Here is a 115,343-nt window from a genome sequence, read left to right on the forward strand (position 1 = left end):
TTCACAACGGCCGAAAAACGGCCCTCACGCGATCGGCCGCGAGCGGCTTCGGGCACGCCTCTTCGCAGTTCACGGCCCTCGGCATCAGCGCCGTGTTCGCCGGGCTCTATCCCTGGATGGGGCAGTCCTTCCGGTAAAACCTCCGCCGTCGCCGGTTCCATGGCGCCAAACCCGGGGTTCCAGGGGGCCAAACCATTTCGAACCTACATGGCTTGACGAGGCCGTGGATCTCGGCTAGGTGCGGCGTAGGGGTTCCCGAAAGACAAACATGCGATACCACGCGGACCTCCACGTCCATTCACGATACTCTCGCGCCACGAGCTCGGATTGTGACCTGTTTCACCTCGCCTGGTGGGCGAGGCGGAAGGGGATCACGGTCGTCGGCACGGGCGATTTCACGCATCCGGCCTGGATGGCGGAGCTCAAGAGACAGCTCGTGCCGGCCGAGCCGGGGCTCTTTCGGCTGCAGAGCGACGTCGAGCAGGCCGTTTCGGCGCGGCTCGAAGGGCCTTGCCGGGGGACCGTGCGGTTCATGCTCTCGGTCGAGATCTCGACCATTTACAAGAAGGGCGAGCGCGTCCGGAAGGTGCATCACCTCGTGTACGTGCCCGATTTCGAGGCGGCCGAGCGGTTCGTCGCGGCACTCGCCCGTGTGGGCAACCTGAACGCCGACGGCCGACCCATCCTCGGCCTCGACTCGCGGCACCTCCTCGAGATGGTGCTCGCGTCGAGCCCCGGGAGTTACCTCGTGCCGGCGCACATCTGGACGCCCTGGTTCTCCGTGCTCGGCTCGAAGGCCGGGTTCGATGCGGTGGAGGAGTGTTACGGGGATCTCGCCCCGCACGTCTTCGCCCTGGAGACCGGTTTGTCCTCGGATCCGGCGATGAACTGGCGGCTCTCCCGGCTCGACCGCTACCGCCTCGTGTCGAGCTCGGATGCGCACTCGCCGCCGAAGCTCGGGCGCGAGACCACGGTTTTCGACGGTCCGATCGATTATTTCTCGCTCCGCCGCGCCCTGGAGACGGGCGAGGGGTTCGTCGGGACGATGGAGTTTTTCCCCGAGGAGGGCAAATACCACCTCGACGGGCACCGGGCGTGCGGCGTGCGCCTCGAGCCCTCGGAGACGCTCGCCCGCGGCGAGATGTGCCCGACCTGCGGGCGGCCCGTGACGGTGGGCGTGCTCCATCGCGTCGAGACGCTCGCCGACCGCGACGAAGGATACAGGCCGGAGCACCCGCCCGATTTTCGCAGCGTCGTCCCGCTGCCGGAGGTCCTCGCCGAGCTCTCGTCCGTGGGGCCGTCGAGCCAGGTGGTGGAGCAGAGCTATCGGGGGCTGCTCTCCCGGCTCGGGCCGGAGCTCTTCATTCTGCAAGAGGCGCCGCTCGAAGACATCACGCGGGCGGGTTCGTCGCTCCTCTCGGAGGGGATCGCGCGGATGCGGGAGGGCCGCGTGATTCGCGAGGCCGGGTATGACGGCCTCTACGGGACGATCCGGCTCTTTTCGCCGGACGAGATCAAGCGCCGCCCCGTGGTCGCGCTCCTCTTCGAGGACGAGCCGAGCCCCACGCCGGCACCGAAGAAACAAGCACGCTCTGCGGACAAACCCGGTCGCAAGACAAAAGCCACGGAAGGGGAGCCGGAGGTCACGCTGTTCGCGTCGCGCGTCGAGTCGAAGGCGACGCCGGAGACGCCCCCGTCCTTGCTCGACGGCCTCGATCCCGATCAACGCGCGGCGGCCGAGGTCGTGCGGGGGCCGCTGCTCGTGGTCGCGGGGCCGGGCACGGGCAAGACCCGCACGCTCACGCATCGCATTGCGCACCTCGTCCAGGATCAAGGCGTCCCGCCCGAGCGGATCCTGGCGATCACGTTCACGCGCCGCGCCGCCGACGAGATGCGCGAGCGGCTCGTGGTGCTCCTCGGCGACGCGGGGGCGCGCGTGCCGGCCATGACGTTCCACGCGCTCGGGCTCTTGATCCTGCGTGATCATGGCGACCGCGCGGAGATCGGCATTGCGGGGGAGCGCGAGCGGGTCGGCCTCGTCGCCGAGGCGCTCTCGGTGACCGAACGCAAAGCGACGCAGCTCTGCGCGGCGATCTCGCGGTGGAAGCGGCGCGTGGCGCGGCGGGCCGAGGCATTGCAACGTTTTCCGGAGGAGTATGCCCCGGGGACCGATCTCGACCGCGCCTTTGCCGCGTACGAAGAGGGGCTCGCCGCGCGGAACCTCGTCGATTTCGACGATCTCGTCACGCTCGCGGTCGAGCTGCTCGAATCCCGCCCCGATGTGCTCGCGGCCTTGCGCGAGCGGTTCGTGCACGTCTCGGTCGACGAGTTTCAGGACGTGGATGAGCGGCAATACCGCCTCCTGCTCCTCCTCGCGGGCGAGGCGCAGAACGTCTGCGCGATCGGCGATCCGGATCAGGCCATTTACGGGTTCCGCGGCTCGGATGTCTCGTTCTTCTTTCGATTCCGGGAGGATTATCCCGCGGCGAGCGTGGTGCGCCTCGGCAAAAACTATCGCTCGACGCGGACGATCGTGGACGCCGCGCTCGGCGTCATCGCGCCTTCGCCGACGGTGGGCGAGCGCGTGCTTCGCCCGCTCATCGAGGATCGGAGCCGCATCGTGATCCACGAGGCGCGGACCGAGCGCGCCGAGGCCGAGTGGGTCGTGCACGTGATCGAGCGCCTCGTCGGCGGGACGTCGCTCTTTTCGATGGATTCGGGCCGCGTCGAATCCGCGGAAGGGGAGGGGAGCCACGCCTTCGGCGACATGGCCATCCTGTACCGCACCGACGCGCAGGCCCAGGCGCTCGTCGAGGCGCTGCGCCGCTCGGGGATGCCATTCCAGCGGCGCACGCACGATCGGGTGCTGGAGCGGGCGGCGGCCATGGCGATCGTGCGGTCGTTCGTCGCGACGCACGCGAAAGGCGCGCCGCTCGCGCCGTCGCTGGAGGCCGCTGCGGCGCGCGTGCGGGAGGAGATCGCGGCGCCGCTCGGGCCCGAGGACGCGGCCTCGAGCACGCCTCAGGAGGGCGCGGAGGCCCCGTCGTTCCGGGAGGCGGACGTCGACGCGGCGCTCGTGGTGCTGCTCGTGATTGCGGCGCGGTCGGGCGAGGACGCCGAGCGATTCCGGCTGGAGGTTTCGCTCGAGGTGGAGGTGGATACCTGGGATCCGCGGGCGGATCGGATCTCGCTGCTCACGCTGCACGCCTCGAAGGGCCTCGAGTTTCGGGTGGTGCTCGTCGTGGGCTGCGAGGACGGCCTCTTGCCATTACGATTCAAAGGCCGCGAGGACGAGGCCGACGTGGCCGAGGAGCGCAGGCTTTTCTACGTGGGCATGACCCGCGCGAGAGAGCGCCTGTTCCTTTCGTACGCGCGTGAGCGAGTGCGGCACGGCAAACCCGTGGCGATGGAGGCTTCGCCGTTCTTGCGCGAGATCGAGGAGCGGCTCCTTACCGAGGAGAGGGCCGATCTGCCAAAAAAGGGCCCAGATCCTCGGAAGAAGCAGCTTACGTTGTTCTGACGAGTGGCTCTGTTCGATGAACTGCGCATCGCGCAGTTCATCGACCCCGGGTCCAGCGCTTGCGCTGGCCCCTGGTGGGGCCTGGGGCAACGCCCCAGCGCAGCGGCCTCGAATTCACGGGGGACCCGTCCGCGCCCAGGGAACCGGCAAGGGAACGGCTGACTTGCTCGATGGCGAGAACGGCTCCGGTTGATAGACGCTGGCTATTTCCTTCCAACCGTGTTGGGCCAGCCGGAACAGATGCGACACGCGTTGATTGACCAGCAGGGTGACATCGAATGCGGCCTCTGCTGGGAGACGACGCATCACAGCTTGCATGACCGTCCGTAGGCAGCTCATCGAGAACTGCGCGGCGGCTTCGAAGCTCCCGGCTTCCTGCAAGAGGAGGCGGCGCTGCGCGACGAGTTCGGCCATCTTCGGGGAGCTGGGCTCGTCGCGATCGAGCTGCCAGGTCGTGAGGACATTCTCGGCGAGCTGCGCGCCCTGGGGGGAAGCCAGGCCGTGCAAGTAGGGGAACGTGACGATTCCGTAACGAATGTCCTCGTCGGCGTCCACCACCTCGTCATTGAGCTGGCGCATTCTCCTCAAAGCGACGAGCGCTGGCGCGAACTCGGGGGGCAACGTTCCCTCGGCGAGCAGGAATGCCCACTCGATCGTCACGGGAAAGAAGATCGACGACAGGAGGCGACTGTCGCCTTCGAGATATTCCGTGAGCGTGGCCGCCGAGACCGCCTTCGGCAATTGGTAGCGCTCCCGTTCTTCTCCCCAGAAAAAGTGGTACATTTCCTGGGTATGGCGCAGGAAGCAGCGCTCGGCTGCCGCCGGCGCGCCGACCTTCTGGAACTGTTCGAGCCCCAGCGCGTAGGATGCCAGGACGAAGAGCCACGTGTGCTTCGTGGAGGGCGCCCCAGGCAGCGCGTCCATCATCCGATCGATGGCCATCACCGGGACGCCGTAACCGAGCGTGTAGGCGCGGGCCAGGTCTCGGTGACGTGTATCGAGACCGCCGAGCGCCTGACCGAACACGAAGAGCGGACAGACCTGCTTCCAGATCGTGATCGGGTCGAAGTGCTTGGCCCACTCTTGCGTGAAATGAGCGGGCTGCGTTCGTATCAGCGTCCCGTCGGCCTGAACGGCTCGGTAAAGATCGAGGTAAATGTCACGATACCTCGTGGCGAGCCATCGATAGGTCTCGCTGTTGTACGAGTTCGGGATCGTAGGGATGTGGCGCGGGTCGAGCTCGTCGTTGGCACCCGCTGCTCGCCAGCTCGTCGTCGAGTAGTCGAACCACTCGTCGAGCCCCTGGAAGAGTACCGTCATGCTTTCAGTTTCCCCAAGGCGTACGCAATACCTTCTCGGACGGTGCTGAGGGTCATGACGGTGCTCAGATCGGCCTGGAGGTCCACGAGTGTCTTGGCGATACGCGGCTGGATACCCGTCAAGATCGCCTGCGCGCCCAGCAAGCTGACGGCTTGGGCGGCCTGAATGATCGCATTCGTGACCTCGATATCCATGACCTGCACGCCGGTGATATCGAGGATGGTCATTCTTGCCTGGTGTTTCGTGACGCCTTCGAGCAATACCTCGAGCACCGCCTGTGCGCGGACACTGTCGATCATGCCCACGAGCGGCATCACGAGGACGTGCTCGGCGACGGGGATCAAGGGGGTCGACAGATCGCGCAACGCCTTCCTCTGCGCGTCGATGATCTCCTGCTTGAGCGCCAACCGCTCCTTCTCGGCCTCCCAGCGCTCGGTGATGTCGTGCAGAAAACCGAAGAGGTGGTCGAACGAACCGTCGGGGCGGTAAACACCCTGAAGGAGGATGTTCCCGTACATGATGCTGCCGTTTTTGCGTACGAAACGTTTGTCGAGGCTATATCGTGGAATGTCGCCTTTGACGAGCTTGCCAAATAAGTCGAGGTCGAGCGAGACGTCCTCGGGATGCGTCAGGGAGACCCAGGTCGTGGACTTCAGCTCCTCCGGTGAATAGCCGAGCTGTTCGCACAACCGCCCATTGAACTCGATCCAGCCGGTGTCGGGGGAAGTTATCGCCATGCCCACCTGAGCCAGGTTGAAATAGCGGCGATACCTCAGCGCGTCCGCTCGGGCCAGCGTGGCTTCTGCGGCCTGTACATCGATCTCTCTTTTCAGATCGGCAACACGTTGACGCAACGAGTCGACATCCGCGTCGATGGGAATCGGTTGTTGAGTGGGGGGCCTGGCCATGCTTTACGACTCTGCCTTCCTTCGCGCGACGAGCAGCAGGATGGTGCGCGGAGCTCGATGCAGGGGGGAAAGCTCGCCCGGGACGGAAGAGCGAGTCAAGCGTCGGGCAATTTCCTAACGCGAGGAACACGCGCCACACGACGATCTCGTCGACGTTGTGGGTCTTCGTCTGTGATGCTTGTCACGTCGCTCTCGGCTATGTGTTCCATGATACGGACAGCCCCACGAGCCAACGCAGAAGGGTCCTGCGTGGGTCGGCTCCGGCAATGCCCCAAAGGGCGGCCACGGGGTCCGGGAGGCGTCTGCCGTGTCGACCAGGGCGCGGCAGTGAGGTGCGCGCGCCCTGATCGACCGGAGAGTTACCTACGATTCCCGAGCGGGCGGCGCCTCACTTCGCGCATACCCACTTGGCAATCCTTGCGCCTTTGACGGTGATCGACCAGGACCCCGCACCCCAGCCGGAGGGAGGCGACATCAGGACGCCTTCCGTCGCGTCGTTCACATTGAACGCACCCTGGACCTCGGTGAGGGCGCAGCCAATGCGTACGGTCGTGCCCAAGCCGAGCCCGATGGGCACCGTCGTGGACCCGTCCTCGGTGGAATACACCATGCCCGAGGCGAACTCCGTTCCCTCCGGGAAGTCTAGGCAATCGGCCGAGATGTGGGCATCCGAGCTGTTGACCGCGTCAGGGAGGTTGCCCTCGATATACCATCCAGGGATCGGGTGGGTGGCGTCCGTCGTCGTTACCTTGACCACGCGCGCGAAATTGCTGCCGCTGTTCCACGCACCGTCGACGCCGACCAGGCTGGTGAGGAAGCATTGCCGCAGGCTGGTACCCGGATGGTTGATCCAAACGGGAGGATCGTCACTGTCCCACCCCCCCCCGGAAACGTTGGGGGCAATGGGGAAGCATGTCGCAGTGGCTTTTACGAGGTTATTGATGGCGACGGGGTCGTTTACCTGATTCGTGTAAGCGCCTCCGTGCCCAAAGAGCGTATATGTCGTGCTTGTCGCTCTCACCGCAGCCGCCGACTGGAGACTCGCAATGCCACCGAACCGGTCGCCCCGATTGAGATTCCCTGCCACGCCGCTGAGGAAGCAACTCTGCAAGGCGACGCTCGCCGGAATCGTCGTGCCGCTGAAGTTCGTCGTGCTCGACTCCGTGAAGAAGGAGTAAGCGGTCAGCGCTTCCTGGGCCTCCCCGAGCGTTTCCTCCTCCGACCCGACCTCCGACCCGACGACGCAACCACCCGTGAGCGCGCCCAGAAGCAATGCGGAAGTGACGAGAGCGAGCGCGCGCGGGCTCGACCCGACTGCAATGGAAGTCGTTTTCAAGTTCCTCATCTCCAATTGATGTGTTCGTCTGTACTGCGCGTCGCAAACAAGCACATCGAGTTCCGTCCCGTCAAGAACATCTGTAAGATGAACTCATGCAGCGGCACACGAACTGTTCATCCACACGGGAAGGATCCGCGGGAAGCCCGGGTCAGGGGTTCCGTAGTGAAAGCGCGCGCGCAAGCGGAGGCCACGCAGGCTTTCGATCGTGATAGCTGCCTCCGAGACATTTCCAGATCCAGGTCATCGTGGTAGACGTGCCGCAAACGTCCCCGGACGGGGCGGAAAGGATAAAACATGGCCGCGCGTGCTCTCATCGTCGTCGATATCCAGAATGATTACTTCCCTGGAGGGAAGTGGACGCTCAGCGGGACCGAAGCCGCCGCCGACAATGCGGCTCGGCTGCTCGCCGCCGCCCGCAGCAAGGGCGACCTCGTCGTCCACATTCGCCACGAATTCCCGAGCGCCGACGCCCCCTTCTTCGCCCCCGGCTCGGAAGGCGCGCAGATCCACCCGAAGGTGCGCAATCGGGACGATGAGCATGTCGTGCTGAAGCACCACATCAATTCGTTCCGGGACACCGATCTCAAGGCGGTGCTCGACCGCCACGGCATCACCGAGGTCGTGATCTGCGGCAACATGAGCCACATGTGCGTCGATGCCGTGACGCGCGCGGCCGCCGACTTCGGCTACGCGGTCACGGTCATTCACGACGCCTGCGCCTCGCGTGATCTGGAGTTCAACGGCGTGCGGGTGCCCGCAGCGCAGGCCCACGCGGCGTTCATGGCGGCGCTCGGCTTCGCATATGCGAAGATGCGATCGACCGACGAGTTCCTCGGCGCGGCCGCGAGCGCGTAGGACGAGCGAAGCTGGGGGGCCTGGGGCAACGCCCCAGCCAGCGAAACGGCTCCCCGATGGAGCGCGACGCGCCTTGCACGCGTGCAAATGGCCCGATGGCGGCCGCTCGGCAGGTGTTCCACGCGTGCAAGGCACTCCAAACGATCTGCGCGGCGTGCCTTGCACGGGTTCGAGGGACGTCGAGCACGCGGCGCGAGAGCGCTTGCGCGCGTCCGAGCGTCGCCGTGACGTGTTCCTGTCGGCCCTTGCATCGACGCAAGCGCACGGAACACGGCGTCACAGCCGCGTTTGCTTCGGTGCAACTCGCGCTGTGCACGTGTCCCGGGCGCCTTCGCGCCGGTGCAGGGACGACCGCGCAGGCGCTCGCGCTCGATTCCTCCCCCACCTCGAGAGAGCAAGAATCAGTCGGACAGAAAGAGTTCTGCCGCAGCGTCGAACAGCCCGCGCGGTCATCACGACCCGCACCACGAAACCCACGTGCCCCGAGCGCTTCTGTCTCGCCGGCGCGTGTCCCCTTCCAGGAGGATCCCTCGATGCAATCGCCCACGCGGAACACCCCCGTCTCGAAGTGTATCGATCTCGCCGGCCACTCCGTGCGCATGTTCGGCAAATTCTCTTCCCATGCCGCATTCGTCTCGCTCGAAGCAAAGATGAGCACGGGAGCCGCCGAGCTCGCGGCAGCGCAGGCGGAGTACGAGAAGGCCGTCAAGGCCATTCTCCCCACGCGCGTCGACGTCAAATACGAGAATTACGTCTCCGATCGGCGCATCCGGCTCTCGCAGCAGAAGGTCGAGATCGCCGACGGCAAGCAAAACGGGCGGATCGCGAGCCTGGTCTTTCCAGAGGGATCCACCCCGATCACCCGGCTCGTCGGCTTCTCGCAGGTAGAGGCCATGATCAATCTCGAAGGGCGGCTCGCCGCCGCCCAATCGTTGTGGCCAGAGGCCGAAGCCGAGAAGGTCGAGATCGGCGTGTTCCGGCAGGGTTATCAAGCCGCGCTGGAGAACCGTAAGATCGCCGTCCAGAACGCGCGGGACCTCCGGGCGGCTCGGAACGCAGCGAAGGACAAGTTCCTCACGATGTACGTCGAGGTGATGGCCCGCGTCCAGGCGGAGCTTCCGCGGGACAAGGTCACCCAGGAGCTCTTCTTCGACGAGGTTCGCACGAGGTCCGCCCTCGCGACCGCAGACACGGACGAAGACGAGGCCGAAAGCGAGACGACCGAGGGTCAGGGCTGAGCATCTGGGAGCCGTTTCGCTGGGGCGTTGCCCCAAGCCCCACCAGGGGCTATCCGCCCCTGGACCCGGGGCCTGCGCAAGCGCTGGACCCGGGTTCGATGAACTGCGCGATGCGCAGTTCATCGAACAGGCCGCAGTCAAGACCGGCGAGCGACGCTGTCAAACCAAGACAGCAACGCTGACATTTCGACTGGCAACGCGGTCCCACCGGCCCGTTGGAAGAACTGCGCATCGCGCAGTTCTTCCACCTTCGGTCCAGGCCGTGCCTGGTCCGGGTCGAGGGGCGGACAGCCCCCGCGGGGTCCGGGGCAGCGCCCCGGCGAAGCGCCGGTGCAGGCCCGTCCGTGGCTCTTTGCTGGGGTTGCTCGGCGGTGCCGCGCGCGGACGATGACGCATGACACGCGCAATGGCATGGTCGAAAAACAATCATGGCGTACGTCGTCGGCGAGGTCCTGCACACGGGGACGGACATGCGCATCGCGCGAGCCGCCGAGGCCGGGAGCGGCGCGCGGGTGGTGCTCAAGTTTCCCCATGGCGAGCTTTCGACCACGCGCGCTCTCGAGGAGCTCAGGCACGAGTACGCCGTGCTGCGCGCGCTCGAGGTGCCTGGGGTCATCCGGGCGCTCGGCCTCGAAGAACACGACCGAAAGCCGGTCCTCGTGCTGGAGCACTGGGGCGACACCTCGCTCGCCCGTGTGCTCGACCAGGGCCCGCTGCCCGTCGAGATCGCCATGCGCCTTGCCGCCACGCTGGCGCGCACCCTGGGCGAGGTGCATCGGCGCGGCCTCCTGCACCGCGACGTCAAACCGCACAACATCCTCGTCGACGCCGAGCGGACGCGGACTTGCTTGATCGACTTCGAGCTCGCGACCTGGTGGACGCCCACCCTCGCCGAGCAGACGTCGCTGGAGGCGGTTTCAGGGACGCTCGCGTACATGGCGCCCGAGCAGACGGGCCGGATGAACCGAGCGCCGGACGCGCGGGCGGACCTCTACGCGCTCGGCGCCACCCTCTACCAGATGCTCACCGGCGCGCTTCTCTTCGACGCCACCGACGCGCTCGAGCTGATCCACGCGCACATCGCCCGGGCGCCCGTGCCCCCGCACGAGCGCGCGCCCGAGCGGGGCATCCCCGAGGCCGTGAGCGCGATCGTGCTCAAGCTGCTCGCCAAGAGCCCCGAGGACCGCTACCAGACCGCCGGCGGCGCGGCCTGGGATCTGGAGCGGGCGGCGCACGCCTGGGTCGAGACGGGCACGGTGGCGCCGTTCCCGCTGGCGAGACGCGACTGGGACGATCGGGTCCGTACGCCCTCGCGCCTGTTCGGTCGGGAGCACGAGAGCGCCGTGCTCGCGGAGCTCTTCGACGAGGCGTGTCGCGGCGCGACGGCGCTTTCGCTCGTGGCGGGGCCTTCGGGCGTGGGCAAATCGGCGCTGGTGCAGGCGCTCCAGGGCAAGGTGCGCGCGCGCCGGGGCATCTTCGCCACCGGCAAGTTCGACCAGCTCCAGCGCAGCACGCCGTACGCCGCGCTGGCGCAGGCGCTGCGTTCGGTGGTGCGGCGGAGGCTCTCGGATCCGGCCGACGTGCTGGAGCGCTGGAAACTCTCCTTTCAGGAAGCCGCGGGGCCGAATGGGCAGATCCTCGTCGAGCTCATCCCCGAGCTCTTGCACATCCTGGGCGAGCCGAAGCCTCTGCTCGAGCTCGGGCCGATGGAGGCCAAGCATCGGTTCCAGACGACGGTCCTGCGCTTCGTACAGGCGCTGGCCACGGTCGAGCATCCGCTCGTGCTTTTCATCGATGACCTGCAGTGGGCGGATGCGGCGTCGCTCTCGCTCCTGGGCGAGCTCTTGAAGGAGCCTCGGGGCCAGCACCTGCTCGTCGTGGGGGCCTACCGGGACGAGGCGGTGGGCCCGGACCACCCGCTCCACGCGCTGCTCGGGGCGCCCGCGGCCCCGGGCGCCAGGACCGAACGGATCGTGCTCTCGCCTCTGGGAGCGGACGCGGTCGCGGCGATGGTGGGGGACATGCTCGATCGGCCCGGGGCCGAGGTCGACGAGCTCGCGCGGCTGATCAAGGACAAGACCGACGGCAGCCCGTTCTTCGTCGGGCAGTTTCTGCAGCTCTTGCACGAGCGGAAGCTCGTCGTGCGCGACGCGGAGACCGGGCGGTGGCAATGGCAGCGAGACGCGATCGAGCGGGCGGGGATCACCGATAACGTCGTCTCGCTGCTGACCCGCAAGCTGGAGCGGCTCTCGCCCGCGCTGCGACGCGCCCTGCAGACGGCGGCGTGCGTCGGCGACCGGTTCGACGCCGGGCTGCTCGCGCACCTCCTGGGGCAGGACGCGGTGACGGTCGGCGCCCTCTTGGTGCAAGCGACGCGCGAGGGGCTCTTGGTGCACGAGGGCGAGCGGGCGCACGAGGCCTACGCCTTCGTGCACGACCGGGTGCAGCAGGCCGCCTACGAGGCGCTCACGGCCGAGGAGCGGCTCTCGCTCCACCTCGGGATCGGCCGAACGCTGCGGGCGAGGTACGGCGCCGCGTGCGCCGACGGGGAGCTCTTCGAGACCCTCTACCACCGCAACCGGGCCGCGGAGCGGCTGACCGAGGCCGGGGAAAAGCGCGATCTGGCGGAGCAGAACCTGCGCGCCGGCCAGCGCGCCAAGGCCAGCGCGGCCGACGCGCAGGCCGTGGCGTTCCTCGGGACGGCCGCGTCGCTGCTCGGCGACGAGGGGTGGACCGAGGCCCCGGAGACGACCTTCGAGGTGCACCTGGCCATGGCCGAGGCGCTCTGGCTCGCGGCCGAGGTCGACGAGGGCGAGCGGCTCTTCCTGCGCTGCCTCGAGCGAGCGCGGGACCCGCTCGAGCGCGCGCGCGTGGCCAGCATCTCGATCGTGTTTCTCCACGTCACCGGCCGCTTCGCGCAGGGCATCGAGCTCGGCCTTTCGGCGCTCTCGTGGCTCGAGCGTCCGCTGCCGAGGACCCCGGAGGAGCAGCAGGCGCTGTTCGACGCGCTCATCACCGAGATCGAGCCCGCCCTGCAGCGCATGACCGTCGAGGACTGGAAGGCGCTGCCGATCAGCGCCGACCGCGCCCACGCGCTGCGGAGCAGGATCCTGGAGGTGCTCGGGCCCTGCGCCGCCTTCTGGATGCCCTCGCTGAGCCGGTGCTGCTGGCCGATGCTCGTGCGGGAGACGCTGCGGTACGGGCTGACGAAGAACTCGTTCGCGGGGTGCGTGGTCACGGCCTTGCTCCTGGCCTACCTCCTCGGGAACCTGCCGCTCGGGCGCCGGCTGAACGAGCCCATGCTGGCGCTCATCGATCAATACGACTTCGCGCGCGCCACCGCGCGCTTCAACGGCACGGTGGCCTCCATGTACTGGACGCCGCCCTCGAAGATGAGGGAGCTCTATGCCCACGCGGCGCGCACCGCCGCCGAGGAGCGCGAGCCCGTCGCCGAGGCCTTCAGCGAGATCCATGGGGGGATCTTCCAGCTCATCGCCGGGGACGACCTCGATCGCGTCACGCACGACCTCGACCGCATGGCCTACCGCGACCCGATGGCCATGGGCTTCCGGGACATCCTCGCCCGCTCGGTCGCCGCGCTCTCCGAGGCCCAGGCCGCGCGCGACGTCGAGCAGACACTCGAGGAAATCGCGCGGTCCGGGCGAGACGCGCCATCGCGGGTCTTCGTGGTCACCACGATGGCGATGGCGGGTTTTACGGGGCTCCACCTCGGCGCCGATGCGTGGGCGGCCCTCGCGGTCCTCGCGGTCGAGCCGGACTGGCCTTCCTTGTGGGGCACCTCCCCGCTCCTCGCCCTCACGCCCACGCTCTGCGTCGCCGGAGCGCATGCCCGCCCCGCCGCCGAGCATCACGCGCGGCTCGAGGATCGGCTGGCCTTCCACGGCGCGCGCCTCACTCTCTGGGCCGAGAGCTGCCCCGAGACCTTCGAGGCCTCGCGCCTGCTCATGGAGGCGGGCCGCGTCCGCGCCCGGGAAGAGCACGACGAGGCCGGACGGCTGTACGACCGGGCCATCGAGCAGGCTCGCGACAGCGATCTCATCAACGTCGAGGCGCTCGGCCTGCGCCTCGCCGGCGAGCACCGCCTCGCCCGTGGGCACCGCGCCCTCGCCCGCGCCTATCTCACGGCCGCGCACGACGCCTACCTGCGCTGGGGGGCGCGCGCGGCCGCCGCGCGGCTCGCCCAGCGCTACCCGGACAGCATCGCGGGCTCGGGCCGCGCGGCCCTCGGGGCCGGCGAGCCGGCGGACGCGGCGTCCGTGCCGACGAGCACGACCATCACCGCCCGCACGCTGAACGCGTCCCTGGACATCGCCTCCGTGCTGCGCGCCGCACAGGCGCTCTCCGGCGACCGCAACCTCGGCTCGCTCGTCGGCCGCATGCTCCGCCTGCTCGCCGAGTACTCCGGCGCCGAGCGCGCGGTGCTCGCCCTCGTGCAAGGCGACGAGCTCGTCATCGCCGCGGAGCTCTCGGTCAACCCGCAGCGACTCGAGCTCTCGCTGAACGAGCCCGTCGCCGGCTCGACGCGGCTACCGGCGACGCTGGTGCAGTACATCGCGCGCGGCAAGGAGCCGGTGGTGTGCGGGCAGGCGGCGTCCGACAGCCGCTTCGACGAGGACCCCTACCTGCTCGCCCACCGGCCCGGATCGGTGCTGGCCGTGCCGCTCTTGCACCAGGCGCGCCTGTCCGGGGTGATGTACCTGGAGCACCCGCACGTGCAGGACGCCTTCCCCGAAGCGCGCGTCGAGCTGGTCACGCTCCTCGGCGCGCTGGCGGCGACGGCGGTGGAGAACGCCAGGTTTTATACCGAGCTGTCCGCCTACAGCGAGCGGCTCGCGCGCGAGGTCGCACAGCGCACCGCGGAGCTCGTGGCCGCCAAGGAGGCGGCCGATGGTGCCAACCGCGCGAAGAGCGATTTCCTCTCCAGCATGAGCCACGAGCTGCGCACGCCGCTGAACAGCATCCTCGGTTATGCCCAGGTGCTCGGCAAGCTCTCCGGCCTGCCCCCGAAGGCCGCCGAGTCGGCGCGTATCATTCACACCGCCGGCACGCACCTCTTGAGCCTCATCAATGACGTCCTCGATCTGGCCAAGATCGAGGCCGGCAAGCTCACCTTCCACACGGCCGCCGTCGACCTCGATGCGCTCCTCCGGACCGTCGCCAACCTCTGCTGGGTGCGCGCCGAGCAGAAGGGCCTCTCCTTCGTTTACGAGCATGTCGGCCCGAAGCAGCTCGGCGTGCGCGCCGACGAGAAACGCCTCATGCAGGTGCTGCTCAACTTGCTCGGCAATGCCATCAAGTTCACCGAGCAGGGCGGGGTGACATTGCACGTCGAGGTGCTGGAGCCGCCGAAGGACGAGGGGCGCACCGTGCGCTTCCAGGTCGAGGACACGGGACCCGGAATCGCCCCCGAGCACCTCTCGCGCATCTTCGAGGCTTTCGAGCAGATCGGCGATTCGAAGCGGCATACCGAGGGCTCGGGGCTCGGGCTCGCCATTACCAAGGAGCTCGTCGAGCGGATGGGCGGCAGCATCGAGGTCCATAGCCAGCTCGGCCGAGGCACCGTGTTCACGGTGACGCTCCGTCTGGTCGAGACGACCCCCGTCAAGGGGAGCGCGGGGCTGTCGTGGGAGGCCATCATCGGGTACGAGGGCAAGCGCCGCTCGATCCTCGTGGTCGACGACAAGGCCGACAACCGCGCGCTCTTGCGCGACCTGCTCGAGCCGCTCGGCTTCGAATGGCTGGAGGCCGACAGCGGCGAGCGTTCGCTCGCGCTCACCCACGAGCGAACGCCGGACGTCATCCTCATGGACCTCTCCATGCCGGGCATGGATGGCTACGAGGCGATCCGGCGCTTGCGGCAGAGGCCGGAGCTCGCCAGGACCGTGATCATCGCCTCGTCGGCCAGCACTTCGGAGACGGAGCGGCAGACGAGCCTCTGCGCGGGATGCGACGACTTCTTGCCCAAGCCCGTGCAGGCCGGCGCGCTCCTCGAGCTACTCCGCGCGACGCTTCAGCTCGAGTGGGTGCGCCGAGAGGGGCAGGGCGCGGCCGCGGCCAGACCACCCAGGAACGATGCGGAGATCCACGATCTCACGCGGCCGCCGGCGGAGGAGCTCGGGCGGCTCGTGGAGCTCGCCGATCGAGGGCTCGTCAGCAGGGTCCTCCACGAGCTCGATCGGCTCGAACAGGCCGACCCCCGGCTCGGTCCGTGGATCGGCGAGGTGCGCGCGGTGGCCAAGAGCTTCCAGACCAAGCGGCTCCGCTCCTTGCTCCGGGCTCGGCTCGATTCGACGTGACGGCAGCTCTTCGGGCTCGATCTCGCAAGGCCACGGTGTGCGTACATGATAGGATCTTCCAAACACGGGTTCGCCACCGAAGTGAGGGCGGGGAGGACGGATGAGCAGAACAGCGCATGATGCTCCGTCGCACACCATCCTGATTGTCGACGACGTGCCCGCCAGCCTGGCCACGGCGATCGCGCACCTGGAAGAGCGCGGCTATCTGGTGGCGATCGCCCAGGATGGAGAAGACGCGCTCGAGCGGGCCGAGCTCCTCCTGCCTGATCTGATCCTGCTCGATGTATTGATGCCGGGGCTCGATGGCTTCGAGACGTGCCGACGCCTGAAAGCGTCCGAAAAAACCAGAGGGATCCCGGTGATTTTCATGACCGCGCTGGGGGAGACGTCCCGCAAGGTCGCCGGGTTCGAAGCGGGCGGCGTCGATTACGTCGTCAAGCCGCTCGAGATCACCGAGGTCGTCGCGCGAATCGAGACCCACGTGGCCTTGCACGCGATGCGCGCGCAGCTCGAGGCGCAGAACTCGCAGTTGCGGCGGGAGAACGCCATGCGCGAGGAGCTCGCGGCCGAGCTGCGACGTGCCCACGACAGGCTGGAGAGAAGAGTCGAGGAGCGAACGGTCGAGCTCGCCGCGGCCAATCTCATCCTGAAACAAGAGATCACCGATCGGAAGCGCGTCGAGGAGGAGCGGGAGAGGCTGCTCGCCGGCGAGCAGGCGGCGCGCGCCAAGGCCGAGGCCGCCGACCGATTGAAGGACGAGTTCCTCTCCACGCTGAGCCACGAGCTCCGGACCCCATTGACCGCCATCCTCGGCTGGGCGCAGTTGCTCCTCCGCATGGACCCCTTGGACCTCGCCAAGGTGCAGCGCGGCCTCGAGGTCATCGAGCGCAATGGCATGGCCGAGCTCAGGCTCGTCGAAACGCTCCTCGACGTCTCCGCCGTCATCCGCGGCAAGGTGGACTTGAAGCTCGGGCCCGTCGACATCGCCCAGGTCATCCAGGCGGCCGTCGACGCCGCGACGCCGAATGCGGAAGCGAAGCGCGTTTGCATCTCGCTGCTCCTCGGCTCGCCGACCCGGAGGGTCCTTGGCGATCACGGCAGGTTGGAGCAGGTCGTCCGGAATCTGCTGAGCAACGCCGTCAAATTCACGCCTTCCGGCGGGCGCGTGACGATATCGCTTCGAGAGGTGGGAGCGATGGCCGAGCTCCGCGTCAGCGACACGGGCGAGGGGATCGGCATCGATGTTCTTCCCCATGTGTTCGACCAGTTTCGCCAGGCCGACAGCTCGTCCACGCGTCGGCACGGCGGGCTTGGCCTGGGGCTGACGATCGTGCGGGATCTGGTGAGAATGCACGGCGGCACGGTTCGTGGGGAGAGCGACGGTGAGGGGAGGGGCGCGGTGTTCACCGTTGAATTGCCTCTGATGCCGTCACTCGACGAGATCGCTCCGTTGCCTTCGTTCGGCGCAGGGGAATGCGCTGGGGCGTTCTCCTCGATCCTGGCGGGGCTCCGCGTGCTCGTGGTGGACGACGAATCCGACATGCGAGAGCTGATGAAGTGTATCCTGGGCGAGGCCGGGGCGGAGGTCCGCGTGGCGACGGTCGCGCGGGAAGGCTTCGAGATTTTCGAGCGGTGGCGGCCGGATGTCCTCGTGAGCGACATCGGGCTGCCGGACGAGGATGGGTATGCGCTGATCAAAAAGATTCGGGCGCTGCCCGTCGATCGGGGCGGTCGAACGCCCGCGGCCGCGCTGACCGCCTACGCCGACTCGTACACGCGCGAACGGAGTTTATTGGCGGGATACCAGGTGCATGTCTCCAAGCCGGTCCATCCGACCTCGTTCAAGGAAATGGTCGCCAGGCTGGGGCAGCCTCGGCGGGTTTGAACGAGGGCCGGCGCGCGCCTCGGATCAATCGAGCACGGCCGGTGCGCTCACGTCGACATGCTCGATCGGGATCCCGCGGGCATCGAGCTCGCGCTGCAGCTCGTCGAAGCCGGTCGCAGATTCGGGCAGCCGCACGATCTCACGACCATTCGCCGCAAAGAGCCCCAGCGCGTCCTCCAGCATCTTGGATTCGGTCCAGTTCTCGTTCCGCGCGAGCCGCGCGCGCGCGACGCCGGTGAGCGCGTGGCTCTTGCGTTCGTCTCCTCGCTGGACGTGAAGGACCCCTTCCGAGAGCGACATCACGCATGGAACGTCGCTCCGTCTGGCGAGGCCGCGATGCAGGGCGATGAAATGCCAGGGGATGAGGAGCAGGAAGGGCAGCACCGGGAAGAGGAGGACCGCCATGCCGATGGTCGCGCGAAGCCAGGTGGGGAACCGGCTATCCAGGAGGATGAATAGCAATACGGCAGCAATCGCCAACTCTGCGGCGGTCTCCTTCCATGACGACGGAAGTTTTCTCGCCATTCGTGTCTCGTCCAGGGGGCCTGCCGGATGCTCCTCCACGGATGTCGCATGGACTTCACCCCGCAGCAAGCAAAGAGCGCGCGGCGCGGCCTGCTCAGGAGAAGATCGCGAGCAACTTCGCCACGTCATAAAACTCCCTGACGTGGCGGAGCTTGTTCTGCTCGTCGAAGGTGAAGATCCCGATACCCTCGATGGTCAGGCGCTCCCCTCGCTTGGTCGAGAGGTCGCCTGACCAGCGTACCGCGCTCTCGCTGCCGCAGGTGATGATCTCCCGGACGACGATCTCGGCGCGCTCCAGCTTCGACTTGCCCGCTTCCAGGAACCCGGCAATCGCCTCATGCCCGCGGAGAGGCGGCGTCCCCACCGGATCCTCGAGGACGCCATCCGGGGCAAAAAAAGTGGTGAAGACACGGACATCGGGCACCTGCATCGCCGCGTGGAAATACGCCTCGATGATCTGTCTCGCCTCAGCTTCGTTCATGAAGTCCTCCCGGGGCACGGCAGCGCCCCGCCCCAGCGGAGGAGGTTACGGGAACGGCGGCCGGATCCACAACGGTTTTCCAGGTTCGACAGGATGATGCTATCGCGGGGCAGGGCGCCTCTCACCCGCTTGCACGTCCGCTCCACGCACTCCATGAGGTCATCAGGCGGCTGACGAGGGAGGAGGGGCAGCCATGAGAACGACCCTGCGCGCGATGACGGCGATCGTGCTGGATTGCTTGCAGATGAAGCGGATTGCCATCGCACTGGTCGCCTCACTCCTGGTGATGGTGTGCGTCGCACCGGCACGTGCAGCGCAGTGGGATCCCTGCGATGGAGTCGTCTGTCCTCCAGGACAGGTATGCATGGCGCCCATGGACCGCCCCATGTGTGTTACCCGTCCTGGTCCTTGCGATCGCATTACGTGCGGCCGACTGGGGAGGTGCGTCGTGATCGACGGCGTCCCGACTTGCGTGCCACGGCTTGGCATCATCCCTGGTCGGGCGGGGAGCCGCGACCGGTGACGTCGCCCGCCGTCGCTGCTGCAGCGCATACGCGGACCCTCGTCCCGATCGGCGCGGGCGTATCGAAGAGCTTCCACCTTTTCAGCTCCTCTTCAGGCGGAGGCTCCCCGCCCCACACGCGGCTCGGCTTCCAGCCGAAATCTCTCTTGAGGCCGGCGAGGTGCTCTGCGCTCTTGAAGGCCGCGATCAGGCAGTCGATCACCGGCACGCCGAGGGTCCGCTGAAGCTCCTCGAAGAAACCGTATTCGACCGTGCACCCGAGCACGATGGCCTCCGCGGCATCCTCGCGGATCGCTTTTTGCGCCTGCTCCATCAGGAGCGCCTTCGTGCGCTCGGGGTCCGCCTGAAGCTCACGCACCCTCATGCCGATGGGGCGCATCGACGTGAGGAACCGGCGAAGGCCATACGACTCGATGAGCGACTCCATCTCGTCGATCCATTTCCTTTCACCGACGACGACCGAGAACCTGTGCGCGAGATTTCTCACGATATCAAGCGACGCCTGCGCAGGACCCACGACGACCGCGTCTCCCGAGATCTCGCGCGCTGCGAGGACGGCTGTATCGTAGAAGCACCCGATGACGACCGCGTCAAAACCGTTCTCCGCGGCATCTCTCGTCACCCGGACGATGTTCCCAGTCACCAGCGCCTCGTACGTCCTGTACTCCAGGTTGTCGATCGGATGCCCCGGATCGAGCGTGACCACTTCGAGATCGGTCTCAGGGCGCTTGATGGCTCCGAGGATGGCAGCCATCCGCTCCACCGTGTCAGAGACGCCGACCGGGTCGATGTACCGGATTTTGACGGAACGGTGCATCATCACGCGCCTTCTTTCGCCGTGAAAAACGTGTCGTCCGCCCGCGGTATCCGCAAGCCCCGGGCGCCGCTCGGACGGCGCTGCTATTCTGGGGGCCAAAGGATTCCCATGCCCCTCGATCTCGATGAGCTCTGCCAAGAACTGGAAACCAGGCACGGCTGCCACACCGTCATCCTTTACGGCTCGCATGCCCGCGGCGAGGGCCGTCCCTCCAGCGACTACGACGTCCTGGGTGTTCGGGCAGAGGGCGAGGTCATCAGGGACGCGCGTCTGTGGAAGGGCCACTATCTCGACGCCTTCATTTACCCCGAGGAAAAACTCTCCTCCCCCGACGCGAGCATGATCCAGATGCGCGAAGGGATCGTCCTGCGGCAAAAAGGCGATCTCGGGACGCGCTTCATCGAGGCGGTTCAAGACGTGTTCCGCGCCGGGCCCAAGAAGCTCGCGCCGGACGAGGCCCAGGCGCTCAGGATGTGGGCGCCCAAGATGCTCGCGCGCATCGCCGAGGGAGACACCGAGGCCAATTACCGCAGGGCCTGGCTGCTGACCCAGCTCTTGGAGGACTACTTCTCCCTGAGGGGCGAATGGTACCTGGGCCCCAAGGAATCCCTGACGAGGCTCGAGGCCGACCGGCCGGAGGACTGGGCCGCATTCGACCGCGCGCTGGCCCCTGCCGCACCACTGGAAGCGATCAAGGCCTTGGTCGAGCTGGTCATCAAGGAATAGACGCGAGCATTGGCAGATGTCGTCGAGCGAGGGAGAGGCGGGCGTAGGCGGTCTTCGTCTTGATGCCGAGCGCTTCGGCAATCTCCCGGATCGACCGACCCTCCAGGTACGGCATTCGAGGTAAAGCCGCTCAAGCAGGGCGCGCGCCGCCGTAAAGTTTGCCGGCGGCGGATGGAACGTAGAGTAGCCATACTCATGACTCCGGGGTTGGTACGGGGTTGTGGGGAGACGCCGGTCGGTGATGAGAGTGCCGGGAGTCCCTCACCCCCGACCCCTCTCCCGTCCCGGGAGAGGGGCCAGGAGCCTTTGCCCTACGAGGCGCGGCGGTAGACGAGACGGGTGAGGGTGGCGATGACCTGATCCATTCGATCGAGCGCCCGCGCATCGACCGTGCCGATGTACCGCATGGCCTGGGCGACCTGGACGCAGGCCAGCACCTCCCTTGCCGATCCGAGGGCGGAGGCGTAGCGCTGGCGCTTGTTCCCGGCGTGATTGCCGATGCCTTCTGCCAGATTCAGCGCGACGCTATGCATGGCTCTGCGCATTTGCCGAGCCAGATCCGAATCCCTCCGCTCAATCTGCTCCGCAATCCCCGCCGCGTCCCCCGCCATGACCAAAACGACCTCATAAATCCTGAGCATTGATGAACCCTCCGCCCGACGACCCTTTCGCCGGGACCCCCGTCCCCCACCGTCGCGCGGAGGCCTCTTCAAGGCTGCGCAGCACCGCGCGCAGCCGCGCGGAGCAGCACGTAGTGCTGCGAGCACGGCGAGCACGGCTTGGCCTTGAAGAGGCCGAGCACGACGGTAAGCTCGCCGTCCCCGAGCGGGATCCTCTGAATCCCCGTCCCGCACGCGCCTCCGCACGCGCCCCCGCACGCGCCTCCGCACGCGCCTCCGCACGCGCCCCCGCACGCGCCCCCGCACGCGCCCCCGCACGCGCCCCCGCACGCGCCTCCGCCTCCGCCTCCGCACGCGCCTCCGCCTCACCCGCGCCTCCCCACGCCGCCCTTGGTTCCCGATCTCCAGGTGGTATCCTCCCCCCGCCCATGATCCTCGAATGTCGCCACTGCGGTGCGCCGCTCGACGTGAAGCCCGACGCGGCGCTCACGAAGTGTCGTTACTGCGACACCACCAGCGAGCGCCGCCTCCTCCGCACCGTCTCCGCCGAGACCCCCCGTGATTTCCGCCCGCCCCCTCAGTGGCTCCCGCCCCCGCAGTTCCCGGCCCCGTCGAACCAGGCGCTCGCGTATCACGAAGAGACCTTGCGCGCGAACACGCGCGCGAACTGGATCGCCCTCCTGGTTGGCGTCTCGTGCGCCGCGGCGCTCGTCCTCGGCGTCTCCATCGCGATGAGCCTCCGCGCGCCTGGCTCCTCGAAGAAGGGCGGGCCCGTGACGACCGTGCTGCCGGGCAAGACACCCCAGGAGCTCGCGGCCGTTCGAATCGACCAGACCCGGGAAAACCTCGCGAAGGCGCTCTCCGGCAGCCCCATGGGCTCCATGCTCGTCGTGTCCGTCTCGCACCCGCGCTACCAGAGCATCTCGTTCATGTACGACGACAAGGAACCCGCGTTTCCCCACAGCTTCACGCTCGTCCAGCGCTCCGGAGCGACACCGGATCCCAAGGGGATCGAGGCCCTCGGCAGCCGCCTGCACGGTGGGCTCGTGGACGGGAGCTGGAACTGGGCGGGCCTCGTGGCCGTGAATACCGACGCGAAGACCGGCCTCGTCTCTGCCTCCGTGCTGGGGGGACGCGTGGGCGGCACGAGCGCGCAAGCCAAGGCGCAGCTCGTCGCCGTGTGGAAGCTCGTCCTCCACGCCGTCTTCGGCGCGGGAAGTGGCCCGACCGCCGAGGAAGCCCGCTGGATCGGCGCGCCGTATCCCTTCGCCGCGCTGGAGACGATCGACCTCACGACGACCGTCGACAAGGCTGCCGCGACCTTGACCCAGAAGTTCCCCGGCGCAGCCTTGTCCACGTTCATCGAGCTTGGCGTCACCGTCGCCGTGGATCACCCGCTCCTGTGGAACGCCGAGCTCTCCTACCCCAACGAGAAGGGGGGCACGCTCCGGATCGTGGCCCTGCGCGGAACCAAGGCGTTCCCGGCGCGCCGCGAGGCCCTGGTCGGCTGCCTGGAGGGCAAGCTCGGGAAAGCCAAGGTGGAGGATCGCGATTACCTGGCCAAGAAACGCGATTACGACTTCACCGTGGGCAAGCTCTGGCTCAGAATCGGGGAGAACGACGCGCGCGTGCACTGGTTCCCCGGACGGCTCAACGCCCCGGATTGGAAACGAGTCGTGGGCGCGCTCGGCGCCTGTCGTTGATCCACGGAGCGTCCCCTTGCAACCCATCGTCAAGGTCTTCGAGGACAACCACATCGACGCGCCGTGGTCGTACGTCTCCGTCTTCGCGCTCGACGCCGTCCTGCTGCTCGTGATCGCGTTTTGCGTGCGCGAGATCCGGCGCGCGCGCCGCGCCGCCGTCGAGGCGGATGCCGTGATCAAGCCGAAGGCACCGCTCTTCGAGGGCGCGCGGTTCGTCGCGGGCACCGTCGAGCTCGCGCAAGGCGAATCCGATGCCGTCCGGGTGACGATCTCGCAGGAGGGCAGCGAAGAGAGCGACAAGAACAACAACAAGACGCACACGTGGACGGAGACGGAGCGCGAGACCCGCGCGCGGCCGTTTTATCTGCGTCACGACACGGGCGCCCGCGTCCGGGTCGAGCCGCCCGAGGACGTGCTGCTCGTCGACACGCTCGATCAAAAAGAATGGCTGCATTCGTCGAAGCGAAAGCTGCGCGCCGAGCTCTTGCCGGGAGAGCGTGTGATCGTCGAGGGGCGGCTCCACAAGGCGCTGGATCCCGAGGGGATCGGCGAGACCGCCGGGTATCGCGAGGCCGCGACGATGGGCTTTACGATGAAGCCCTCGCTGCAGAAAGGCATGCACATCTCGACGGAGAGCCTCTCCCGCCGCCACGAGCTCCGCGCGCGGGCCTTTTTCTGGACGTGCGTGGGGGTGGGGTTCCTCGGGCTCGTCATGAACATCCCGCTCGGCACCTATCGGTTGCGTGTCTTCCTCGGGGAGAACGTGGTCGCGACGTACTTCGGCAAACGGACGTACGAGACGAACAACGGCAAAGGGCAGACGACCGTGCACCACGGCGTCGACGTTCGTTACGAGTCACCGACGGGCACGGCCCATCTCAGCCGGCGGATCGAGATCGACGAGGACGATTACATGGAGCTGCCGGGGGGGCCGGGGGAGATCTGGATCCGGCATGTCCCGAGCCTCCCGAGCGCGACGGCGCTCGGGCAGGGAAGCTCGGTGTGGTTTCCCCCCTGGTGCGCCGCCGCGGTGATCGCCGGCATCGCGGTGTACCGCGCCTACCGCACGCACACCTATCGGCGCTGGTACGAGGGGCGCCTCCAGGAGAAAGGCAAAGGGCCGCTGCCCCCGCAGACGAACGAGCGGTTCCTGGCGGATGATCCGACCGCCTTCGCGGCGCGGGAGAAGCGGGGCCTCGCGCGAGCCGCGCGCGCGGCGAAGCACGTCGACCCCATTCCGATGGATTGAACGTCAGGCCTCGGCCTTCGGCCGGAGCATCACGAGCAAGACATCCGCGTCGGGGACCTCTTCGGTCGGCACGAGCCGCTTGCCGCCGCTCGCGAGCCGCACCTCGATCCACCGCGACGAGAGCTTCGCCCGCCGGACCTCCTGACGCAGGACCGCGTCCTCCTCGCCGAGGTAGAGGCGCAGCTCGTCGAGCTTGCAGCGCCCGAAGAACGCGCGCCCTCCCTCCTGGATGCGCTGCTCGGCCTCTTCCAGCCGATGCTCGAACGTGCGCGCCGCGAGCTCGCGGCCGAGCGCGTACGGGTCGCGCACGGGCGTGGGCAGCCGGAGGCGGTTGCCTTCGCGGTCGTCGATCCAGAGCGCCGAGACCTCGGGCGGGGCGTCGCCGAGCGCCTCCCAGAACAGGCCCCCCACGGACGTGATGTCGTGAAACCGCACGTCCTTCGTGTCCTTGCCGCGCCCGATGCGCAGCCCCTCCTCGTGCACCTCCACGCGTTGCCCGCGGGCCCGCGAGAAATGGGAGAAGGTCCAGATCGAGAGCGCGCCGAAGACGAGCCCCGCCCCGCCGAAGACGAGCAGGCTCGTGAGCTCGACCCCCTCGTGCTCCGGCATGAAGAAGAGCGGCAGGGCCACGCAATCGAGCGCGACGAGGAGGCAGAAGAGCCCCACGCCGATACGAATGCCCTGCTGGACGATCGAGACGGGGTGCTCCGAGACGAGCGCGCCCAGGGGATCTGCGTCACGGTACGGAGTCTGGGCGCGCACGGTCCTCCTATTTCGCGACGTCGAGCCGCTTGCCTTTCGGCCCGTCGATGTCCGCGAAGAAATCGTTCCCCTTGTCGTCGACCACGATGAACGCCGGGAAATCGACGACCTCGATCTTCCAGACCGCCTCCATCCCGAGCTCGGGGTATTCGAGCACCTCGACCTTCTTGATGCAATCCTTTGCGAGCCGCGCCGCCGGACCGCCGATCGAGCCGAGATAGAACCCGCCGTGCTTCTTGCACGCCTCGGTCACCGCGCGCGAGCGGTTGCCCTTGGCCAGCATCACGTACGATCCGCCGCTCGCCTGGAAGAGGTCCACGTACGCGTCCATGCGCCCCGCGGTCGTGGGCCCGAACGAGCCCGAGGCATACCCCTCCGGCGTCTTCGCGGGGCCGGCGTAATACACCATGAAATCCTTCATGTATCCGGGCATGCCGTCGCCGCGATCGAGGCGCTCCTTGATCTTCGCGTGCGCGATGTCCCGCGCCACGACCATCGGCCCCGAGAGCGACAGGCGCGTCTTGATCGGATACCGCGAGAGCTCGGCCCGGATCTCGCTCATCGGGCGGTTCAGATCGATCCGCACGACGTCACCGCCGAGCTCCGCGTCCGTCGTCTCGGGCAGGTACTTCGCCGGATCCCGCTCGAGCGCCTCGAGGAAGATGCCATCCTTCGTGATCTTCGCGAGCGCCTGGCGGTCGGCCGAGCACGAGACCGCGATGCCCACGGGGCACGAGGCGCCGTGGCGCGGCAGGCGGATCACGCGGACGTCGTGGCAGAAGTATTTGCCGCCGAACTGCGCGCCGATGCCGGTGCGCTGCGTGATCGCGAGGATCTGCCGCTCGAGCTCGACGTCGCGGAAGCCGCGGCCGAGCTCGTTGCCGTCCGTGGGCAACGTGTCGAGGTAACGGGCGGACGCGAGCTTCGCGACCTTGAGCGTATGCTCCGCGCTCGTGCCGCCCACGACCACGGCGAGGTGGTACGGCGGGCACGCCGCGGTGCCGAGCGCGCGGATCTTCTGCTCGACGAACGCGAGCAGGCTCTCCGGGTTCAGGAGCGCCTTCGTCTCCTGGTAGAGGTAACTCTTGTTCGCCGAGCCCCCGCCCTTGGCCATGAACAGGAACTTGTAGGCATCGCCTTCGGTCGCGAAGAGCTCGATCTGCGCCGGCAGGTTCGTCTTCGTGTTGACCTCGCGATACATGTCGAGCGGCGCGAGCTGCGAGTAACGCAGGTTGGTCGTGCGGTACGTATCGGCGATCCCGCGCGCGATCGCGGCCTCGTCGCTGCCCTCCGTGAGCACGTACTGGCCCTTCTTGCCCATCACGATCGCGGTGCCCGTGTCCTGGCAGGAGGGCAGGACGAAGCCGGCGGCGATGTTCGCGTTCCGGAGTAGCTCCAGCGCGACGAAGCGGTCGTTCGCCGAGGCCTCGGGGTCTTCGAGGATCCGCGCGAGCTGCGCGAGGTGGCCCGGGCGGAGCAGGTGCGCGATGTCGCGCATGGCCTCCCGCGCGAGGAGCGAGAGCCCCTCCGGCTCGACCTTCAAGAACGTCCTGCCGGCCGCCTCGATCGTCGAGACGTGGTCCTTCGTGACGAGGCGGTAGGGCGTCTCGTCCTTGCCGAGGGGGAGCATGTCCTGGAACTGGAAATCGCTCATCGGGCGAAGGTGTACCCGAGGCGGTAGGCGTGTGCCAAGGGCGCGTTCGCAGGGGGGCGGACAATTGCAGCGATCGACGGCCTGGTAACGCGCGACGCCGTCCACCGGAATGCGTTGCCGGACATCATGCACGCACCCACGCTGCAAAGAAACGCGGTACCTCGAAGGCATCACGAAGCTGCCTCGCGCGAGACGACGCGCGATCGATCGCGGTAGCATCGAGGCATGCGCGCTTGGATCTCGTCTTGGATCTTGCTCGCGGCCTCGCGTGGAGGCGGCGGTGAATCGGCCATGGGAATGGGCGACCTCGCTGCGACGGACTACATCCTCGATTTCCTGGAGGTTCACCCCATGCCATGACCCTTCGCCCCTTGACGGGGGTGGTCTTGGCTGGATAAAGGATCGCGATGCTCCAGGTCCTCGACGCAGACGAAGAGTATCTCGTCGCCACGAGAGGCCACGTGCTCGTGACGGTCTGGGGCAGGATCAACCTCGACCGCGTGAGGCGCGCCTTCGCCGTGAAGCGATGGCTGCTCGAGGAGTCCGATCACGACGCGAAGTCCTTCGGCCTCGTCGCCGTCATCATCCCGCAGCGGCTCGCCATCCCCGACAGCCTCGAAGCCGAGATGCGCAAGCTCGACGCGTTCATGGCCCCGCACGTCTTCGCGAGCGCCGTCGTCGTCGAGGGGGACGGCATGCGGTCGAGCCTGCTGCGCGGCACGGTGAAGGCGACGAGCCTCGTCAAGGTCCGGTCGTACCCCGAGAAAAACTTCGGTGACATCGGGGAGGCGGTGCGGTGGCTCGTGCCGCAGATCGCGACGAAGACGGGTCAGGTGATCTCGGCCGAGGATCTCGCCTGGGACATCGCCGAGGCGCGGGCGCTGCACCATCACATCGGCTGAGCCGTCCTCGAGTGTACGGATCACTCGACGTCGAGCGGCACGACCTCGACCGAGGGCGGCCTTTCGCCGCCGCGCTTCACGTACACGAGGTGCTGGAGCGGCACGGCGTGCCAGGTCCCGTGATCCCGCGTGAGCGGCTCGGAGGCGATGAGGCACGAGCTTGCGTCCTCGTCCGCCGAGAGCATCCGCCATTCGCCGTTGTACAGGCCGTATGATTTCCCGATCGTGTACCAGATCCGGAGCACCCGCTCCTCCGGCGGGTGGAAATCGTCTCCGAGTCCGTCGTAATGACCGAGGCCGTACGCATAACAGACGGCGACGAGGTCGTTGCCGTCCGAGAGGAAGAGGTTCATCGGGGAAAACGTGCGGATGCCGAGCTCGCGCCGGATCCCCGCCACGATCCGCAGCGCGGAGGTGACGCCGCGGGCGATGTCGAGCGCGTCGAGATCCGCGTGCGGATCGGGGAGCTGCGAGAGCAGGAGCGCATAGAACCACTCGCTGTCGGTCGTCCCGCGGATCGCGCGCGCGAGCTCGGGCCGGATCTTCGGCAGGAGCGCGAACTTCATCTCGTCGAACCGCGCGAGCTGCCCATTGTGGGCGAGGGCGAGCCGCGCGCCCTCGAACTGGAACGGGTGCAGGTTCTGCTCGTGGATGATGGCGCGCGTGTCGTACGGCACGCCGCGCAGGTGCGCGAGCAGCGCCGTCGCGCGCACCTTCGCCGCGAGCGCGCGCAGGTTCCGATCGTAGATCGCGAGCTGCGTGCTGCGGTAGGCGAAGGGCAGATCCGGGCGCTCCGAGCGCGCGTCCCACGCGAGCAGCCCCGAGCCCGCGAGGTTCAGCCGGGTGTAGAACGCGGCCTGATGGGTCTGGTTCACGAACGAGACATCGGGTTTGTAGAGCAGATCCTCGAGGAAGATCGGCTCACCGAGGTAGGCGAGGACGCGACACATGGGAGCTGATGTCGCCCGGGACGCGCGCGCTTGCAAGCGCCAACGACGAGCGTTTGCGAGCCCGCATCGCCGGGGAAGTGGTATCGTCTCGGCCGGAGGGGCGACGGCGCGTGCAGGAGCGACGACGATTCATCGGTGGGGCCGCGGGCGCGCTCGCGCTCGCATGCATTCTCACGGGCCCTTTGCCTGCGCGTGCCGGGGATCCTTCGCACGTCGCGCTCTGGCGCATGGAGGTGCACGGCGCGTATCTCCAGGGCGATCAGCGGCTCGGAGCGGGCACGCTCGCGCCCTACAACGGCTGGGGGCTCTGGGCGCGTGCCGGCATCTCGGAGTTTCCCTGGAAATGGCTCGGGTACGACGTGCTCGGGCAGATCGGCCTGGTCGGCACGCCGCAGAGCAAGTTCGACGTGGTCGCCGAGGGCGCCGTCGCGTTCGCGCCCGCGCGCTGGAAGGGGAGCGTGGATGGCTCGATCGTCCTCGGCGTGGGCGGCGGCTTCGGATTCGAGCGCCCCGTGTGGCTCGGCCGCGGAGGCACGGGGTATCCGCTTTTGCTCGCGCGCCTGACGCTCCTGCCGAAGAAGAAGATCCGCTTCTTTGCATCGTTTCGGTTCACGCCCATCACCCCGGACGACGGCTGGGTGCGCTCCTACGACCTCGAGGTCACGGGAGGATATCAATGGTGGTATCTCGGCCTTCGGGGCCGAATCGACGACGTGACACAGGGGGATCCCGAGCGTTTGTACCGTACGTACTGGCTCGGGCCGACCGCGGGATTGGTGCTTCGATGAGCCGCGCCCTACGAACCGGGTTTTTCTTGCTCGCCATCCTGCTCGCCGGCTGCGGCCTCGATCCGGTGCGGGTCTCGGATCGGGTCTCGACGCGGGACATGCTCCTCGGCGTGACGGCCCTCGACGACGGCGTGGCGGCGGCGATCGACGTGCAGATCGGCAGCCCCATCGGGACGGTCGAGCTCACGGGCGGCGACGCGCTGTTCGTCACGGTGGACGGGACCCGCCTCCCGATGATCGAGGGGCAAAGCAATGGAGCGCCGATCCATTCGGTCAAGCTCGACGCGCTGCCGGGCGATTTCCTCCTCGACCTCGAACGGCAAAACGATCGCGACGTGCACGGCGTCGTCGTCGAGGTCTCGCGCCCGTTCACGCTCGCCGCCGAGGGCCTCACGCAGGACCTCCCGCTGTCGCTCTCCTGGGACGCCGACCCCGAAGGCGGCGAGGTCTCGATCTCGGTCCAGGGCGATTGCATCGACGCGCTCACGCGCTCGCTCGACGAGGACACGGGCGCGCTCGTGATCACGCAGGCCGAGCTCCGCCCGCCGCCGGCGGGCCCGCCCCTCGCGCCTTGCGCCCTCGAGGTGTTGGTCTCCCGGACGATCACCACCCGCGACGCGCTCTTCTCGACGAACCCCGGCGGAAACATCACCACGAGCGCCGAGCAACGCCGGACGATCGCAGTCATCTGGACGCCCTGAAGCCCCGATCCACGAACGCCCGACACCCCTTCGCATGCGCATTCGTTCGCACCTGCTCCTCCTCGCGTTCGGCGTCATCTTGCCGGTCGCGGCGTTCTCCGGGTACCTGACGGCGCGGCTCGTCGAGCGCGAGCAACAGGCCATCGCGCAAGGCTCGATCGAGCGCCTACGCTCCACGATGAGCGCCATCGACGCGCAGGTGCAGGGCCAGATCACGGCGCTTTACGCGCTCGCCTCCCTGCGCGCGCTCGAGACCGGGGACATCGCGACGTACCACGAGGAAGCCGTTCGCGTCCTCCGCTCGCAGCCGGCCTGGATCAACGTGATCCTCGCGCGCCCCGACGGCGAGATCGTCGACAACGCGGTCGCCCCGGAGGCAGTGAAGAGCCACCGGTATCTGGTCGAGCCCGAAGTCGCGCTGCGCGCGGCGACCACGCGCGCGCCGGCGATCGGCTCCATGGTCACGTCGCCCTCCGTGAAAACGCGAGGCGTCAACGTCGTCGTGCCCGTGCTCTACGACGGCCAGGTCCGGTACGTCCTCCTCGCTTTCATCAAGCCCGAGTTTTTCCTCACGCCGATCGAAAAACAGCGAATCAGTCAGGGCTGGGTCAGCGGGCTCATCGATTCCCACGGGACGTTCATCGCGCGCGTCCCGGCCATTTCAAAGGAAAAAGCAGGCGGACCGTTCCTCGCGGCGGTCGCCCGCGCGCCCGAAGGGTGGTATCGCGGCCCGACCACGGAAGGATACGACGCGTACACGGCCCACATCACCTCGGGGTTCACGAACTGGAGCATCGGGCTCGGCATTCCGGCCGAAGAGGTGCTGAGCGGCGCGAGACGCACGGGGTGGGCGGTGGGCGGCGGCATTGCGAGCTCGCTCGCCCTGGCCTCCCTCCTCGCATTGTGGCTCGGCCGGCGCGTATCGCGGCCCATCGTCGCGCTCGCACGGGCGGCGCCTGCCATTGCGACGGGCACGACCATGGACATGCGCGGCATGGAGCACGTCGCCGAAGTCCGCACCGTCGCCCTCGCGCTGAACGAGGCGGCGGCGGTCGTGCGCGAGCGCCAGGCGCTGCTCGAACGCGAAAAACGAGCGCTGCAGGAGGCCGACCGCGCGAAGGACGAATTCATCGCCATGATGAGCCACGAGCTCCGAAACCCGCTCGCGGCGCTCACCTCCGCCAGCCACCTCCTCGACGCGGTCGATCCGCAGCACCCCGCGGCGAAGCATGCCCGCGAGGTCATCAAGCGCCAGACCAAGCATACGGCGCGGCTCGTGGAGGACCTGCTCGACGTCAGCCGCATCGTCATGGGCAAGGCCCACCTCCAGCCGGAGGTATTCAACCTCGCCGACGCGGCGTCCGCGGTCCTTCAAACGTGGCGCTCCTCGGGTCGGTTCGAGCATCACCGCGTCACGCTGCACGCGGAGGCCACGTGGATCCGGGCCGATCGTTCCCGCGTCGAGCAGATCCTCTCGAACCTCCTCGACAATGCGCTCAAGTTCAGCCCGAAAGGCTCCGCCATCGACGTGCGGGCCGAGAGCGACGAGATTGGCGCCGTGCTCGAGGTCGCCGATCAGGGGCCGGGGCTCTCGGCCGAGATGATGGCGCACGTCTTCGATCTTTTCGTGCAAGGCGCGCAAGGCCTCGCCCGCAAATCCGGGGGCATGGGGATCGGGCTTGCCCTGGTGAAAAAACTCGCCGAGCTCCAGGGCGGGAGCGTCTCCGTCGCGAGCGAGGGCGAGGATCGCGGCGCCGTCTTCACCGTGCGTTTTCCTCGGGTCCCGGCGCCCACGACGACGGCCGCCTCGCCGCGCGCGCCGAAAGCGATCACTCCCCGGAAAATCCTGCTCATCGATGACAACGACGACATGCGAAAGACGCTCGCCACGTCGCTATCGATGCAGGGCCACGAGGTGTGTGAAGCCGCGGATGGAAAGGCCGGCGTCGAGCTCGCCGGCAGCGCCGCGCTCGACGTCGCGATCGTCGACGTCGGGCTCCCCGAGATCGATGGATACGAAGTGGCGAGGCAGCTCCGGGCCAAGCCGTCGACGCGCCACCTCGGCCTCGTGGCGCTCACCGGATATGGTCAGCTCGAGGACAAGCGCAAGGCCATCGAGGCGGGATTCGACGAGCATTTGACGAAGCCCGTCGATCTGGAGGCGCTGGAAGAGGCCATTGCATTCGCGGCCTCGCGCGACCGGCCTCCGCGCGCCTGAGCCCTTCGCAGAGGTGCGTCCACGTCGCCATGCGCTGGTCACGCGCGTGACCGGGGTACCCACGCGAGCCGGTCGATCCGCGGACGAGGTCGCGGGGATTCCTTTCGGATGGGCGCAACTTGCAATGTCCCCGAAGCGGAATAAAGTCCCGGTTCGCGCGCGCGTTGGCCCAGCCACGGCGTGACGCTGCAATACGAAGGGTCGAGGTGTGCGATTCGCACCGCGTCGCCACGGACGTGCGCGCGTGCGGCGCTCCCGACGCAATGGCCATGTCGCCGTCGTATTTCCGATCGGCGGCCGTACACCCTTTTCATGTCCCGGAAGGAATCGACATGACGCAGAAGCTCCGTTCTTCGTTCGCACTCGTTCTTGTTTCGCTCGGCCTCGCCGCTTGCGCCATGGGCGCGGACGAGCGCGGGACGGACGTGGGGGCGGCTCCGGCCACCCTCTCCGCGGACGGCCGGTACATCATCAAATTCAAGGATTACTCGCGCCGTGCTGCGTCCATCGCGGCCGCGGGCGGCAGGGTCGCGCGGGAGCTGCCCGAGCAGTCGGCGAGCGCCGTGTACCTGCCCGACGCGGCGGTCCGCGCCTTGACGAACAACCCGAACGTCGAATACGTCGAGGTCGATCCGCGCCGCGAGCTTTACGGCCAGACGACGCCGTATGGCATTACGATGGTGCAGGCGACCGATCCTGCCTTCACGGATTCGATCGGGGCGAACACGAGCGTGACGACCAAGGTCTGCGTGATCGACTCGGGCTTCCACGCCGGCCACGCCGATCTCCAGGGCCTGCCCGTCTCGGGGCAAAGTGGCACGTCGTGGAACACGGATAGCTGCGGACACGGCACGCACGTCGCGGGTACGATCGCCGCGGTGAACAACGACGAGGGCGTCGTCGGCGTCGTGCCGAGCAACGTCTCGCTCCACATCGTCAAGGTCTTCGACGGCGCCAGTTGCGCCTGGTCGTACGCCTCCAATCTCGTGGGCGCGCTGAGCGAATGCCGCAGCGCGGGCGCGAAGGTCGTGAGCATGAGCCTCGGCGGCGGCCTCTCCAGCAAGACGGAAAAGACCGCGTTCGACGACGCCAATGCTGCGGGCGTCCTCAGCGTCGCGGCGGCGGGCAACGGCGGCAACAACAAGATCGCGTACCCGGCGGGGTATGCGTCGGTCATGTCCGTGGCGGCCATCGATTCGGCGAAGGGCAAGGCGACCTTCTCGCAATCCAATGCCGACGTCGAGATCGCGGCGCCGGGCGTGCAAGTCCTCTCGACCGTTCCGTGGACGACGCCGACCCTCACCGTGGAATCGAGCGTCTACGCGGGCCGGCTCGTCGAGGGCGCGGCGCAACAATTGGTCTCGGGCGCGCTCGTCGATGGCGGCTGGTGTGATTCGGCCGGCGCGTGGTCGGGCAAGACCGTGGTTTGTCAGCGGGGCATGATCAGCTTCGCGGACAAGGTCAACAACGTGAATGCCGGCGGCGGCGTGGGCGCGGTCATTTACAACAACATCACCGGCGGCTTCGCGGGCACGCTCGGGCCGGGCATCACGAGCCCGATCCCAGCCATCAGCCTGAGCCTCGAGGATGGCCAGGCCATCGTCGCGAGCTCGCTCGACGCGACCGGCACGCTGAATACGGTTCAGACGATGCCGGGCACAGGCTACGAAGCGTGGGACGGCACCTCGATGGCGACGCCGCACGTCTCGGCCGTCGCGGCGCTCATCTGGAGCCGGAAGCCGGCGGCGACGAACAACGACGTCCGCAATGCCCTCACCTCGACGGCGGAGGACCTCGGCGCGGCCGGCCGCGACGTGAATTTTGGCTTCGGCCTCGTGCGCGCGAAGAACGCGCTCGACGCCCTGCTCGGCGGCAGCGGTGGCGGGCCCACCTGCGGCACGTCCGGCGCGACCTGCGCGGCCGGCTCGGATTGCTGCTCGGGCACCTGCGGCGTCAAGGGCAAGAAGGTCTGCAAGTGAACCCCTGAACAGCGGGGATCCGGCTCCCGGATCCCTGCTGGGCTTTCAGCTGGGGCCGCCGCGCCGGGGCGCCGCCCCGGACCCCGCGGGGGCTATCCGCCCCTCGACCCGGACCAGGGCAAGCCCTGGACTCGAGGTGGAAGAACTGCGCGGTGCGCAGTTCTTCCAACGGGCCCGTTGGACCGCGTTGCCCGTCGAAAGGGTAGCGCGGCTGTCTTGATGGGCAGGGGCGCTCGCCAGTCTTGACTCGGCCTGTGCGATGAACTGCGCGGAGCGCAGTTCATCGTCCCGGGTCCAGCGCTTGCGCTGGTCCGGGTGCAGGGGCGGATAGCCCCTGCTGGGGTCTGGGGCAACGCCCCAGCGAAACGGCTCCAGATGAGACCAATTCAGGTCCCTGCGACTTGCAGGCCGTCGAAGACGAGCGTGGGGGCGCGGCCCGAGGAGTAGACGAAAGGATCGTTCCCGACGGCGATGAGACGCTTCCACACGTCGACGTGGCGACCGGCGATGTTCATCTCGGCGATCGGCTCGGCGATCTTGCCGCCGCGGATCACGAAGCCCTGCACGCCGAGCGAGAAATCGCCGGTCGCGTCGTTCGAGTTCCCGCCGAGGAACGACGTGACGAGGAGGCCATCCTTCACGTCGAGCGCGAGCGCGGCCTGCGTCTTCGTGCCGAGCTTCCAGGCGAGGTTCGTCGAGCTGCCCGTGGTCGGGGCCATGCTGAGCTTCTTGCCGTAATACGTGTCGATGTAGTGGTTCTTGAGGACGCCCTTCTCGAACATGGGCAATCGCCGCGCGGCCATGCCCTCGCTGTCGAACGGCCGCGTGCCGAGCCCCTTCGGCAGGAGCGGATCGTCCGCGAAATCCAGTTTGTCGCTGCCGAACGGTTTGCCCACGAACCCTTCCAGGAACGAGCGCTTCTGCTGCAGCGCGGCGCCGCTGAGCGGGCGGAGCAGGTAACTCACGAAGCGGCCCGCGGCGCGGTTGTCGATGATCACCGGCATCACGGCCGAGGGGCCCTTCTTGGAGCCGCGCCGCGCGAGCGCCCGCTCGGTCGCGCGGCGACCCACGGAGGCCGCGTCGGGCAGGTCCGCGTACATCCGCACATAGGCGTACTCGCCCTCCTCGGGCCGCCGACCGTCGTCGTCCTTGATGCTCACGTCGGCCGAGATCGAGAACTCCGTGCCCGCGAAGCTCGCTTCGAGCCCATTCGAATGCACCTGCGTCGTCTCGTGCCGCGCATGGTAGCCATTCGTGGTGACGCTCAGGATCGCCTCGCTCCCCTTGACGGACCGCGCCGCCTCTTCCATGCCCTGCGCCGTGCGGCGCAGATCGAGCGCGGTGATGCTCTCGATTCGTGGATCGGCGATCGACAGCCCCTCTGGCGTCGCCTTCGAATAAAGCGCGGGATCCGGCAGGCTCCGGTGCGGATCCTTCGCGAGCGTGCGCGTGAGGCCGATGGCGTTGTCCAGGAACGACGCGAGGCCCTCGGGGCGCAGATCACTCGTCGAGCAGACCGCGTACCGCCCGTCGACGAAGAGCCGGACGTCGAGCCCGCGGCTCGTCGCCTCCGTGATCTTCTCGAGCTTGCCGTCGCGCCACGTGACGTCGACCTCCCGCTTCACCCGCGCGACGGCCGCTACGTCCGTCGCGCCTTTTTGTTTGGCAAGAGAAACAGCGTTCCTGGCGATCTCCAGCATGGCTTCGTTCGTCATGACGCTCCCTCAGCCCTTCCCGCTCGGCTTGTCGCCCTGGCCGCCCACCGTGATCGAGGAGACGCGCACCGTCGGGATGCCCTGCGAGACGGGCACGCTCTGCACGTCCTTGCCGCAGGTCCAGCCGCCCTCGTCGATGACGAGGTCCTTGCCCACCATGTCGATGCGCTCGAGCACCTTGGGGCCGTTGCCGATGATGTTCACGTCCTTGATCGGCCGCGTCAGCTTGCCGTCCTCGATGAGGAAGCCGTTCTTCACGTAAAACGTGAAATCGCCGGCGCCGATCTGGACCTGGCCGTTGGAAAAACTCTGGCAGTAGATGCCACGCTTGACCGACGCCAGGATCTCGTCGTGCTCGTGCGGCCCGGGCAGCATGTACGTCGCGCGCATGCGCGGCATCGGCGGGTGCTGGTAGCTCTGCCGCCGGCCGTTGCCCGTGGGCTTCAGGCCGTAGTGCTTCGCCGAGATGGAGTCGTGCATGTACGTCGCGAGGATGCCCCGATCGACAAGCGTCGTCGTGCCCGCCGGGTTGCCCTCGTCGTCGACGTTGATCGCGCCGCGCGCGTAAGGCTGTGCCGCGTCGTCGACGATGTTCACGAAGGGCTTCGCGATCGGCTTGCCGATCTTGTCCGCGTAGATCGAGGTGCCCTTGCGATTGAAATCGGCCTCCATGCCGTGGCCGATCGCCTCGTGCAGGAGGATGCCCGACGAGCCGGCCGCGAGCACCACGGGCATCTCCCCGGCCGGCGCCGGGACCGCGTCGAAGAGCACGGTCGTCCGCGCGACCGCCTCGCGCACCACGCGACCCACGGTCTCGGCCGAATAAAAATCGAACCCCCGCCGGCCCGCCACGTTGTAGCCGTTCGTCTCCTTGCGGCCGCCTTGCTCGGCGACGCACGAGACGTAGAGCGTGGTCATCGGCTGGAAATCCTCGACGAGCCGCCCCTGGCTGTCGGCGATGAGGATCGCGCCCGCCTCGTCCATGAAGGCGACGCTGACCTTCTTGATGCGGCCATCCGCCTTGAAGATCGCCGCGTTCACGCCGTCGAGGATCGGGAGCTTCTGCGCGGGCTTGATGCCGTCCCAGGGCACGTCGAGCGCGTACCTTTGCGGCAGCGCCGACCCGACCGCGAACGCCGTGGGCCCGGGCCGTGCCGGCCCGTCCGCGACCGCCGCCGCCGTCTGCGCCGCGCGCTTGATCGCCTCGCGCGTGAGCTCCTCCGTGTACGCGTAGCCCGTCTGATCGCCGCGCACCACGCGCACGCCCACGCCGAGCTCGACGCGCGTGTACGCGCGGTTCACCTCGCCGTCTTCGAGCTGCAATCCATTCGTGACGCGGTGCTGGAAGAAGAGGTCGGCGTGATCGGCGCCGCGCGAGAGCGCCTCCGCGAGCGCGTCCCGGATCATCCCCTCGTCCACGCCGAACCGGCTGAAATACGAGACCCGCGGCGCGTCGGCCGAGGGCACGGCCGCGGCCATGGTCGGCTTTTCGAGCGCCTGCCCCGCGCAGCCGAGCAGGAACCCGCTCGCCGAGGCCGCCGCGATGCTCGATGCTCCCATCTCGATGAATTGCCTCCGGTTCAGGCGAAGATCGTGGCCCATCGTTCGAGCTCCAGGTGAAAGTACGGTCACGACGATACACTGACGTCCACACGCGAGCACGCGGATTCAACAGGCGAGCCGCGTTCCGACGTCTCCGTCCGGGTGGTTCGTCCGGGAACTTCGATCCATAAAGTCATGCCGCAGCGCGGCACGGCCTGCTGCTTGCAACCAATGCCGTGCCGTGGTCTACAGCGTCGTACCATCTAGCGGGTAGACGCTCCGGGACGACGCGTGTGAACGCCGAACGCGGATTCATCCTGACCCCGACCTATCGGATCCACGACGATCGGACCGAGGTGCACCTGTATGCCGTCCTCGCGTGCGGTGAGCCCGCGCTCCTCGTGCACGATCGGCATCGGCCGTATATGTTCGTTCGCGTGGAGGACGCGGCCGTGGCGCGCCGCGTCGCGGGCGAGCGCCTGTCCGAAACGCCCTTCGTCTCGTTCGCCGGAGATCCCGTCTTGCGAATCGAGGCCCCGAACCCCGAGCGCCTCGCCGCGCTTCGCTCGTCCCTCGTCGCGAGCGGCGTGATCCCGCTCGAAGCGGACGTGCGTTTCGTGCAGCGTTTCCTCGTGGATCACGGCATCCGCGGCGCCTTCTCCGTCGAGGGCCCTTTCGAGCGCCGCCGCGGCGTCGGGCGTGTCTACGTGAACCCGCACATCGAGCCGGCCTCGTTCGTCCCGCGGCTCTCCGTGCTCTCGTTCGACATCGAGACGAGCCTCGACGGCGCCCACCTCTTCTCTATCGCCGCCGCGGGGCAAGGCGGCGAGCGTGTTTTCCTGATGCAAGGCGGCGCCGCGACGAACCTACCCGCATCGGTGGACGTTTTTTCCGACGAACGCAGTCTCCTCGCCGCGTTCTTCGAGCACGTACAAAAGGCCGATCCCGACGTGCTCACCGGCTGGAGCCTGCCCGATTTCGACCTCCCGCAGCTCGTCGCGTTCGCCCGCCGCGCGCGCCTCCCGTGCTCGCTCGGCCGCGCCTCGGGCAACCCCACGATCCGCCGTGATCCCGGCTTCACCCGCGAGGCGCGCGCGTTCGTCCCCGGCCGCGTCGTGCTCGACGGGCTCGCGCTCGTGCGTGGCGCGTTCGTGCGGCTCGACGACTACCGTCTGGAGACCGCGGCGCGCACGCTCCTCGGCCGCGGAAAACTGTTTGGCCCCGAAAAACGCGCCGACGCCATCGAGACCGCCTTCCGCGACGACCCCGCCGCGCTCGCCGCGTACAACCTCGAAGATGCCCGGCTGGTCCTCGAGATCGTGCAGAAGCTCGGCCTCGTCGAGCTCGCCGTCGAGCGCAGCCTGCTCACGGGCATGCCGCCGGATCGCGTCGGCTCGCAGATCGCCGCCGTGGATTCGCTCTACCTCGGCGAGCTCCGGAGCCGCGGCCGCGTCGCGCCTTCGGTCGTCCGCGACGACGACCTCGAAGCGACCCCGCTCGCGGGCGGCCTCGTCCTCGATGGAAAACCCGGGTTTTTCCGGAATGTCCTCGTCTACGACTTCAAATCGCTCTATCCGAGCCTCATCCGCACCTTCAACATCGACCCCTTCACCTTCGCGGGCGAGGGCAAACCCGGGGATGCGAGCGTCATCCACGTCCCCGGCGGCGCGACGTTCCGGCGGGACGAGCGCGGCATCCTGCCCGATCTCGTGGCGCGGCTCGGCCACGAGCGGCAGGAGGCGCGGCGGAGCGGCGACGAGCGACGCGCGCAGGCCATCAAGATCCTCATGAACTCGCTCTACGGCGTGCTCGGCTCCCCCGCGTCGCGCCTTTTCTCGCCGCCCGTGGCGAGCGCGATCCCGCTCGCCGGGCAATGGGTCATCCGCGTCGCGGCCCGCGCCGCCGGCTCGCTCCCCGGCCATCGCGTGCTCTACGGCGACACCGACTCCCTCTTCGTCGACGTGGGCGAGCCCGATCCCGACAAAGCCGCGGCGTACGCGCTCGTGCTCCGCGAGCACATCGCCGGCGAGGTCGATCGCGCGCTCTCTCTCGCGTTTTCCGTCGAGAGCCACCTCGATCTCGCATTCGCGAAGATGTACGCGCGGTTTTTCCTGCCCGAGATGCGCGGCCGCGCCGAGGGCAGCAAAAAACGATACGCGGGGCTCGTCCATCGCCCGGGCGGCGACGGCGAGGTCGAGATCGTCGGCCTCGAAGCCGTCCGGCGCGATACGAGCGCGATCGCGCGGAGGTTCCAGCGCGAACTCCTGGACCGCGTCTTTCACGATCGACCCGTCGAGCCGTTCGTCCTCGCGTTCGTCGAGGACCTCCGGGCGGGCCGCTTCGACGCGGAGCTCGTCTACCGCAAGGCTTTACGCAAGCCGCTCGACGCGTACACGAAGACCACGCCGCCGCACGTGAAGGCGGCGCGCAGGCTCGGCGGGGACGCGGGCCGCGTCGTCTCCTACGTGGTCACGAAAAACGGCCCCGAGCCCACGAGCGCGCGTTCGTCCCCATTGGATCACGAGCATTATGTCGAGCATCAGATCAAGCCGATCGCCGACGCGGTGCTCCGTCTCTCGGGCGGGCGCGATTTCGACGACGTCACGGGCGCGCGGCGCCAGCTCTCGCTCTTCTGACGTGCCCGGGTGACATGCCCGCGCGCGGGGAGTATCGTCCCGCGCCATGCAATACACCCGACTCGGCCGCACGGCCCTCAAGGTCAGCCGACTTTGCCTCGGCACGATGAACTTCGGCCCCCAGACGAGCGAAGAGGACTCGTTCCGCATCATGGACCGCGCCCTCGAGCTCGGGATCAACTTCTTCGATACGGCCAACGTGTACGGCTGGAAGAAGGGCGAGGGCTGGACGGAGCAGATCATCGGCAGCTGGTTCGCCCAGGGAGGCGGGCGCCGCGAGAAGACCGTGATCGCGACGAAGGTCTACGGCGGCATGGGCGATTGGCCGAATACCTCGCGCCTCTCGGCGCTGCACATCCGGCAGGCGTGCGAGGAGTCGCTCCGGCGCCTCCAGACCGATCACATCGACATCTACCAGATGCACCACGTCGATCGTGATGCGCCGTGGGACGAGATCTGGCAGGCGATGGAGGTCCTCGTCCAGCAGGGCAAGGTGATCTACGTGGGCTCGTCGAACTTCGCGGGCTGGCACATCGCGCAGGCGAACGAGGCCGCGAAATCGCGCCATTTCCTGGGGCTCGTCTCGGAGCAGAGCCTCTACAACCTGATCGACCGCACGATCGAGCTCGAAGTCATCCCGGCCTGCGAGCACTACGGGCTCGGCCTCATCCCGTGGAGCCCGCTCAAGGGCGGCATCCTCGGCGGCGCCCTCAAGAAAGAAAGAGAAGGACGGCTCGCCACCGATTTCGCGCAGAAGAACCTCGCCAAATACCGCGAAAAACTCGAGCGGTTCGAGGCGCTCGCGGAAGGCCTCGGCAAGCCCGCCGCCGACGTCGGGCTCGCTTGGCTCCTCGCGCAGCCCGCCGTGACCGCGCCGATCATTGGACCACGTACGATCGAGCAGCTCGACGGCACCGTGCGCGCGCTCGATCTGAAGCTCGACCCGGCGACCCTGAAGAAGCTCGACGAGATCTTCCCCGGCCCCGGCGGCGCCGCGCCCGAAGCCTACGCGTGGTGAAGGACGGCCAGGCGGCGCCGGGATCGAGTACGCTCGGCCCGTGACGTTTCGCCGGGCCGCCCTGTCCTTCCTGCTGTTCGTCCTCGCGCTCGTCCTCTGGGCGCCGCGCGCGCTCGCGCATCCCTACATGCTGCCGGGCGGGCGCGAGAAGGACGTGCTCGCGCTCTTCGCCCCCTTCACGCTCGGCAAGGAGATCGCCGCGGGATTCGCGCTCTGGAACGTCTCCATCGAGCAGCAACGGATCGTCGTCGGCCTGCGCGAGCCGAAGGGGCGCGAGGCACGCGTCACCCTGGTTCACCCCGAAGACGAGGCCGCGCGCCCCGAGGCCCCGCGCTCGTCGAGCTTCGTGGCCGTGCGTGATTCCACCGAGGATCCCGCGGCCGAAAAGGCGGTCGCGACGCTGCTCGAAGCCCTCGCGCGGAACGATCGGGGCGGCCTGTGGATCGAGCCGCCGCGCGCGAAGCCCACTTCGATCGCGCCCGGCGTGACCACGAGCTCGCCGCGCGTGGCGGCGTATGCCGCGGGGCAATGGGCGGATCTCGACGGAATCGTCGCGCTCTTCGGGTTCGTCGCGCTCGCCACGATCCTCGCCGCGCGGCTCACGCGGGACGAGCCTGCGTGGATCCGCGGCGCGCTCGCCGCGATCGTCCTCGCCGGCGCGGCCAGCCGGCTCTGGCTCTCGCCGGTATCGTTCCTCGGCGCCTGGCCCTGGACGCGTCTCTGGCCGAACGTGCGCGCCGTCGCCGACGGCCCCGTGCTCGAGGCGATCGCCGCGCGCGCGGGCGGCCCGTTTTACCTGACCGACGTCATCGCGTGGACGAACTTCGGGTACGCCGCCGCGATGCCGCTCGTGCTCTTCGGGCACGCGACCTATCTCCTGCGCGATCCACGCGCCGGCCTCTTCGCCGCGTTCGCCGTGGCCCTCCTGCCGCAGCACATTCGTTTCTCCCGCTGCGAGGACGCGTTCATCCCCTCGCTCGTGATCACCTCGCTCTCGTTCGCGCTGATCCACGCTTGGCTGCGGGATCCCTCGCGCGTCTTCCGCATCGTCGCGATCGCTTGCCTGCCGGCCGCGCTTTACACGGGGTATCTGCTCCGGCCGCTGAACATCCTGTTCATCGTCGTCTACATGGCCGCCGTCGTCTCGCTCCACCCGGAGACGGCGCCTCCGGTGCGTCGCGTGCTCGGCGTGCTCGTCGTCGCCGGAATGGGCCTGCTCGTCTTTCCGGTGTTCCTCTCGACGAACGAGGCGGCCGTGAAGACGGCCCTCTTCTCCCCGGGCTGGCTCTTCGACACGGGGCGCGCGTTCCTCGTGCCGAAGCTCTTCGTGCTCACCGATCCTGCCGTGACGCCGCCCGTGCTCGTGGTCCTCGCAGCGGCCGGCGCGATCCTCGGGTATCGCGCGGGCGAACGCAGGCTCGTCGTGTTCCTCCTCGGCTGGCTCGGGATCTTCACGATCGCGCACGCCTTCGTCATGGAGGAGACGATGCGCCCGCGGTATCACCTGCACCTCGTCGTGCCGTTCTTGCTCCTCGGCGCGATCGCGGTGCCGTGGCTGTGGAAGCAGCGGCGCGCGGGGGTCTTCGTCGCGTGCGGGGCGCTCGTCGCGGCGCCTTTGCTGCATCGCGGGTGGATCGAGGACGTCGGCTACACCGAGATGCGCGAGCACGCGTTCGTGCAGAAGGCCCGCGAGCTCGTCCCCGAGGGCTGCACCGTCATCGAGTACGTCGGGGCGGACGCCCAGGCGAAGGAGCTTCGCTTCGCCCGCATCGGCGCGCGCGCGGGGCGTGATCGCGGCGGGGATCGTTATCGTGTGGTCCCCGCGTTCGCCGCGGGGGTGAACCCCGAAGTGAAGATCGAAAAGCCGCTCGAAGAGCTGCTCCGCGACCCGCCGGCCTGCCTGTACCTTTACGAGGGCTTGCCGTGCTGGTCCGGAAAAAACGCGGACGAGGGATATGCGGGGGCGTGCAGCGAGCTCCGGCAAACGCTCGGCGCGGAGGTCGTGATGCAGTGGGAGGTGCCGCTCGTGATCTACGACCGGCAGAACATGCCGCCCGGTCGCCGCGACGGGCCGAACGTCACGTTCTGGCTATCGCGCGCGGGTAGGTTAGGGGCGAGATAGAGCGGAAGGGGAGGGGAGCGAACGTCAGGCGGCGGCCGCCTTCTTGTGCTCGGTGATGACGATCGGGTTCGCCGGGGCCGGGAAGTTGAGCTTGCCCATCTCCTCGTTGATGATCTGGATCGCCGCGCCGTACACGGCCCCGTAATGGCTCTGGTGGGCGAAGGGCCGCACGGCGATCACGGGGCCGGCGAGCGTGAAGGTCTGCAACTCGACGACCGGCGCCGGCGTCTTCATGATGTTCGGGATCGTCGCGATCTTTTCCTTCAGCACCGCGATGGCCTTGTTCACGTCGGCCTGGCCCGAGAGCTGCACGGTGAGATCCACGCGGCGGTAAGGGTTCTCGGTGAAGTTCTTGATCGTGTCGCCGAAGATCTTGCCGTTGCCCACGAAGGTCCGGACGTTGTCGGGCGTGTCGATCGTCGTGACGAAGAGGCCAATCGAGTTCACCGTGCCCTCGACGCCGCCCGCGATGACGTCATCGCCGACCTTGAAGGGACGGAGCACGATCATGAAGACGCCCGCGGCGAGGTTCGCGAGCAGGCCCGACCAAGCCACGCCGATCGCCACGCCCGCCGCCGCGAGCAGGCCCGCGAACGTCGTCGTCTCGATGCCGAAGATGCTGAGCACCGAGAGCAGGAGCAGGATGTTGAGCAATACGCCCGCCACCGAGCTCATGTACTTGGTGACCGTGGCGTCGATGTCCCGCGCCCGGAGGCTGCGATCGAGAATGCCGCGCACCGCGCGGATCACGATGCGGCCGACGATCCAGAGGACGATCGCCCCGAGGATCTTCAATCCAACGTTCATGCCGAGCTGCACGGCCAAGTCGATGTATTTTTGAATCGTCTCGTTCATGATGGTTTTCCCCGCCAGCAATCCTTGTGCCGGGAACGTATCCGGGTCGATCTGCCGTTACAAGGGCTCGCTGGGGATGTGCGAGGGGCGCGATCCGAGGAGACGAGACATCACGCCGCCGCCGGAGGTGAGGACACGTGTCCTCAGGGTGCGCCGGGGAGGCTGCCCAGTCGTTGGAGCTTGCGCCAAGGGGTTGGAACCTGCTCTGCTTCGGGCCCATGGATGGGGATCGGGATCTCGCGGGCCGGCTCGCCAAGAACGTCAAGCAGCTCCGGGAGGCGCGGGGGCTCACGCAACAGCAGATGGCCAAGCTCGGCGGCGTGCCGCGCGCGACGTGGGCGCACCTCGAGTCCGGCGAGGCGAACCCGACGCTCGCAGTCCTGAACCGCGCCGCGTCCGCGCTCCAGGTGTCGATCGAGGAGCTCCTGAGCGCCCCGCGCAGCGTCGCGCGTCACTATGCCCGCGAGTCCTTGCCCGTGCGCACGCCAGGACAAGCCCTGGTGCGGAAGCTCTTGCCAGACCCCATTCCCGGAATGGAGATCGATCGCATCGAGGTCGCCCCCGCCGGCCGGATGACGGGCGTCCCGCACACGCCAGGCACGCGGGAATACCTGACGGTCGAGGCAGGCGAGATCCAGCTCTGGGTCGCAGGCGAGAAGTTCCAGGTGGCCGAGGGCGACGTCGTGGTCTTCCGTGGCGATCAGCGGCACTCGTACCACAACCCGGGCCGCGTCCCGGCGGTCGGGTACTCCGTCGTGGTGCTGGCGCGGGGCGATTGACGAACGGTTGTCCTGCCAGACGTATTTACAGGCAGGGATCCCCCGCGACGCGTCCGCCGCCGTCGACCGGCATGTTCATGACGGCCTTGCCTTTGATTGCGGCCACCACGAACTCCATGCGGCGGTTTTGCTTGCGACCCTCCTCGGTGCGGTTGTCGGCGATGGGCTTCACCTCGCCGAACCCCACGGGGATGAGCCGCCTGCAATCGACGCCGCGCGAAACGAGCGCTCGGGCGAGGGAGAGCGCGCGGCGGCTCGACAGTTCGAGGTTCATGGCCGAGCTGCCCTGGCTGTCGGAATGGCCCTCGATGCGCAGGAGCGTGAGGTCGGGGGTGGCCTGGAGGAACGCGGTCACGAAATCGAGGGCTGGCCCGCTCGTGGCCTTGAGGCTGTCCTTGCCCGTGTCGAACGCGATGGGCTCCTTGACGACGAGCCGACCGCCTTCGAGCGCGAACGAGCCGGGGCTCGTGGGCCCGGCGAGCCATGGCGAGGGAGCGGGATTTTCCGCCGGACGGCTCGGCGCGGGCTCCGGTTCGGGCTCGGGTTCGGGCGCGGGCGGAGCCTCGGTCGTGGCAACCGCGGCGGGCGCAGACGGCGGCGCTTTCGGGGGGTCCGTGAGGATCACGGGCGGAGGCTCTTCGGGGGACGGGCTCGCCGCGCCGCAAGCGGATCCGAGCGCGACGAGCACCAGGGGCAGGGCGAGCGAACGAGGCGAGCGCACGGATCGAACGATGCGCTTTGGGGGGTGGGCCGGGAAAGGAAAATCGTCAGAGGGTGAGGTTGACCTCGTAGGTGCCGTAATCGCTCGTCGCCTTCCCCGTGATCTTCGTCGACTCCGGCTTGCGCTCGATCTTCATCGGATCGGCCATCGTGGGCTGGAGCTCGCCGCTGATCGCGAGGTCCAGCGTCACGCCTCCCTCGAGTGCGCCCGACATCGTGAACGCGCCCTTGAGCGTGCCCGTGATCGTGCCGTCGGGAATCCCATTGAGCTTCAGGTCGAGGATCGGCCCCGTGCCCGAGGTGTTGTACGTGACCTCGCCGTCGTCCGAGTAATCCTTCAAGACCTCGTTCAGGGTCATCGTCTTGTTGGGGGACGAGCCCTGATCCACCTTGCCGCTGATGGTGATGGTGCCCGTCCTGTCACCATTGGCCATCTGCGGATCGATGTTCGCGCTCGACGCGGCATTGAAGCCCTGGAGGCCGAGCTGCATGGCCTTGTCGATCGATTTGTCGAGGCTTTCGTAGGCGCGGCGCGCGTCCTCCTCGGAGGCCACGTCGTCGCCGCAGCCGGCGAGCCCGAGGGCGAGGGCGAAGAGCGGCAAGAACATGCGTCGTTTCAAGGTCGTCACCTCCAGTGGCGAGAATACACACCGCGCCTCGAAGACGTGCATGATATTTTCAAATTCGGGCGATAACTTCATTGACCAGGATCGCTTTGCCGTCCTCACCGTATCCGTGAATGCCCGGTCCTCGTGTTTGCCCGGGGAACGGGCGTTCCCGAGCACGGCATGCACCATAACGAGGTGCGCGGACCGCGGGACGGGGATCGGCTCGTCCGTGCCGGTCGATCTTCCAACGCACCCCCCGTTCGTGGTACGCGCCTCCGCATGACGAACCTCGTGGAGTTCGGGACGCCTGCCGCGATGCCGCCGTCGGAGCGGCGCCTGCTCCTCGTGTTCGACGGCGGCAACGCGCCGGGCTACGCGTCGGTCGCCGTCGCGCTCACGGAGGAGGCGTCGCGGCGCGGCTACGAAGTCTGGGCCGCGACCGAGGGCTTCCGCTCGCTCACGCACGACGCGACGAGCGACCCCCGCTTCGAGCGGCTCATCGTGAGCCGTCGAGAACGTTACGCCCTGCTCGCCAAGGGCATCCCCGCGCGCAGCATGGGCCGCCGCGTGCTCGACGCGGGCAGCGACTTCCGCAGCGAGCGCTACCTCGGCTTCCACGACGGGCAAAACCGCCGCGCGGCCGCGGACACGCTGCGAACGCAGGGGTTTTCCCATCTCGTCGGCGTGGGCGGCAATGGCACGTTCGAGGGCCTGCGCGCGCTGCTCGGGGAGATGAACCCGAAGCTGCCGACGGGGTTCATGAACGTCTCGATCGACAACGACCTCGCCGGGGATCGCGCGATCGGCTTCCTCACGGGCGTCGAGGCGGGCGCGACGATCGCGCGTGGGCTCTACGAGGACGCCTACACGCACAAGCGGATCTACCTGCTCGAGATGATGGGCAACCGGAGCGGCCGTCACGCGCTGCACTGCGGCGTGGCGGCGCGCGCGCACCTCATCGTGCTGCCGTTCTTCCAGTTCCCGGACGCCGTGCTGCGCGAGACCGCGGCGGCGCTGTCGCGGGCCGACTACGCGCTCGTCGTGGTGGCCGAAGGCTACGAGCGCGAGCGGCGGGCGCGGGAGATGCCCGGCGTGAGCGCGAGCGAGTTCTTGCGGCGGCAGCTCGAGGCGGCGGGGCTCGCCGATTCGGCGCAGAAGCGCGTGATCGCCGAGCCGTTCAGCCGATATCTGCGCGGCGTGCGGCCGGCGTTCCTGGAGATCTCGGCGGCCTACGTCAAGGCGTCGCTGCTCTTCGACGCGTTCGAGGAGGGCCGGTCGGAGGTCATGCCCTTCGTGCTCGCGTCGAACGACGTCGGCGTGCGCCCGTTCCACCTCGTCGCGCGGGAAGACCGCGTGGAGCGAGCCTTCCTGCCGCTGCTCGCGCGGCTCCAGATCCCCGGCTTCTCCACGTGGATCCGGGACAATTTCACGAGCGAGAAGACCAGTCTCTGAGCAGAGGTAGCGTCGTGACACCGAAATGCATCATCCTCGATTTCGACGGCACGTTCACCGACGTGGAGCGAGAAGCCGCCCCGTTCGTGGACGTGTACCGGGAAGCGGTCTTCGATCTCCTCGGGCGAGAAGATGTCGCCGTCTGGGAAGAACGTGCCGCCGAGATCGCGCGAAATCCCGGCCGTTACGGCTGGGTCCACGACGGGCGTATCGTCGCGCCCGCCGGGGCCGATCCGTACATCCGCTCGACCACCATCGCGCAGCTCCTTTTCGAGAAGCACGGCATCCTGCGCGGCGAAGCGACGCGCGCGGCCGTGCTGACGGTCCTGTATCATCTCGCCTACGAGCACACGCTGACCGCGTTCCGGCCGCGCGCAAAGGAGGTCCTCGAGGCGCTCGCGGCGTCGGGCCTGCCGACGTTCGTCGTGACGAATGCGCGCACGGACGCGGCGCTGAAGAAGCTCCGGACGCTCGGGCCCGAGGGGCTCTCGAAGATCGAGGTGCACGGCGACGCGCGCAAATACGTGGTGGCCGAGCCCGAGACCGAGGACGCGCGCTTCTCCGCCGTACCCGCGGAGGTTCGCTTGCCGGGCCTCGAACGCCCCGTGTATCCGCGGCGCGGCCGTTACTGGGAGACGATCGCGCGCATCCTGCAAAAGACGCGCGTCGCGCCCGAGGAGGTGATCGTCTGCGGCGACATCTACGAGCTCGACCTCGCGCTCCCGCTCGCGCTCGGCATGCAGGTGCACATGGTCACGGGGCCACGCGCGCCCGCAGCGCACGAGGTCGCGCTGCTCGAATCACTCGGCGCGCGCGCGAGCCATGGCGACGATCTCGGGATGATCCTCGCGCGCGTCGGGCTCGCCGGTTGACGCGCGGGCGGATTGCCCAGCAAGGCGCCGCGCCGGGGCTCTGCCCCGGGCCCCGCGGGGGCTGTTCGCCCCTCGACCCGAACCAGGGCAAGCCCTGGACTCGGGTTGGAAGAACTGCGCTCCGCGCAGTTCTTCCAACGGGCCGGTTGGAAGACCAGGGACGGCGTTGCCGGCTGAGAGGTCAGCGCGGCAGTCTTTGGTTGGCAGGGTCGTAGCTGGTCTTGAGTCGGCTGTTCGATGAACTGCGCATCGCGCAGTTCATCGACCCCGGGTCCAGCGCTTGCGCTGGTCCGGGTCCAGGGGCGGATAGCCCCTGGTGGGGCCTGGGGCGAAGCCCCAGCGAAGCGGTCCCAAGGATGCACCTTCCGCACCCGCAGGCGCACACGTGCCCCTTCGCGTTTTCAGCCTCCGCCCACGCCGGATCCCGCGCGCCGCGTCCGCAGCGGCGTATATACTCGGGGAGCGATGCAACGACACCCGCACGTCCTGGCGCGACGATGGGCGCTCGTCCACGCGCTCTCCCTCGTTTCGCCCATGCTCCTCGGCTGCTCGTCGGCGTGGCGGGACGAGGTGCGTCACGACAACTTCTGGCGGTACCTCGCCGAAGGGCCCGACGACATGGCCACGCTCGAAGACGCTTGCAAGCGGGGGCGAGCCGACGCCTGCCGCGCCGCGGCCTTCATCTACGAGCAGGGCATCGGCGTGCGCAGATCGGCCGTCACGGCCGGGGCTTTCTACCGAAAGCTTTGCGACCTCGAAGGCGAAGCTTGCTTCCTCGGTCCCTCCAAGGGTCCGGCGGCCATCCCACGGGAATGGGAGAGCCAATGCGAGACGAAGACGCTCTCGCGCGCGTGGGAGTCCTGCAAATACGCAGGCATGTTCTACCTGGAAGGTCAGGGGAACGAGCCGCCGGATGCGAAGCGCGGGCGTGCGCTGCTCCAGAGAGCCTGCGACCTCGAGGGCGAATACAACCGCGAGGCGCTCGAGAACCGCAAAGCCAAAGGCCTCGACGGCACCGTCTACCCGGCCTTGTCGTGCGTGGAGCTCGGCAAGGTTCTCCTCCTCGGCTCTCTCGGCGACCGGGACGCGCGACGTGGGCTCGCGCTCCTTCGCGAGGAGTGCGACAATCAGTCGCCCCGGGCGTGCGCCTATCTCGGGCTCGCCTCGGAGCTCGGGCTCGGCGGCGAGGTCAAGGATGTCCGCGCGGCGGTCGAGCGGTATGCGCCGCTCTGCACCCTGCGGACGTATTACGCGGACCTCGTCGCGGGCCGCCCCGACACGGCGGCTCGCCTGGACGACGACACGCGCGAGCCCCTCGCGTGCTACCGACTGGGGGCGCTCATGCTGCAAGGGCGTGGCATCACCGGGGACATCCGGGTGGCCGCGCATCTCCATGCCGAGGGCTGCCTCGGGAGCGGGGACTTCGTGGGCCGCGCCTGCGCGCCGGCAGCGGGACTGTTCTTGCGTTACGGGCTCACATATCAGCATCCGCCGACGCGTGGCTGGCTGGACCTCCCGGCGCGTCCCATCGGCGGCGGGTCCCTCTGGACGACCCCCGAGCAGATGGCCAAGGACGCGTGCGCCGCCGGGGCCATCGAGGGTTGCAGGGTGCTGCGGTGGCTCCAGGGCACCCTCGACGAGCACCACCTCGCGTTCGACCTCCGCGAGGAGTGACCCATTGAAGCCCACGACAGCACGCCCCATCCGCGTGTCAGCTCGCCTCTTGTGCGGAGCGGCGTGGATCGTCCTTTCGAGCGGCTGCCTTCGAGGCCAGCCGCCGCCCGAGGAGCCCTCCCGCTGGGCCGACCTTCCCCCGCGGGTCCTCACGCTCGGCATTCCGGCGCGTGGCGACACGCGGCAGCCCGATCGCCAGAACAGCTACGCCTGCGCCAGGACCTTTCGGAGCGGCCAGTTCCTCGACAACGATTACGGCTTCCAGGTGCGCGAGGCCGCGAGCTACCGCTTCGAGCTCGTCCCCGATTTCCTCGGCTCTGTCGTCGTGCAAGAGAGGGACGAGGCCAAGGCGGGGTGGCTCGCGCGCGGATGCGCCAGCGCCTATCGCGGGCATACGGCCGTGCTCTCGCTCCCGCTCGAGCCCGGCCTCTACAGGGTCGTGGTCGACGCCGGGGATCTCGACGAGGCCGGCCGGTACGTGGTCCGGGTCGATCGGGACACGTCCGCGAGCGCCGTGCTGCGGCCCGAGGATCCGGCGAAGGTCGCATCGCTCTGCGCGAGCGGGCGCGCCCTCGGCCTCGGCGGGCGCGCCCTCGGCACATTCTCGTCGCTCTCGGGCGGCGCGCGCGCCGCATGTGGCCTCACGGGCGGCAATGCCGTGCATCGCCTGTCGCTGGAGGCGCCTGCGCGGGTGAGGCTTCGGGCCGCGGCGCACTTTCCGCTGGCGATCGAGATCCGCGACCGCTGCGCGGGGCCGAGCGTCGCGTGCGCGCGCGCGCCGGAGGGCGCCTACGAGGTCGAGCTCGTCGCCGAGCTCGAGGCGGGCGAGCATTACGTCATCCTCGACGCGACGCACCTGTCGCCGCTCGACGTGTACAACGGTCCCCGCGTCGGCGCTGGGGTGCTGGGCGCCTACGTGCTCGACGCGGAAGAGGTCCCGCGCTGATGGGACGCCTCGCGCGCGGTCTGCTCGGCGCTGCGCTGATGACCGGGTGCGGCCACGAGGCCGACATCCATCCCGTCGCCAGCTGCTTCGGCGGGGGGTGGGTGCACCCAGCGCCTTCGTTGCAGGCCGATCCGGAGGCCGTGACGCTCGAGCTGCCGCAGTTCGGCGAGGACGGGCGGCTGCACGCGTCCCGGAGACCTTTCTCTTACCGCTTCGATCGCGAACCTTCGGGCACGACGGAGACGTTGCGCGCCGCGGCCCTCTTGCCGGGGAAGGGAAAGGCGATCGTCGTGGGGGATCACGGGACGGTCCGCGTGCGCCACCCGCTCACGGGGTGGGAGGCCGAGTCGCCCGGCACCGAGGAGGACCTCCACGTTGTGGTCCACGTGCCCGGCGAGCTCCACATCGCCGTCGGCGGGCACGGCGTGGCCGCGGTGTGGCGCGCGAATGTCGGCTGGCGGGTCGAGGACACCGGCACCACGCGGGATTTGCTCGCCGTCGCGCAGTTCGAGACCTCCATGCTGGCCGTCGGTCGTGGTGGAGTCATGGTTCAGCGCTCGAAGGAAGGCGTCTGGCGGCCAGTCGACACGCGGACGACGGAGGATCTCGCCGCGGTCGGCTGGTGCCAGCACCACGTCTGCGCCGTCGGCGCGCGGGGGACGATCGTCGACTGCGTGCCACGCGGCGAGCAGCTGACGTGCATCCCGAGGCCGCCGCTGGTCGACGCGGATCTCCTCGCGCTCGTCGATTACGGAACGATCTACGGCCGCGGCGTCAAGCTCGAGCGAACGATGCCGCCCGAAGGGGTCTGGTCGCCGCCGCCCGAATGGAGGGTCGTCGAAGGGCCTCCGTGGCTCAGTGCCGACAACGAGGTGCGCGCCTTTTCGCAAGACCTCGCCGTCGGCAAGGCGGGGCTCGTCGTGGTGCGCTCGCGGGCGCTCGTGGGCCCTTATTCACGGCTGAAGCCGCCCGGATCGATCCAACTCCCCTATGGCGTGGATTTCAACGGCGTCGCCTCCGCCCTCGTCGACGGCTACATCGTCGGGGACAAGGGGACCATCGTCCACGTCGGGGTCGAAGGGGTCTTCATCGACGAGGTGTGCAGGTAGACGACGCAAGCCGCCGCGCCGGGGCTCCGCCCCGGGCCCCGCGGGGGCTGTCCGCCCCTCGACCCGGACCAGGCACGGCCTGGACCGAGGGTGGAAGAACTGCGCTTCGCGCAGTTCTTCCAACGGGCCGGTTGGACCGCGTTGCCAGTCGAAAGGGCAGTGCGGCGGTCTTGGTTGGCAGCGTCGTCGCCCGTTCGATGAACTGCGCATCGCGCAGTTCATCGACCCCGGGTCCAGCGCTTGCGCTGGTCCGGGTCCAGGGGCGGACAGCCCCTGGTGGGGCCTGGGGCAACGCCCCAGCGCGGCGGCCCTCAGCCTTCGGGCGGGACCGCTTCGACTGCGCGTTTGCGGCTCGGGAACATTCGCCGGGTTGCGATGGGCGTGAGCTTTGGGATGGATGGATCGCGATCGTGGGCGCGGTTCACGACCTTCATGACGCGCTCCATGAGGGAGAGACAGATTCCGTCTTGCAGGTCGAGATCGGCTTGCGTCACGAGGCCCTTGGCGCGTGCGCCGGAGGCGAGGGTGCCGGTGGATTTCACCTTTGCGGCGATCTCCTCGAAGACCGTGATTTGGGGCGCGTCGAGACCTCCGTCGTCGAGTTGCTTTGCGGCTTTCGACAGCGGGTTCTGGCGGATGTCCTTTGCGACCTTTGCGAGGGCGGCGAGGGAGAGGGCGAGTGAGGTGAAATCGGTGACGCGGCCGGTTGCTTTCGTGATGCGTTCTTCGAGACCTGGTTCGAGGTGCGCCACGCCTTCGAGGGCGGTGACGAGACGCTCGCGCTCCTCCATTCCTTCCTTGTAGGCCTGGTCGGCGACGGCGATGGCGGCGGCGCGGCTGGCTTCGCGGTCGTCTGCGGTGGCGTCGAATTGGGCCACCATGTCGGCGAGTTTTTTGCCGGAATGGACGAAGACTTTGAGGAGCGGCTCCGAGAGCCCGAGGAGATGGCGCTTTTGCGCGGCGGTGGCTTTGGGCCAGAATTCGCCGAGGATCCCACCGAAGCGCACGAGGTCGGTGAGGATCTTCTCGCTGCGGATCTGCGAGCCTCGCTCCATCAAATCGGCGTTTGGGGTCTCGTCGGCATAACGCTCCGCTTCTTCCTGCGTGGGCGCGGGCACCATCGCGAGGACAGCGGGCCAGGTGTAGGTGGGGGCAGTAGTCATGCTTGCCACGGTAGCCGTCAGCGGGCGCGGTGAGAAGGGGAAAAGGCGGGAGGGAGGGGCGGGGGGGGATGATGTGGGTGTAGTGTCGATGACCGGGGACGCGTTCGCGGTGGCTCCCGACGTGTTTGCGGTGGTGGTGGACGCGTTCGCGGTGGTGGTCGACGGGGGAGCGGTGGGTGGGCGACGGGCGGAGGGCGCGTGACGCCGGCTAGCCTCCCGGATGGGCGATCCGCACGCGGCCTGTCTTGTCGCGCGCGAGGCCGGCAGGACTCATGCGGGGGTTGCGGTTGCTCTCGCGAAGGTGCTGGAGCGCCGCGGAGCGCTGATGCTCGGCCCATGTCAAGGGCACCTCTCCGAGGCAACGCAGGAACCGCGCGCGCCCTTCGCGCCGCATGGAAAGGAGCATGTAGCGCCGGATGGGCTGGGAGATGAGCATGTACGGGCCGAGGTGATAGAGCGCGAGGAGCAGGAGCGAGCTCTCGCAGAGGCGCCGCAGGAAGTCCGTGAGCTCTTGGGCGCGTGGCGGATCGAGCCCGACCGAGCGGATGTTCTTGTACATGTTCCGGTACCGGGCGGTCGACCCGTGCACGAAGCGGCTCGACTGCACGTAAACCGCGCTGATCTCCGCGAACAACGAGGTGTCGTCGCCTTCGTCGTCCTTCTTCGATGCCGAGCGGAAGTGCGGGAGCCTCTGGATCTCCTCGGACTGCGCGGCCCACCGATCCCGGATGGCTTCCTCGGGTTCGACCTGGCGCGTGACGAAGAGGGCCGGACGCGAGTCGAAATAGCAATGCCGGATCAGGTTCTCCAGCAGGCTCCGCGCGTGGAGGTACGCGGTCCGCTCCATCCCGAGCGCGCAGGCGTAGAGGATGGCCACGATATCGGACTGGACCTCGTCCAGGAAGACGGGGAGCGCGGCGAAGCGGCTGCAATGGGACGCGAGCCAGGACAGGTAAGCGAGGGGCTCCTGCGCCGCTTTGAGTTCCGGGAGCGGCGCCGCGGTGGCGTGCTCGACCTGCTTGCGGACCTCGGCGAGGAGCTTGGGGCGCGGGCGCTTATTCGTAGTCGTCATGGCCCTTCTTCGCGTTCGTTCGGCGGATCCCGGTCACGGCTAGGTCGGTCGGGCTTCGAAGCCCCCTTTTCAGGAGCTCGAAGGTGATGTCCGGCAGAGTGTTGGGCGCGAGGCGGACCGCGTCCTCGAAGAGCCTCGACACGAGGTGTTCCCGTGACTCGTCCGGCGCGAAGGGCAAGGGGGAGGGGGCCCAGAGCTCGCGGAGCTTGGCGAGATCGAACGGCTTGGGAAAGATGATCGTATTCGTGCTGAGTGCCTTGATGGCGGTGTCGCGGAGCAGGAGCTCGATGCGGGCTGCGTGATCGGGCCCGGCCGCAGCAGCGGCGCTCCGGAGCAGCGAGCCGAACTTCTCGATACGCAACCATGGCTCGGGAAACCGTTTTTCGATGAGCTCGATACTTCGGCAGAGGACGTCCGCGGCGTTGCGGTTCGGGGAAAACCGCATGCCCGTTAGATGCGACGCGATACGCCTGGCCATGGTTACATCGACGGGGAGCTTCACAAGTTCTCTTTTAACGATCTCGCGAAACTCCTTCTCGGAGAGATACTCCTCAGGAGACGAGCTCGCCCCCTCCTCCGGCGGCGGCTGGGTCTCGGACGGGGCCTTGACCTCGTTTGCCGGGGCGTCTCGATGCTGGCCCTTGAACTTGGCGAGCATACGCAGCGCATGCACGAGCTCCTCCTGGCCGAGGATCTTCTCGGCGGCCTCGAAGTCCTCGGCGGAGTACTCGTCCACCAGGCCGAGCAGCGCCTTCGCGACCCGCACCCCATTGCCGCTCGAACGTTCCGGCATCTTCACGGTCCACCTCCGATGAGCCCGAGCTCGGTCGCGATGGCGTCGAGCTCGTCGACGAGCCGGTCGTGGGCAGGTTTTGGGGAGAACGGTAAGGGCGAACGTTTCTCGAACGACTCGGGATAGGCGTTGTCCCTTGAAATGGACTGCATCAGGCACGGGATCGCGGGGACGTTGGTTGCGCATGCCTCGCGAATCCGTTGCGCGTAATTCTCAGCGCCCGTCCGCCGCGCGTCCCCATCCGGGGGAAACAGGCTCAGCACCACCCCTGCGACCTTCGCCTGGATATCATAGACCTTCTTGTACCGGGCGAGGGTCTCCAAGAGAATCCGCAAGCCATGGACCGAGAATACGTCCGCGGCCATCGGCACGAGGATGCTGTCGGCCGCCTTCAGCGCGGACAGGCTCAGGCTGCTGATGCTCGGCGGGCAGTCGATGATGACGTGGTCGTACGCGTCTCCCGTGGTCCGGATCCACCGCTTCAGGCGGGGCAGGACGAGCTCGGCCGCGATCTCCTGCACGTCGAAGAGCTCGGCGCTGCCGCAGACGAGCGAGAGGGAACCTCCCCCCGCGCACGTCCTCACGAGCTCCCGGCAATTACTCGTGCTCCTTTTCGGTCCGTAATGCTGCCCGGTGACGACGTCGAGGTACCGGACGTCGCCATGAAAGAGGTCATAGAGGTTGCCCTCCTGCCGCTGCGGGTCGTTGCGTGTCCTCGCGTCGAACCTCGGGTCGTCGAGCAGGTAGAGGCTCGCGTTGCACTGCGGGTCCGCGTCGATGACGAGCACCTGCTTGTGGTGCTTCTCCGCCAGGAGCGCGGCCAGATTGACGGCAATCGTCGTTTTTCCGACGCCGCCCTTGATGTTCTGTACCGCCAGCACAGTCCGCTTCTTCGACGCGTCCGTCATCGTGGTGGCAGCATACGCCATGGCGACGCCGTTCGGAAGCAACCAGCCAGGGGCCTCACCTGTCCACGCTGGAAGCATGTTCACGGAGCCACGTTGACCGTGCCGTGGTAGGCTCAGGCGTGCACGACGATCGGGCGTCCCTGCCCCGCCAAACCTCGCGCCGCGGCGCCGCCCTCGCCCTCCTCCTCTCCACCGCCGCCTGCGGCCGCGTCGGCTCCCGTGCCCTCGAACCACGCCCGAACGCTGGCCTCTCCACGCGCGGCGCCGGTATCTCGGCCCGTGTCGAGCGTATCCACGTCGGGTACTGGCAACAGAGCGCGAACACGCGCGTCGACGTGCACGTCGTCAACGAGGGGAAAACGCCCCTCCACGTCGAGCCTGAGCGAATCGAGCTCGCCGTGCTCGGGAGGCCGTCTCCGCTCGTCTCCGCTTCCGTGGTCGAAGGCGACGAGGACCTCGCGCCCGGCGAAGGTGGCACCTATCGCCTCACGCTCCCGCGCGCGCCGATCGAATCCGGCGCCCCGTACGTCCTCCGCCTCCATCCCGCCGTCCATGCACCCGCCGACGCGCTCGAGCCATTGCCGCTCGTGAATCCGGCGAAGCCGCACCTCGGGTATGGGCCTCCGGCCGATTCCACGTGGGTCTTCGTCGCTCGCATCGGCGGCGGCGCCATTCGACGGGATGACGTCACGGCGGGGCTCGGCGGGTTCGAGGTCTTCACCGGGCCGCAGTTCGGTCGATTCTCCTTCGGCCTCAGCGCGATGATCGGCGCGGGCTCGATCGGCGGCGAGGTGCGTTATCGTTTCGAGCCGGCGAAGGTGCTCGCGATCGTCCCGTTCGCCGGGTACGGGTATTATCCCATCGCGGGGATCGTCGGCCTGAACGCGGGGCACGGGGGACGCGTCGGCGCCGAGCTCCAGTTCTCGCTCGGTGAGGTCACGCGCTTCGGATGGGCCCGGAGCGGCAGCCGCATGGGCCTCTTCGCCCATGCCGGGCCCGTGTACCTGCGTGTCACCGATTCGGTGGGCGTCGCTGCACAGGGTGGCCTCACGTTCGGTTTTTTCTAGCATCGTTTCAATCGGAATCGAACCGGACATCTGGTAGCATGATCGGCCGGATTGCTTCGGAGGTTCCTTCATGACGCGTGATAGGCTCTGGTTTCTTTTCCTCGCGGCCGCCGTCTCCTCCGCGGGCGCGATCGCCGCTTGCGGCGGCGGCGGCGATACGAGCGGCGGCGCGGCGGGCAGCGGCGCCTCGGGGCCGGACGCCGGTTCGTCGTCCGGCGGCGGCGGTTCGGGCGGCGACGGTGGTTTCATCAATTTCCCCGACGGCGGCGAGCAGGCGCTCGTGATCGAGCCGCAGGATCCGATCCTCGACGTGGCCGGCGCGCCGGGCACGCTGCCCTTCAACGCGAAGCTCACCGACGGCTCGAATCCCGGCGCGATCGATTGGTTCCTCGACGATGTCACCGTGGGGACGATTGGCACGGACGGGGTCTTCGCTTCCGGCGGCTTCGTCGCGGGCAAGGCCAAGGTCACCGCGAAGAGCGGGCAGCTCGAGGCGAGCACGACGATCACGGTGCGCGTGAAGATCGCCGAGAATGCCGGCAATCTCTCGACCGACGATCAGACGAAGCTCGACACCGGCGGCAATGCCGAGCCGGGCTTCCGGTGGCTTTATCCCTACGACAAGACCGTCTTTCCCCGCGGCCTGGCGGCTCCCACGCTCCAGCTCGCCGGCAATGCGGACGCCGTGCTCGTGAAGATCAACGTGGGCGATTTCGAGTACAAGGGTTATTTCGGCGCCTCGGCCCCCGCGCGGGTGGATCTGCCCGCGGCCGTCTGGAAGGGCGTCACGCAGAGCGCCGGCCCGAGCGATACGGTCTCCGTGACGGCCACGAAGCTCGCCGGCGGCGCCGCGACCGGCCCCGTCACGCAATCATGGCGTATCGCGCAGGGCAGCCTGAGCGGCATCGTATATTACAACACGTACGTCTCGAAGCTCGCGAACGGCGGCGCGGTGATGCGCATCAAGCCGGGCTCGAACGCGGAGGTCCTCCTCGGCGGATGCAATGTCTGCCATTCCGTCAGCGCGAATGGGAACGTGCTCGCGGCGGGCGTCAACTGGACGGTCGACAATCCGCTCGACAGCGCGACGTACGATCTCACGCCGGACGGCACGGCCTCGCAGCGCTACCTCGACAACGACGGCCGGAAGTTTTCTTTCGGCGGGCTGACGCCGGATGGGACGTACATGATCACGAACGGCATCCCGGGGAGCGGGTCGCCCGTGCGCGGTTTGGCCGGGGAGTATCCGTCGCGGCTCCTCGACACGAAGACGGGCGCCGACGTGGGGGCGTCCTCGTTCACGAACGCCGTGAAATACGCGCTCACGCCGGCATTCTCCCCCGACGGCAAGCACGTCGCGTTCTCCTGGTACGACCCGACGCCCGGACGAACGCTGGCCATGATGGACGTCGACCTCTCGCAGTCGCCGCCTGCATTCTCGGCCCTCACCGAGCTGCTCGCCGTGCCCTCGGGCATCGTCGGCTGGCCGAGCTTCACGCCCGACGGCGCCGCGGTGCTCTACCACGCGGGCGATCGCTTCGACACCGCGGGCTTCGGCGCCACGCCTTCGTATGGCGAGGTCTTCCTGGTCGAGACGGCGACGAAGGCGGTGAACAAGCTCGCCGCGCTGAACGGCTACGACGAAAATGGTCAGTTCTACCTGCCGTTCGGCGACGCCGAGGAGGCGCGCCTGAACTACGAGCCGACGATCCTGCCCGTCCCGGTCGGCGGGTATTACTGGGTGTTCTTCACGAGTCGGCGCGTCTACGGCAACACGATCGGCCCAGGCGGGACGGTGCCGGAAGGCGCAAACAAGTGGGGCAAGTACGAAAACAACGTCGAGACCCCGAGCCCGCGCAAGAAGCTCTGGGTCGCCGCGATTGACATCGATTACCAGGGCAAACCCGATCCGAGCCATCCTGCATTCTACCTGCCGGGTCAGGAGCTCGAAGCGGGCAACATGCGCGCATTCGCCGCGCTGGAGCCCTGCAAGGACCTGAATCAGCCTTGCGAGTCCGCCGCCTCGTGCTGCAACGGCAACGTGTGCCGCCCGGCCGACGTCGACGGCGACGGCACGAAGGAGCTCGTCTGCGTGCCGCCGCCCGCGAACGAATGCGCACAAGAGGGCGAGTCCTGCGAGACCGCGGCAAACTGCTGCACGCCTGGGTCCCTGTGCATCAACAATCGCTGCGCGGTCCCCACACCGAAGTGAGGTCGAGGCGCACGCCTCCGGCCTGATCCACACCGAAACCAGGGCGGCTCCCGGCGCACCGGGACGCCGCCCGTCAAGTCCCCCAGCATATTTCACGGGCAGCCGTGAGCGGTTACGGGTTCTCTGGAGGCTCGTCCGTTTCAACGGATGATGCTTCGGGGGAAACCGAGGCGTCTCTCCTGGCACGCGAGATGCTCATTGGTTTCTTGCATGTCGTCCCCGGGAAGACGCTTGGTGTCGTGTTGCGTTTTCGCTCTGGGAGCGGCGCTCGGGCTGCCCGGGAGTGCCGCGGCGGTGGAGCCGAAACCTCCGGTGGAGATCTCCGGCTCCCCCGGCAATGGGGTGACGGTCAAGGTCGGGGACGTGTTCTCGTTCAATGCCCGGAGCCGGATCCAGCTTCGTTACCAGATCAACGTGCCTCCTGCGGATGATCAGGGCGAGCGAAATTTCCAGCAGATCGTCAACATCGGGACGGCGCGCCTCTGGTTCTCTGGCCACGTCTATCGGCCCGAGCTGACCTACATGATTCAGCTCGCCATTGCTGGACGTGACTATCGTGACGGCGCGACGTCACCGATCTTCGACGCTTATATCGACTGGAAGATCCACCGCGATTTCAATGTCCGAGCCGGGCAGTTTTTCGTTCCGTTCGATCGATTGCGCACGGTCCGCGAGTTCGCGCTGCAGATGGCCGACAGGCCCGTGCCCGTCGGGGAGCTGACGCTCGATCGCGATGTGGGCATCACGTTTTATTCGGAGAACTTCCTCGGGAAAGAATCGCCGGTCGCGTGGCGGCTCAGCGCGTTCGGCGGAGGCGGGACGAACCTCACGACCTCGCGGGAGCCCGGCGCGCTCTTCGTGGGGCGGCTCGAGCTTCGACCGCTCGGCAAGATCGACGATGACTCCGAGGGCGATCTCGACCGCAGGAAGAAGCCGGGCCTTGCGTTCGGCGGCGCGTTCGCGGCGAACTACAATACGAATCGATTGCGGAGCACGACGGGCGCGACGTTCCTCGGGGGAACGACGGATTATCTGCACGCCGCCGCCGACCTCGTGTTCAAGTGGCGCGGGTTCGCGCTCCAGGGCGAGTATCTGTGGAAACGCGCGGACGTCGATCGGATCGAATCCACGGACGAGGACGGCAATCCGCGCACCGAGTACACGCGCTCGGGCCAGGGCACGGTGTTTCAGGCCTCGTACGTGTTCGATCCGCCGATCGAGATCGTGGCGCGGTTCTCACGATTGTACGCGTTCGGAGGGACGGATCCGAAGCTCGTCGCCGAGGTCGAGAGCCGCGGGCAGGAGATCGGCGTCGGGCTCAACTATTACTTCAACAAGCACAAGATGAAGCTGCAAGCCGACTGGATCGCCCGGATGTCGCACGATTTCGATTTCGAGAAGGCGAACCACGTGGCCCACGTCCAGCTCGACGCGACGTTCTGAGCGCGCGTGCGTTCAGCGGTTCGGCTGCATCGAGGGCTCGGGGGCGGAGGGGTCGCGGAAACGCGACCACTCGATGCCGAGCTTGCGCATGCGCGCGCGCAGCGTGTGCGGGTTGATGCCGAGCAGGCGCGCCGCGCCGTACGGGCCCTCGATGCGGCCGCCGCGCGCGGCGAGGGCGCGGCGAATGTGCGCGGCCGTCGCCTCGTCGAGGGTGACGATTTCATCCGCGTCGCGGATGGGCGGGCGCGAGGGCGGTTTTACGGTGGGGCCCCCGAGCGCGGCCGCGAGCTCGAGGCGCTTGCCATTGCCGAGGATCGCGCCGCGCTCGATGACCGCCGCGAGCTCGCGCACGTTGCCCGGCCACGTGTATCCCCGGAGCAGCTCGATGTCGGCGGGCGTCGGCGTGAGCCCGGGGCCGCCGAGGCGTTTGCCCGCGTGCTCGGCGAAATGCGCCGCGAGGGCCGGGAGGTCTTCCATGCGGTCGCGCAGCGCGGGCAATCGAATGGGGAAGACGCTCAGGCGATACCAGAGGTCCTCGCGGAAGGTTCCTTCGGCCACCATGTTTTCGAGGTGCCTGTGGGTGGCCGCGACGATCCGCACGTCCATGCGGATTGTCTCGTGGCCGCCGACCCGCTCGATCGTGCTCTCCTGGAGCACGCGGAGCAGGCGCACCTGCGCCGCGCGGGGCAGCTCGCCGACCTCGTCCAGGAAGAGCGTGCCGCCGTCCGCGCGCTCGAACCAGCCTTTGCGTGTGCCCACCGCGCCGGTGAACGCACCGCGCTCGTGGCCGAAGAGCTCGGAGTCGATGAGCTCGGAGGGAATGGCGCCGCAATTGACGCGCACCACGGGCCCGTGCGCCCGCCGCGAGCGCGCGTGGATGGCCCGCGCGATGACCTCTTTCCCGGAGCCGGTCTCGCCCAGCACGAGCACCGGCGCGTCCGTGGGCGCCACCTGAAGGACGCGCTCCATCACCGGCTTGAGCCCGGCGGATGCTCCGATCACGAACTCGCTCATGTCCATGGTTTCCTCGGGAGGTTCAGATCTCGTAATCGGGCACGAAGACGCGCACCCTGCGCGGGGAGACGTGGACGGTGTCGCCCGAGCGCAGCCCGAGCGCGGCGAAGCGCTCGGGGGTGAGCTCCACGTTGATCAATTGATCCGAGTCGAGCGCGCGGAGCTCCACCTTGGTCCGGGATCCGGTCGGATTCACGTGCAGGACCTTCGCCGCGAGGCTGCCCGCCTCGGTGGGATGATGCTCGATTTCGAGCTCGTGCGGCCGCACGTAGACGGCGGCGTCGCGCGCCTCGGGGTGCTGATAATCGGGGTAGGCGACCTTGAGGCCCGAGACGACGGCCTGGCCGCGCTCGACGCGGCCGTGGAAGACGTTGACGTTGCCGAGGAAGTCCATGACGAACGCATTCGCGGGGCGCTCGAAGACCTCGGCCGGCGCGCCGACCTGCTCGATGCGGCCTTCGTTCATGATCACCACGTGATCGGCGACCTCGAAGGCCTCTTCCTGGTCGTGCGTGACGAAGACGCTCGTGACCTGGATCTCCTCGTGGAGCTTGCGCAGCCATTGCCGGAGCTCCGTGCGCACCTTCGCGTCGAGCGCGCCGAACGGCTCGTCGAGCAAAAGCACGTTCGGCCGCGCCGCGAGCGCGCGGGCGAGCGCGACGCGCTGCCGTTGCCCGCCCGAGAGCTGCGCCGGATAGCGTGATCCCAGGCCTTCGAGGCGAATCAACGCGAGGAGCTCGTCGACGCGGGTCTGTCGCTCCTCTTTGGGGACCCCACGCACGCGGAGGCCGTATCCGATGTTCTCGGCGATCGTCATGTGCCGGAACAGGGCATAATGCTGGAAGACGAAGCCCACTTTTCGATCGCGGGCCTCGTAGTCGGTGATGTTCTCGTCGTGGTAGAGGACCGTGCCCCGGTCGGCGACCTCGAGGCCCGCGATGATGCGCAAGAGCGTGGTTTTCCCCGAGCCGGAGGGGCCGAGCAGGGCGAGGAGCGAGCCGCTCGGGACGTCGAGGCTGACGTCGTGGAGGGCCCGGAAGCTGCCGAAGTTCTTGGATACGCCCTGGATGCGAATGCTCATGGATGCGCTCCCGTGCGGCGGCCCTCGTCGGATTGCGGGATGCGATCTTCGAGCTTGCGCTTGACGACGAGCGTCGTGATGGCGAGCAGCGTCAGCACGGACGCGACCGCGAACGATCCCGGCATGTTGTACTCCTGGAACAGCTTTTCGATCCGGAGCGGCATGGTGTCGGTCTCGCCGGCGATGTGCCCGGAGACCACGTACACCGCGCCAAACTCGCCCATGGCGCGGGCGTTGCACAGAATGATGCCGTACACGAGCCCCCATTTCACGTTCGGCACCGTGACGTGCCAGAACATCTGCCAGCCGCTCGCCCCGAGGCTCAGCGCCGCGAGCTCCTCGTCCGCGCCGATGGCGTTCATCACGGGGATGAGCTCGCGCGCGACGAAGGGAAAGGTCACGAATGCGGTGGCGAGGACGAGCCCCGGCGTGGCGAAGATGATCTTGAGGCTCTTGTTCGAGGGCCACACCTCGAAGGCCTGCTGCCCGAGGACGAGGAGCACGAAGACCGTGGCACCCGCGAGGGCGAGGGCGAGGGGAGACGTTTTCCAGAGGCCACGCCGCGCGCGCGGGTGGCTCGGCCGAAATACGAAATAGGCGACGGCGAGGAGGAGGACGAGGATCGTCGCGACGAGGTACGGCATGATCGCGTAGCCGTCGCGGCGGAGGAAGGCCCCGAAATAGCCTTGCAGGCCGAAGATGAGCACGAACATCAGGCCGGCGACCACGGGGGAGACCGAGAAGGGCAGGTCGATGAGGGCCGTCAGCAAGGTGCGTCCCGGGAAGGAAAAACGCGCGATCGCCCAGGCCGCCGCGACGCCGAAGATCACGTTCGCCGTGACCGCGATGGGGACGACGGTGAGCGTCAGGCCAATCGCGTGGCGCGTGTCCGGATCGTCGACGAGGTTTTTCCAGTAGACCCCCGCGCCCTCGGCCAGGGCCCCGGCGAATACGTTGGCAACGGGTATCACGATCAGCACGCCGACGACGGCGACCGCGAGCCCGGTGAGGCTCCATCGCAGCCACGCGGGATCCTGCTGCGCCCGCCGGATCTTCGTCGCTGTGGCCTTGGCTCGCGGCGCGTCTCGGACCTCCGCCGTCTCAACGGTCATGGCGCCGGCTCCAGCTTTCGAGGAGGTTGATCACGAGCAGCATCGAGAACGAAATGACGAGCAATACGACCGCGATGGCCGTCGCCTCGCCATAGGCGAACTCCTCCAGGCGCGCGACGATCAGGATCGGGGCGATCTCCGTCTTGAAGGGCATGTTCCCCGAGATGAAGACGACCGAGCCGTATTCGCCGATGGAGCGGGCGAACGCGAGGGCAAACCCCGTGATCAAGGCCGGATAAAGCGTCGGGAGAATGACGAGCGCGAACGTCTGCCAGCGCGTGGCGCCCAGCGAAGAGGACGCTTCTTCGGCCTCCGGATCGATGTCTTCGAGCACGGGCTGTACGGTCCGCACCACGAAGGGCAGGCCGACGAAGACCAGGACGAGCACGATCCCGAGCCGGGTATACGCCCCGCGGATCCCGAGGGGGACGAGATATCGGCCGAGCCAGCCATTCTCCACGTACAGGCTCGCATACACGAGCCCGCCCACCGCGGTCGGCAGCGCCAGCGGGAGGTCGACGAGAGCATCGAGGATACGTTTGCCTGGGAACGTGTAGCGCGTGAGCACCCAGGCGATGAGCCCGCCGAGGACGACGTTCACGAGCGCGGCGACGAACGAGGTCCCGAAGGTCAGGAGATAAGCGGCGCGCGCGCGTCCGGTCCATACCGCGCCCAGGAAATCGTGCACCGAGAGCGACCCGGCCTTGACGAAGACGGCCGTGATCGGCAGGAGCACGAGCAGGCCGAGGTAAAAGACCGTATACCCCAGGGTGAGGGAAAAACCCGGGAGCACTCTGCGGTTCACGCTCGCCATCCGCGGCTACTTCTTCGGGCTGTAGATGGTGTCGAAGACGCCGCCTTCGCCGATGAACTGCTTGTGCGCGTCGGGGAAGTCCTTCGCGATCTCGGTGATGGCGAAGAGCCGGATCTCCGGGAAGATCTCGGCGTGTTTTTTCCGGATGGCGTCGTTCGTCGGCCGGTAGAAATGCGTAGCCGCAATTTCTTGCCCCTCGTCGGTGTACGCGAACTCGAGATACGCCTGCGCGACTTTGCGGGTGTTCTTGCGGTCGACGTTGCCGTCGACGAGGGCCACGTGGGGCTCGGCGCGGATGCTGATGGGCGGATACACGAGCTCGAGCTCGCCCTTGGCTTCGCGTACTTCGAGGTGGGCTTCGTTTTCCCACGCCAGGTGGACGTCGCCGATCTTTTTCTGGACGAACGTGGTGGTCGCGCCGCGCGCGCCCGAATCGAGGACGGGGACCTGCTTGTAGAGCTCGGTGACGTACTTGATCGCGTCGTCGCGGGAGCCGCCGCGCAGGACCACGGAGCCCCACGCGCTGAAGAAGGAGAGGTAGCCGTTGCCCGAGGTCTTCGGGTTCGGCGTGATCACCTCGACGCCGGGCTTGACGAGGTCCGGCCAATCCTTGATTCCCTTCGGATTGCCCTTGCGCACGACGAAGACGACGGTGGACGTGTACGGCAAGGAGCGCGAGGGGAACGCGCCCACCCAGTTCGGCTGGATGAGCCCCTTTTTGCTGATCGCGTCGGTATCGAGGAACGAGGCGAGCGTGACGACGTCCGCTTCGAGCCCATCGATGACGGCGCGCGCCTGCGTGCTGGATCCGCCGTGCGATTGCTTGATGGTGACCTTCGTGCCCGATTCTTTCTCGTAGGCGGCGATGAACTTCTCGTTCAGGTCCCGCCAGAGCTCCCGGGTCGGGTCGTACGAGACGTTCAGGAGCTCGACCTCCTTGGTCGCGCCCCCGGGCTGCGACTTGCCGCAAGCCGAGAGCCCGAGCGCGCCCACGATCAAGGCGGTGATCGCCGCGCGTCGGCCCGCCCTCCCACCAGTCGGATTGTGCGCCACGATGATGAGCTTATGTCCGCTATAACGGATGTGTCCAGTGAAATTTACTGCCTGTCCGTCATGGCGGATGATATTGTGTGGTGTGAGACACCGCGTGGGTGGCGCGGGCGATTGACGTGTGTGCGTGGTCCGGGTATTCGGGGGGAATGCCGACGCGAATCGATAAACTTGCCGCACCGCTGGTCGTCCTTCTTCTGCTCACCGGTTGCGGAGGCGGAGAAGGAGGCGGGAGCGGTGGAAATGGGAGCGGGAGCGGAGGCGCTGGCGCGGGCGGGAGCGGAGGCGCAGGCGGGGTCGGAGGCGCAGGCGGGGTCGGAGGCGCAGGCGGGGTCGGAGGCGCAGGCGGAAGCGGCGGCGCGGGCGGCAGCTCCGTGAGCCCCGAGCCGCCCGCGGAGCTCGTTCATTACGTGACGGGCAACGACGCGGACGCGGACGTGACCCCCGCGGGGCCGGGCCTTGTCTTGATGGGCGGCTCGACGGACGTGGACGCCGCGTTCACCTGGTGGAAACCACGCATCGCGGGCGGCGATGTCGTCGTGATCCGCGCCTCCGGCGCCGACGGGTACAACGAGTATCTGCAGGAGCTCTCCGCCTCGGATTCGGTCGAGACGATGCTCGTCACGAGCAAGGCGCTCGCGAACAGCGAGTACGTGAAATGGCGCGTCGAGCACGCCGAGGGTGTCTTCATGGCCGGCGGCGATCAGGCCGATTACGTGAACTTCTGGCGGGACACGGCCCTCGCCTCGGCGCTCGCCTCGGTCTGGCAGCGCGGCGGCGTGATCGGCGGCACGAGCGCGGGCTGCGCGGTGCTCGGCGAGTTCGTCTTCGCGGCCTACGAGGGGAGCGTGTACTCGGACGAGGCGCTGCTCGACCCGTACAATGTCTACATGACGATCGAGCGCGATGTCTTCGCGTTCCCGCCGCTCGCCGGGTTCATCACGGACACCCATTTCGTCCCCCGCGATCGCATGGGCCGCCTCGTCGGCTTCCTCGGGCGGATCCTCGCGGACGGCTGGGCCCCGAAAGCCAAGGGTATCGGCGTCGACGAGGAGACCGCCGTCGTGATCGACGCCCAGGGCAAGGGAGAAGTGATCGGGGAGGGGAGAGTGTATCTCGTGGTGGCGGACGAGAAGCCCACGACCTGCGAGGCGGGAAAGCCGCTCGAGTATTCGGGGTTGTCCTATCACCGGCTCGCGGCCGGCGATACCTTGGACTTCCCGTCGGGCGAGACGAGCGTGCCCGCCGAGCCCCTCGGCGCCGCGAACGGCGTGACGAGCCCGGCGGACCCGTATTGAGTCGAATCAGGGCAGCGCTTTGAACTGCGTGATCATCTTCGCCCAGACCGCGGGCGTCACGCCGACCTCGAGGTGGCCGTACGGCACGCCTTCCTGCTTCGACTTGGCCGTCTTGTTCGCGCTGGTCCAGCCCTGCGTGAGCTGATCCCGCGCCGCGACGCTCACGTCGAAGAGCACGCCGTCGCCCTTGGGATCACAGGTCGGGCAGGCCATGCCGTCGATCTCGAAGACCTGCCCGCTCGCGCCGCCCGACGTGCCGTGCAGCACGTACAGGTAATCGAGGCTCGTGCTCAGGCCCCGCGCCCGGAGCCGCTCGATGAGATTGCCGCCCATCTCCATGACGGCCTTGATGCCGATGCCGTCCATCAGCTTGTACTGCGCGTAGCCGAGCGAATACGACTCGGCGGTGAGGCTGTCGTAATAGAGGTGCTTGGCGCGGCAGGCGGACGCGGGATCGTACGCGGTGGCGCGGCAGGTCGTGTGACCGGCATCATCCATGATCCAGCCGGCGCCGCCGAAGACGTTCGCCGGGTTGTAGTTCGTCTTGATGGCGATCCAGTCGCGCCACTTCGTCTCGTCCGTGTCGAGCGTGGACCAGTCGTAGCTCACCGGGTCGTCCTGCCGGTTCGGCAGCGGGTAATACGGGCGCAGATCGTAGGCGACCTGCATCTGGCCGAGGTAGGCCGAGACGAGCTTGCCCGTGTCGTCGACCGAGCCCCACATGGCCAGGTTGTACTTGTCGAACGTGTAGCCCGAGGCCGAGGCGCCTTGCTCCGTGTTCAACGTCTTCAGCGACTTCGGAGCGAGGGGGATGCCCGTCGCGTCGAGGCCCGTGATGTTCGACGTGTAAATGCGGCGCCAGTAATCGAGCCACGTGCCGCCGCGGTTCTCGCAGACCGAGTACGCATACGGGTTCGGGAAGATGTCGTTCGGCGAGTCCGCATACCCCCACGTCACGCATTGCACGGCGGACATGTAGCTCCAGGTCACGGGCCCCTGGCCGAGCGGGGCGTTCTCCGCCGTGCTGTAGATGAGCAGCGGGTTGAACGGGTGGCGGAAGTTCAGGTCGATGCCGAGGTGCGGGCCGGAGAGCGCGACGTAGGTGCGCACGTCCTTGCGGAAGTTCGGCACGCCCTGCGACTGGAGCGCCGCGAGCTGCTCGAAATACTTCGGGCCCCAGTCGGTCCAGAGCGCGGGGCTCTGCATGTAGAGGTCCGCCGCGACGACGCCCTTGCTCCAGGCGACGAGGTTGACCTTGGGCCTGCCCGTGAGCGAGCGGATGCGCGAGAGCGCGTTCGCGATGTGAATGGCCTGGTTGAAGTTGTCGCCGTGGAAGTTGCCGAACGTCGTGGCGTACGTGCAGAACCCTTCCGCCTCGAGCGCCTGCACGAAGCCCGTCGCCTGCGTCATGCCGGGGTAGAGCTTGCCCGTGCCGTCGTCGCCGCTCGGCCGGAGCCAGACGTTCGCGTTTTGCATGGCGCCGTGCACGAGGAGCACCGGGGCCTTCGTCTTGTCACACTGATCGAGCGCGGTCTTCGGACCGTAATGCAGGAGCACGAAGCGCGCCTCCGGGCGCGTGGGCCCCTTGTCCGGACAAGCGGTGGCCGAGGTCGAGCCGACGGTGCCGGCGCAGGCGTTCTTGTAAAAGAGGTTGAACCCGTCGACGAGCTGCTGGTTCAGGGCGCCGAAGTAGGTGCGCAGCGGATAGGTGGAGTCCTCGAACGTGTCCTGCCACCGCCCCTTCGCCGTGCGCAGGTTGTAGCCCTCGGTGCGGAACTTCTGCCGACCTTGGAGGAGCTCGATCTTGCCCCAGGACCAGCTCGGGGGCGTGATGGAGCCGACGACCCCGTAGCTCTGCGAGAACGTCGTGGTCGCGGGGGGATCGAAATAGGCCTCGTAATCGGAGGTGAACGTGATGGCGGAGGAGACGTCGCCGATCTCGTCGTCCTCGCCCGGCGCGAGGTCGTCATCGACGGACGACGCCACGCAGCCCATGGCGGAGAATGCCGCGAAGAGGGCCGTGAGCGCAAACGAACGACGGGGAAGCGAAGATTGCAGCATGGAAACCTCCTGGGCAGCGCCCGCCAGGGAACCCGGGTTGTGCAACCGCAGCAACCACGGGGCATCCATGCTTATCGGTGATGCGGGGGATTTTCAAGCATCGTTCGAACCGGGAGGTCCGTTTGATGCTGCGCCTGCGAAGGAGTATCGGTAGGGGAGCAATTGCCGCACTGCAAAACTACGTCGGATGTGCGTGCTGCGACGCAGCATGGAGCGGCGCGTCGTCAGCCGCGGATCTTCTTCGCCATTTCGGCGACGCGCTTGCCGAGGTACGTCGCGTGCGCGATGTCGTGCTCGGTGGGCGCGCCGGTCGTCGTGACGGAGGGGCCGTAGGGGTTGCCGCCGGACGCGAACACGAGCGCATCGGTGTAACCCGGCGTCACGATGACGCCGCCCCAGTGGTAGAACGTGTTGTAAAGCGCGAGCAGCGTCGACTCCTGCCCGCCGTTCGCGTTCTGCGCCGAGGTGAAGCCCGAATACACCTTGTTCGCGAGTTTGCCCTGGAACCAGAGCCCGCCCGCCGTGTCGATGAACGACTTCATCTGCGCCGCCACGTTGCCGAAGCGCGTGGGCGTGCCGATGACGACGGCGTCGGCCCAGTCGAGGTCCTCGAGCGAGGCCTTCGGCTCGTCCTTCGTCTTGTCGACGAACGCGCGCCACGCGGGGTTTCTGTCGATGGCCGCGTCCGGCGCGGTCTCGGCGACGAGGCGGAGGCGCACCTCGGCACCCGCCGCGCTCGCGCCCTCGCCCACGGCTTTCGCCATGGCGTGGTTGGTCCCCGTCGACGAATAATAGATGATCGCTACGTTCGGCATGGTGGCTATGTACTCCGTCCAGGTCGGATGGTGTGCGCGTACGGTATCACGCAAGATCGAAGAGGAGCACCTCTCCTTTTCCGTGACCGGTGAAGACGAGCTCTTTCTCCCGGCTCACGGCCGCGCCGTCGCCCGCGTGGAGCACGGTTCCGCCGAGCTGCACTTCACCCTTCGCGACGTGCACGTACGCGTGCCTGCCTTCTGCGAGCGCGTAGCGCGCCTCTTCGCCGTCCGAGAGGAGCGCGGCATAGATGCTCGCGTCCTGATGAATCGTGACGCTGCCGTCGCGGCCGTCGCGGGAGGCGATGAGGCGGAGCCGGCCCTGTTTTTCCGCGTCCGAGAAGTTCTTCTGCTCGTAACCCGGCGCGATCCCGCGCGCCTCGGGCACGATCCAGATCTGCAAGAAATGGACGAGCTCCTTGCGCGAGCCGTTGAACTCGCTGTGCGTGACGCCCGTGCCGGCGCTCATGCGCTGCACGTCGCCCGGCCGGATGACCGAGCCGGTGCCCATCGAGTCCTTGTGCTCCAGGGCGCCGTCGAGCACGTACGAGATGATCTCCATATCGCGGTGCGGGTGCGTGCCGAAGCCCTGGGCCGGCGACACGCGGTCCTCGTTGATGACCCGGAGCGACCGGAAGCCCATGTGGGCCGGATCGTAATAGTTGGCGAACGAGAACGTGTGGTACGAGTCGAGCCAGCCGTGGTTCGCATGTCCGCGGTCTTCCGAGCGTCGCAGCGTGATCATCGTGGTCTCCTTCGGTCCCCGGCTTCGTGCGGGGCGCTGTCCGTTCGCCCATCCTGCTAAGCACGACCCGGGCCAAGCCGGGGCAAGCGCTTTTTCCGCGGGAAACGCGAGGGGCGTTCCTCCGGGGCTCTCAAAATGATAGACTCGGGGCTCTCGAGATGAAAACCAGGGGCATGCGGGCCGCCGATCTGCGGCTCTCGGATCTGTTCTCGTTCAGCCCGAAGGGCGGCGTCATGCGGTTCGCGGGCGAGCGCGTGCTCCTCTTCGACGCCGTGGCGCTCGGGCTCTTGCGCAAGCAGCTCATCGAGAGCTTCGGCTACCACGCGGCGCGCGCGGTGCTGACGCGCTTCGGCTACGGGCACGGCTGGCGGACGGCGGAGGCGCTGCGCGAGGAGATCCCCTGGGCCGACGAGCGCGAATGGCGCATCGCGGGCGGACGGCTCCACCGACTCTGGGGGCTCGTGACGTTCGAGCCGGTCGAGCCCGCGGGGCGCCACGGGCCCGAGCCCTTCGCCGACGCGATATGGAACGATTCGTACGAGGCCGAGCAACACCTCCTGCACCTCGGGCAGGCGACGGAGCCGGTGTGCTGGACGCTCGCCGGATTCGCGAGCGGATACCTGAGCCGCGTCAATGGTCGGCCCATCTTCGCGCTGGAGGAGTCGTGCCGCGGGAAAGGCGACGCCGTCTGCCGGATGATCGGGCGGAGCCGCGAGGAATGGGGCGATGCGATCGAGCCGCATCTTTCGTTTTACGAGACGGACTGCCTCGACGCGTCGCTCCGGCACGTGCAGCGAGCTTTGCGGCGGGCCGAGACGCGGCTCTTGCGCGCCGAGCGGCTGCTCGCGGCCGGTGATGACGAGCCCGAGGTGCCGGGGCTCGTGGCGCGGAGCGAGGCCATGCGAGGCGTGGTCACGATGGCCCGGCGGGTCGCCCGGACGAGCGCGACGGTGCTGCTCCTCGGCGAGAGCGGCGTGGGCAAGGAGCGGATCGCGCGGCTCGTGCACGACGCGTCGCCGCGGGTGGGCGGGCCGATGGTGGCGATCAACTGCGCGGCGGTGCCGGAGAGCCTGCTCGAGAGCGAGCTCTTCGGGCACGCGAAAGGAGCATTCAGCGGAGCCGTGACGGAGCGGGCGGGGCTCTTCGAGGCGGCGCGGGGCGGGACGTTGTTCCTCGACGAGGTGGGCGAGATCCCGCTCGCGATGCAGGCGAAATTGCTGCGGGTGCTCGAAGAGCGCGAGGTGCGGCGGGTGGGCGAGAACCGGACGCGACCCATCGACGTGCGGATCGTGGCGGCGACGCACCGGGATCTCGCGTCGGCCGTGGCGCAGGGGCGCTTCCGGCAGGATCTTTATTTTCGGCTGCGGGTCGTGGAGATCGCGATTCCGCCGCTCCGGGAGAGGCCGGACGACATCCTGCCGATCGCGCGGCGTCAGCTCTCGGAGGCGGCGGCGCGGGAAGGGGAGGCGCCGAAGGAGATAGGCAAAGCGGCGTGCCGCGCGCTGTACGAGCACGCCTGGCCGGGCAACGTGCGCGAGCTCGTCAATGCGATGGAGCGGGCGCGGATCCTGTCGGAAGGGCCGACGATCGAGGTGGTCGATCTGCCGCCGGAGATCGGCGGCTCGGCGGCGGTGAGCCCGAGCGGAAAAGGTTTTACGCCGCGCCCGCTCGCCGAGGTCGAGCGGGAGCACATCCTCGCGATGCTCGCGGCCGAGGGAGGCAACCGCAAGGAGGCCGCGGCGAAGCTCGGGATCGGCGTGGCGACCCTCTATCGAAAGCTCAAAGAGTACGCCGAGGGCTAGCCATCACTGGCACGCGCCGCCCAGGAGATCCGCGCCGAGGCATTGCCCGCTCGCGCAATCGGCGTTCGCGTAGCAGTCGACGCCCGGCCCGCCGAGGGCGCAGACGTTCGCCACGCACGTGCCGCCGAGGCAATCGGCGTCCGTCTGGCACGTCTTGTCGTACCGACACGGATGGCAGGCGTCGCCGCCGCAATCGACATCGGTCTCGTCGCCGTTCTGGATGCAATCGCCGCAGCTCGGGCCCGCTTCGCCCTCCTCGCCGCACGTGACGCGCCCGTCCGCCGGCGCGCAGAGCTGCCGCGCCGAGCAGAAGTGGCTCACGCAATCCGACTCGACCCCGCACGCGGCGCCGTCCTGGCACGCCGGACACGAGGTGCCGCCGCAATCGACGTCGGTCTCGTCTCCGTCCTGCACGCCATTGCTGCACGGCTCGGCGCTGCCTTCACCCCCTTCGCCGCCCCCGCCGGCGTCGTCCTCTTCCTTCGCCCCGGCCCCGTTGTTCCCGCTGCCGTCCGCGTTCGCCGGGTCCTTCCACGCCTCGATGCCGAGGAGGTCGGCGCAGCCGGTCACGGACAGAAGCAAACCCAATCCCGCTGCTGTGAAGAAAATGGAACGCATGTTCAGTAGTCTACCGAGCGGAGGCAACGCGCCGCAAGGTAACTCGCAGCGGTCGGATCAGAATTTTCCGATGAGAAGCGCCCCGCCCCCGGTTCGATCGGCCCAGGGCGCCACTTCGTAGTGGAAACCCAGAAGCGACGCGGGTTTGGGTGTCTCGGCGCGCTCGGGGAGCAAGGCGAGCACGAGCGCCGTCACCGCGCCCGCCGCGCCGATGCCAAAGGCGACGTTCGCCACAGTGGCAGACCGGAGCGCGTCCTCGCGGAGCTCGCGCCCGCGCTCGCAGGAGGCCGTCGTGCAGGACTCCTGGATCGAAACCGACGCGGCATTCCGGCTCCCGGCCGAGAGCGCGAAGGCCGCCGCGATCGAGAATCCCGTGAGCCCCACCCCGCCCGCCACGATCGCCCCGACCTTGCGCGGGCCAAGACCCTTGGAGGTCAAAAGGTTGGAGGTCCCAGCATCCAGCCGTGCCGGTTCCTTTTTCGGCGTGGGGACGGGCGCGGGGCGATTCCAGTCGGGGACCTCGACCTCGGCGACCTTGCGCGGCTCGGCCGTGACCGTGGCCCGGAACTCGGGCTTTCCCGGAAGGCGCGCGACGATCTCGTACGTGCCCGGATCGATGGGCTGGGCGACCCCGAGCTCGTCCGCCGAGAGGCGCACGCCGTTGCGGAAGACGGCGATCCCCTCGGCGCCCTTCGGCAACCGCACGAGCAGGCGCGGCAGCTCCGGTTCGAGCGCGCTCGCGCGTTGCCGGGCGAACGCGCCGCGCTCATCGTTCACGGCCTCCGCGCGCCGGGCCGTCTCGCCGTACTCGCGCCACGCGGTCGCGGTACGGCCCTCCTGCTCGTGGCAAGCCGCGAGCAGCCCGAGCGTGCCGATGGCCGGATCGAGCGCGTCGCTCTGGGCGAGCTTCGTGCAAGCCTCGACGAACGCGCCCTGTTCGAGAAGGCGCTTGCCGTCCTGGAAGAGGGTCTCGGCGAGCGTCGCGGCCGCGGTGGGATCCGCGGGCGACGTGAGCGGGGGTTCTTCGTCCGCGCGGGCCGAGGCGGGCACGAGGGCGAGGAGCGACGCGGCGACGAGGACGAACCTATTTGCGCTTGCCACCGAAAATCCCCACGGTTTGCTTGATCGTTTGTGTTTGCTTCGAGGTCTTCGTCGTCGCAGGCGACGTCTTCGTGGACTTCGCCGTGCTCGTGGCCGTCGTCGCGGGCGACGCCGCGGAGGCGAGCGGCGGCGTGGCCGTCGGCGGCGGCGCGGGCGTGGCCATGGGCTCGGGCGCGCGCGCCGCGGGCGTGGCCTCGGGTGGGGTCGTCGCGGCCTCGGGCGGAGCTCCCTGTTGCGTGATGACGACGAGCGAGACGACGAGCGCGGTGGCGACGAGGCCCGAGGCCGCGAACAGCGCCGCGCGTTTTTTCCGGCCCCGGACGTTGCTACCGAAGTCGACGGAGCTCGTGAGGCCCGCGTGCGTATGGGCGGGCGCGCGCGGGAGCGTGACCGCCTGGTCCGTGGGCACGCGCGAGGGGCGCGGCAGCGCGGCGGTCTCGACGCTCGCCGTGCCCGCGAGCATGTGGACGATCCGCGTGGCCCGCGCGCTCGCCTCGGGGCCGCCGAAGGGCGCGATCGCCTCCGCGAACGCGCCGAGGTCCGGGAACCGCTCGTGCGGGCGCTTCGCGAGGGCGCGCAGGAGCGCCTCTTCGAGCCACGCCGGCACCTCGGGGCGTTTTGCGCGCACGCGTGGCGGCGGCTGCGTGGCGATGACGACGATGAGCTGCGTGATGCTCTCGGCCTCGAAGGGCGGCGCGCCCGCGAGCATCTCGTACAGGATCATCCCGAGCGCGTGCTGATCGCTGCGCGCGTCGACGTTCTTCGTCGACTGGATCTGCTCGGGGGACATGTACTGCGGGGTGCCGAAGACCGCGTCGGTCCCGGTGATCGAGGCGCTCTGCCCCGGCGCCTCTTTCGAGAGGCCGAAGTCGAGCACCTTGAGCACGCGCGGGCGGAGCGGGCGCTCGGCGAGGAAGAGGTTCGCCGGCTTGAGATCCCGGTGCACGAGGCCCTGCGCGTGCGCGGCCGCGATGCCCTCGCAAGCCTCGAGCGCGAGGTCGACCGCCTCGGCGACGGGGAGTTTTCCGCGACGCGTGAGCTCGGCTTCGAGGTCGTGCCCGTAGAGCCGCTCCATCACGAGGTACGGCGCGCCCGTCTCGGTCTGCCCGACGTCGCTCACGCGCGCGATGTGCTCGGAGGGCAAGGTCGCGGCGATGCGGGCTTCGCGGAGGAAGCGCGTCACGACGTCCGAGGAGAGCGCGACCGACGGGTTCAGGAGCTTGATGGCCACGGTCTGGCCGAGCGCGAGGTGCGTGGCTTCGAGGACCACACCCATCCCACCGCAGCCGAGTTCTTGCTCGACACGGTACTTCCCCAGCAGGATGGTCCCCGGCAGCGGCGCCACCATCATACTCACGACAGACGCTATCACGGCTCGTGTACGGCCGAAACAAGCTCGTCGTCGCGCATGCGTCGGGACGGACGTGTCATGAATCCGTCACCCGCCCCGGGCGTCCGCGGACGAACCGTTGCCATTGGCGACGCACGGGGAGGGGCCATCGACGGAGGTTCGAGGGGCCGGACGATGCCGAAACGGGGGTGTCTGCGATTTCCGACGCCGGTTGGTTCGTGGACAAAGGTCCGAATCCGTGTTTCATGATTGACATGCCGAGTCGAGCTTACCGCACCACGATGGGCCTCCTGGTTTCCTCCGCCTGGCTCAGCCTCGCGGCATTTCAAGCGGTTTCGTGCGCGGAAGGGGGAGAGGTCGGCACGGGCGCGGCCGGCGCGAGCGGGTCGCAGAGCGGGAGCGGCGGCCGCGGCGGCGACGGGGGCAGCGGCGGGACCGGGGGCGATGGCGGTTCGGCAGGCATGGGGGGCGCAGGCGGCGCGGGCGGCAGCGCGGGCATGGGCGGAGCCGGCGGTGACAGTGGCGCCGGCGGGGAAGGCGGAGCCGGCGGCGTGGGCGGTACAGGCGGCGTGGGCGGTACAGGCGGCGTGGGCGGCACAGGCGGAGCAGGGGGCGCAGGCGGCGCGGGCGGCGGGCCCGTGGCTGGGCTCGAGCTCTGCGTGCTGAACGACGCGGGCCCGGAGGGCGCTTGCGCGAGCCCCGAGGAGCTCGCGTATGGCAGCGTGCCCGCGGGGACGACCCGGATGCGCCTCTTCCGCGTGGACAATGCCTCGAACGCGACCGCGTCGTTCGAGTCGGTGAGCGTGGCGAACCCCGACTTCTCCGTCGCGGTGGTCCGGTTCGTGCCCGACGCGCCGAACCCGCCGATTCGCGTGCCCGTCACGTTGCCGTTCGACCGGCCGCCCGGCACGTCGCTTCATTTCGAGGTCACGTATACCTCGCCCGGTCTCGCCGAGCCGCTCGACCCGCTCGACGTGCAGGTCACGGCGAAGATCGGCGGCGCTCCCACGCCCGACGTCCTCGTGCCCATCGTCGGGACCGCGGAGGGCTGCCCGCAAGGCGAGGCCGTCTGCGACGCGGATCCGAACAACGGCTGCGATACCGACATCATGACGAGCACCGACCATTGCGGTGGCTGCGATCAGGCGTGCAGCTTGCCGAACACCACCGCCGTCTGCGTGGCTGGATCTTGCAAGCCCGGCGCGTGCACCACGGGGTTCGGAGATTGCAACGACGTGGCCGGTGACGGCTGCGAGACGGACGTGACGAGCAGCGTGGCGCATTGTGGCGCTTGCAACGCCGCCTGCGATCTCCCGAACGCGACCGAGGCGTGCATGGGGGGCATGTGCGTGCCGGCCGCCTGCTCCGCGCCGTTCGGCAATTGCGACCAGATCCCCGGCAATGGCTGCGAGACGGATCTGCAAACGACCCTCGCCCACTGCGGCGCGTGCAACGCCGCGTGCGACCTCGCGAACGCCGCCGAGTCCTGCGTGTCCGGCACCTGCACGCTCGGCGCCTGCGACAGCGGGTTCGGCAACTGCGACGGCACGAGCGCGACCGGCTGCGAGACGAACTTGCAAACGAGCCTCGCCCATTGCGGCGCGTGCAACGCCGCGTGCGACCTCGCGAATGCCTCCGAGTCCTGCGTGTCCGGCGCCTGCACGCTCGGCATCTGCGCCGGGGGATACGGCAACTGCGACGGCATGCCTGCGACCGGCTGCGAGACGAACTTCCTCAACGACGCGTCGAACTGCGGCGGCTGCAACAACAATTGCGGGATGCTCATCCCCAATGCGCAATCGACGTGCTCGTCCGGCATGTGCCAGCTCGTCTCCTGCTTGCCCGGCTATTTCGACGTCGACGGCTCCCCGCAGAACGGCTGCGAGTGCCAGTTCGTCGGGGCCGATCTGCCCGACGACGGGTTCGCCGACACGAACTGCGACGGCATCGACGGCGACGCGTCCGCGGCTGTGTTCGTCGCGAAAACCGGCAGCGACCTGAACCCCGGCACGCGCGAATCTCCGATGGCCACGATCTCCGCCGGCATCTCGAGGGCGGTCGTGCTCGGCAAGAAGCAGGTGTACGTGTCGCAGGGGCTCTACGACGGCCGCATCGCGCTGGCGAACGGCGTGTCCCTGTACGGCGGGTACTCGGCGCAGAACAACTGGGCGCGGAGCGCGGCCTACGTGGCCACGATTCAATCGAGCGCCGTGCTGAACGGCCGCGTGAGCGCGGTCGAGGGCAAAGACCTCGTCACGGCGATGACCGTCGACCGGATGACGATCCAGACGCTCGACACGAACACGGCGGGCATCTCGAATTACGCGATGTATTGCAACAACTGCACGTCGCTCGTCCTGAAGAACAGCTCGCTCTCCGCCGGCGCGGCGGGGGCGGGGGCGGCCGGGGCGGTGGGGACGGCCGGCGGCATCGGCGGCAACGGGGCCGCGGGAGGGCCCGGCGCCTGCGATTCGAGCACGCCGGCCGTCGGCGGCTCGGGTGGGACGAGCGTGTGCAGCCGGACCGGCGGCCTCGGCGGCAAGGGCGGCGACGCGGTCGCCGGCGGATCGGGGCTCTCGGGCATCGGAGGCACGCCCGGCGGAATCGGCGGCTCGGCGGGCAACACGGGAACGGACGGCGGGGGCGGCCAGAATGGCGCGGCGGGGGCGAACGGCGGAAATGGAGCGGGCGGCAGCGGCGGATCGACCGCGAGCCTGTTCTGGGTGGGCACCGCGGGCGTCACGGGCGTGACCGGCACGCACGGCAATGGCGGCGGCGGCGGCGGCGGCGGCGGCGGCCAGAGCGGGGCGTTCGTCATCAATGGCACAGGCAACGGCGGAGGAGGCGGCGGCGCGGGCGGCTGCGGCGGCACCGGCGGCGGTGGCGGCGGCGCGGGCGGCGGATCGTTCGGGCTCTTCGTCCTCAATTCGAACGGATTGGTCCTGTCGGGCAATACGATCAAGAGCGCGAAGGGCGGGAACGGCGGCAGCGGCGGCGCGGGCGCCGCGGGCGGAGCCGGCGGCGGCGCCGGGAATGGCTCGGCGGCCTGCACCGCCGAGGTGGGCAAGGGCGGCAATGGTGGGACCGGCGGCAAGGGTGGCAATGGCGGACACGGCGGCGGCGGCGCGGGAGGCCCCTCGTTTGCCGTGTATCGTGTCGGCAGCGCCCTCGTCTCGGTCACCGGCAACACGCTCACGCCCGGCACCGGCGGTACCGGCGGCACTTCGCCCGGCAACGCCGGCACTGCGGGCGCGTCCGGGCAGGTGCTCTGAGCGCCTCTCCAGGATTTACGGCCGGCGCGCCCGTCGCCTAGACTCGCGCGCCGGGGCGCTCGTGCGTCCGAGGGAGGTGTCCGTGTCCATTCGTTCGTTTTCTGCGATATCGCTCGTCGTGGTGATGCTCTGCGCTGTCGGGTGCAAGAAATCCGACCAGGCGACCAGCGGAGAGGCGAAGCCCGAATCCGCCGAGGGGAAGGCCGCGTCGGGGCAGAAGCCCGCGGGCGAGAGCGCGGCGGCGCCGTCGAGCGGCGGCGCGGACACGGACGCGGCGAAGGCGCTGCTCGAACAGTTCTTGAAGCCCGGCGTCGATCACGCGGCGCTCACGAAGCCGCTCGAGCCGACGGCCGAGGATTACAAGGCCGTCTTCAAGGAAGAGGCCGCGGGCAAGCTCGAATCGCATTACAAGAAGATGTGGTCCGACCCGAACGCGGCCATCAAGCCGAACGAGGGACAAACCCAGCTCCTTCTCTACTCGGCGACGACGGAGGAGATCGCGACGGGCCAGGGCGACGGGCCGAATTTCCCCGGCGGATACAAGAAGGCCGTGGAGGCGATGAAGCCGGGCGTGCGCTGGTATCGATTCAAGTTCGTCAAGCCCGGCGAGACGCTCGGCATGGCGTTCGACGGGCTCACGTTCGTGAATGGCAAATGGCGATTCTTCCCGAAGCCGTGGCGCGGGCTCGAGGGATCGTGACGGGATAGGAGACCCCATCCCGCCCTGACTCAATGTAGATCCGAGAGGAGCTTGTCCGCCGTGAGTTTGTCGGCGGCGAGCCCGCCGAAGTACCGCATGAGGCCCACCTCCTCGTACCGCGGCATGATCCGCGGCGAGAGCAGGCCGATCTCGCGCAGGTTCGGCACGAGGCGGCTGAACATCACGGTCCGGAACTCGTTCATCCCTTGCGACCGGTTCACCACGTTTCGCCACTCGGCGCGCGTCATCCGGCCCTCGAACCACTCCTCGTAGACCTCGTACGCGGCGAAGCGGTTGCGCATGAGCAGCGCGACCTCGAACGACCAGTCTTCGCGCTCCTGCCGCTCGCGCTCGGTGATGTGCTTCGTGAAATGCTCGCGCAGCGCGCACACGCCGTAATGCACGTGCCGCGCCTCGTCCTGGATGACCATCTTGAGGACCTCCTTCAAGAGCGGCTCCTTCGTCTGCTTGTACAGCGTGCTGAACGCGCCGAGCGCGAGGCCCTCGACCATGATCTGCATGCCGAGGAACTTCATGTCCCAGCGGCCGTCGGTCATGAGCGAGTCGATGATCACGAACAGGTTGTCGTTGATCTGGTAGAGCTTGTTGAGCTTCGTATCGAGGTAACGATTGAAGACCTCGACGTGGCGGCCCTCGTCCATCACCTGCGTGGCGCCGTAGAGCTTGCCGTCGAAGAACTGGACGGCCTCGGTCACCTGCGCGGCGGCGAAGAGCGCGCCCTGCTCGCCGTGCAAGAACTGGCTGAGCATCCAGGCGCACATGCTGTAGCCGAGCTCCGCCCGCTCCTTCTTGTCGAGCTTGATGCCGAGCGCCTCGATGTCCTCGAAGCAGAGGAACTCCTCGGGGATGAGCGGTCGCTCGGGATCGAGCGGATCGACGCTCGTGTGCCAGGGCAGATCGTCGCCGTTCCACTGGCCGACCTTGGCGCGGCGGTAGAGGTCCGCCATCTCGGGCTGATCGTTCGGGTAACTCCAGTCGAAATGGGCCGTGTGCGTCGCGGGCATGTTCGTCGGCGTGCCTTGCTTGCCGCGGTGCAGGAGCAGGCCCCGCACGCTCGAGGGGCCGAGCGCGCCGAGCACCTTGGGATCCTTCACCGAGAACAGGACCTCCATGGCCTCGAAATACGCGTCGATCTGCGATTGCATCCTCGGCGGGAGGAACCTCGTGAGCCGGCTCGTGTCGAACATGATTCGTCTCCTCCGAAAACCGTTGCACCTCAAAGTGTCGCGAGGAAGTCCCTCGCCAGCGCGTCGTGGTAGCGGACCAGAAAGGCGTTGATGAGCGGCAGCGCCCGCTCGACCATGGAGGCGGCCTGCTCGGGCGAGAGCGAGGAGAGGCGCTCGGCGAGGAGCTTCGCCTCGCGGGCGAAGAGCGCGCCCATGGCCTCCTCGTACATCAGGATGTCGCGCGCCGAGAAACCGATCGACTCCTCGAAGCCGATCCGTCGGAACTCGGCGAACGTCTCCAGGATCCACGTGTCGTCGCTCGCCACGACGAGCCGCGCGCGGCCCGAGGCGTCGTGCTCCTCCGCGGCCGCGATGAGCCCGAGCTCGACCATGTCCTCGAGATCTTTCCGGGAGAGGCCGAGCTTCTGGATGAGCTCAAGGGCGTCGGCGGTCGTGGGTTTGTCCGCGCGCGCGCCGAGGGTGGCGCTGAGGCGCGCCTTCACCTCGTGGACGAACCTGCGCTGCGCGGGGCTGAAGGCCTCGTCGCGCTCCTCGAGCAGGGCCTTGATGGCGCGCAGCGGGAGGAAACGCTCGTGCTGGAGCTTGCGCACGAGCAGGACGCGGGCGAGGTGTTCCTCGCCGTAATAGGCCATGTTGCGGCCGGTCTTGTGGCCCTCGGGCACGAGGCCCTGCTGGATGTAGAAATGAATGACCTGCCGCGGCAGGCCCGTCCGCTCGCAGAGGTCCTTCATGCGATACGGATAGGCCTCGCGGTCTACGTTCGGGGGCTTCGCTCGGGCAGGCCGAGCTTCGCCCCCGAACCCCCCCACGCTCGGAGGCTTCGCGGGACGCGCGGGCTCCTTGCTCGCGAGCGCGACGTCCATCACGGCACTTCCACCGCGCACGGCGCCTCCGCGCGGGACACGCACGCGAGGACGAACCCCTGGCTTCGCTCCTCCTCGTGCAGGCAATTCGGCTCTTCGCTCGTCACGTTCCCCGAGAGGAGCTTTACTTTGCACACGCCGCACCCGCCCATCGTACACGAGAACGGCATGGGCAGCGACGCGGCCAGGCCCGCCTCGAGCAGGGTTTGTCCGGGAGCCGCGGAGACGGTCTTCGTGCGGCCGCGGAGGCGGATCTCGACAGGGGCGGAGGTCGTCGGGAGCGCGGGCGTGGTGCGGCGCGCGGGCGCGGAGAATCGCTCCTCGTGGATGCGGGCGGGATCGACGCCGCGAGCGAGGAGGGCCTCGCGCACGGCGACCATCATCGGCTCGGGGCCGCAGACGAAATACGCGGCTGCGTCCGCTTCGAGGCCCGAGGAAGCGGCGATCGCGTCGAGCTCGCGCGTGACGTTGTCACGATCGAGCAGGCCCGTGCGTCCGGTGAAACCCGCGGGCGGATCGGAGAGGACGTGGCGGAGCGTGAAGCGGTCCGCGTGGGCGCGAGCGAGGGAACCGAGCGCGTCGCGGAAAATGATGTCGGCCTCGCCGCGGTTTCCGTACACGAGCGAGACGCGGCTCCCGGGCTCGCGGGCGAGCGTGGTCCGCGTGATCGAGGCGAGCGGCGTGATGCCGCTGCCTCCCGCGATGAGCACGAGGTGCCTTCGCGCCGCGGGATCCGGCGTCACGGTGAAGCTGCCCGAGGGGCCGAGCACGTCGAGGAGCGCGCCTTCCGCGACCCGCTCGTTCAGGTGGTTCGAGGCGCGCCCGCCGGGCATTCGTTTGATGGTGATCGTCACCTCGGCGGCGGCGCCGTCCTCGTCGGGGAGGCTCGAGATCGAATAGGCGCGGCGGAGCACCTCGCCGCTCGCGAGCGTGACGAGCACCGTGAAGAACTGGCCGGGCACGAACGAGATGCGGCGGCCCTCGGGATCGGTGAGCGTGAGCGAGACGGCGTCCTTGGTCTCACGCTCAACGCGGGTGACGCGGAGCCTGCGCGGCGTGATGCCGGCGCTCGGCTCGGGCGTGACGGTGAGGAGGTGCCGGGCGAGCGGCGCGCGGATCGCGTAGGGCGCGGGGCGCGCGCCGGTGAAATCGCTCAAGACCGTGCGTACGTCGCGCACCAGCGCTTCGAGCCGGACGACGATCGTGGCGGGCAGGAGAGCCGCGGGGCCGGAGCCTCTTCGCGCGTCGTTCTCCCGCTCCCTCTCGTGTCGGGCCTTGTCGAGCTCCATGGCTCGCTTGTACTTCCCCTGACTGCAAAGTGTCAAGTGTCACTTTACACTGTGCGCTTGCGGCGACGGTTCAGCGGCAGCCGTCGTGCAGTGCTCGGGGGCCGGGGTGATTTCTTCTTCGGCGCGCCCGAGGGATCGGGATCGGGGATGCGGCACGAAATCGACGGAACGACGATCGGAGCGGTAAAGACCGGCATTGGATGCTTCATGCTCGTACCATCGGCGCTGGTTCGTCGGCGGTACGAGTTGTCATCCAGCCTGCACCATGCTTTGCTCGATACCGTGAGCTACCTGTTCGTCGCGTACCTGTACGACAAACGTCGCTGCTCGGCGAAGGCCATCGTGGATCCGTGGTCCGATGCGGAGGCGGGCTTCGCGGGCGAGAGCCTCGTGCGTGTCGCCGTGAGCCCGCGCGTCGAGGCGGTGTTCTACTTCCCCGGGAATTTCCGGCTCAAATCGCAAGCATTTTCGTTCGGCTGCGAGGTGTTCCTGGTGGACGACTGGGCCTCGGCCCCGGCCGAGGCGCTCCGGAGGGCCGGCGCGCGCGATTGGCAATACGTGGGCTGGGCATCGTCGGACATGAGCGACTACGACGTGGCCATGCGTTTCACGCCCGACGGATTCGACGGCCGCGCGATGATCGACGGCGAGGGCGAGCGCATCGCGATCGACAGGGGTGTCGTCCAGACGTACGAAAAAAAGACGATCGCCGCCTCGCCGCAGGAGCTCGGCTTCGGGACCGATGGCAGCGGGACGTTCGACGAGGAAGCGTTCGAGCGCGCGCTCGTGGAACGAGAAGAGCTCTTCCGGCCGGGTCTTCTGGTGCACGATACGCTCGGCGTGACGCGCGGGAAGGTGATCGACGCGCTCCACAACGTGGCCGATGGGCAAGGCGAGGTGCTGTGGCCCAGGGGCGGGCCGCTGGATACGCAGGCCCTTCGCCGCGCGGTCGCGGAAGCCGAGGATCCGCTCGTGCCGGCGCTGCCGCTCTGGGAGCATCTGCGCGGCGAGACGATGAAGCCCGAAAGCGGGCCGAGGAAAAAAAGGGCGCGGATGAAGGCGGGTTGATTCAGGGGCCCGGGCCGAAGGAGCGCTCGACGGCGACGAACGTCGAGCCGGCGATCCGGAAGGGCATCGGCATCACGTCCGCGGGCATCGGCGCGCGGAGGAGCTCTTCGGGCAAGGCGTACGTCCGATCGACCACCCGCACGGTCGCGGGCGCGCCGGGCGCGATGTCGATCGACCATTCGATGCCCTCCGTGGGCAAACCCTGGAAGGTAAAACCCCAGGGCTCGTCGGTCGTCGCGCGAAATCCGCTCGACTCGTCCACGCGGCGCCCGTCGATCGTCGCGCCGCGGATGGGCGCCTCCGAGGTGACCGAGACGAGGACGAACGGAGCGCTCCGGCCCGAGCGAATCCGAAAGCGGAGGGTGCGGGTTCCATCGTGAAGGGTGTCGCCGAGGGATTCGAGCTGGGGAGGCGGGGCGTCGAGCGGCGGCGCCTCGGCCTCGTGCCGGAGCGTGCCCTGGCCGGGGAGGGAGAACCGCGGGGCGCGGCGCGTGGCTTCGGGGATGTGCAACGCCGTCCAGGGAGCTGGCTTTTCTTCCGTCGTCGTCCAGACGGCCGCGCGGCGGTCGGCGTCGAGGGCGTACGCGAGGCACGCAGGGCGGGGCTCTGCGGGAGAGAATGAGTTTGTCGCGACGGCCAGGCCGAGCGTGATCACGCATGCGCCGGCGAGGCCGAGGGCGGGTTTTCGTGACGCACCCGCGCCGAGGATTTCGAGCAGCGGGGCCGAGAGGCCTGCGAGGAGCACGACGACGGCGACGGCCGGCGCGGCGCGCGGCAAGCCGAGCGCGATGAGGAGGAGGTAAGGGACCGGGACGACGAGCACGAGCGCTGGAAGCGCGGAAAGCAGGAGCCAGAGGCCGCTCGACGGCGATTCCGGAGAAGGGCGCCTTTGCCAGACGAGCAGGCCCGCGAGCGACGCGGCGAGCGGGAAGGCAAAAAGAAAACTCGCACCCGGGAGGAGCGCGGCCGTGGCGAGGGCGAGGAGGAGCCAGGCTGCGGCCGCGCCGAGCGCGAGCTCGAACGGGGAGAGGCGTGCCCGGAAAAACCGATACGCGGAGGCATACACGGCGACACCGAGCAGAGCGAGGCCCATGCGCGCGAGGCCCGGATCGAAGGGATCGCCGCGGAACGCGCCCCACGTGGGCGTGAGGGCGCGGAGCGCGGCGACGAGCCCGGCCGCGAGCGCGGCCGCGACCACGAGCGAGGCGAGGAGCGCGCCGAACCCGGCGAGCACACGAGCGGGGCGCGCCTGCCCACGCCGCACGGCGAAGACGAGCGCGAGGACGAATAGCACCGCGGGGATCATTGCAATCGGCAGCGCCCAAGCGCGGCCGTAGACGACGAGGCCGAGGCCCGGGACGTCGAAATAAACGACCGGCTCGGCCGTGAGGGTCGTGAGATCCAGGTCCCCGAAGCGCCGCGCGAGGGCGAGCGCGAGTGTTCCTTCGTGCGCGAGGGTCCGCCGGTCGAGGTGCGCCGGATCGTCGGCGGGCGCGTGGTAATGGGCAGCGCCGTCGGCAAACGCGAAATTCATCCCGGGCACGCCGGCGCGCAAAAATGGAAAGATGTCGGTCTGGTGGCCGAGGCGGCGCGCGATTTCGGGGAAGAGCGACGAGGCGACCGGATCGGGCGCGGCGTCCGCGAAATGCCGCACGAGCGCGCCGGCGCCGGCGCTCGTCTCGATGAGCCCGACGGGGCCTCGGGTGCCACGCCCGTCGAAGTTCAGCACGAGGCCGATGTCGCGAAACGATGGGTGCTCGCGGACGAAGACGTTCCCGCCGAGGACGCCGGCTTCTTCGGCGTCCGTGAACAGGAAAATCACGTCGTTGCGGAGCGCGGGGCCCCCGCGGAGGGCGCGGGCCGTCTCCAGCAGGACGGCGACGCCGCTCGCGTCGTCGGCCGCGCCGGGGGCATTCGGGACGGAGTCGTAATGGGCGACGAGCGCGAGGGCCGGGCCACGCTCGCGCCCCGGCAAACGCGCGACGAGGTTTTCCACGCGGGCGACGTCGTACGGCACGCCCCAGTGCGTGCCGAGCGCCGTGGCGCGCTGCATTTCCTCGGAGATGCCGAGGCGCGTGAGCTCGCCGCGGATGAATTCCCGCGCGGCGTCGTGGCCCGGGGTGCCCGGTGGTCGCGGCGCCGCGGCGAGGCGCGCGACGTGGGCCGCGGCGCGCTCGACCGAGAAAGCCTGCGGCGGCGCGCTCGCGGGTGGGTCTTTCGGGACGAACCCGAAGATCCGGAAGGCGACGATCGCGAGGAGGGCGAGGACGACGAGGGCGCGTGTGGTCTCGGCGCGTCCGAGCCGAAGGATGGCCCCCGGGCGCTCTTCCGGCTTGTTCACCATGTCCCGACCCTACCACCCAGGCGGTGCGGCGCACGTCGATTGAATTTTGGTCACAGCGGCCACGGGATGGCGTCTATCCTGTGCGCCCCCGGCGCTCCCAGGAGGTCGTTCGTGTCCGCTCGTGTTTCTCTCGCCCGCACATCCCCGCTGATCCTCGCGCTCCTCGCCTCGCCCGCCTGCCACGTCGAAGAGAAGGCCGCCCCGACACCGCCGCCGGCGCTCCCCGCGCCCGCCGCAGCGCCCGCGCCTTCGAGCGAGGGCGAGCAACGGGACGCGCGCGCGGAGTTCATCCGGTCGAGGTACACGAAATACGAATATCGCATTCCCATGCGCGACGGCGTGCGGCTCTTCACGGTGGTGTACGTGCCGAACGACGCGAGCCCGTCACGGAAGTATCCGTTTCTCATGATGCGCACGCCCTACTCCGTGGCGCCGTACGGGGCCGATCGGTACCGCGGGCGTTTTCTCACCGAGGCCTTCGAGAAGGAGGGCTTCATCTTCGTGAATCAGGACGTGCGCGGCCGCTACATGTCCGAGGGCGAGTTCGTGAACGTGCGGCCGCACCTCGACAAGAAGGGGCCGAAGGACATCGACGAAAGCACGGATACGTACGACACGCTCGAGTGGCTGACGAAAAACGTGGCCGGGAACAACGGGCGCGCGGGCATGCTCGGGGTGTCGTATCCGGGGTTTTATTCGTCGGCGGGGGCGATCGACTCGCATCCGTCGTTGAAGGCGGTCTCGCCGCAGGCGCCGATCGGGGACTGGTTCCGCGGCGACGACATGCACCGGCACGGCGCCTTCAATTTGCAGCTCGCGTTCCATTTCTTCGGGTCGTTCGACAAACCGCGGCCGAAGCCCAAGGAGGACAGCGAGGACGACTGGGATGGGGTCGATTACGGGACGCCCGACGCCTATCGGTTTTTCCTCTCCGCGGGGCCCCTGTCCGAGGCCGAGGCGAAGCATTTCAAGGGCGAGCGCCCGTTCTTCCGCGACATCGTGGCGCACCCGAACTACGACGCGTTCTGGCAAGCCCGGAACATCTTGCCCCACCTGCGCAACATCAAGGCCGCCGTGCTCGTCGTGGGAGGATTTTTCGATACGGAGGACCTCTACGGTCCGCTCGCCACGTATCGCGCGATCGAGGCGCAAAACCCGGGCGCGAAGAATTCGATCGTGATGGGACCATGGAAACACGGGGGCTGGTACCATACGACGGGGGACAAGCTCGGCGACGCGGATTTCGGGTTCGCGACGTCGCCCGTGCTCCAGGACCTCGAACTCGCGTTCTTCAAGCACCACCTGAAGGACGGGCCGGATCCGGAGCTCGCCGAGGCGCTGGTCTTCGAGGGGGGCGCCAATCGCTTCCGGCGGTTCGACGCCTGGCCCCCGCGCGAGGCGAAGAAAGGGCGGCTCTATTTGCAAGGGAGCGGCGCGCTGTCGTTCGAGCCGCCGAAGAACGCGGAGGCCGAGAGCGACGAATACTTGAGCGACCCCGACAAACCCGTGCCGTACACGCAGGAGATGTCGAATGGCTGGTCGTCGAGTTACATGACCGAGGATCAGCGCTTCGCGTCGCGAAGGCCCGACGTGCTCGAATATCGCTCCGAGCCGCTCGAGCGGGACGTCACGCTCGCGGGCCCGCTCGAGGCCGAGTTCTGGGTGAGCACGACAGGGACCGACGCGGACTGGGTGGTGAAGCTCATCGACGAGAACCCCGGGAAGATGCCGGGGTTCAAGAAGGAAGATCGGTGGGACGGCAAGAAGGACCGCGGAGGCCAGCAGATCCTCGTGCGCGGCGAGCCGTTCCGCGGCCGGTTCCGCGAGAGCTACGAGACGCCGAAGCCGTTCGTCCCGGGCGAGCCGACGAAGGTGAAGTTCGCGGTGAACGACGTGTTCCACACCTTCAAACGCGGTCACCGGATCGTGATCCAGGTGCAATCGACCTGGTTCCCGTTCATCGATCGAAACCCGCAGAAATTCGTGCCGAACATCTTCGAGGCGAAGGCGGGTGATTACACGAAGGCGACGCACCGGGTGTATCGGTCGCAGGTGATGCCGAGCGCGCTGGAAGTGACGATCCTCCCGGCGCTGGACGAGTAGGTTTTTCTTCGCACCTCGAACGTTTCTCCGGTACGCTCGCGTTCGATCCCGCGATGACCACGATGAACCCCTCCGCCGAGCCCGCTTCCGCGCCGGAAAACGCACCCGCGAAGGACCCCGAGCAACAATGGCTCGATACGGTCTATCGCAAAGGGGAAAAACAGCTGACGCCGCGCGCGATCATCGCCGGGATGCTCATCGGCGGGGTGATGTGTTTGTCCAACCTCTACGTCTTTTTCAAGACGGGGTGGAGCCTCGGCGTCACGTTGACCGCCTGCATCCTGGCGTTCGCCCTCTTCGAGCTCTTGCGCGCGGCGAAGCTGACGAGGAGCGAGTTCACGATCCTGGAGAACAACGCGATGGGCTCGGTCGCGTCCGCGGCCGGGTACATGACGGGCGGCGGGAACATGGCGGCGTTCGGCGCGCTGCTCATGGTCACGACGATGCGGCCGAGCGCGGTCTGGCTGATGGTCTGGTTCGGCGTGATCGCGGCGATGGGCGTGTTCGCGGCGATCCCGATCAAGCGGCAGCTCATCAACAAGGAGGCGCTCGCATTCCCGACGGGGACGGCGACGGCCGAGACGCTGCGCTCGATGCACGAGGCGGCGCACCACGGAGACGCGAACGCAGAAGGCGCGGGCGCAGGCAAGGAGAAGGCGCGGCTGCTCGGGATCGCCGGGCTCATGGGCGCGCTGCTCGCGTTCTTGCGGGACGCGAAGGCGGCGTGGATCCCGTTCAACCTGCCAGGCTCGATCGCGCTGCCCTTCCAGATCGCGGGGCGCGCGGCGAAGGACTGGACGATCATGTTGAACTGCGAGCTCGTGCTGGTCGGCGCGGGCGCGCTGATGAGCTTCCGCACGGCGTGGTCGCTCCTGCTCTCGGGGATGGCCGGCTACGCGATCCTCGCGCCGAGGCTCGCCGAGGAGCACGCGATCAAAGAGGTGAGTTACAAGGCGATCGTCGGGTGGACGCTCTGGCCAGGCGCCGCGATCCTCGTCGCTTCGGGCCTGACGAGCTTCTTGCTCGATTACAAGAGCATCGTGCGCTCGTTCCGGGGTTTGTCGGGGATATTCACGGGCGGCGCGAAGAAATCCGAGAAGGAGGAGCCGATCGCGGCGGTGGAGTGCCCGGCGTGGTGGTTCCCCGCGGGGTTCGCCGTGCTCGCGCCGATCGTGATCCTCTTGATGGGGTTCCTCTTCCAGATCCCGTTCTGGGCCGGAATCATCGCGGTGCCGCTCGCGGTGGTGATGGGGTTCGTCGCGGCGCGCGTGACGGGTGAGACGGACGTGACGCCGACAAAGGCGCTCGGGCCGGTGACGCAGGCGGTTTATGGGCTGCTGACGCCCGGTAACCTCGCCGGCAACATCATGAGCGCGAACGTGACGGGCGGGGTCGGGCTGCATTCGGCGGATTTGCTGACGGACCTGAAGAGCGGGTGGCTGCTCGGCGCGAGCCCGCGGCAGCAGCTCAAGGGGCAGCTCTTCGGCGTGGTGGCGGGGGCGCTCGTCGTGGTGCCGGCGTTCTGGCTCATCATGCCGGACCCGTCCGTGCTCGGCAGCGAGGAGTGGCCCGCGCCGTCGTGCCTCGTGTGGGCCGGCGTTTCGAAGGCGTTCGCGGGCGGGCTCGGCGGTTTGCCCCCGGGGGCGGATCGGGCGATGGTGATCGGTCTTCTCCTCGGCGTCGTGCTCGCGCTCGCGGAGCGATTCGCGCCGAAGAAGGTGCTCCCGTTCGTGCCTTCGCCGGCGGGGCTCGGGATCGCGCTCGTGATCCCGGCGAGCAACGCGATCGCGATGTTCATCGGGGCGACGATCGCGCACGTGCTGCGCAAGACGAAGCCGGAGCTCGGCGAGCGGCTGACGGTGCCGGTGTCGAGCGGGTGGATCGCGGGCGAGAGCTTGATGGGAATCGCCATCAAGCTGCTCATGGTGGCGGGGGTGCTGCAGAAGTAGGCGCAGCCGAGGGATTGCGGTCAGCCCACGGGGACGAGGTCGATCCGGCCGAGCTCCTCGTGGACGGCCGCAACGGTCGCCTGGATGCGGTCGCCCACGGCAAACCGCCTTCCCTGGCCGATGAGGGCCTGCGCGGCGAGATCGGTGCGGAACGGGCCGCCGGGGAGCGCTTCCATGGCAATGGAGCCCATCGCGCCCGTGCCGGCGATTTGTACGAGGAGGCCAAACGGCTTGAGCGCGATGATGTTGCCCGAGACCTCCTCGCCGAGGCGGCCGGCATAAAGGCGCGCGACGAGCATGCGATGGCGCTCGGCCTCCGCTTTGCCCGCATTTTGCGAGGATCGATCACAATCCGCGGCGAGGACGGCGAGCCCGGCGCGGATGTCCTCGTAATCGCGATGGCCCTCGAGGTACCGCTTGAGGATGCGGTGCACGACGAGGTCGGCGTATCTGCGGATCGGCGAGGTGAAATGCAGGTAGAGCGGCGCGCCGAGGCCAAAATGCGAGCCGGGATCGGGCGTGTAGCGCGCCGGGCCGAGGGTCTGTCCGAGCACGGTGCGGATCGCAGGCTCGAAGCGCGCGCCGGCGATCTGCGTCTCGAACGCGGCGAGCGAGCGGGCCGAGAGGCGTGGGCCGAAGCCGGCCTCGATGCCGAAGTTGTGCGCGAGCTGCGCGAGCGTGCGGACGCGCTCGAGCGAGGGCTCGTCGTGGACGCGGAAGATGCCGGGGAGGCCCCGCGCGACGAGCCACTCCGCGACGGCCTCGTTCGCCGCGACCATGAGCCGCTCGACGAGCCTGTGCGCGGGGGTCTCGCGGCGCGCTTCGATCGCGATCGGCTCGCCCGTGCCCGCGTCGAACTCGATCTTCGCCTCCTCGCGCGCGAGGTTCACCCCACCCCGCGCGGCGCGAACGGCGCTGAGGCGCGCGACGGCAGTGCGGAGCCAGCGGAGCGTGCTCTCGACGGCGTGCGGGACACCTTCGGCGTGGCCTTCGGAGAGGAACGTGTCGACGGCGTCGTACGTGAGGCGCGCGCGCGAGCGGACGAGGCTCTCGTAGACGTCGACCGAGGTGATGCGACCCTCGGGATCGATGCGGAGCTCGGCCGTGAGGGCAGGCCGGTCCTCGCCCTCGACGAGGCTCGCCGCGCGCGACGAGATGGCCTCGGGGAGCATCGGGAGCACGCGGCCCGCGAGGTAGACGCTCGTGCCGCGCAGGCGCGCCTCGCGATCGAGGATCGAGCGCTCGGGGACGAAGACGTCGACGTCGGCGATCGAGACGAGCACGCGGAGCGCGCCGCTCGCGTCGGCCGGGTACGCCGAGAGCGCGTCGTCGATGTCCCGCGTGGAGGCCGCGTCGATGGTCACGGTTGGTACGTTGCGAAGATCGCGCCGCCGCTCCATGGGGATCGGCCGCGCGGCCGCTTCCTCGGCGGCGCGCTCGAGGGTCTCGGCGAAGACCGCGCGCAGGCCGTGCCGCGCGATGCAACGCTCGACGCCGAGATCGGCGCCCTCGGGGACGACACGCGCGACGACGAGGCGATCGCCCGAGACCTCGGCCACGACGTGCGTGCCTTCAGCGAGCTCGTTCGTCGTGTCGAGGGGCCAGTCCGTGTTCGCCACGGAGCGATCGATCCGCAGGTACCGTTTGCCGCCGCGGAGGACGACGCTGCCGAAGACCTCCGCGCGGGCGCGGCTGACGAGCGCGAGCTCGGCGGCGACGAAGCGGCCGTTGCCTTCGGACGTGAGCCGCGCGGTCACGACGTCGCCGTCGAGGAAGGGGTTCAGATCCGGCGGCGCGATGAACGCGGAGACGGGCGTCGAGGCTTCGACGACGAGGAAGCCGAACCCTCGTGGATGAACGGAAATGCGCCCGCGTGTCGTGCCGTCGCTCATGTGTCGTTCGGACCGTCGCTCTCGGCTTGCCCGCGACGCCATCGGAGCTGCATCTCGATCTCCTCGGCGTCACCCTCGGCCTCGTGCTCGACCGAGAGCTCGGCGTCGTACGGGACCGTGACTCGCACGCCGCCGACCTGGACGCGGAACGGCTCGCCTCGCTCGACTGCATCGGCGACGCGGCGAAGCAGCGCGACGAACTCGTCCCTCGAACGGATGCGCGTGACGTCTCTGGCCATGGGCGGAGGATAATCGGCTCATCGTCGCGATGTCCATCGGAGGCATGTGCTAGTGTCCGGCCCCCTCAGGAAAACCGGAATGGAAGCGAAATCCGAGGTGATCCAGCGGCTCGAAGCGAAGGCGAACCGCGCCTTTCCGCACGTGCTCGCCGCGCGTGACCTCTCCGCGCGGACGCTCGGCCGGCTCCGCGAGCTCTTGCAAGGGCACGATCCCGAGGACACGAGCATCGTCGTTTTTGGCTCGTTCGCCCGCGGCGAGTACACGCCCGGCAGCGACATCGACTGGACGCTGCTCGTCGACGGGCGCGCCGACCGGGCCCACTTCGACGAGGCACTCGCGATCACGAAGATCCTGCACGAGGCAAGGTTCCAGCCGCCGAGCCCCTTCGGCGTCTTCGACAACGTGTCGTTCAGCCACCCCTTGCTGCACCTCATCGGCGGGCACGACGACACGAACCGCAACACCACGCAGCGCATCCTGCTCCTGCTCGAGTCGATCGCGATCGGAAAGAGCGAGGCGCTCGAGCGCGTCGTCGATCTCGTGCTGCACCGCTACGTCGGCGACGATCGAGGTCTTTTGTTCTCCAAGCGTCTGCCGCTCGTGCCGCGCTTCCTCTTGAACGACATCATCCGCTACTGGCGCACGATCACCGTCGATTTCGTGAACAAGCAGGCCTTCAAGGGCGGCTGGGCGCTCAGGAACGTCAAGCTGCGCACGAGCCGGAAGCTGCTCTTCGCGAGCGGGATGCTCGCGTGCTTCTCGCTCGAGCTCTTCGGCAAGGGCGAGTTCCGGCGCGGCGAGGGCGGCGTGGATCCGGCGCGCGTCGTGCGGTACCTGCGGGAGCGGCTGCGCCTCTCGCCGCTCGAGCAGATGTGCGAGGTGCTGCTCCGGCCGACGATCTCGGTCGAGACCGCGCAGAAGGTGATCGGCTCGTACGACGCCTTCATGGGCATTCTCACCGACGAGGACAAACGCCGCCACCTCTCGGATTTGCCGTTCGAAGCGTTCGGGGAAGACGCGCTGTTCAAGCAAGCAACGAGCTTGACCTACACGTTCCAGGAAGGGCTCGATCGCGTCTTCTTCCACGAGGACGAGGAGATCGCGGGCCTCGTGCGGCAATTCGGCGTGTTCTGAAGGGAGCCGTGGTTGCAGAGGTGCCGGCGGCGGAGTAACCACACGGCCTCCCCATGTCGGTTCCAGACGAACGAAGCACGCACAGAGGTCTGACCGTCGCAGGCCTCGTGCTCTGCCTCGCCATGGCCGCGCTCGAGGCCACCGTCGTGGCCACCGCGATGCCCACCGTCACGGGGGATCTCGGCGGCATCCAGTATTATTCGTGGGTCACGAACGCCTACCTGATCACGTCGGCGATCACGGTCCCCATCTTCGGCAAGCTCGCGGATCTGCATGGTCGAAAGCCCGTCTTGCTCGCGGGGATCGCCATCTTCCTCCTGGGATCGGCGGCGAGCGGCGCGGCGCGGTCGATGCCCGCGCTCATCGTGTCCCGCGCGATCCAGGGGCTCGGCGCCGGGGCCATGCAGCCGATGCCGATCACGATCATCGCGGACATCTTCGGCATCGAGGAGCGCGCGAAGCTGCAAGGCTTCTTCGGCGCGGCGTGGGGCTTCTTCGGGCTCGTCGGGCCGATCATCGGCGGCCTCATCGTCGAGAATGTCTCCTGGCGCTGGGTCTTCTACATGAACCTGCCCTTCGGCGTGGCCGCCGCGGGCCTGCTCGTGACGGCCTTGCACGAGCGCGTGGAGCGGAAGAAGCGCCGCCTCGATCTCGCCGGCGCGGCCCTGCTCGCGAGCTTCGTGACGGCGCTGCTCCTCGCAAGCTCCGGGGTGCACGACTCCGCCGCGTGGAAGTTCGTCCTTGCCACCGTGCTTTCGCTCGCGGCCTTCATCGCCGTCGAGCGTCGCGCCGAGGAGCCGCTCCTGCCGCTCTCGCTCTTCACGCGCCGCGTGATGGCGCTCTCGTCCGCGATGGGCGCGGTCATCGGCGGCGCGATGATCGCGATCCTCACGTACGTGCCCCTGTTCATCCAGGGCGTGCGCGGCGGGACGCCGACCCAGGCGGGCAGCTCCATCACGCCCATGCTCGTCACGTGGCCGATCGCGAGCTTCGTCGCCGGCCGGCTGCTGCCGCGGGTGGGCTTCCGCGCGCTCGTTCGCCTGGGGATGGGCTGCACCGGGGCGGCCGCGGTCGCGCTTCCCTTCATCGCCGAGCAAGGGCCCCTCGCGCTGCGCGTGGTGACCGGGCTCTTCGGGTTCGGGATGGGCTGCGCCAACACGGCGCTCGTCATCGCGGTGCAGACCTCGGTGCGCTGGGAGCAGCGCGGCATCGCGACCGCGAGCACGATGTTTTTCCGGACGATCGGCGGCGCCGTCGCGGTCGGCGTGATGGGTGGCGTGATCGTCGCGGCGCTCGGGAAGGACGAGTCACTCCCGAAGGACGCGGCGAGCCGAGCGCTGTCACGGGAGGGGATGTCCACGCTCGGTCCCGACGTCGTGCAGCGGATCTCGGGCCTGCTCGACGCGGGCCTCGGGACGGTCTTCTGGATGATCGCGGGGCTCGGTTTCACCGCGTTCGTGGCGGCCCTGTTTTTCCCGGACGTACAGCTGGAGACGAAGACATCGAAGTCGGCCCCCGCGCCGGCGCCTCCCGCGCATTGATCGTTTGACGACCAAATAGATCGTTCAGGGAGCAGGCGCTGCCGTCGGGCTCCGCCGCGAGCGCGGCTGGATCTTGGTCACGCGCGGGTTCGGCGTGAGATCGAGGCCGAAGGCGATGCCGAGGCTCGCGCGTACGTCGTGCAGAGGGGCGAGCTCGAGCGCGGGGGGAACGAGGCGATAGCTGGCTTCGAGGAAGGCGGAGATCGGCTCGTCGTTGATCGCGAGGATCGTCCGCTCGACGCGGCCGTAGCCGAGCGCGCCGAGCTTCCACGTGCGCTCGCTGGTCCAGTGGGGCGCGACCTCGGCGCGGGTGTCGAGCGAGAGGAGCCCGTCCTGCGTTTCGAAGCGGAAGCGGAGCGAGGCGGCCGTCCCGGGGGCGACGCGATGCACGAGGCGAGGGCGCGCGATCGAGCCCTCGGGGCCGGTGCCGCGTTGCGGGCCGTAGACGTCGAGGTCGTACCGCACGCCCACGCCGATCTCGATGCTGCGGCCGGGATGGTTGGAGCGCAAAGGATCGAGGTAGGCAGTGGCGCGGGCGACGGAGACACGCAAGAAGGGGATCGCCGCGCCGTCCGCGGCGCCCGTGGGCAGGGCGCGTGGGACGGTGACGCGGCCGATCTCGCCGTCGAAGCCGACGTCGAAGGGGAAGGGGATGCTGAGCGGCGGCGAGGAGGGCAGGACGATGCGAGGCGCGAGGTCGTGGCGATGCGCGGCGGCGCCGTAGAGCGCGGCGTCGAAGGAGGGCATGTCGCCGAACGGGCGGACGAAGGGCGCGATGAAGCCCGAGAGGATGCGTTGATCGAATTGCCATTCGACCCGCGAGGGGCCCTCGCCGAAGGCATAACGACGGCGGACGGAGATGCCCGCGTGGACCTCGAGCGCGGGGGTGATGCGGCCCTTTTCGTTGCGCGCGCCGGAGGCAGCGGCGCCGAGGCGGATGCGGCTCTCGGGATCGAAACGAACGCGGAACGTGCGGCCTTTGGGCGAATGGATGAAATCTCCCTCGTCCGCCGCGGCCATGGGCGCGGTGGTGACGGCGATCGCGGCGATCGCGGCGGTGAGGGAGCGTCGGATCACGGGTCCTCGAAGGCGGGCATCGGCTCGAAGACGCGCGGCGGGGCGCCGAAGGACATGCGCAGGCCCGCGAAGAAGCGGAGCTCGACCGCCCGCACGTCACGCAAAAAATCGTTCTGCGTGCGGCCCTCGGCCGCGAGGCGGGCCGAGATGGGCTGGTCGTTGATCGCGACGAGCACGCCCTCGTACGCGAACGAGCCCGCGAGGCGATTGACGGTCTCGCCCGTGAGGTCGCCCGAGACGATGGTGGGGCGGCGGAAGGTGAGATCACTGAAGAGATAATGCAGGCCGCCCTTGCCGAGGCTGATGCGCGACTCGATCGCGGCCGTGGGTCCGATGAAATAATTGCCCGATTTGCCGGAGACGATCTTCCGATCCTGCCAGTGCGCGCCGAAATCGCCGCCGATTTCGATGCGGAGGTGGCTGTACATGTCGTCCGATTGCCAGGGGTTCCAGGCGACGTGGAACTCGCCGAACTCCATGTCGAGGGCGTCGCGGAACGAGGGCTGGCGATCGAGGACGGAGAGGACGCGGAAGCCGAAGCCCATGCGCGGCAGGATCGGGTGGACGTCGGGCTCGCCGAAGAAGGTGCTGATCCAGAAGAGCGGGCGCCTGTGCTCGTGCTGGTAATCGTAGGAGAGGAGCGTGCCGCGGAGCTCGAGGTCGGCGAAGGTGGCGCTGCCCTCGAGGATGCGGAGATCGTGCCGGGCGCGCCTTCGCGGCGAGAGAATGCTGAGGTGAATGCCCATCTCGGCGTTCGCCCGGGCAAACGGAAAGCCGGGGGGGACGGCGAAGCCGCGGCTCGATTGCAGGGTGGGAGCCCAGCCGACGCCGATGTAGAAGCGGTTCAAGAGGTCGAATTTGACCTGAAAAGCCCGGCCGCTCTCGCCGCGCGCGTAGCCAGGCGGGGCCTCGGCGACCGCGGGGACCATGCGGGCGCGGCGCGCGAGCTGCCGATATTCGTCGTCGCTGTGGGCCGAGCAGGGCTGGACCTTGTCGAGCGGATCGCCGATGCCGACCATCTCGCCGGGGGCGACGAGGCACGTCTCTCCTTTGGCGTCCTGCGTGCATTGGACGCGGAGCGTCTTCCCCTCCTTCAGATGATAACAGCTCACGGACTGATCCCAGCGGAGCGCGGGCGGGGCGTCGTCCGCCGCGGCGGGCGCCGCGAACGCGAGGAGCGGGGCGGTGAGCAGCGCGGAGAGGATGAGGCGTCGGGGAGGTGATCGCACGGTGTTACCTCGTGGCGAAGGCGCCGGCGCGCGAAAAAGAGATCGCGGCATCCAGCAAGCTATCAAGGGAGAAGCATGCGGCGTGCCTACAACGGGGCAGGGGAGAGAGGAGAGACCTGTCCATTCCGAACATGCAGAACTTCGACGACGACCGGCGGAAATTCGACAGGGTCTGCGAACGGGCGGACGCGGATCGGCGCGGGATCCTGCCAACACGGCTGCGCACGTGGCGCGCCGTGCCTTTGCCGACATTGAGCGGTCCGGGGTGTCCTTGCTAGATTTGGCCGATGATGAAGACCTTCCGATCCTTGGTTCGACGGGCAAACACATTCCAGGCGGCCGTGGCCCTCACGGCGGTCTCCCTCACGGGGTGCAGCGACGATCCGGCGCAAAACCCGCCCTGCGTGGGCGATGCGTGCAATCCCCCCGAGCAGATGTGCGTGCCGACGATGGACTTCGAGGGGCTCGACGGCGGGCTCACGGAGACGCTGCGCAGGTTCTACAATGGCAGCGGCGACGGGGGGCTCGCGCACATCACGTACTGGAGCCTCAAGGCAGGGACGCCCGAATTCGACGAGCTTCCGGCCGAGGAGCAAGCGAAGGTCAAGAAGATGCAGGCGAGCGTCCTGCATTCGCTGAAGCTCGCGCCAAAGGACGAGGTGGCCGGCATCGAGGTCACGGGCACGCTCACGGTGACCGAGGGCGGGGTCACGCGGACGCAGGAGATCGTGCTGAAGATGCCGAATGATTGGAACGGCAAGCTCGTGGTGGCCGGGACGCCCGGGACGCGCAATGAATTCTCGAACGATGGGACGATCGTTCCCTGGGTGCTGAAGCGCGGCTATGCGTACGTGGCCGGGAACAAGGGAATGACGAACGGCGGGGTTGATGGGAACGCGACCTTGCTCTCGAAGACGCACCCGACGCAGCATTGGGGCGCGATGATGCTGGATCTCGCGGCGTGGGCCTCGACGTCGCTCGAGATCGTGACGTGCAGAGCGCCGACGCACGTGTATGCGGTGGGGCTCTCGAACGGCGGATACCAGGTGCGGCGCGCGCTGGAGCTCGATCACGAGCGCGAGAAGGCCGGCGGAAAGCGGATCTTCGCGGGCGGGCTCGACTGGTCGGGCGCGTACTGGCCCGACGCGCGGGTGCTCGACAAGGACAAGGACGGGGCGGTGACGCCGGCCGAGTATGCCGCGGCAAACCACCTCGTGAGCACGAACGAGCGCGCGGCGCTGGCGATGAAGTGGGCTTACGATCCCGCGACGCTCTCGACGCCGGCCGCGTACACGGAGATGCCGCCGTTCTCGGGGGCGCAGGATGCGATGATCGCCGCGGGTTTCGGCGCGCCGTCGGCGACGATCTGGAGCGCGTACAACACGGCGTTCGATTCGCTGAAGGCGTCGCTCCCGCAATTCAAGGGGATCGGGTACTACAACTTCACGGCGTATTACTTCAAGGCGGAGCTGCTCGGCCACGATCTCACCGAGAGCGCGGTGTATAGCTGCTTCCCGCCGAACGATACGGATCCGCCGCCGTTCTACGCGTTCCTGGCCTCGGCCGAGGATGCGGGCTGGACGCCGGAGAGCGTGTCGTATGCCCTGAAAAACGCGAATACCGGCGAGTTCTCGGCGCCGCTCGTGAGCATCCACGGCGACGCGGACGGGCTGCTCGGGGTGATCGCGAACGCGGAGGCCTACCGCGACGCGGTGACCGCATATGGCGATCCGGACATGTATCGGCTCTACGTGGTGGCTGGCGGCGGCCACGTGGATCTGCATTCGGACGGGGTGCTCGATTTCGATTTCGACGGCACGCCGGCCGAGGAGGGCGCCCAGGACGAGTTCACGATCCTGCAGCCTTACGCGGAGCGCGCGTTCGACGCCCTCGTGGAGTGGGCCGAAAAGGGCACGGCGCCGCCGCCGAGCAAGACGCTGGCCGCGGATCCCGTGAACGATCAGCTCGACGCGTCGAAGATCGAGCTATAGCAGGCTGTCGAGAAACGCCGCGAGCGCCCTGGAGCTAGGGAGGAGGACGCAGGAATACGCAAGTATTCCGAGGACGACGACCGACGATCCAGGGCGCGCAGCAAGTTTATCGATAGCCTGCCGGTCAGGAGGGCCGCTCGGGCGCGTCTGCTGCGAGCCGCCCTCGCTGGCGCCGCGCCTGCATGCGCCGGAACTTCTCCCGCAGGTGATAGAGCGTCTCCAGGAGCGCGCCCAGGAATTCGAGCGCCTCTTTCGCGTCCTGATGCGAGGCCTTCGGGTCCGTGGGAAGGACGCCGACGTCGCCGAGGAACCGGAGCTCCTCGCCCCAGCGGCAAAGCTCCTCGCTGATGAGGCCCTTCGTGTACAGCGCCCGCAGGCCGTCGAGGAAACGCTCGTGATCGGGCGCGAACTCGCGAACCACGACCTCCAGCGTACGCCGCGCCATGACCGCCGTCGCCATCCACGCGCCGGCCGCCTCGCACCGCAGCGTCTCCTGGTACGACTCCATCACCCGCGGCGGGAGCTCGAAATCGATGGGCCGGAGCACCGAGGGCCAGAGCTGCCTCGGCTCCGCGGCCGCGCCGTCGGTTTCGTGCTCGTATTCGACCAGCCCAACGCGGTTGCAGCGGGCGCAGTGGCCGAAGACGTAGTCCTTCGAGGTCCCGTCCTGCTGCTGGTACTTGTGCTCGCCGTGGTGCACGAGCTGCACCTGCATGCGACACGCCTGGCAATAAAAGCTCGGGTTGCGCTGCGTCGACATGGCTACTCCTCGCGACGATGGAAGCCAACTCTTTCACGGCGAACGGCCGGGGGCAATGCCCATTCCGTGCCCCGCGCCCCCGGTGCCCGCATGTGCGCGGGCCCCCCGGGTTACTCGTCGTCCGGTTTCGCGTCTTCGTACTTCGGCGCGAGCGGCGCGCTCTGCCCCTTGGGGTCGAGCAGCTCGAAGGTATTGACGCAGAGACCGAGCGGGACGACCCACACGTCCCAGATGTCGAGCGGCGCCATTCCGATGAGCGTGAACAGGCGATTGCCGTCCTCGAACATCGTGATGCGCAGCTTGAGCTTGCCGAAATCGCTCGCCTGCACCGCGACCGCGTCCGCGGCCCAGCCGAATGCGAACTTGTTCAGCTTCATGCGCTGGAGCGCGAGCTGCTGGAGATAACATTGCCGCTCGAGCCATTCGGCCACGTTGCCCTTCTTCGGCGCGGGGCGGACGCCGACCGTGAAGAGGATCGGCGGGAGCATCTCCTTCGCCGCGCTGAAGAGCGCGAGCGGGGCGAACTCCGACTCCTTCGAGAAGTCGATCTTGGAGGCCGGCGCGGGCTGCTGATACCAGCCGTCGGGCAGGAGAACGCTGAAATCGAGATCCGAGCGAGGCTGCCGGACCGTGACGGTGATGCAATCCTTCAGCTCTTCCGCGTTCGGGAAGACGCCTTGGGTCGGGAGATCCGGATCGTCGAGCGCCATGTCGAGCTCTTCCTTGCTGGAATCGAGTCTAGCACCTTCGTCACGAGGGGTCGTCGAAGACGAAGAGGTGCGCGAGAGCCTCGCCGTCGACGGCGATCGTGCGGTCGTCGAACAGGCGGGGCGTGCCGGAGACCTCGTCCGGCTCGGCGAGCGCGGCGAAGGTCTCGCGCTTGACGTCGAGCAGGACGAGGCGGGTCGTCGCCGGGTGCTCCTCGTCGCCGGGCTTTTCCGTGCGGAAGAAGGCGATGGAGCGGGCGCTCTGCGTGAACGCGGGCGTTCGCGCCGGGTCGAGGTAGCTGCTCTCGTAAAGGACCTGGCCCTCGCCTTCGAGGCGCGGGACGACGATGAGCGCGGTTTTCTCCTGGTCTTCGTGCACGCAGAAGAGGCCGAGCGTCGCGCCCTTGGGCGACCAGAAGGGCAGGATGTGGACGTTCCCGCCCGGGATCTCGGTGAAGATGGAGGTCACGACCGCGTTCTTTTCGCGCTTGACGAGCCAGACCTCGGAGATCTCCTCGCCCTCGCGCCCGGCCGTGTACACGATGTGCTCGCCGTCGGGTGAGACCACGACCTCTGCGGGGAACGAGGGATCCGCGTCGTCCTCGAAGGGGCCGAGCGCGCGCGGCTCTTCTTCGTCGAGCCCATACCGAAGCAGCGATTTTCGATAGGGATCCGCGACGAGGATGGCCTTGCCGCCGGGTGTCCAGCCAAACCCCGTCCCTTCCACGCGCCGGATCTCGCCCGGCGCGTCGGCGCTCGCCCAGCCGACGGTGCCGCGCGCGCCATGGCCGAGGAGCGGCGCGACGCGATACGCGATGTGCGAGCCGTCCGGGGAAAACGCCAGGTCCTCGACGCGGCCGGGCTTGAAGGGGACGAGGAGCCGGGCCGAGTGGGCATGATGGGGCTCGCCGATCCAGATTCCGGTTTGTCCCTCGGGACCGTCTTCGCGGACGAAGGCGATACGATGGCCGGAGGGCGCGAGCCGGCAGAGCCGCAGGACGGCGTCGCTGGGCACGGGCGCTTGGAGCGTGCGGTGCTGGTAGCGGAGTCCGGCTAGTTGGGTGGCCATGCCGTGAAATATCCGTTGAGCTCGTGCAGGCGTTCGATGAAATCGGCGAGGTCCGGATCGGATGCCGGCTCGAGCTCGCGGACGGCGAGCAGGCCGATCGTGATGGATTCTCGCTCGTCCTCGGTGGGCGTGCGGTCGTTCGCCGTCATCGATTGCATGGCGGCGAGCTGGCGAGCGATGGATTCGTAGGTGGTGGAGCGCGGCGCGCCTTGGAAGCGCGCCTCGGCCTCGATCCGCGTCCGCGCGAGGACGTCGAAAAAATCCTTCCGATTGTCGAGCGGACGGTTCATGCGGGATCAGGCGGCGGGCTTCGCGCCGATTTCGTTGATGTTCGAGTTGTTGCCGATGTAATACTGGGTCGCGCCGCCGGGGGTCATCACCGGCTTGTTCTGCACGCTCCACGTGTCGAGGATCTTCGCCGCCTTGGTCTTCAGGTAAGGCGTGGACGGCGGAATGGTATACGGCTTTGCGATCTTCTCGACGACCGTGCCGTCCTGCTTCGTTCCCATCCAGCCGATACCGAGCTCGGGCGGCGTGGCCATGGAGCTCGCGAAGTAATTGCCCTTGAACCCGTCCGGGACCTGCCATTGCGTGAGCCGCTTCGGCGCCGGCGGCGGCGGACCCACGGAGAGGGGCTCCTTGAAATCGATGCCCCTCATGTGGCTCAGGATCTCGTTGATCTCCTGCGGGTAGTTGTAATTGCGCACCTTCCCGAGGACCTTGTCGAATTTCTGGCCGTTGTCCTTGTAGAAATGGAGCGCGATCTTCTTCCGGGCGGCCATCTGCGCGACGCTGTTACCCTTCTCCGCGGCGATCTTGAACATCTGCGGCGTCGGAGGCCGGAAGCCGATGATCTGGCGCTGCATGGCCAGGCGCACGGCCTTGGGCTTGGGCTGGCCGAACGTCTCCAGAACCGCGCCGAGCGTGCGGCCCTGGGGCCTTCGCGCGCCGTCGCTCGCGCTGCCTTCGACCTTGGGCGCTCCCCCGGGCACGCTCTTCGTGTTGATGTAGACGTGTTTGCCCTCGACGATGACATCCCCGCCCGATTTGAGGACGACGTTGCGATCGGCGAGCAAATTGATGTTCGCGTCGTCGATGATGCTCGTGCCCTTGCCCGTGGTGAGCGAGATCTTCGGGTGGATCGCCTCGATCATCGTCTCCTTGAGCACCATCGTGGGCTCGTTCGGTTTGTCCGGGTCTTTCTCCCGGAACTCGACCATGGCGGCGACGCTGCGCTGGCCGACCATGACGTTGTCGACGGCGCCGATGAAGGAGCTCCTGTTTGCGCCCACGAAGATCGAGCGATTCGCGCCCGTCCGCTCGTTCTCGTTCGCCTTGACGAGCTTCGAGAGGTTTCGCTGGGCCTGCATGTAGAGCACCTCCTTGCCCGCGGCGTCGTCGAAGGTGATCTCGTTCCAGCCCTCGGATTTCGGCGAGGACTGCGATTTCCACGTGCTCACCGTCCGCTGCTCGGGGAGGTTGAAAGGCACGGGCGCGACCTTGTTGTAGGCGCGGCCGAGGAGGACGGGCTGATCCGGATCGCCTTCGAGGAAGCCGATCAGGACCTCCTGGCTCACGCGCGGCAGGACGATCATGCCGAACGCGCCGCCGGCCCAGCCCTGGCTCACGCGAATCCAGCAGGACGATTGATCGTCGTATTGCCCGTCGCGATCCCAGTGGAATTGCACGCGCACGCGGCCGTGCTCGTCGGTGTGGATCTCCTCGCCCTTCGGGCCGACGACGATCGCGCTCTCGACGCCCTCGACGACGGGCTTCGGCGTGACCTTCATCGGCCGGAACCGCGTCTTCTCCTCGACGAACGCGGCATAACCGGAGAGCGTCCACTCGCCGTCGTGCGTGCCTTCGAGCGAGACCTCCGTGCAGAGGAATCGGCCCGCCGAGACGTCGCTGCGCGGATGATTCTCGACCTTGAAGAGGAGCCCCGGCGCGAGGTCGTACGCGTTCGCGTCGAACTGGAGCTCGCGCTTGCCGCGGCGCGCGGCCGCGAGGTCGATGTCGGCGACGAGCTTGCCCTCGGTGTCCGCGGGGACGCGCGGCTGCTCGCGCCGATCCTTGACGAGCCCGGCGGGCGTGTACCGGTAGAGCTCGTAAAAATCCTCGGGCTTCGAGGCCTTCTCGGCGTCGCCGAGGAGGTGGAAATCGGGGCGCACGAAATCGTAATCGCGGAAGCTCGCCGCGCCGGGACGAATGCGGTGCGCGATCTTGACGTTGCGGACGAACTCCTTGCGCGCGTCCTGGTTCGGCGCGTACACGAAGGGCAGGGTGGGGCGCTCCTCGCCCGCCTCGGGTTTGTCCGAGAGGATCAACTCGGTCGTATACGTGCCGGCGCCGCCGCCGCCGACCTGCTTGAAGAAATAGGAGATGCCCTCCTCTTCGAGCAGGCGGCTCACGAAATCGTAATCGCTCTCCTCGTACTGGACGCGATACTCGTGCTCCTGGTGCTCGTCGACCGTCTTCATCTGGTGGACGATCGAATACTCGTCGAGGATCTGCTTGACGATCGCCGGGATCGTCATGTGCTGGAAGATGCGGTTCCGCTTGCGGAGCTTGAGGAGCCACATCTGCGGCACGATCCGCACGAAATAGGTCGAAAGACCCGTCGGCTCGGCCTGCACCATCTGGATGTGGCTGGCGACGCCCGACCAGGCGCGCGGGCCCGAGAGCGGGCCGCCCATCATCAGGAACGCAGCAGGTCTCCCGACGAATCCCTCGAGATCGAGGCCCGGCAGGCGCGAGCGGGCGAGGACGCCCACGTCGAACGAGCCAGAGATCGGCTCCCGGACGGAGAAATGCCGCACCGAGAGGGAGTCTTCATTGTTTTCGAAGGCAAGCTCCAGCAGCGCCATGATCGGCCTCTTCGGTTACGTCAGATCGTGTCGTCCGGATCGTCTTGCTTCACGGGGCGCAAGGGCGGGTGCGCGCGGCCGTGCGTGATGTCCGCGACGCGCGCGAACCAGCGCGTCGTCCACGTGGCGGCGAGATCCCTGAGTTTTTCCATGCCCTCGTCGAGCGCCTCCCGCGTCGTCGTGGCGAGAGGGAAATCCTTCTTCAGGAAATACATGCGTTTGTCCGGGTCGAGGTGGAAATACCCTCCCCCCTGGTCGAAGAGCCCGCCGATCGCCGGATCGTTGAGCGCGCGGCCGACCTTCATGAAGGCGTCGATCTGCGCCTCCGGCGCGCCGTCGCGCCACGCCTTCGCCACGAAGACGCGCCCGACGAGCGCGTCCTTCTCGGGCTCGTGCCGGAAGCCGAATTCGCCGAACGAGACGTCTCCGTTCGCATCGAGCTCCGCGTCGTAGCGGTTTTCTTTGCGCGCGTAGAACTGCATGAGGGCCTCGGCCCTGTCCCGCCCCGGCGGCATCGCGCTGTTCGTCGCCATCGTCGTCCCTTTGCCTTCCGCCTCGGCGCCTTATTTGTTCTTGCCGCAGCCGCAGGTGTCGCCGGTGTTCCGGTTCTGCTGCTGGTAGGCCTTGAAATAAAGATCGTCGTCGATGCCGTGGTATTCGGTCATCCCCGGCAGCCAGTGCTTGTCGAGGTTCTTGCCGTTCGTCTCGAAATCGGCCGCCTGGCCGCGCTCGCCCGAGAACGTGACGACGTTGCCGCCGCCCGCGTATTTCGCGTGGTTGCTCGGGTTGTCGCCGAGGCCGAACACCATCGGCGTCGCGTCGTTCACGTGCACGTAATGCGTATATTTCGGCCCGTTCACCCATTGCGGCGCCGCGGAGCCGAAGCTCGTGACCTTGACGTTCTCGTCGAGGCCGGCGTTCGGCGAGGGCGAGCCCGCCTTGAGCGTGTTGTTCGCGTCGTAGAGCGCGAGGCTCGTGACGGCGCCGCCCTGGCTATGGGCGAAGATCTCGACGGGCCGCCCCGACTCGCGCTCGGCCACGACGAGGTCGCTCAGCGTGTTCACGGCGGGGTTTCTGCCGTCCGTCGTGAGGTCCTTCTTGCCCGCCGCCGCCTCGCGGATGAGGCGCCGATCCTTCGAGGTCTGCTGCGCGTCCTTCGCGAAACCCTCGGTGGCATTGTAAACGCCGACGACCGTGGCGCACGTCATGTCGCCGAGTTGCTTCAGCGTCTCACAATGCGTGGTGCGCGTCGTATTGATGCCGTTGACGTAGAAGATCGTGCGCGGAGGTTTGCCCTCGGTGCATTTCGCGCAGCAATCTTTCGTCGCCTGCGAGGTGTTTCGCGCCGGATCGTCCGGCCGTTCTGGGTCGTAGGCCGAATGCGTCTGGGAACTCGGGTTGTAGCCGCTCTTTTTCGCGTTTTCGATGTCGGCCCGCGTGACCTCCTGGCCCTTCTGCGTGAGCGGCACGCACTTGCCGTTCACGTAGCCGAAGATCGCGCCGTCGTGGTCGACGTCCTTGCCGGTGCACGCAATGCAAGGCTGGGCCGGGGGTTTGCCCGTGAAATGCTCCTTGGCCTTCGCATACGCGTCGCTGACCGCCTTCGCGCCGGAGTCGAGCGCGTCCTTGCCCGCGCCGATCGCGTTGTACCCGGCGTCCGCCACGGCCCGCGTCGCGCCTCGGACCCCTTCCTTGACGGTGTCCTTGACCGCGACCGCGGCATTGCCGACGGCCTTCGCGCCCGTGACGACGGCATTGCCGACGGCCTTCGCGCCGCTGACGATCCCGTCGCCGATCATCTGCGCGCCACCCGCGATGGCGCCGGCCGTCTTCTTGGCCGCGTTCGAGGCCGCGCCCAAAGCTCTCTGCAATAGACCGCCACCAGGCATGACTCAGGTCTCCTCGAGCGTACGAAGAAGCTTGCGCGTGAAGTCCGAGATCCACGCGGCCTTGTCACCGGACGAGAGGTGCTTGGCCGCGAGCGTCTCCGCCACGGCCGGCATCGCCGTATCGAAATCTCCGCCGAGCGCCCAGGCCGTGATCACGTACGTCACGAGCTCGAGCTCCGTCGTGAAGCCGTGCAACGTGCGCGCACGATCAATCTGTTCGGCGACGAAATATTTGAGCGAAGGTCTCGGCTCCTCCCGCGCATCCGGGAACTGCGTCTGGAGGAAGTTCACCGTGCGATCCGTGAAGCGCTCCTCCGAGGCCTTGGAGAAGGCGCGCATCTGCGCCGGGCGGAGTTTGTAGAGGACGTCCTCGCGCCTGCGCGGCGCGCCCTCGACGAGGCGCTTCCAGAAGAGCGCGCCGAGGCCGTCTTCCGTGGGGATGCCGTACTCGCTCACGGGCCCGTAGAAATCGTCGAGCTCCTGGGCGGTGCAGCAGTCGAGCCACGTGACGAGCACGCGCGGATCGTAGAAGCGGAAGTTCATCTTCGTGCCCGCCGGCGACTGGACCAGGAGGTAGCGGCGGAAATGACGACGCACGCCTTCGAGGTTCGTGTCGGCGATCGCGAAGACGCAGAGGCTCGGATCCTCGGTGAGGCCGTCGCGCAGCCAGCTCCACGTCGAAGGATCGACCTGGAAGAGGTACGGCGCAGCGTCGGCCCACTCGCTCGCGTCCTTGGGTTTGTAGAGACAGACCGCGGCGTGGGGGCCCGCTTGCGTGGCCTTCTCCGCGACGAACGGCGCGTCCGCAGCGTCGACCGCGGCGAACAGGCGGCCCGATCGCGTGAGGCGCTCGATGCCGTCGGCGAAGGCCGCGGTCGTGACGAGGAGGGACTCGTGCTCGTTCATGCCGGTGTCCATCGAGCCTCGTTCTACCTCAGAAGTCGCACTTGATCGGCGTGAACGGCGCCGCCGCGCGTTTCGCGGCCTTGAGCGTCAGCGCCTGGGACTTGTTGCGGATGCCGACCGCGTCGACGATGACGCCCGGCGGTTGATCGGGCGGGGGCGCGCCGGGAACGTACGGAGGCGGGGTGCCGCCGATGAGCACGGTCATGCAGCCGATCGCGATCGGATCGATGCCCGCGACGCCGGGGACGCCGGGCGCCTTCGGTGGCTCCTTCTTCTCTTCGGCGGGGCCGATCTCGATGTTCAACTTGAAGCCGAGGCCCGCGAGCAGCGCGCCGACCTTCGCGCCGAACCCCATCTGGAACTTGCCGTCGCGGTAGCCCGCGTACGCGCTCGCGCGCGCCTCCGCGGTGAGCAACGCGCCCGAGGCCTCGCCGCCGATGCTGACGTCGAGGTTCACGAGCGGGATCGTGAACGTCTTCTTGCCCGAGGCTTTGCCCTCGACGACGGACGCGCCCGCGCCCGCGCCCGCCTCGACGTACGCGGATTCGACCTTGCCGTTCTTGACCTCGAACTGCCCGCCCGCGGCGGCGTCGGCCTTCGCGGTGAGGACCTTGGCCTCGCCGGAGACTTCACCCCAGCCCTTCGCGTCGCCGGCCTTGCCCGCGGCCGCGAAGAGCGAGCCTTCGATCTCGGCCTTGCCGCCGGCGTTCGCCTTCATGTTGCGAACGTTCTCGATCTCGGCGTTCGCCCCGATGGAACCCTTCGTCGAGCCGGAGAAGAACTGCGCGTAGTTGTCGACGGGTTTGCCGTCGGGGCCCTTGGGCACGGTGGTCTCGTTCCAGAGCTCCTTGTTGGCGCCGACCGCGACCTTGGGCTTCCACGCTTGATCCTTCGGATCACGGCCGTGCGCGACCTGATCGAGCGCCTTGTCGCCGGCCTTGTTCTTCGCCTGGTCCCAGGCTTCCCCGAACGTCTTGCCCGTGCCCTCGCCCTCGGTGGCGTACTTGTTTTCCTTCGTCGCGGACCCGTCCGCTTTGAAGGTCCACTTCGCCTGCTCGGGTTTGGCCGCGTCGCCTCCGCCGACCGCGGTGGAGGGCATCATGCAGGTGCACGCGTCGCCCACGCGCGCGGCGCCGACCTTGTTGATGAAGACCGTGAACGACGTCTGCGTGACGGGCCCGGGGCCGTGCAGCGGACAGACGTGTTTGTCGGTCAGGCGCGCGGCGGGCATCCCGCCGATGGTGACGTCGGGCGAACCCTCGACGAGCACGCCGCCGTGCACCGTCAGATCGCCTTTGCGTGCGGCTTGCGGCATGGCGGTCTCCTAGCAGTTGATCTTCACGAACGGGCCGCCGTGGATGACGACCTCGCCGCCCGCGTTGAGCTTGATGTCGCCGTCGGCCTTCAGCGTGATCGTGGCTCCGTCGAGCGTGATCGTGGCCTTGCCCGTGGTCAGCGTGATCTTGCCGTCGACCATCTCGATCATGGTCTCCTGCTTCTCGACGTCGGGGTTGCCCATGGCCTCGACCTTGAGGTCCTTGGGTTTGGCCATGATGAGCGCGTACTTCGAACCGACGAGCGTGGTGTCGACGGCGCCGACGACGCTCGATCGGTTTGCCCCGACGACCATCGTGCGGTTCGCGCCGGTTCGCTCGGTCTCGTTGCGCTTGACGAGCTTCGAGAGATCACGCTGCGCCTGGACGAAGAAGAGCTCCTTGCCCGCCTTGTCCTCGAACATGATCTCGTTGAAGCCGCCGGTCGTCGGCGAGCTGTTCGTCTTCCAGGTGCTCTTCGTCTTCTCGTCGGGCAGCTTGTACGGGACGCGGTTCTTGCCGTTGTAGAGGCGGCCGACGATGACGGGTTCGTCGGGGTTGCCCTCCCAGAAGCCGACGAGGACCTCCTGGCCGATGCGCGGGATCGTCATCATGCCGTACGCGGCGCCGGCCCAGCCCTGGCTCACGCGGATCCAGCAGGTCGAGTTCTCGTCGTACTTGCCGTCGCGATCCCAGTGGAACTGCACGCGCACGCGGCCGTACTCGTCGGTGTAGATCTCCTCGCCCTTCGGGCCGACGACGAACGCGCTCTGGATGCCGTTGATCTTGGGGCGCGGCGTGCGCTGCGCGGGGCGGTGCGGGACGTCGATGAACGTGGCCTCGCCGGAGAGCGTCCACTCGCCGTCGGGCGTGCCTTCGTGCATCGCCTCGAGGACGAGGAGCTTCTTGCCCGGATCGAGATCCTCGCGCGGGTGGTTGTCGATGCTGAAGATGACGCCCGGCGCGAGATCGAAGGCGTTCGCCTCGTACGAGACGACGCGCTTCGTGCGGCGCTCGGCTTCGAGCAGGATGTCCGCGCGGCGCTTGCCTTCCTTGTCGTCGGTGAAGGCGCCGTGCTCGTAGACGTATTGCTCGAAAAAGTCCTCCTTCTTGGCCTTCTCGGCCTCGCCGCGGAGGAGGAACTTGGGTTTTTCGAAGTCGTAGTCGCGGATCATCGCAGCGCCGGGGCGAACCTGGTGCGCGAGGTGGACGCGGCAGATCCACTCGTTGTTGCCGGGCTGGTTCGGGTTCTCCGCGTGGCGGATGGGCTTGCGTGCCTCGCCGCGCGTGGGCGCGTCCGCGAGGTGGAGCTCGCTGACGATCTTGTCGCCGTTCATCGCCTGGCCGAACCAGTACGAGATGCCTTCTTCCTCGAGCAGGCGGCTCACGAAGGCGAAATCGGTCTCGCCGTATTGGACGCGGTACTCGTGCTCGGGGTGCGGCTCGGTGAGCTTCGTCTTCGGCTCGATGCCGTACTCGCCGAGGACCTTCTTCACGATGTCGGGGATCGACATCTTCTGGAAGATCCGGTTGCCCTTGCGCTGCGTGAGCAGCCACATCGTGGGCACGATCCGGATGAGGTAGGTGGAGAGTCCGAGCGAGGTGCCGGTCGGCGGCTCGACGTCGATCTGCTCGGCGTGGCTGACGACGCCGGTCCAGCCGCGTGGCACGTTCAGGTTGCCAATCGCGAGCAGGCCTCCCGCCTTGCCGACGAGCGATTCGAGGTCGATGTCTTCCTTCGGCGAGCGCGCGACGATGCTGGCGCTGAAGAGCGTCGAGATGCCTTCGTGCACCGAGAAGTGCCGCACGGAGAGGCTCTGCTCGCCGGACTCGAAGGAGAGATCGAGGATCGCCATTGGCACAGCCTACGAAAAGGCAGGTGAAGCATGCAAGGGGGCCGAGCCATGCAAATGCATATCGACACCCCGCGTCATGAGGCATCGATGAGCTATCCGTGGAAAATGATGCCGGCGGTGTAGATTGGCGGCGATGGGAGGGGCTTGCCGTGACCGGGCCTTCACTCGTCGGGGCGCGGTGGTCCGGCATCCCGAGGCGGACCAGGCTGGATCGGCAGGGTCCGTCAGCGGGCGGTGTCGCGGAGCTGTTTCTTGAAGGTGAGGCGGACGATGGGGACGATGGTGGGGTCGTTCTGGATTTCGCGTTCGAATTGGAGGACGTCGTAGTAGCCGCAGCGGCTCTTGCCGGGGTATTCGCGGCAGGCCTGGGGGCGGCCCTCGTAGATGGTGCAGCCGCGGGTCTCGGGGTGGAGGAATTTGCAAGACTTGCCGAAGAAAGGATCTTTCTTGCGGCGGAGGATGCGGCCGCCGAAGCGGTGCACGGTGAAGCGCTTCTCGGCGACCTCGGGCGTGACGCCGAAATGGGAGGCGAGCCTCTTGACGTCCCGCGCCGTCACCTCGACGCGCTCGTAGATGGAGCAGCAAAATGCCACGCACTTGGTGCAATCGTATTGAACGCGCGTTCGTCCGGCGGCCACGGCTGACTCCACGGAGAGTTTGGAATTGGATGGATGCCGCGTCCCGCGACGAGGCGGCGCGAGTCTAGGCGCATCGAAGGCGCGGGTCGAGGGGGTCCGAAGGGGGTTTGGGGCGTAGCTCGGCTTGTCCGAGCGTAGCCCCAAGCGTTCAAGGAGTTCGTCCAGGCAGGCGAAGTGAGCGAAATCACGCAGTCGAGACGAACCCATCCCGTCCCGGGTGCTCTCCCGCGTGTCCTGGACGGCTAACTTTGTTCGGTGTCTCGCATTTCGTCGTGACGGGGTCGAATGCGGGCGCTACCTTTCGAGGACTCACGCGGAGGTGCTGTGATGCGCGTTTTCTTGGGCGCCGCTCCGCTTGTCTTGCTGCTTGCGTGCTCGCGCCCGGCCTCGCCCGGCGATCACGGCGAGTCGGTCGAGGCGTCGTCCGCGTCGCCGCGAATGCAGAACCTGGCGTCGATCGGGCCCGCGAAGACGAGGCCGCCGACGCCCCAGGGAGGGCGGCGATTCCGGGTCTCGCCGCTGGGAAACGACGCGAACGATTGCTCGGAGAGCAAGCCCTGTCGGGAAATCCAGCGAGGCATTTCCCTGGCGACGGCGCCCGGCGACGTGCTGCTCGTGGAAGACGGGGAATACGCGCGGTTCACGGTGGACGGGCTGCGCGGCGAGCCGGGCCGGCCGATCACGATCTTCGCGATCGGCAAGCGCGCGCTCGTCCGGCCGGATCCCGATTGCAAGAACAGGAACGCTTGTCGGGACAACATCATTCTGCGGAGATCTCACCACGTCGTCCTCGACGGGATCTCGTCGTACGGCGCGCCTCGGGCCGCGGTGGCCGTGTTTTACGGGACGAACGTGGCGATCCGGAACGGGGCGTACTTCGACAACGGTCGATGGGGGATCTTCTCGTCGTTCGCGGACGATCTCGTGGTCGAGAACAACGAGGTCCGGCGGAGCCGGCGCGAGCACGGGATCTATCTGTCGAACAGCGGCGACAGGCCCGTGGTCCGGGCGAACGTGCTGCGCGACAACGACGGCTGCGGCATCCAGATCAACGCCGACATGCGCGAGAGGCCCGAGATCGACAAGTCCGGCAAGAGCTTCTACGGCGGCGTGGCCGACGGGCTCGTGACCGGCGCCGCGATCGAGCGGAATCTGATCATCGGCAATGGCGCCGGCCTGCTCGCGAACAACAAGAAGCGGAAAGGCGCGGGGATCAACCTCGACGGCGTGCAAGATTCGATCGTCCAGGGGAACGTGCTCTACGAAAATGCCGCGTCGGGCATCGTGGCGTTCGGCGACGCGGATGGAAGGGAGCAGGACGCGGAAGAGGACGGAGACGGTCGTTTCGGGCCGAAAGGGCTCTCGATCGTGCACAACACGGTGGTGATGCCCGAGGGGGCGCGGAGCGCGCTGCAGGTTCGATTGAGCGCAGGGCCGAACGTGGTGCGGAACAACATCCTGTATCACCGGGATGCGCGGCGTGCAGGGCTCGAGCTGGTGACGGAGAAGGACGCGAAGCTCGTGGAGAGCGATGGGAACGTCCTCGATCGGGTGGCGATCGGGGATCGGGTGCGGCCGCTCGAAGATTGGCGAAGGCAGCTCGGCAAGGACGGGCATTCGCTTTCGCTGCCGCTCGCGCGGCTCTTCGTGGATCCGGCGCGGGGCGATTACACGCTCTTGCCCGCGTCGCCGGCGGCGCGGGCGGCGACGGCGGATCCGGTGGACGAGCACCAGGATTTCATGGGGAAATCACGCATGCGGCGGGAGAAGGGGCACAGCATCGGCGCATGCGAGGTGGCGCCCGCGGAGCCGCAAGGGGTCAGGGCATCGCCAGTCGGACCACGCGCTCACCAGCGATGAGGACGAGGTCCTTTCCGTCGACGGTGACGGCACGGACGCCGCGCGGCGCGACGGAGAGGGGCGGCGCGCCGTCCACAGCGAGGCGGCCCGGCGCGCCGCTGCCGAAGACGTGCGCAAAGTGGCTCGATGGCCCGATCGCGCCATTCGCATCCGGCTCGACGACGACGAGCGTGTGGCCGAAGTCGTTCGCGATCACGAGCTCGCCCGTCGGGAGGAAGGTGATGTCGCTCGGACGATTGAGGCGCAGGTCGGTGAGAGCGCCGGGCCTGGCGACGCCGTAGCGCTGGCTGTCGCCCGGGATGACGTTTTCCGCGGTGAAGGGGCCCGCGGCGGGGATGCGGCGGACGGCGTTGGAGTCGTACGAGGCGACGTAGAGGTCGCCGTTCGGCGCGAAGGCGATGCCGCTGATGTTCGGGCCGAGGCTGAGGGGAAGGTCGTCGATCCTGCCGGGCTCGAGCGTGACGCCGAACGTGGTGATGGCCTGGTTCGTGACGTTGATGATGCGGAGGTAGTTCGCGTCGGCGAAGTAGAGCGCGCCGTTCGGGCCGATCGTGGCCTTGCCCGCGCCGGTGTTGACGGCGACGCGCGCGGCCGCGGCGAGGCCTGACGCCTGCTGCTCGGCGGTCGTGGCGGCGCGGCCGTCGCCCGCGACGACGGAGAGCATGCCCGTCGCGAGGTCGATCTTCGAGACGCGCGGCAGGCCTGCCTCGAGGAGGTAAAGCGCGCTGCCCGCGAGATCGAAGCCGCGCAAGGAGGCGAGATCGGAGGCGAGCGCCATCCCGTTCGGGCCGATGGTGTTGCCGGTGTAGCCCGTGCCGGCGAGGGGCGTGAGCAGGTTCGTCGTGCGATCGTGGGCCACGACGCGCGCGTCCGAGGTGTAGATGTAGCGGTTGTTCGCGGCGTCGACGCGAATGGAGCTCAGGCTGTTCAGCGAGCGGAGCGAGAGCCCGGGGAGGTTGTCGATCTTGGTCGGGCCCGTGCCGGCGACGGCCTCGACGAGCCCCGGATTGCCGGCGGCGTCGAAGAGGACGCGGCGCAGGCGGCCCTCGGCGAGCACGAGGAGCGAGCCGTCGCGATCGACGAAGGGGCGCGAGTAGAGCGCGAACGCGGCGCTCTTCGCGGGGCCGCCGTCGCCCGTGTAGCCGGCGTTGGGGATGGCCTTGCCCACGTCCCAGCTCCCGGCGACGAAATCGATGCAGTCGCTCTCGTCGAGCGCCACGGGAAGGCTCCCGCCGGCGGGGCGGATGCGGCGGACGAGGCCGTGGCGGCTGCCGAAGAGCAGGTCGCCGCGGACCGGATCGACGATGACGCCGCTGTTGATGCCGAGCGACGTGGTGATCGCAGGGCAACCCTCGGCGGGCAGGCTCGAGTTGTTGCCGTTGCCCGCGAGGTGCAAGCTCTCGACGTACATCGGATCGCCCGCAGGCGGGCGGTTCGCGGGGATCTTGCGGAGCTGGATGCTCGTCGCCGTGTAGATGCTGCCCTCGGCGTCGAGCGTGACGGTGAGCGGATTGACGACGCCGATGTTCGCGATCTGATCGACCGCGTCGGCCGCGATCGTGACGCCCCAGGCCGTGGTGGCCGTGCCCGTGGTGTTGATCGCGCGGATCGTGCCGTTGCTGTTGTCCGCGACGAGCAAGATCGAGCCGTCGGCCGTGAAGGCGAGGTCGCTGATGCCGTTGAAGCTCGCGCTGAGGCGATTGCCGCCGTTGCCGCCGTTGCCGCTCGACGCGGTGCCGGCGTAGTCCGTGACGGCGCCGTCGGTGCGCTTGGCGCGGAAGATGCGGAAGCCCGACGCGAAATACGCGTCCCCGGTGACGGGGTGGATCGCGACGGCGGCGACGCCCTCGGGCGCCTGCGCGACGGTCTGGATGGTCTTCGGCTGGAGGGTCTTGCCGAACATCGTGACGGGCGAGGAGCCGTTGTTGATGACGCGGACGCGCTTGCGATCGGCGATGTAATAGTTGTTGGCCGCGTCCGTCGTGACGAACCCGCCTTCGATCGACGCGAGCAAGGGATCGGCGCCGTCG

The 115,343-nt window shown here is 68.3% G+C and carries 87 protein-coding genes (1 of these 87 cut by a window edge); 37 read left to right on the plus strand and 50 right to left on the minus strand.

All coding sequences use genetic code 11. From position 1 onward, the window contains the following. The first annotated feature begins 268 nt into the window (after positions 1-268). Positions 269-3,520, plus strand: coding sequence for a UvrD-helicase domain-containing protein (locus QHF83_RS12480; protein ID WP_282418018.1), 3,252 nt, complete (start codon positions 269-271; stop codon positions 3,518-3,520). Between the two features lie 114 nt (positions 3,521-3,634). Here QHF83_RS12480 and QHF83_RS12485 read toward each other — a convergent pair whose 3' ends face one another. From QHF83_RS12485 to QHF83_RS12495, 3 genes are all read right to left on the minus strand, one after another. Next, positions 3,635-4,840, minus strand: coding sequence for a hypothetical protein (locus QHF83_RS12485; protein WP_282418019.1), 1,206 nt, complete (start codon positions 4,838-4,840; stop codon positions 3,635-3,637). After that, positions 4,837-5,748 carry a PAS domain S-box protein gene (locus tag QHF83_RS12490; RefSeq protein WP_282418020.1) on the minus strand — a complete coding sequence of 304 codons (912 nt, stop codon included), beginning with the start codon at positions 5,746-5,748 and terminating at the stop codon, positions 4,837-4,839. The genes QHF83_RS12485 and QHF83_RS12490 overlap by 4 nt, the downstream gene beginning before the upstream one ends. 388 nt (positions 5,749-6,136) lie before the next feature. Further along, positions 6,137-7,084, minus strand: coding sequence for a hypothetical protein (locus QHF83_RS12495; RefSeq protein WP_282418021.1), 948 nt, complete (start codon positions 7,082-7,084; stop codon positions 6,137-6,139). A gap of 297 nt (positions 7,085-7,381) precedes the next feature. Between QHF83_RS12495 and QHF83_RS12500 the strand changes: the two genes are divergently transcribed. The 4 genes from QHF83_RS12500 to QHF83_RS12515 all read left to right on the plus strand — a co-directional run bounded on the left by QHF83_RS12500 (position 7,382) and on the right by QHF83_RS12515 (position 17,382). Then, positions 7,382-7,942, plus strand: a complete 561-nt coding sequence (locus QHF83_RS12500) for a cysteine hydrolase family protein (RefSeq protein ID WP_282418022.1) — start codon at positions 7,382-7,384, stop codon at positions 7,940-7,942. A gap of 533 nt (positions 7,943-8,475) precedes the next feature. Further along, positions 8,476-9,180: a hypothetical protein gene (locus QHF83_RS12505; RefSeq protein ID WP_282418023.1), complete on the plus strand. Its 705-nt coding sequence runs from the start codon at positions 8,476-8,478 to the stop codon at positions 9,178-9,180. 428 nt (positions 9,181-9,608) lie between these two features. Then, positions 9,609-15,497 carry an AAA family ATPase gene (locus QHF83_RS12510; RefSeq protein WP_282418024.1) on the plus strand — a complete coding sequence of 1,963 codons (5,889 nt, stop codon included), beginning with the start codon at positions 9,609-9,611 and terminating at the stop codon, positions 15,495-15,497. 100 nt (positions 15,498-15,597) lie between these two features. Next, the gene (locus QHF83_RS12515; protein WP_282418025.1) at positions 15,598-17,382 is read left to right on the plus strand and encodes a response regulator; all 1,785 of its coding nucleotides are present in this window, start codon (positions 15,598-15,600) and stop codon (positions 17,380-17,382) included. 24 nt (positions 17,383-17,406) lie between these two features. On the opposite strand, the gene QHF83_RS12520 is transcribed toward QHF83_RS12515, so the two are convergent. The 3 genes from QHF83_RS12520 to QHF83_RS12530 all read right to left on the minus strand — a co-directional run bounded on the left by QHF83_RS12520 (position 17,407) and on the right by QHF83_RS12530 (position 20,103). Continuing rightward, positions 17,407-17,787: a hypothetical protein gene (locus QHF83_RS12520; protein WP_282418026.1), complete on the minus strand. Its 381-nt coding sequence runs from the start codon at positions 17,785-17,787 to the stop codon at positions 17,407-17,409. A gap of 214 nt (positions 17,788-18,001) precedes the next feature. Then, positions 18,002-18,388 (minus strand): nuclear transport factor 2 family protein, encoded by a 387-nt coding sequence (locus QHF83_RS12525; protein ID WP_282418027.1) that lies wholly within the window; start codon positions 18,386-18,388, stop codon positions 18,002-18,004. A gap of 488 nt (positions 18,389-18,876) precedes the next feature. Then, a complete protein-coding gene (locus QHF83_RS12530) occupies positions 18,877-20,103 on the minus strand; it encodes an aspartate/glutamate racemase family protein (protein ID WP_282418028.1) in 1,227 nt (408 codons plus the stop codon). Here QHF83_RS12530 and QHF83_RS12535 point away from each other — a divergent pair. Then, positions 20,077-20,454 (plus strand): hypothetical protein, encoded by a 378-nt coding sequence (locus tag QHF83_RS12535; protein WP_282418029.1) that lies wholly within the window; start codon positions 20,077-20,079, stop codon positions 20,452-20,454. The genes QHF83_RS12530 and QHF83_RS12535 overlap by 27 nt on opposite strands. Before the next feature lie 311 nt (positions 20,455-20,765). Here QHF83_RS12535 and QHF83_RS12540 read toward each other — a convergent pair whose 3' ends face one another. Further along, entirely contained in the window at positions 20,766-21,065 is a 300-nt protein-coding gene (locus QHF83_RS12540; protein ID WP_282418030.1) for a four helix bundle protein, read from the minus strand. A 437-nt stretch (positions 21,066-21,502) separates the two neighbouring features. On the opposite strand from QHF83_RS12540, the gene QHF83_RS12545 reads away from it, so the two are divergent. Both QHF83_RS12545 and QHF83_RS12550 read left to right on the plus strand, forming a co-directional pair. Then, positions 21,503-22,777, plus strand: a complete 1,275-nt coding sequence (locus tag QHF83_RS12545; protein WP_282418031.1) for a hypothetical protein — start codon at positions 21,503-21,505, stop codon at positions 22,775-22,777. 16 nt (positions 22,778-22,793) lie between these two features. Continuing rightward, positions 22,794-24,026 (plus strand): hypothetical protein, encoded by a 1,233-nt coding sequence (locus QHF83_RS12550; RefSeq protein ID WP_282418032.1) that lies wholly within the window; start codon positions 22,794-22,796, stop codon positions 24,024-24,026. A gap of 3 nt (positions 24,027-24,029) precedes the next feature. Here the strand turns inward: QHF83_RS12550 and QHF83_RS12555 are convergent, their stop codons facing one another. Continuing rightward, complete coding sequence (locus QHF83_RS12555) at positions 24,030-24,788, minus strand: hypothetical protein (protein ID WP_282418033.1); 759 nt, start codon at positions 24,786-24,788, stop codon at positions 24,030-24,032. A 7-nt stretch (positions 24,789-24,795) separates the two neighbouring features. Next, positions 24,796-26,442, minus strand: coding sequence for a fumarate hydratase (locus tag QHF83_RS12560; RefSeq protein WP_282418034.1), 1,647 nt, complete (start codon positions 26,440-26,442; stop codon positions 24,796-24,798). Positions 26,443-26,667: 225 nt separating this feature from the next. Here QHF83_RS12560 and QHF83_RS12565 point away from each other — a divergent pair, with 225 nt between their 5' ends. Both QHF83_RS12565 and QHF83_RS12570 read left to right on the plus strand, forming a co-directional pair. Continuing rightward, complete coding sequence (locus QHF83_RS12565; protein WP_282418035.1) at positions 26,668-26,802, plus strand: hypothetical protein; 135 nt, start codon at positions 26,668-26,670, stop codon at positions 26,800-26,802. 47 nt (positions 26,803-26,849) lie between these two features. Next, complete coding sequence (locus QHF83_RS12570; protein ID WP_282418036.1) at positions 26,850-27,344, plus strand: hypothetical protein; 495 nt, start codon at positions 26,850-26,852, stop codon at positions 27,342-27,344. Positions 27,345-27,364: 20 nt separating this feature from the next. On the opposite strand, the gene QHF83_RS12575 is transcribed toward QHF83_RS12570, so the two are convergent. After that, positions 27,365-28,294: a class II glutamine amidotransferase gene (locus QHF83_RS12575; RefSeq protein ID WP_282418037.1), complete on the minus strand. Its 930-nt coding sequence runs from the start codon at positions 28,292-28,294 to the stop codon at positions 27,365-27,367. A 110-nt stretch (positions 28,295-28,404) separates the two neighbouring features. On the opposite strand from QHF83_RS12575, the gene QHF83_RS12580 reads away from it, so the two are divergent. From QHF83_RS12580 to QHF83_RS12595, 4 genes are all read left to right on the plus strand, one after another. Beyond that, complete coding sequence (locus QHF83_RS12580) at positions 28,405-29,082, plus strand: hypothetical protein (RefSeq protein ID WP_282418038.1); 678 nt, start codon at positions 28,405-28,407, stop codon at positions 29,080-29,082. After that, positions 29,079-29,783, plus strand: coding sequence for a hypothetical protein (locus QHF83_RS12585; RefSeq protein WP_282418039.1), 705 nt, complete (start codon positions 29,079-29,081; stop codon positions 29,781-29,783). Before QHF83_RS12580 ends, QHF83_RS12585 begins: the two co-directional genes overlap by 4 nt. A 34-nt stretch (positions 29,784-29,817) precedes the next feature. Then, positions 29,818-32,001: an ATP-binding protein gene (locus tag QHF83_RS12590; RefSeq protein ID WP_282418040.1), complete on the plus strand. Its 2,184-nt coding sequence runs from the start codon at positions 29,818-29,820 to the stop codon at positions 31,999-32,001. Between the two features lie 332 nt (positions 32,002-32,333). Further along, positions 32,334-33,980, plus strand: a complete 1,647-nt coding sequence (locus tag QHF83_RS12595; protein ID WP_282418041.1) for a S8 family serine peptidase — start codon at positions 32,334-32,336, stop codon at positions 33,978-33,980. Between the two features lie 386 nt (positions 33,981-34,366). On the opposite strand, the gene QHF83_RS12600 is transcribed toward QHF83_RS12595, so the two are convergent. Both QHF83_RS12600 and QHF83_RS12605 read right to left on the minus strand, forming a co-directional pair. Continuing rightward, on the minus strand, positions 34,367-35,695 hold the full coding sequence (locus QHF83_RS12600) for a TldD/PmbA family protein (RefSeq protein WP_282418042.1): 1,329 nt from the start codon (positions 35,693-35,695) through the stop codon (positions 34,367-34,369). 9 nt (positions 35,696-35,704) lie between these two features. Next, the gene (locus QHF83_RS12605) at positions 35,705-37,297 is read right to left on the minus strand and encodes a TldD/PmbA family protein (RefSeq protein ID WP_282418043.1); all 1,593 of its coding nucleotides are present in this window, start codon (positions 37,295-37,297) and stop codon (positions 35,705-35,707) included. A 233-nt stretch (positions 37,298-37,530) separates the two neighbouring features. On the opposite strand from QHF83_RS12605, the gene QHF83_RS12610 reads away from it, so the two are divergent. The 3 genes from QHF83_RS12610 to QHF83_RS12620 are packed head-to-tail and all read left to right on the plus strand — an operon-like array spanning position 37,531 to position 43,013. Continuing rightward, on the plus strand, positions 37,531-39,873 hold the full coding sequence (locus QHF83_RS12610; protein ID WP_282418044.1) for a DNA polymerase II: 2,343 nt from the start codon (positions 37,531-37,533) through the stop codon (positions 39,871-39,873). A 46-nt stretch (positions 39,874-39,919) separates the two neighbouring features. After that, positions 39,920-40,891, plus strand: coding sequence for an aldo/keto reductase (locus tag QHF83_RS12615; protein ID WP_282418045.1), 972 nt, complete (start codon positions 39,920-39,922; stop codon positions 40,889-40,891). Positions 40,892-40,931: 40 nt separating this feature from the next. Continuing rightward, positions 40,932-43,013: a hypothetical protein gene (locus QHF83_RS12620; RefSeq protein WP_282418046.1), complete on the plus strand. Its 2,082-nt coding sequence runs from the start codon at positions 40,932-40,934 to the stop codon at positions 43,011-43,013. 24 nt (positions 43,014-43,037) lie between these two features. Here the strand turns inward: QHF83_RS12620 and QHF83_RS12625 are convergent, their stop codons facing one another. Then, positions 43,038-43,868, minus strand: coding sequence for a mechanosensitive ion channel domain-containing protein (locus QHF83_RS12625; protein ID WP_282418047.1), 831 nt, complete (start codon positions 43,866-43,868; stop codon positions 43,038-43,040). Positions 43,869-44,086: 218 nt separating this feature from the next. Between QHF83_RS12625 and QHF83_RS12630 the strand changes: the two genes are divergently transcribed. Further along, on the plus strand, positions 44,087-44,647 hold the full coding sequence (locus QHF83_RS12630; protein WP_282418048.1) for an XRE family transcriptional regulator: 561 nt from the start codon (positions 44,087-44,089) through the stop codon (positions 44,645-44,647). A 25-nt stretch (positions 44,648-44,672) separates the two neighbouring features. On the opposite strand, the gene QHF83_RS12635 is transcribed toward QHF83_RS12630, so the two are convergent. After that, the gene (locus QHF83_RS12635; protein ID WP_282418049.1) at positions 44,673-45,368 is read right to left on the minus strand and encodes an OmpA family protein; all 696 of its coding nucleotides are present in this window, start codon (positions 45,366-45,368) and stop codon (positions 44,673-44,675) included. Between the two features lie 46 nt (positions 45,369-45,414). Beyond that, positions 45,415-45,987 (minus strand): hypothetical protein, encoded by a 573-nt coding sequence (locus QHF83_RS12640; RefSeq protein ID WP_282418050.1) that lies wholly within the window; start codon positions 45,985-45,987, stop codon positions 45,415-45,417. 267 nt (positions 45,988-46,254) lie between these two features. Between QHF83_RS12640 and QHF83_RS12645 the strand changes: the two genes are divergently transcribed. The 5 genes from QHF83_RS12645 to QHF83_RS12665 all read left to right on the plus strand — a co-directional run bounded on the left by QHF83_RS12645 (position 46,255) and on the right by QHF83_RS12665 (position 52,028). Then, positions 46,255-47,427, plus strand: a complete 1,173-nt coding sequence (locus QHF83_RS12645) for a 6-phosphofructokinase (protein WP_282418051.1) — start codon at positions 46,255-46,257, stop codon at positions 47,425-47,427. A gap of 14 nt (positions 47,428-47,441) precedes the next feature. Beyond that, the gene (locus tag QHF83_RS12650) at positions 47,442-48,299 is read left to right on the plus strand and encodes an HAD family hydrolase (protein ID WP_282418052.1); all 858 of its coding nucleotides are present in this window, start codon (positions 47,442-47,444) and stop codon (positions 48,297-48,299) included. Between the two features lie 465 nt (positions 48,300-48,764). Then, on the plus strand, positions 48,765-49,973 hold the full coding sequence (locus QHF83_RS12655) for a hypothetical protein (protein WP_282418053.1): 1,209 nt from the start codon (positions 48,765-48,767) through the stop codon (positions 49,971-49,973). A gap of 4 nt (positions 49,974-49,977) precedes the next feature. Next, positions 49,978-50,919, plus strand: a complete 942-nt coding sequence (locus tag QHF83_RS12660; RefSeq protein ID WP_282418054.1) for a hypothetical protein — start codon at positions 49,978-49,980, stop codon at positions 50,917-50,919. Further along, positions 50,919-52,028 (plus strand): hypothetical protein, encoded by a 1,110-nt coding sequence (locus QHF83_RS12665; RefSeq protein ID WP_282418055.1) that lies wholly within the window; start codon positions 50,919-50,921, stop codon positions 52,026-52,028. The genes QHF83_RS12660 and QHF83_RS12665 overlap by 1 nt, the downstream gene beginning before the upstream one ends. A 311-nt stretch (positions 52,029-52,339) precedes the next feature. Here the strand turns inward: QHF83_RS12665 and QHF83_RS12670 are convergent, their stop codons facing one another. The 4 genes from QHF83_RS12670 to QHF83_RS12685 all read right to left on the minus strand — a co-directional run bounded on the left by QHF83_RS12670 (position 52,340) and on the right by QHF83_RS12685 (position 55,985). Continuing rightward, positions 52,340-53,191 (minus strand): hypothetical protein, encoded by an 852-nt coding sequence (locus tag QHF83_RS12670; RefSeq protein WP_282418056.1) that lies wholly within the window; start codon positions 53,189-53,191, stop codon positions 52,340-52,342. A 208-nt stretch (positions 53,192-53,399) separates the two neighbouring features. After that, positions 53,400-54,263: a hypothetical protein gene (locus QHF83_RS12675; RefSeq protein ID WP_282418057.1), complete on the minus strand. Its 864-nt coding sequence runs from the start codon at positions 54,261-54,263 to the stop codon at positions 53,400-53,402. Beyond that, a complete protein-coding gene (locus QHF83_RS12680) occupies positions 54,247-55,062 on the minus strand; it encodes a hypothetical protein (protein WP_282418058.1) in 816 nt (271 codons plus the stop codon). The genes QHF83_RS12675 and QHF83_RS12680 overlap by 17 nt, the downstream gene beginning before the upstream one ends. Then, positions 55,059-55,985, minus strand: a complete 927-nt coding sequence (locus QHF83_RS12685; RefSeq protein WP_282418059.1) for a ParA family protein — start codon at positions 55,983-55,985, stop codon at positions 55,059-55,061. Before QHF83_RS12685 ends, QHF83_RS12680 begins: the two co-directional genes overlap by 4 nt. Positions 55,986-56,083: 98 nt before the next feature. Between QHF83_RS12685 and QHF83_RS12690 the strand changes: the two genes are divergently transcribed. From QHF83_RS12690 to QHF83_RS12700, 3 genes are all read left to right on the plus strand, one after another. Beyond that, the gene (locus tag QHF83_RS12690; protein WP_282418060.1) at positions 56,084-57,031 is read left to right on the plus strand and encodes a hypothetical protein; all 948 of its coding nucleotides are present in this window, start codon (positions 56,084-56,086) and stop codon (positions 57,029-57,031) included. A gap of 70 nt (positions 57,032-57,101) precedes the next feature. Further along, complete coding sequence (locus QHF83_RS12695) at positions 57,102-59,243, plus strand: hypothetical protein (RefSeq protein ID WP_282418061.1); 2,142 nt, start codon at positions 57,102-57,104, stop codon at positions 59,241-59,243. Between the two features lie 294 nt (positions 59,244-59,537). Further along, a complete protein-coding gene (locus QHF83_RS12700; RefSeq protein ID WP_282418062.1) occupies positions 59,538-60,686 on the plus strand; it encodes a porin in 1,149 nt (382 codons plus the stop codon). Positions 60,687-60,698: 12 nt separating this feature from the next. Here QHF83_RS12700 and QHF83_RS12705 read toward each other — a convergent pair whose 3' ends face one another. From QHF83_RS12705 to QHF83_RS12725, 5 genes are read right to left on the minus strand one after another with little or no spacing between them, the layout of a single operon-like run. Continuing rightward, complete coding sequence (locus QHF83_RS12705; RefSeq protein ID WP_282418063.1) at positions 60,699-61,700, minus strand: sigma-54 dependent transcriptional regulator; 1,002 nt, start codon at positions 61,698-61,700, stop codon at positions 60,699-60,701. 22 nt (positions 61,701-61,722) lie between these two features. Beyond that, entirely contained in the window at positions 61,723-62,781 is a 1,059-nt protein-coding gene (locus QHF83_RS12710; RefSeq protein WP_282418064.1) for a sulfate/molybdate ABC transporter ATP-binding protein, read from the minus strand. After that, positions 62,778-63,893, minus strand: coding sequence for an ABC transporter permease subunit (locus QHF83_RS12715; protein WP_282418065.1), 1,116 nt, complete (start codon positions 63,891-63,893; stop codon positions 62,778-62,780). Before QHF83_RS12715 ends, QHF83_RS12710 begins: the two co-directional genes overlap by 4 nt. Beyond that, positions 63,883-64,707, minus strand: a complete 825-nt coding sequence (gene cysT / locus QHF83_RS12720; protein ID WP_348980441.1) for a sulfate ABC transporter permease subunit CysT — start codon at positions 64,705-64,707, stop codon at positions 63,883-63,885. Before cysT ends, QHF83_RS12715 begins: the two co-directional genes overlap by 11 nt. A 6-nt stretch (positions 64,708-64,713) precedes the next feature. Next, the gene (locus tag QHF83_RS12725; protein ID WP_282418067.1) at positions 64,714-65,760 is read right to left on the minus strand and encodes a sulfate ABC transporter substrate-binding protein; all 1,047 of its coding nucleotides are present in this window, start codon (positions 65,758-65,760) and stop codon (positions 64,714-64,716) included. Between the two features lie 146 nt (positions 65,761-65,906). Between QHF83_RS12725 and QHF83_RS12730 the strand changes: the two genes are divergently transcribed. After that, complete coding sequence (locus QHF83_RS12730; RefSeq protein ID WP_282418068.1) at positions 65,907-67,055, plus strand: cyanophycinase; 1,149 nt, start codon at positions 65,907-65,909, stop codon at positions 67,053-67,055. Positions 67,056-67,061: 6 nt separating this feature from the next. On the opposite strand, the gene QHF83_RS12735 is transcribed toward QHF83_RS12730, so the two are convergent. The 3 genes from QHF83_RS12735 to QHF83_RS12745 all read right to left on the minus strand — a co-directional run bounded on the left by QHF83_RS12735 (position 67,062) and on the right by QHF83_RS12745 (position 70,676). Next, positions 67,062-69,116, minus strand: coding sequence for a hypothetical protein (locus tag QHF83_RS12735; RefSeq protein ID WP_282418069.1), 2,055 nt, complete (start codon positions 69,114-69,116; stop codon positions 67,062-67,064). A gap of 224 nt (positions 69,117-69,340) precedes the next feature. Continuing rightward, complete coding sequence (wrbA, locus tag QHF83_RS12740) at positions 69,341-69,931, minus strand: NAD(P)H:quinone oxidoreductase (protein WP_282418070.1); 591 nt, start codon at positions 69,929-69,931, stop codon at positions 69,341-69,343. 46 nt (positions 69,932-69,977) lie between these two features. Further along, complete coding sequence (locus QHF83_RS12745) at positions 69,978-70,676, minus strand: pirin family protein (protein ID WP_282418071.1); 699 nt, start codon at positions 70,674-70,676, stop codon at positions 69,978-69,980. Between the two features lie 158 nt (positions 70,677-70,834). Between QHF83_RS12745 and QHF83_RS12750 the strand changes: the two genes are divergently transcribed. Further along, entirely contained in the window at positions 70,835-72,478 is a 1,644-nt protein-coding gene (locus tag QHF83_RS12750) for a sigma-54-dependent Fis family transcriptional regulator (RefSeq protein WP_282418072.1), read from the plus strand. A 3-nt stretch (positions 72,479-72,481) separates the two neighbouring features. Here QHF83_RS12750 and QHF83_RS12755 read toward each other — a convergent pair whose 3' ends face one another. The 3 genes from QHF83_RS12755 to QHF83_RS12765 are packed head-to-tail and all read right to left on the minus strand — an operon-like array spanning position 72,482 to position 75,548. Continuing rightward, positions 72,482-73,096 (minus strand): hypothetical protein, encoded by a 615-nt coding sequence (locus tag QHF83_RS12755; protein ID WP_282418073.1) that lies wholly within the window; start codon positions 73,094-73,096, stop codon positions 72,482-72,484. Between the two features lie 57 nt (positions 73,097-73,153). After that, positions 73,154-74,197, minus strand: coding sequence for a hypothetical protein (locus tag QHF83_RS12760; protein WP_282418074.1), 1,044 nt, complete (start codon positions 74,195-74,197; stop codon positions 73,154-73,156). Next, on the minus strand, positions 74,181-75,548 hold the full coding sequence (locus tag QHF83_RS12765) for a serine/threonine-protein kinase (protein ID WP_282418113.1): 1,368 nt from the start codon (positions 75,546-75,548) through the stop codon (positions 74,181-74,183). The genes QHF83_RS12760 and QHF83_RS12765 overlap by 17 nt, the downstream gene beginning before the upstream one ends. A 254-nt stretch (positions 75,549-75,802) precedes the next feature. On the opposite strand from QHF83_RS12765, the gene QHF83_RS12770 reads away from it, so the two are divergent. Both QHF83_RS12770 and QHF83_RS12775 read left to right on the plus strand, forming a co-directional pair. Then, positions 75,803-78,820, plus strand: coding sequence for a hypothetical protein (locus tag QHF83_RS12770; RefSeq protein ID WP_282418075.1), 3,018 nt, complete (start codon positions 75,803-75,805; stop codon positions 78,818-78,820). Between the two features lie 82 nt (positions 78,821-78,902). After that, a complete protein-coding gene (locus tag QHF83_RS12775) occupies positions 78,903-79,520 on the plus strand; it encodes a hypothetical protein (RefSeq protein WP_282418076.1) in 618 nt (205 codons plus the stop codon). A 29-nt stretch (positions 79,521-79,549) separates the two neighbouring features. On the opposite strand, the gene QHF83_RS12780 is transcribed toward QHF83_RS12775, so the two are convergent. The 3 genes from QHF83_RS12780 to QHF83_RS12790 form a co-directional block, all read right to left on the minus strand. After that, positions 79,550-80,728 carry a ferritin-like domain-containing protein gene (locus QHF83_RS12780; RefSeq protein WP_282418077.1) on the minus strand — a complete coding sequence of 393 codons (1,179 nt, stop codon included), beginning with the start codon at positions 80,726-80,728 and terminating at the stop codon, positions 79,550-79,552. 29 nt (positions 80,729-80,757) lie between these two features. Beyond that, complete coding sequence (locus tag QHF83_RS12785; RefSeq protein ID WP_282418078.1) at positions 80,758-81,459, minus strand: MerR family transcriptional regulator; 702 nt, start codon at positions 81,457-81,459, stop codon at positions 80,758-80,760. 131 nt (positions 81,460-81,590) lie between these two features. After that, the gene (locus QHF83_RS12790; protein WP_282418079.1) at positions 81,591-82,880 is read right to left on the minus strand and encodes a ferredoxin--NADP reductase; all 1,290 of its coding nucleotides are present in this window, start codon (positions 82,878-82,880) and stop codon (positions 81,591-81,593) included. 282 nt (positions 82,881-83,162) lie between these two features. Here QHF83_RS12790 and QHF83_RS12795 point away from each other — a divergent pair, with 282 nt between their 5' ends. Further along, positions 83,163-83,948, plus strand: coding sequence for a hypothetical protein (locus QHF83_RS12795; RefSeq protein WP_282418080.1), 786 nt, complete (start codon positions 83,163-83,165; stop codon positions 83,946-83,948). A gap of 1 nt (position 83,949) precedes the next feature. Here QHF83_RS12795 and QHF83_RS12800 read toward each other — a convergent pair whose 3' ends face one another. Further along, a complete protein-coding gene (locus QHF83_RS12800; RefSeq protein WP_282418081.1) occupies positions 83,950-86,292 on the minus strand; it encodes a M28 family peptidase in 2,343 nt (780 codons plus the stop codon). Positions 86,293-86,403: 111 nt separating this feature from the next. On the opposite strand from QHF83_RS12800, the gene QHF83_RS12805 reads away from it, so the two are divergent. Further along, the gene (locus tag QHF83_RS12805; protein ID WP_282418082.1) at positions 86,404-88,395 is read left to right on the plus strand and encodes a CocE/NonD family hydrolase; all 1,992 of its coding nucleotides are present in this window, start codon (positions 86,404-86,406) and stop codon (positions 88,393-88,395) included. Between the two features lie 53 nt (positions 88,396-88,448). Continuing rightward, positions 88,449-90,344: an OPT family oligopeptide transporter gene (locus QHF83_RS12810; RefSeq protein ID WP_282418083.1), complete on the plus strand. Its 1,896-nt coding sequence runs from the start codon at positions 88,449-88,451 to the stop codon at positions 90,342-90,344. Between the two features lie 20 nt (positions 90,345-90,364). On the opposite strand, the gene QHF83_RS12815 is transcribed toward QHF83_RS12810, so the two are convergent. Further along, positions 90,365-92,236: a ribonuclease R family protein gene (locus QHF83_RS12815; RefSeq protein WP_282418084.1), complete on the minus strand. Its 1,872-nt coding sequence runs from the start codon at positions 92,234-92,236 to the stop codon at positions 90,365-90,367. After that, entirely contained in the window at positions 92,233-92,475 is a 243-nt protein-coding gene (locus QHF83_RS12820) for an amphi-Trp domain-containing protein (RefSeq protein WP_282418085.1), read from the minus strand. Before QHF83_RS12820 ends, QHF83_RS12815 begins: the two co-directional genes overlap by 4 nt. 79 nt (positions 92,476-92,554) lie before the next feature. Between QHF83_RS12820 and QHF83_RS12825 the strand changes: the two genes are divergently transcribed. Both QHF83_RS12825 and QHF83_RS12830 read left to right on the plus strand, forming a co-directional pair. Continuing rightward, a complete protein-coding gene (locus QHF83_RS12825; RefSeq protein WP_282418086.1) occupies positions 92,555-93,610 on the plus strand; it encodes a nucleotidyltransferase domain-containing protein in 1,056 nt (351 codons plus the stop codon). Between the two features lie 53 nt (positions 93,611-93,663). Beyond that, positions 93,664-95,151 (plus strand): MDR family MFS transporter, encoded by a 1,488-nt coding sequence (locus QHF83_RS12830; RefSeq protein WP_282418087.1) that lies wholly within the window; start codon positions 93,664-93,666, stop codon positions 95,149-95,151. Between the two features lie 24 nt (positions 95,152-95,175). On the opposite strand, the gene QHF83_RS12835 is transcribed toward QHF83_RS12830, so the two are convergent. Both QHF83_RS12835 and QHF83_RS12840 read right to left on the minus strand, forming a co-directional pair. Continuing rightward, positions 95,176-96,228, minus strand: coding sequence for a hypothetical protein (locus QHF83_RS12835; RefSeq protein WP_282418088.1), 1,053 nt, complete (start codon positions 96,226-96,228; stop codon positions 95,176-95,178). Further along, positions 96,225-97,457: a hypothetical protein gene (locus tag QHF83_RS12840; protein WP_282418089.1), complete on the minus strand. Its 1,233-nt coding sequence runs from the start codon at positions 97,455-97,457 to the stop codon at positions 96,225-96,227. Before QHF83_RS12840 ends, QHF83_RS12835 begins: the two co-directional genes overlap by 4 nt. Positions 97,458-97,744: 287 nt before the next feature. Here QHF83_RS12840 and QHF83_RS12845 point away from each other — a divergent pair, with 287 nt between their 5' ends. Then, positions 97,745-99,448 carry an alpha/beta hydrolase domain-containing protein gene (locus tag QHF83_RS12845; RefSeq protein ID WP_282418090.1) on the plus strand — a complete coding sequence of 568 codons (1,704 nt, stop codon included), beginning with the start codon at positions 97,745-97,747 and terminating at the stop codon, positions 99,446-99,448. Between the two features lie 124 nt (positions 99,449-99,572). Here QHF83_RS12845 and QHF83_RS12850 read toward each other — a convergent pair whose 3' ends face one another. The 11 genes from QHF83_RS12850 to QHF83_RS12900 form a co-directional block, all read right to left on the minus strand. Then, complete coding sequence (locus tag QHF83_RS12850; protein WP_272421582.1) at positions 99,573-100,208, minus strand: DUF4145 domain-containing protein; 636 nt, start codon at positions 100,206-100,208, stop codon at positions 99,573-99,575. A 110-nt stretch (positions 100,209-100,318) separates the two neighbouring features. After that, positions 100,319-100,918 carry a hypothetical protein gene (locus QHF83_RS12855; RefSeq protein ID WP_282418091.1) on the minus strand — a complete coding sequence of 200 codons (600 nt, stop codon included), beginning with the start codon at positions 100,916-100,918 and terminating at the stop codon, positions 100,319-100,321. A 40-nt stretch (positions 100,919-100,958) separates the two neighbouring features. Continuing rightward, positions 100,959-101,984 carry a hypothetical protein gene (locus tag QHF83_RS12860; RefSeq protein WP_282418092.1) on the minus strand — a complete coding sequence of 342 codons (1,026 nt, stop codon included), beginning with the start codon at positions 101,982-101,984 and terminating at the stop codon, positions 100,959-100,961. Then, on the minus strand, positions 101,969-102,274 hold the full coding sequence (locus tag QHF83_RS12865) for an immunity protein Tsi6 family protein (RefSeq protein ID WP_282418093.1): 306 nt from the start codon (positions 102,272-102,274) through the stop codon (positions 101,969-101,971). Before QHF83_RS12865 ends, QHF83_RS12860 begins: the two co-directional genes overlap by 16 nt. A gap of 6 nt (positions 102,275-102,280) precedes the next feature. Further along, positions 102,281-104,851 (minus strand): type VI secretion system tip protein TssI/VgrG, encoded by a 2,571-nt coding sequence (gene tssI / locus QHF83_RS12870; protein ID WP_282418094.1) that lies wholly within the window; start codon positions 104,849-104,851, stop codon positions 102,281-102,283. A 20-nt stretch (positions 104,852-104,871) separates the two neighbouring features. Further along, positions 104,872-105,384, minus strand: coding sequence for a hypothetical protein (locus tag QHF83_RS12875; protein ID WP_282418095.1), 513 nt, complete (start codon positions 105,382-105,384; stop codon positions 104,872-104,874). Positions 105,385-105,414: 30 nt separating this feature from the next. Then, a complete protein-coding gene (locus QHF83_RS12880) occupies positions 105,415-106,740 on the minus strand; it encodes a hypothetical protein (RefSeq protein ID WP_282418096.1) in 1,326 nt (441 codons plus the stop codon). Positions 106,741-106,743: 3 nt separating this feature from the next. Next, positions 106,744-107,658, minus strand: coding sequence for a DUF4123 domain-containing protein (locus QHF83_RS12885; protein ID WP_282418097.1), 915 nt, complete (start codon positions 107,656-107,658; stop codon positions 106,744-106,746). 16 nt (positions 107,659-107,674) lie between these two features. After that, positions 107,675-108,961: a PAAR domain-containing protein gene (locus tag QHF83_RS12890; protein ID WP_282418098.1), complete on the minus strand. Its 1,287-nt coding sequence runs from the start codon at positions 108,959-108,961 to the stop codon at positions 107,675-107,677. 9 nt (positions 108,962-108,970) lie between these two features. Continuing rightward, entirely contained in the window at positions 108,971-110,815 is a 1,845-nt protein-coding gene (gene tssI, locus QHF83_RS12895; protein ID WP_282418099.1) for a type VI secretion system tip protein TssI/VgrG, read from the minus strand. A gap of 224 nt (positions 110,816-111,039) precedes the next feature. Next, positions 111,040-111,453, minus strand: coding sequence for a YkgJ family cysteine cluster protein (locus tag QHF83_RS12900; RefSeq protein WP_282418100.1), 414 nt, complete (start codon positions 111,451-111,453; stop codon positions 111,040-111,042). Between the two features lie 327 nt (positions 111,454-111,780). Between QHF83_RS12900 and QHF83_RS12905 the strand changes: the two genes are divergently transcribed. Next, on the plus strand, positions 111,781-113,313 hold the full coding sequence (locus QHF83_RS12905; protein ID WP_282418101.1) for a right-handed parallel beta-helix repeat-containing protein: 1,533 nt from the start codon (positions 111,781-111,783) through the stop codon (positions 113,311-113,313). On the opposite strand, the gene QHF83_RS12910 is transcribed toward QHF83_RS12905, so the two are convergent. Next, positions 113,273-115,343, minus strand: partial view of an IPT/TIG domain-containing protein gene (locus QHF83_RS12910; RefSeq protein WP_282418102.1) — the 3' portion only. The gene runs 1,607 nt beyond the window's last position; the window shows 2,071 of its 3,678 coding nt (coding positions 1,608-3,678); the start codon falls outside the window, past its right edge; its stop codon occupies positions 113,273-113,275. The two genes, QHF83_RS12905 and QHF83_RS12910, sit on opposite strands and share 41 nt — an antisense overlap.

Source organism: Polyangium sp. 15x6, assembly GCF_029960785.1.
Classification (GTDB): Bacteria; Myxococcota_A; Polyangia; order Polyangiales; family Polyangiaceae; genus Polyangium.

What these genes read in the sequence shown, in the direction of transcription:
- QHF83_RS12750 (WP_282418072.1), top strand. Translation starts at nt 70,835, where the DNA reads ATGAAAACCAGGGGCATGCGGGCCGCCGATCTGCGGCTCTCGGATCTG.
- QHF83_RS12600 (WP_282418042.1), bottom strand. Translation starts at nt 35,695, where the DNA reads ATGACGAACGAAGCCATGCTGGAGATCGCCAGGAACGCTGTTTCTCTT.
- QHF83_RS12905 (WP_282418101.1), top strand. Translation starts at nt 111,781, where the DNA reads ATGCGCGTTTTCTTGGGCGCCGCTCCGCTTGTCTTGCTGCTTGCGTGC.
- QHF83_RS12615 (WP_282418045.1), top strand. Translation starts at nt 39,920, where the DNA reads ATGCAATACACCCGACTCGGCCGCACGGCCCTCAAGGTCAGCCGACTT.
- QHF83_RS12780 (WP_282418077.1), bottom strand. Translation starts at nt 80,728, where the DNA reads ATGTTCGACACGAGCCGGCTCACGAGGTTCCTCCCGCCGAGGATGCAA.
- QHF83_RS12590 (WP_282418040.1), top strand. Translation starts at nt 29,818, where the DNA reads ATGCGCATTCGTTCGCACCTGCTCCTCCTCGCGTTCGGCGTCATCTTG.
- wrbA (WP_282418070.1), bottom strand. Translation starts at nt 69,931, where the DNA reads ATGCCGAACGTAGCGATCATCTATTATTCGTCGACGGGGACCAACCAC.
- QHF83_RS12710 (WP_282418064.1), bottom strand. Translation starts at nt 62,781, where the DNA reads ATGAGCATTCGCATCCAGGGCGTATCCAAGAACTTCGGCAGCTTCCGG.
- QHF83_RS12830 (WP_282418087.1), top strand. Translation starts at nt 93,664, where the DNA reads ATGTCGGTTCCAGACGAACGAAGCACGCACAGAGGTCTGACCGTCGCA.
- QHF83_RS12560 (WP_282418034.1), bottom strand. Translation starts at nt 26,442, where the DNA reads ATGAGCGATTTCCAGTTCCAGGACATGCTCCCCCTCGGCAAGGACGAG.
- QHF83_RS12855 (WP_282418091.1), bottom strand. Translation starts at nt 100,918, where the DNA reads ATGGCGCTCGACGATCCGGATCTCCCGACCCAAGGCGTCTTCCCGAAC.
- QHF83_RS12510 (WP_282418024.1), top strand. Translation starts at nt 9,609, where the DNA reads ATGGCGTACGTCGTCGGCGAGGTCCTGCACACGGGGACGGACATGCGC.
- QHF83_RS12485 (WP_282418019.1), bottom strand. Translation starts at nt 4,840, where the DNA reads ATGACGGTACTCTTCCAGGGGCTCGACGAGTGGTTCGACTACTCGACG.
- cysT (WP_348980441.1), bottom strand. Translation starts at nt 64,707, where the DNA reads ATGGCGAGCGTGAACCGCAGAGTGCTCCCGGGTTTTTCCCTCACCCTG.
- QHF83_RS12845 (WP_282418090.1), top strand. Translation starts at nt 97,745, where the DNA reads ATGATGAAGACCTTCCGATCCTTGGTTCGACGGGCAAACACATTCCAG.
- QHF83_RS12535 (WP_282418029.1), top strand. Translation starts at nt 20,077, where the DNA reads ATGCGCGAAGGGATCGTCCTGCGGCAAAAAGGCGATCTCGGGACGCGC.
- QHF83_RS12865 (WP_282418093.1), bottom strand. Translation starts at nt 102,274, where the DNA reads ATGAACCGTCCGCTCGACAATCGGAAGGATTTTTTCGACGTCCTCGCG.
- QHF83_RS12630 (WP_282418048.1), top strand. Translation starts at nt 44,087, where the DNA reads ATGGATGGGGATCGGGATCTCGCGGGCCGGCTCGCCAAGAACGTCAAG.
- QHF83_RS12655 (WP_282418053.1), top strand. Translation starts at nt 48,765, where the DNA reads ATGCAACGACACCCGCACGTCCTGGCGCGACGATGGGCGCTCGTCCAC.
- QHF83_RS12575 (WP_282418037.1), bottom strand. Translation starts at nt 28,294, where the DNA reads ATGTGTCGCGTCCTCGCCTACCTCGGTGAGCCGATCTTCCTCGAGGAT.
- QHF83_RS12665 (WP_282418055.1), top strand. Translation starts at nt 50,919, where the DNA reads ATGGGACGCCTCGCGCGCGGTCTGCTCGGCGCTGCGCTGATGACCGGG.
- tssI (WP_282418094.1), bottom strand. Translation starts at nt 104,851, where the DNA reads ATGGCGCTGCTGGAGCTTGCCTTCGAAAACAATGAAGACTCCCTCTCG.
- QHF83_RS12625 (WP_282418047.1), bottom strand. Translation starts at nt 43,868, where the DNA reads ATGAACGAGACGATTCAAAAATACATCGACTTGGCCGTGCAGCTCGGC.
- QHF83_RS12545 (WP_282418031.1), top strand. Translation starts at nt 21,503, where the DNA reads ATGATCCTCGAATGTCGCCACTGCGGTGCGCCGCTCGACGTGAAGCCC.
- QHF83_RS12565 (WP_282418035.1), top strand. Translation starts at nt 26,668, where the DNA reads ATGCGCGCTTGGATCTCGTCTTGGATCTTGCTCGCGGCCTCGCGTGGA.
- QHF83_RS12785 (WP_282418078.1), bottom strand. Translation starts at nt 81,459, where the DNA reads ATGAAGGACCTCTGCGAGCGGACGGGCCTGCCGCGGCAGGTCATTCAT.
- QHF83_RS12695 (WP_282418061.1), top strand. Translation starts at nt 57,102, where the DNA reads ATGACGCGTGATAGGCTCTGGTTTCTTTTCCTCGCGGCCGCCGTCTCC.
- QHF83_RS12525 (WP_282418027.1), bottom strand. Translation starts at nt 18,388, where the DNA reads ATGAACGAAGCTGAGGCGAGACAGATCATCGAGGCGTATTTCCACGCG.
- QHF83_RS12735 (WP_282418069.1), bottom strand. Translation starts at nt 69,116, where the DNA reads ATGCTGCAATCTTCGCTTCCCCGTCGTTCGTTTGCGCTCACGGCCCTC.
- QHF83_RS12875 (WP_282418095.1), bottom strand. Translation starts at nt 105,384, where the DNA reads ATGGCGACGAACAGCGCGATGCCGCCGGGGCGGGACAGGGCCGAGGCC.
- QHF83_RS12500 (WP_282418022.1), top strand. Translation starts at nt 7,382, where the DNA reads ATGGCCGCGCGTGCTCTCATCGTCGTCGATATCCAGAATGATTACTTC.
- QHF83_RS12685 (WP_282418059.1), bottom strand. Translation starts at nt 55,985, where the DNA reads ATGGCGTATGCTGCCACCACGATGACGGACGCGTCGAAGAAGCGGACT.
- QHF83_RS12765 (WP_282418113.1), bottom strand. Translation starts at nt 75,548, where the DNA reads ATGATGGTGGCGCCGCTGCCGGGGACCATCCTGCTGGGGAAGTACCGT.
- QHF83_RS12770 (WP_282418075.1), top strand. Translation starts at nt 75,803, where the DNA reads ATGCCGAGTCGAGCTTACCGCACCACGATGGGCCTCCTGGTTTCCTCC.
- QHF83_RS12745 (WP_282418071.1), bottom strand. Translation starts at nt 70,676, where the DNA reads ATGATCACGCTGCGACGCTCGGAAGACCGCGGACATGCGAACCACGGC.
- QHF83_RS12815 (WP_282418084.1), bottom strand. Translation starts at nt 92,236, where the DNA reads ATGAGCGACGGCACGACACGCGGGCGCATTTCCGTTCATCCACGAGGG.
- tssI (WP_282418099.1), bottom strand. Translation starts at nt 110,815, where the DNA reads ATGGCGATCCTCGATCTCTCCTTCGAGTCCGGCGAGCAGAGCCTCTCC.
- QHF83_RS12670 (WP_282418056.1), bottom strand. Translation starts at nt 53,191, where the DNA reads ATGACTACTGCCCCCACCTACACCTGGCCCGCTGTCCTCGCGATGGTG.
- QHF83_RS12675 (WP_282418057.1), bottom strand. Translation starts at nt 54,263, where the DNA reads ATGACGACTACGAATAAGCGCCCGCGCCCCAAGCTCCTCGCCGAGGTC.
- QHF83_RS12505 (WP_282418023.1), top strand. Translation starts at nt 8,476, where the DNA reads ATGCAATCGCCCACGCGGAACACCCCCGTCTCGAAGTGTATCGATCTC.
- QHF83_RS12800 (WP_282418081.1), bottom strand. Translation starts at nt 86,292, where the DNA reads ATGGTGAACAAGCCGGAAGAGCGCCCGGGGGCCATCCTTCGGCTCGGA.
- QHF83_RS12520 (WP_282418026.1), bottom strand. Translation starts at nt 17,787, where the DNA reads ATGGCGGTCCTCCTCTTCCCGGTGCTGCCCTTCCTGCTCCTCATCCCC.
- QHF83_RS12515 (WP_282418025.1), top strand. Translation starts at nt 15,598, where the DNA reads ATGAGCAGAACAGCGCATGATGCTCCGTCGCACACCATCCTGATTGTC.
- QHF83_RS12755 (WP_282418073.1), bottom strand. Translation starts at nt 73,096, where the DNA reads ATGCGTTCCATTTTCTTCACAGCAGCGGGATTGGGTTTGCTTCTGTCC.
- QHF83_RS12850 (WP_272421582.1), bottom strand. Translation starts at nt 100,208, where the DNA reads ATGTCGACGCAGCGCAACCCGAGCTTTTATTGCCAGGCGTGTCGCATG.
- QHF83_RS12880 (WP_282418096.1), bottom strand. Translation starts at nt 106,740, where the DNA reads ATGCCTGGTGGCGGTCTATTGCAGAGAGCTTTGGGCGCGGCCTCGAAC.
- QHF83_RS12715 (WP_282418065.1), bottom strand. Translation starts at nt 63,893, where the DNA reads ATGACCGTTGAGACGGCGGAGGTCCGAGACGCGCCGCGAGCCAAGGCC.
- QHF83_RS12885 (WP_282418097.1), bottom strand. Translation starts at nt 107,658, where the DNA reads ATGGACACCGGCATGAACGAGCACGAGTCCCTCCTCGTCACGACCGCG.
- QHF83_RS12490 (WP_282418020.1), bottom strand. Translation starts at nt 5,748, where the DNA reads ATGGCCAGGCCCCCCACTCAACAACCGATTCCCATCGACGCGGATGTC.
- QHF83_RS12585 (WP_282418039.1), top strand. Translation starts at nt 29,079, where the DNA reads ATGAGCCGCGCCCTACGAACCGGGTTTTTCTTGCTCGCCATCCTGCTC.
- QHF83_RS12790 (WP_282418079.1), bottom strand. Translation starts at nt 82,880, where the DNA reads ATGGAGCTCGACAAGGCCCGACACGAGAGGGAGCGGGAGAACGACGCG.
- QHF83_RS12595 (WP_282418041.1), top strand. Translation starts at nt 32,334, where the DNA reads ATGACGCAGAAGCTCCGTTCTTCGTTCGCACTCGTTCTTGTTTCGCTC.
- QHF83_RS12860 (WP_282418092.1), bottom strand. Translation starts at nt 101,984, where the DNA reads ATGGCCACCCAACTAGCCGGACTCCGCTACCAGCACCGCACGCTCCAA.
- QHF83_RS12820 (WP_282418085.1), bottom strand. Translation starts at nt 92,475, where the DNA reads ATGGCCAGAGACGTCACGCGCATCCGTTCGAGGGACGAGTTCGTCGCG.
- QHF83_RS12480 (WP_282418018.1), top strand. Translation starts at nt 269, where the DNA reads ATGCGATACCACGCGGACCTCCACGTCCATTCACGATACTCTCGCGCC.
- QHF83_RS12705 (WP_282418063.1), bottom strand. Translation starts at nt 61,700, where the DNA reads ATGAGCGAGTTCGTGATCGGAGCATCCGCCGGGCTCAAGCCGGTGATG.
- QHF83_RS12540 (WP_282418030.1), bottom strand. Translation starts at nt 21,065, where the DNA reads ATGGCGGGGGACGCGGCGGGGATTGCGGAGCAGATTGAGCGGAGGGAT.
- QHF83_RS12645 (WP_282418051.1), top strand. Translation starts at nt 46,255, where the DNA reads ATGACGAACCTCGTGGAGTTCGGGACGCCTGCCGCGATGCCGCCGTCG.
- QHF83_RS12570 (WP_282418036.1), top strand. Translation starts at nt 26,850, where the DNA reads ATGCTCCAGGTCCTCGACGCAGACGAAGAGTATCTCGTCGCCACGAGA.
- QHF83_RS12890 (WP_282418098.1), bottom strand. Translation starts at nt 108,961, where the DNA reads ATGCCGCAAGCCGCACGCAAAGGCGATCTGACGGTGCACGGCGGCGTG.
- QHF83_RS12810 (WP_282418083.1), top strand. Translation starts at nt 88,449, where the DNA reads ATGACCACGATGAACCCCTCCGCCGAGCCCGCTTCCGCGCCGGAAAAC.
- QHF83_RS12730 (WP_282418068.1), top strand. Translation starts at nt 65,907, where the DNA reads ATGCCGACGCGAATCGATAAACTTGCCGCACCGCTGGTCGTCCTTCTT.
- QHF83_RS12825 (WP_282418086.1), top strand. Translation starts at nt 92,555, where the DNA reads ATGGAAGCGAAATCCGAGGTGATCCAGCGGCTCGAAGCGAAGGCGAAC.
- QHF83_RS12605 (WP_282418043.1), bottom strand. Translation starts at nt 37,297, where the DNA reads ATGGGCCACGATCTTCGCCTGAACCGGAGGCAATTCATCGAGATGGGA.